This is a genomic window from Flavobacterium kayseriense (genome assembly GCF_014305095.1).
Lineage (GTDB): Bacteria > Bacteroidota > Bacteroidia > Flavobacteriales > Flavobacteriaceae > Flavobacterium > Flavobacterium kayseriense.
In genome coordinates, this window is record NZ_JACRUI010000003.1 from 1 (window position 1) to 115,343 (window position 115,343).

Sequence of the window (115,343 nt, forward strand, 5' to 3'; positions counted from 1 at the left end):
AATATTACGTCTACAATCAACTATTTTTGAAATTAGTAAACAACCAAAAATAGTCAACCTATATCAGGACAAGACAAAATTGACGGAGAATTCAATAACTTAATGCAACACTTTTAATTTTTTAAATTAGACCAAAATGAACATTAACTTATTTCTTTGGCTATTATTAGCAACTTTACCAGAAATGGTATTTTCTCAGTCGACTGACTTTACCATTCAAGATGTAAAATTTGAAAGTCAAGGAATTACTCTAGCAGGCTCAATTATAAAGCCAAAAAATCCATTTGCAGCAGTCGTAATTGTTCACGGTTCTGACCCAGTAAAAAGAGAAATGGAGTTTGCAAAACGTCTTGCAAAAGAAGGCATTGCTGTATTGACATATGACAAACGTGGAGTTGGAGAATCTGGTGGTTTATATGTTGGACCATCTGTTGGTACAAATAATATTGACATTACTAATCTTAATTTATTATCGTGCGACGCAAATGAGGCAGTAAAAATATTCCAAACCTATTTGAAAGATAAAAAAACACCAATTGGATTAGTTGGGTTCAGTCAAGCAGGATGGATAATTCCAATTACTGCAAGCAAAAATCCACAAATAGAATTTATGGTTTTGTTTAGTTGCCCTACAATTACGACTCTGGAACAACTCCGATTTCAGTTTTACACTAACGGAAATAATAATTTCTGGGATAATCATACAGATGCAGATGCTCGTAAACATACCAAAAATGACTCTGACAAGTATCAATTCGTAGCTACTGACCCAAAAACTTCTTTGAATACTCTTTCAATTCCTGGACTTTGGCTTTTTGGTGAAAAGGACATACAAATTCCTGTAAAGTTGTGTATAGAGCAATTAAACACATTTAAAGTTCAAGGCAAACCTTTTGAATATACCTTGTTTCCAACATTAGGACACAATACCTCATTTGAAAGTGATACCGCACCTTTTGACATTTCAATTCAGTGGATAAAACAGAAAACGTTAAACAATAAGAAGTCTAAAGTATCAAAATAAAGCATTGCCTACAACAGCAGTTTGGCAAAGTGGCGGGTTCAGTGCTAAATTGAACATTCGGAATTCTAATAAACATTAGTGCTTAATTGAAAGTAAGTACTTCAAAGTCAGTCACTTCGTCAAGCTGCAAAAAGTTGGCATTAAGGTCTTGAACCCACCCAATCATGAAATAAATCATATTATTTGCATTATTGATATTTAGCACTAGTTTTTACTCTCAAGGTTTCGATAATGGAGTTTTGGAAGAGAATAATAGTATAAAACTATTGGAAGAGTGGTCACAACTTTCAGGAATCAAAATTGACAAAATGAGTGTTGTAATTGTGAATTTTTATATCAAACCAAAAACAGAACCAAATGGTTCGTGCATTGACTATTATACCAATGATTACGCATATAAGAGATTCATAAAAAAGAACAAGAATATTGTTCAGTTTTTCATAACTGAGCAATCATATTTTTATAATAGAAAAAATGTATTGGAAGACAAAAATGACGAAATAAAAAAATTATTATTTGAAAAAGCAAAGTCATGCGGTAACTACATTATTATTAAACCAACTGGAGAATTCATTAGAAAATTGGGCGAATATAGACAAGACGAAATTCCGAAGTTAATTAGACAATAAAAAAAACTAACGCATAACAGCCGTTTCTCGCAATTGCGAATTTTGTGGTATATTCACGACTACGTTTCGCTAGAAATTTTATCTTTAAGAGAAAATAAACGACCTTGTTGCATTAAGGTCTTGAATTCGCCCGACAAACCATAAGTAACAGTATTAGAAAATAAACTATATGACATTAGAATTTACAAACAAATTATGAAACACTTACCTAAAATAAATCTCTTTTATTGGGCATTAATAATTAGTGCTAACACAATGGGAGAAACAGTAGGTGATTTAATTTCTCAAACGTTTGGTTTGGGTTATGGTGGTGGAACTATTGCATTACTTGTACTTTTTCTAATTGCTTTAACAATTTCAATTTACTCAAAAAGTCAGAAACCACTTTTGTATTGGACAGTAATAACTTTGGCAAGTACATTAGGAACAACGATTTCCGATTTTATTAGTCGTTCCTTTTTTCACTTACAACTTGGCTTTACAGAAAATCAAGGTTATCTATTTGGGACAATAATTTTGATAGTTGCTTTAATTGCAACTTTTGGCATTTGGAAATATCAATCAAGGACAAATACAATTGAAAACGGACTTGATAAGCAAACAGAGTTTTTATATTGGATAGCAATTTTAACTTCAAGTACATTGGGAACTGCATTTGGAGATTTACTTGCACATAATACACCATTAGGCTTTGACGGAGGAACTTTGCTATTAGTGATTTTACTTGCTGCTGTTGTTGGACTTTACTTTTTGACAAAACTATCAAGGGAACTTTTGTATTGGTTCGCTATTATTTTGACACACCCAATTGGTGCAACAATGGGTGACTATTTGACAAAACCACAAGGATTTAATTTAGGAAACATTAAAGCAAGTTTAGTTTTAGTAGTCGTTTTTATAATAGTAATTGCAACCGGACAGTTGACAAAAAACAGACAAACGAATTGACGACAAAAAACTGCCACTAACAGCCGTTTCTCGCAATTGCGAATTTTGTGGTAAATTCACGTTTACGTTTCGTAAGGAATTTTATCTTTAACGGAAAATAAATGAGCTTGTTGCGTTAAGGTGTTGAGTCCGCAAACAGTATACCCTACTAAAAGAAAACAATTAAATTGAATGAATCCTAAAGGTTTTATTTTTTAAAACGAAAATTGATATGCTCACTACCATAAACCCAAAATTGCCAATGCGGAATAAAGCCGCAACAAAAGATTTTTACGTAAACAAGTTAGGATTTAAAAACGTTGGAAGTTCTGACTATGATGGCTATTTGATGGTAGAAAAAGACAATATAGAAATCCATTTTTTTGAATTTAAAGAAATTGAGCATAAGGAAAACTATTCAGGAGTCTATATCCGAACCGACGACATTGACAATCTGTATCAATCATTGTTGAACAATAAAGTAGACATACACCCGAATGGAGCATTAGAGACAAAGCCTTGGGGACAAAGGGAATTTGCTTTGCTTGACCCAGATAACAATCTGCTGACTTTCGGACAGATTATTTAATCACTATTTACTGATTACCTAGAAACGGCAAGCCAACAGCGGTTTGCAGAAATTGAGAGAATTTTGCAAGTTTGGTAAATTTTTTTTGCATGAGTATTTATCGGTATAGGAAAATAATCAGTTATGAAGTTCGAAACTGACGAGAAGCAGCTAAACCTCAGGCTGTTAAAAAACTCCTTTTCTCGGAATTTTCTCAAAATCCATCATTGCATACTTCAATATACCCAAGCAAAATGAGCCGTTTTAGCAATAGAAATACCTTTGGCTTTAAGCATCTGAAGAGTAAATCGTATAGCTTCTATGGCTAACGCTTCTACAAAAGCAGCTGCAAAATGAACGGGGCTGTCTAGGAAAATCAGGTCTTCTAATCTCAAAATTCATTAAATTGCCTCGTATTCCTGTGTTGTGTAGTATCTGTAAATGCACCTCTTTCCTGCCTTTTATTTTAAAAAGATGCAGTATATTTGAAAGAACCAAACGGAAATTTTTTCACAGACTACCGTTCTGCGTCATATTAAAAAACAGACTTGAATGAACAAATTATGTAGAATGCCATATCTGATTTTTTTATTATCTCTGAACTTTTCTTGTGTTGAAAAGAAAGCAACCAAGAAAGAAATTAATAAATCTGAAATTGTAAGGGCTTCAAAAAGCGACACATTAAAATTCACTTCGGGAATACGCGCTATCTTTCAAGACAGTAAAGGCAATTATTGGTTTGGAAGTCATAATGAAGGAGTAAGCTATTATGATGGAAAAATATTTCAATATTTCAACAATACTAATGGTTTACTTGACAATCAAATTCGTTCAATAGAGGAAGATAAAAACGGAACTATCTGGCTTGGAACTGCAAAAGGGGTGAATAGTTATGAAGGAAAAAAGTTTACTACATATACAACTCAAACAAATAACCCAACATTGGAATGGAACAATACCAGTGGAGATTTGTGGTTCAATGCAGGCGAAAAAGATGGACTAAATCGTTTTGATGGAAAAAAAATGAACTATTTAATTTTTCCAAAACCCAAAAATACAAATCTTGATAATTCATTTGGGGTTACCGATTTATCTAAAGATAAAAACGGTAACCTTTGGATATCCACATATGCTGCATTATTTAGTTATGATGGTAAAATGACAACTATTTTTGATCATGAAAAATTAAAACTTAAAACCAATGAGAATTTGCACATAAGAAGTGTATTAGCAGATTCCAAAGGAAGAATTTGGATAGGCAATAATGGTATTGGAGTTTTACTAATGGAGCATGATAAAACAATACATTTTTCAGAGGTAAACGGACTCATTCAAAAGAATAGTAGTAAAAATGGAAATCGATCACCAACTGGGACAATGGAACACGTTTTTGCAATTGAAGAAGATTCTGGAGGTAATATTTGGTTTGGAGATAGAGATACAGGAGCTTGGAAATATGATGGCAAAAATGTAATAAACTACAGTATCAATACCAAACTTTCGACCCCAATGATTTGGTCAATATATAAAGACAACAGCAACAATTTACTTTTTGGAATGGCAGAAGGTGGAGTTTATAAATTTAACGGAAAATCTTTTGATAAAGCGTTTTGATAAGAAATGCGAACGCACAGCAGCCATTTAGCAAGATTGTAAATTGTGTGGTAAGTTCACGTTTTGCATCATATTTTCTGCAAAGCCGAAAGCTTACGAATTGCCCACCATCTAAATGCGGCAAAACATGCTGTATCATACTTGATCAATAATCCGCAAAAAGAATACAAACAACCTGAATTTGTATTATCTGACAATTGACTTAAAGAAACAACTTTGCACCTTATTAATGTAAAATTTAAAAACATGAACAAGACCATTTTAATTACAGGTGCAAGTAGCGGTATTGGAAAAGAAACTGCAAAGTTATTTCAATCAAAAGGTTGGAATGTAATCGCTACAATGCGAAATCCAGAAAACGAAACAGAATTAAATCAATTAGAAAATGTTTTGGTTGCCAAACTGGATGTTTTAGATTTAGATTCTATTCAAACCGCTTTTGATGCGGGTATTCAAAAGTTTGGTAGTGTTGATGTGCTACTTAATAATGCAGGTTACGGAGCATACGGACCGTTGGAAGCATTTAGTAGAGAAAAAATGGTACGACAATTCAATACCAACGTTATTGGACTTTTAGATGTTACTAAAACCGTTTTACCTCATTTTAGACAAAATAAAAAAGGTATTATTATTAATATTTCGTCAATAGGAGGTAAGATGACTTTTCCATTGGGTTCCTTGTACCACGGAACAAAATTTGCCGTTGAAGGTATTTCGGAGTCACTTAGCTATGAAGTAGAGCAATTTGGTGGACAAGTAAAAATTGTAGAGCCAGGTATGATAGCCACAGATTTTGGTGGGAGGTCTTTTGATTTTAGCAATGACGAAAAAATGGCTGAATATCAAAATATTGTTAGTGCGCTGATGACTGCATTGCCAGTAATGGCAGAAAATGCATCTCCAGCAAGTGTAGTAGCCAAAGTAATATTTGAAGCGGCAACAGATGGGAAAAATCAATTGAGATACATAGCAGGAGAAGATGCTAAAATACTGATTAGTAATCGTAAACAATATGATGATGCTACGTTTACGGGGGATATTAAATCACAATTTGGACTTTAAATTAGTAGCGATATGAATTCAGTTGTGAAATATTTTACTGGAGAAAAAGCCGAAAGTTACCTCTTTATTTTAGTGGGAGTACTTGCTTTCGCATTAGCATTCTATTTCTTTTTTGTAGTAAAGACTTCTTTTTGGAAAGGTGTAGCCATACCTTTTATTATTGTTGCTTTATTAGAGTTTATAGTAGGTTACAGCATAGTTAATCGAAGTTCAAAAGACATTATTCGGGTTCAAACCTATATAACGAATGAACCACAAAAAATTAAAAGTCTTGAAATTCCACGAATGGAAAAAGTATTGAGCAATTTTGTTATTTATAGATATGTCGAAATTGCGTTAATCATTTTAGGCATCGCATTGATGTACAGTTCTATGAATGATACCTTTTGGAGAGGCATTGGCTTGGGGTTATTTATCCAAGCAAGTATTGTTTTAAGTTTAGATTTTTTTGCTGAAAGACGAGGGCATCAATATATCGTATATTTACAAGAATTAGTTGAGAAATTATGAGTGAGATACTACATCTTCAAAGTATTGCCGATTTGCATAAATTGTTTAATTTAGGGAATAGTCAACACCCTTTAGTGGCTGTTTTGGATTTTAGCCAAGTAAGTGAACAAGTAGATCAAAACGCGAAAATCAGTACCGATTTTTATTCAATTATGTTTAAAAACTATTGTAAAAACAATATCAAATATGGCAGAAAAGCAATAGATTTCCAAGACGGAAATTTAATATGTATTGCTCCCAACCAAACTATTGAAATTGATAATGAAATTGAACAGAGAGAGAATATGTTGGGGTGGGGTTTGTTTTTTCACCCTGATTTAATTAGAGCCACTTCATTGAATGACAAAGTAAAAAGTTATAGCTTTTTCAATTACGAAGTGTCAGAAGCACTTCATCTTTCAGACAAAGAAAAAAATATTTTATGGGAATGTGTTCAAAAAATTCAATCTGAACTTAAAGAAAATATTGATGTACACAGCCAACACATCATTGTATCAACTATAGAATTATTACTGAATTACTGCTCAAGATTTTATGGCAGGCAAATGATTACTAGAAGCCAAACAAACAAATCTATAATTACTCAAGTAGAAACTATTTTATCGAAATACTTTGCCGAAACGAAACTAAAAGAACAAGGATTGCCTACCGTTAAGTTTTTAGCTGACAACGTACATTTATCTCCAAGTTATTTGAGCGACCTTTTGAAAAAGGAAACAGGTAAAAATGCTCAAGAACATATTCATTTTTACCTTATCGAAGAAGCAAAGAATTATTTGATAAATACAGAAAAAAACATCAATGAAATAGCTTATAGTTTGGGCTTCGGGTATCCACAATATTTTAATAAACTTTTTAAGCAAAAAACGGGTAGTACTCCAATGGAATATAGAAATCTAAATTAAAAAAAGTCTACTAGGAACAAGCGTATCACAAAAATGTTGATTCAATTCTTAGATGAAGTCGTGTTTTTCCTATCATGTTTGGTGCCGGCAGACAGTTTTGTGGAATTAACGTTTGCCTTAATAATTTGCAAAGCCGAAAATTGAAAAATTACCAATTTCCACCCATCTTAAAGTGGCATAAAGTTGTAATTAATACCCAAAAAACAGAGATGATAAAAGAAAACTTTTTAAATTTAATTAGAAAATACTCGAAAAACGAAGAGTATAATCTGGAGTGCTGGAACGAAATCGAGAAAAATTATTCATCAAAATCACGGCATTATCATAATCTTGAGCATTTAGAAAATATGCTTTCAGAATTGAGTAAAATTCAATCAGAAGTAAAAGATGTAGACTGTTTACTGTTTGCCATATATTACCACGACATAGTTTACAAAACTACTAAAAGTAATAACGAACATCAAAGTGCTTTACAATTTAAAAATAGAATTGTTAACACTTCATTTGACAAATTGTATGAATGTATATCACAAATTGAGGCTACAAAAGAACATAGAATTTCGGACGATTACGACACAAATATACTTTTAGACTTAGACCTTTCAATTTTAGGAAAATCCCCAGAAGAATATAAAAAATATAGTGAGAGCATTAGAAAGGAATATCAAATTTATCCAGACTTTATATACCGAAAAGGACGAAAAAAAGTACTGAAAAGGCTATTAGAATTGGATTTTATATATAAAACGGATTATTTTAAACGCCTGTACGAGAACCAAGCAATAGAGAATGTAAGGCTTGAATTAAAACAATTAAGTTAACGGGATTTTGAAACAAAATATTTGGTTCAAAAAAGGAGAATACAAACAGAAAAGAATGTTAAGATTACTACTAGACCAAAATTACGGCTGTATGTAAAAGGTATTCATCTTAAAAGGGAAACGGAACAAATTGACGGTAATGAAATTAAATAAATAAAATTAATCAATACCGCCGAAGTTCCATTTCTTAGAGATATTTGGTTAACTTTAGTACGAAATGGTAAGGTTGTTCTAACTCCCGAGGTTCAGATGGTGGGAGTGAACTTCGTGACGTAGTTTTCAAATAGGAAAGTTTTAATTTTGAAAATAGGATAAAGTCAGCGAATTTTGCTGGTAATTTGAGCTAGCCGAATTTTAATAAAATTATTGTTTCGCATCACGTTTTAGTTGAGCCGAAAATGGAGTAGAGACGAAATTCCAGTTAGGTGAAGCCAAGAACGTTAACTGTGATTGAAAAAAAAATAACACATAAAAACAAAAATTTAGACAAACTCTATTTTATTTTGACGCGAAAAATATAGAATGTGAGAAACAAATATTTTACGTTTATAGACTGTGTAATATAAATTAAATTATGTCAGAAAATAAAAAATCTGAAAAAGGAATTATCATAGGAGCAATTTTTGGAGTAGCCCTTGGCGCAGCTTACGGAGCCTATACAAACAATATTTCTTTTAGTGTTGGAATAGGAATAGTTATTGGGGCTGCAATTGGAGCAATTTTAGATTTTGTGAAAAACAGAAAATAAATTTCAAAAAAAGTATAAAATGGCATTTACGGCTAGAAAACAGCATTTTGGAAATTACTAGTTTTATGGTAAATTCATGTTATTCTTTTGCAATAAAATATACCTTAGATAGAAATATCAGATCGCGATCCCCTGTGTTATCAAAAATCACTTTAGTACAAATTGTTTTAAATAAAATTTTATATGCGACTATTCCTTATTTTGATTTGCCTCTCTTGTTTCAGTTGTAAAATTGAAAAAAACACAACAAGCACGGCGCGACTAGGCACACTTGAAAAAAAAGTTAGGCAGGTACATGATACGATTGGTTTTGCTCAATACAATTGGCAATTAGACTCTATTTATAACCGTTTAGGTATAACCGATTCTAAAAATAATAGGCAATGGAAAGCAGCTATAAGTCCGCATGACGATTACAAATATGCGGGACGTTTGTATTACGAATCGCTAAAAGGAGTTAATGCGAACACGATTATTTTAGTTGGTGTTGCGCACCGTGCTCGAAACTTTACGCTTCAAGACAAAATCATTTTTGGAGATTTTACCCATTGGAAATCGCCTTATGGTGAATTAAAAGTATCGGATTTAAATGCTGAAATTATGAAGCGACTTCCTCAATCTTCTTATCTAGTTCATAACGAGATGCAAGAGTTAGAACATTCATTAGAGGCTATTATTCCTTTTTTACATCGCAAGAATAAGAAACTAGAAATTATCCCAATACTAGTACCTTACATTAAGTACGAAACGATTGATGGTATTAGCACTACTCTCGCTGATGTGGTATCAAAAATTTTAAAAGAAAGGAATCTTAAATACGGGAAAGATGTTGCAGTAGTTATTTCTAACGATGCGGTGCATTATGGCAACGAGAATTGGAGTGGAGATTTAGCCCCTTTTGGAGTTGATGATGCAGGTACTAAGAAAGCGAGAGCTATGGATATGGAGATTATTACTACAAGTTTAGTAAACAAAATTAGTACTGAAAAAATAAAGACGTTCACAGAATATACTGTGCAAAAGAGCGATTACAAAGAATATAAATGGGTTTGGTGCGGTCGCTATGCTGTACCCTTTGGACTGAGTTTTGCAAATAAATTAAGTCAATCACTCTACAATAAACCTTTGACGGGGACTTTATTAGATTACCAATCAAGTATCGATCATGAACTTATAAAAGTAGAAGATTTAGGGATGGGAACAACCGCTATTGCAACTCAAAAACACTGGGTTGCCTATGCAAGTTTAAAATACGAGTAGGTCTTTAATTGTTTATGGTGACTAGATAAAGTAATGATGATACTAAGGACCTATAAGGACCTATTTTTAAGTCATTTTTAGGTACAAATTTTTTTGTAAATTGCATTTAACAGAACGGTAACTACAATCATGAATGATGTTGTTATGCATGATGTGAGCTATAAAAAAGATTTCAATAAATGGCTAAGCGCAAGATGCCTCGTAATACGACAGGAGATTGTAACGATCAGTTTAAAGGCACAAAAAATGAAGTTGTTGGAGCTGATTTTTGTGACTATATACATTAGAAGGGGAAATCACTTGAAGAATGCTTAAATCAATTATAAAAAAAAAATAATAAGATTACAACGAAGCTACATGAGCAAATGATAACTACCTATTTTGTGTTTTAAATTTTCTTCAACATTCGCCTTTTCGGCATATTCAAACCAATTGGCAACCGTAATACTAATTTGCTCGATGATAGTATTGGCTTTTTTAATATTCATGCTTTTAGCAAGAGATAAAAGATCTTCTTTAGTAATGTCTTTCCTTTTTCCATTGATGCTAAGATTGTGTTGACTTACCCAATCACTGTCCGGTCGGTAGGCAAAGCAAATATCGTAGGCGGGAGCTAATTCCCAACTTCCTTCTTTTTTGAGTCGAAAAGCAAAGTTTTTAGTATGATCATCGCAATTTCTGGCAATCACATTAAAAACCATTCTTCTAAATAATTGTTCTGCCTGAGGGTAGGGAAGACGCAGCAAACGCATGGTTTGAAATAGCTGTTCATAGCTAAAACTAGTGATCTGACTAAAATCATAATGCTGCATGGCACACAAAGTTTGTATGTGGTGTTTTTCAGCTCCGCCTTCACGATCAAAACGTTTGGTCATAAAATGGGCTCTACCATTTTCTTCCATTAATCGAGATTCCATCATTTCGATTCCACAGGCTGTTGCCATGAGGTAATATGCCATTTCAATACGTCCGTAGCCTGTACTCTCGCCAAATTGCACATCACTTACGGTATCTAATTTTATTAGCCAATGCTCAAATCCTTTTGGAGCTAAGGTTTGGCCTGATTTTACCTGTCCTGTTTGTTCGTTGTAGGCAATAATCGCTTTTGGACGAGCGCCACCAGCCGAGGTTCCTATTTTAAGAATATCTAACATAGCATTTTGATCTTTTTCGCTTAAATTAGTTTCAAAGCCTTCTCTTTTAGAAAGCATTTTTTGCGAAAGGCTAATTAAGTTGTCTATTTCTATATCAAAAGCTTTTTTGTTTACGGTCAATTGTGAGGGTTCAAATTCTAAAGCTCCCATACCACGAGTTCCTATGAAGCACAGAAGTTCAACGGGATTCATGCTATTCTCCGGTCGACCATTTTGTGCTAGCCAACTATTGATTAATTGGTTTCCGTAATCGTCAGGTAGGACATCAGCTAGTAAACCCGGTAAACCTTTAAAAGTTTTTACATCTCGCAATTCAGGAAATGAAAATATGCGATTATTGCTATTACTAATTGGTATTTTTAGCGGTGCTAAATCTATTTTAGTGTTTATGAATTTTGGTTCGTACTCAAAGCTGGCCACACCAGTTTGTGCATTCCATGCTACAGCGCCAATAGTTTCTCCCCATATTTTTACAAAAGCGGTTGTTATCATTACCAGTCGGATTGATTTGAGTTATCAATAGTATTTTTACTTGCACGTTGCCTTTTATTTTGGTCTTGTTTTGCGAGTTCTAAAGGGCTAATCTCTTGTTTAACAGTAAAGCCTTCGAATAAGTATAATATATCCAAAGCCCTCATAATTTGAATTAATGAAATCATGGTAATAGCCTCGCCGTTTTCAATTTGTCCTAAAGTCCAACGGTTAATTCCCGCCTCAGTAGCTAATTGAGCTTGCGTTTTATTGATGTTTAATCGTTGCTGTTTAATAAACGCGCCAATTGTTTTCACAATCGCTGTATCGCTCATTTCTGTCCAATTATTGTTGGTTTTTCCCATTATTAACCATTTTTATCATATTCAGTGTTGGTACATACCAACAAATATAATGATAATTTTTATTTAAATCATGTTTTATTTTTTTAGTTGGTAAAAACCATCTTTATGTATTAAAATAGTATTTAGTGTTGGTTTATACCATCATTTTATTTGTGATTATAAGGTACTACTTTTTTTATAGTGCACCACGCTCTCAAAACAGTAAGATCTCTTATCTAAAATATAATTAAAATAGACGTAATTCAGTTAGTTTTTGGCGCAATCAGATAATCTACTTACCTAAGGAATAATGCCTGTTACAACTTTTTCATCAAGACTAAATACTGTGATTAGTAGTCCGTTTAGCTACTAATTATTTTGTGTTTTATTAACTCTAATATGTACTACATTTGCTAGCAATTAGTAGTGCTGCAGATATCCTTGTAATTAGAAATGTATAGGAATCAAAAATGCCCACTTAAATAGAACATTTAGTATAGTCTTCGAATTTTTAAATATATAATGAACAAAAAAGTAATTTCTGAAAATAGTAAGATCGCTCTTGAGATCGAGGACAATCAAAATATTGCTGCAAAATTAATTATTGCCAGTGAAAAATTAGCGCTACAAATTATAGAAACCGAAAAGCGTGAGGCTCAATTAATTATAGCTAATAAAGAACTTGAGCGCTCTAACAAGGAACTTGCTTTTCAAAATTCAGAAAAGGAAAAACGTGCAGCCGAATTAGTCATTGCTAATAAAGAATTAACCTATCAAAATCAGGAAAAGGAAAAACGAGCGGAAGAGTTGGTCATTGCCAATAATGAATTAGCCTATCAAAATCAGGAAAAGGAAAAACGAGCGGAAGAGTTGGTCATTGCCAATAATGAATTAGCCTATCAAAATCAAGAAAAGGAAAAACGAGCGGAAGAGCTGGTCATTGCCAATAATGAATTAGCCTATCAGAATCAAGAAAAAGTAAAACGAGCTGAAGAGTTAGTCATCGCCAATATAGAACTGACTTATCAAAATCAAGAAAAAGTAAATCGCGCTGAAGAATTGGTTGTTGCCAATAAAGAATTGACTTATCAGAATCAAGAGAAAGTAAACCGAGCTGAAGAGCTGGTAGTTGCTATCAAAGAATTGACATACCAAAATCAAGAAAAAGAAAAACGAGCTGAAGAGTTAGTCGTTGCAAATAATGAATTAGCCTATCAAAATCAAGAAAAAGAAAAGCGAGCCGAAGAGTTAGCCATTGCTAATACAGAACTGGCATTTCAAAACATTGAAAAGGAAAAACGCGCAAGAGAACTCTTAATTGCTAATAAGGAGATCGAGTCCTTTTCATATATTTCTAGTCATGATTTGCAAGAACCTTTGAGGAAAATCCAGACGTTTTCAGGTAGAATTTTCGTAGAAGAATACGATAACTTATCAGCAATGGGCAAGTATTACGTGGAACGTACCCAGCTATCTGCGTTACATATGCAAACACTTATTGATGATTTATTGGCCTACTCCCGAACTAAAACGACTCAAAGGAAATTTGTAAGTAGTAATCTTAATAAGATTGTAAAAGAAGCATTAAAGATGCTTAAAGAAGAAATACAGGAAAAGAAAGCGAAAATCGAAATACAAGACCTAGGTGAAGCCAATGTTATTCCATTTCAATTCAAACAATTGCTTCAAAATCTGATTAGTAATTCCCTTAAGTACTCTGTACCAGAGGTGCAACCTCATATTGTGATTAAAAGTAATTTTGTAAAATACAATCAATCTACTAGTACTGATTTCGCATTGAAATGTGATCATTGTCACATCAGTGTAAGTGATAACGGAATAGGATTTGATGCAAAATTTAGTGAAAAAATCTTTGAAATTTTCCAACGCTTACATCATAAGAATGTATACAAGGGAACAGGAATTGGATTAACAATCGCTCGAAAAATAGTTGAAAATCACAATGGTATTATTAGAGCGACTAGTGCAGTAAATAAAGGTGCTCAATTTGATATTTATATACCAACGGTTCAAATACATTAAGATATCCTATGACTATACAAATAACATTTTAAACTAGACTTTATCTGAAAGGCAAATATCGGGTAGCGGCCTATTATGATTTTGAGGACTATATTTTTTCGCACTCTCTACAGCATTTTCAACCACAATTACTTTACTAATATGGAGTGTTTTTTGGTAAATTGTATCAACCGTTTCTCCATTAATTATTCCGTTATCCTGCTATCACTAAACCGTAACGGAAGATGCGACAAGAGCTTTAATGTTAGTTGATTTTTAGCTAATTCCTTCTTTTTTAAATTAGTTGCTTTTCAGTATTGCAAATGCTACTTAGCCTTGCGGAACAATGTCCAATACTAACTTGTTTTTTAATAGATGGTTTCGTGGCAATTCTTGGAGAAAGTGCCTCCTAGAAAATCAATATCGATTAGATATCAACCAATACATCTGCATCTAAAATTATTGAACGTGTTTTTGGAAAAATCAGACTTGTGTTTATGCAAGTACTGTAATTATACTATGATACGATAGTATGGCTTTATTGTCTTAACTTTAGAACAAAAACATAAATAAGCTTGAAAGAAAAACGCAAACAAATAGAACTTTACCTAAAAAGCATTCGTTTTGATCGAGGAATCCGGATTGGTCTTGCGATTGCGCTACCACTTGCCTTACTTCATTTTATCGGGTATTTTACATATGCTCCTGCTGTAGTTGTGGGTGCTTTTTTAACCGCGCCAGGCGATATTCCGGGCAGCTTTAAACGAAAAGTCAATGCCATTTTAGTAAGTATAGGTTTGATGATGCTTATTACAACAGTAATTCTGTTTTCAAAACCGTTTCTACCTCTTTTGGTAGTAGTATTAATAGTCATTACTTTTATGGTGTCTTTAATTTCAGTTTATGGCTTTAGAGCATCTCTCGTGTCATTTTCGGGTTTGTTAACGATGGTTATATCATTTGCTATCGAAAAAGAAACAGTGCAGGAGATTTTGATTCAAGTAGCCTTGATGGGGCTTGGAGGTGTTTGGTATTTAGCGATATCCTTTATCTTTCAAAAGCTTACCCCATTAAAAGATCAGAATCAGCTGCTGTCAGATACGCTGGAGCTTACAGGTGAATACTTAAAATTACGAGCTAAACTAGTAACAAAGAAATCGAAGCGCGATCACTATTTGAAACAATCTTTTGTTCTCCAAAATCAAATTAACGAAAAGCATGAAACACTGAGAGAAATAATGCTCACCGACCGCTCTAATTCTGAGGATAAACAGCTAGTAATCTCACTCTCCTCGATCAATATACTAGAATTGATAGAAGCAAAACATCTCGATTATGAAGTAATTGATAGAATTTTTGGTGAGAATAAAGAATTTCTAAACGCTTCGGTAAAACTGAGTAAAGTCATGGGGAATTATCTTAAACGTTTGTCTGAATTATTGATTCAAAAGGACAATATCCCAAATAATGACCATCTATTACAAGCATTAGCAGAGGCAAGCGAAAGCATCACAAAATATATCGATACCGTCAAATTACCTGAAGCTCGAGAAGGAGCTCTGCTACTCAAAAATTTGTACGATTACCAAGAGAAACTACTACATGAAATTACTGTTATTAGGAGTGTAATGACTAATGACAAAGAAGCGTCTAAAATCTCTTTAAAAAAGCAAGACGCAAGTCAGTTTTTAACACTGCAGGAATATAGGTGGAATATTCTTTTTCAAAATTTCAGTTTAGACTCTACTATATTTAGACATTCAGCGCGACTCACCGTTGCAATTCTGTTTGCCTATGGGGTAGGTGTATTTTTTGATATACAAAACACCTATTGGATTTTACTGACTATTATTGTGATTATGCGCCCTAGTTTTGGCTTGACCAAAGAGCGTTCAAAAGATCGTGTTATTGGTACATTCTTTGGTGCCGCCGTTGCTGTTGGTATAGTACTACTTACACATAATCCAATAGTTTATGCAGTACTAGCATTTGTTTCTTTTATATTGGCATTTTCATTGATTCAACAAAATTATAAGTTTGCTGCTGCTTTGATCACCATTAGTATCATATTTGTTTATTCCCTGATCAATCCAAATGCTTTTGAAGTAATTCAATACCGAGTTATCGATACTGTTATAGGTGCCACTATTGCGGTCGTTGTTAATTATATAGTTTTGCCAAGTTGGGAAGCTAATAATTTGAAGCAGGTACTTTTGAACGCTTTAAAAAAGAACAAGAAATACCTTTTAGCAACCCAGGAATTGTACCAAAATCCTTCTAAACACCAACTCTCTTATAATGTGGCGAGAAAAGAAGCGTTTCTTGCCATTAGTAATTTAAATGCTGCCTTCCAGCGCTTAACAAAAGACCCAAAATCGAAACAAAAGGAGTACCAGTTGATTTATGAAATTGTCACGCTTAGCCAAACAATGACATCCGCAATCGCATCAATCGGTAGCTTTATTAGCAATCATAAAACGACACCTGCTTCTATAGAATTTAATACATTGAACAAAAAAATTTCTACTATCCTACAGATATCAATCGATTCTTTAGGCGATAAGCAAACAAAAAAGAAAGTCGATCAAGAAACAGTTGACATAGCGCAGGAAAAGCTACAAGGAAAATACCAGCAACTATCTAATTTGAGAGACGAGAACATCAAACATGGTAATACCGAATTAGATACAGAAACGCTTCATGGTCTGCAAGAGGCCTATTTGATTGCCAATCATATGACTTGGCTAAAATCTCTTTCTGAAAAACTCAATAAAACCACCGAGCGCTATCAATCCTCTATTTTAGAAGAGCTGTAGTAATTAGTAAAACTGGTGAAAAATAAATATAATCAGATCAGAGTTCTGTTGTTTCTATAAACTCTTCTTCGGATTCATAGTAAGCCGTTAACTTAATGAAGTGGTAATTTGATTATCTATCCATACTTTATAAAAGATTTTTTTTAGATTCTTTTCTTGCCTCATCTTTTTCAGACTATAACTCATACTATTACCTTTAAAATTTGTATTTTCGATTGCTATACCATTTCATATTGTACTACTAGAATTTTTTCTGTTTTGCATAATGTACAGATTGGTAGTGCTTCAAATCGTTATATTTTAGTACTAAATAATTATTTATGAAAAACATACTTGTAGTTTCTATTTTTAGTTTTTGTTTTACAATTACAAACGCCCAAACCAACTATTATCCGGATAAATCCTGGCAGGGAAAAGCGGCTTCAGAATTTAAAATGAATTCTACTCTTTTAGAGGAGGCAGTACAATTTGCTTTAGCAAATGAAAACAAAGTAGAGAGAGATTTGCGAATTGCTGTACTGAAATCCTATGCTCGGGAACCCGACTATAAAATTGTAGGTCCAATGAAAGAACGTGGTGGTCCTGCAGGTTTAATAATCAAAAACGGTTATATCGTTGCCAAATGGGGAGATGTTGATAGGGTAGATATGACCTTCAGTGTTACAAAAAGCTTTTTATCCACTACTGCTGGTTTAGCAATAGATAATGGACTTATTAAAAGCGTCACGGACTCTGTAAAAAATTACGTTTGGGACGGTACTTTTGAAGGGAAGCACAATTCAAAAATTACATGGGACAATTTGTTAGATCAGTCCTCTGACTGGAGCGGAACATTGTTTGGGTTACACGATTGGGCAGACAGACCTTCTAAAGAGGGAAGTATCGCTGATTGGAAAAACAGAAAATTAAATGAACCAGGAACCTTTTTTAAGTACAATGATGTTCGCGTGAATGTTCTTGCTTATTCCTTAATACAGGTATGGAGAAAATCGCTTCCAGTAGTTTTTAAAGAAAAAATAATGGACCCAATAGGTGCCTCTACTACTTGGAGGTGGTATGGATACGAGGATTCCTTTGTAAATATAGATGGTGTAATGACGCAGTCCGTTAGCGGTGGAGGTCATTCAGGTGGCGGAGTTTTCATCAGTGCAATTGATCAAGCTCGTTTTGGATTACTGTTTTTACGTAAAGGGAAGTGGAAAAACCAACAACTACTTTCTGAAAAATGGGTAAATGAGGCACACCGTCCTTCCGTTGCAAATAAGGACTATGGTTATATGTGGTGGATGAATACTACAGAAAAATGGGCTGGGACTTCACCAGAGGTGTATTATGCCGCGGGTTATGGCGGTAATTATATTGTCATAGATAATGCTAATGATCTTGTTATTGTAACAAGATGGATGGATGACAGCAAAATGGGGGAGTTTATGAAGCTAGTGAACCAATCTGTTGGTAGCCAGGTAAGAAAAAAATAACTATATAGTTCTACACTTAGAGCAAATCAGTTTAGCGCAAAAGAGATACTTCCATCTATCTTGCGCTAAACTGATTTATATCTCTTATTATGCTAGTTCTTTTTTCAAGAATTTGGCAGTATAGCTCTTTTTGTTTTTTGCCACATCTTCTGGAGTTCCCTTAGCAACAACTTGTCCACCACCTTTTCCTCCCTCAGGACCTATATCAATAATGTAATCAGCAAGCTTAATAACGTCCATGTTATGTTCAATAACTAAGATGGTATTTCCCTTATCTACTAGTTTGTTAATTACGTTCATAAGCACTCTAATATCCTCAAAATGCAAACCAGTAGTTGGCTCATCTAGAATATAAAAAGTGTTTCCCGTGTCTTTTTTAGATAACTCGCCCGCTAATTTAATTCGTTGTGCTTCTCCACCAGAGAGTGTGGTGCTTTGTTGACCAAGTGTTATATAACCCAGACCTACATCTTGAATTGTTTTTACTTTTCGGTATATTTTCGGAATCATTTCAAAGAAAGGAACTGCCTCATCTACGGTCATATTCAGCACATCTGATATGGACTTTCCTTTAAAACGTATTTCTAATGTTTCTCTATTAAAACGCTTACCTTGACAAGTTTCACATTCTACATACACATCAGGAAGAAAATTCATTTCAATGGTGCGCACCCCAGAACCTTCGCAAGTTTCACAACGACCACCTTTAACATTGAAGCTGAAACGTCCCGCTTTATAACCTCTGATCATACTTTCGGATGTCATAGTGAACAGTTTTCGAATCTCAGTAAAAACCTCGGTATAAGTAGCTGGATTGGATCGTGGTGTACGTCCTATCGGACTTTGATCAATGTCTATTACTTTGTCAATATGCTCTAATCCTTCAATCTTTTTGTAAGGTTGAGGTTTTTTGACACCATTAAAATAAAACGCATTCAAAATAGGGTAGAGGGTTTCATTGATTAATGTAGATTTTCCACTCCCTGATACTCCCGTAACACATATTAGTTGTCCTAATGGCAAGTCGATTGAAACATTTTTTAAATTGTTTCCCGTCGCGCCTGTAAGCTTCATGAATTTTCCATTTCCTTCACGGCGTTTGGAAGGAATTTCTAATTTCATTTTTCCGTTCAAATACTGTGCGGTAATTGTATTGGATGCTAGAGTTTCAGCAGGTGTACCAATGCTAATTATTTCGCCACCATATTTTCCTGCTTTTGGACCAATGTCAATAACATAATCAGCTCGCTCAATCATATCTTTATCATGCTCTACCACGATAACCGAGTTCCCTAAATCACGTAATTGCTCTAAGGAATGAATCAGTTTTTCATTGTCTCTTTGATGTAAACCAATACTTGGTTCATCTAAAATATAAAGCACACCAACGAGTTGCGATCCTATTTGTGTAGCTAAGCGTATGCGTTGTGCTTCACCTCCTGATAGTGATTTTGAACTTCGGTTTAAAGCTAAATAATCCAAGCCTACATTCATTAAAAAGGCCAATCTATCCTTAATCTCTTTGATTACCTCAGAGGCTATTCGTTGTTGTTTGTCAGATAATTGTGAATTTAAATTATCAAACCAATAGGTGACGTCGGAGATATCCATATCACACAATTCGGCAATGTTTTTTTCATTGATTTTAAAAAACAATGCTTCTTTTTTTAATCGGGAACCTTCACATACCGGACATTTTATTTCGTCCATAAATTCCTTTGCCCAACGTTTAATTGTAGTCGAGCCACTTTCATCATGTTGGTTTTTAATAAAATGAGAGATTCCTTCAAAATCAATTTTATAGTCTCGGGCAACACCTAGATCTTTAGAATTAACAGTGAATTTTTCTTTCCCACCATTCAAAATCATCTCCATCGCTTCGGCTGGAATAGTTTCTATTGCATCCGTGATTTTAAAACCATATTTTTCACCAATTATTTCCAATTGCTTGAAAATCCAAGATGATTTGTATTCCCCTAAAGGCGCAAATCCACCTGCTTTAATAGATAATTTAGTATTAGGAATTATTTTTTTTACATTGATCTCATTTACCGTCCCAAGGCCATTACAATTCGAGCAGGCTCCTTTTGGAGAGTTAAACGAGAACAAGTTAGGCTCTGGATTTTGATACGAGATCCCTGTAGTAGGACACATCAAGTTTCGGCTAAAATAACGCACTTCAGTAGAATCTTGATCCAGAATCATTAAGACATTTTCACCATGATGCATAGCGGTATCAATGCTTTCACTTAATCTTTTTTCATTGTCAGCAGTGCCTTCGACAACCATTCTGTCTACTACAATCTCAATGTCATGCGTTTTATAACGATCCAGCTTCATACCCGAAGTGATGTCTACCACATGTCCATTAACACGGACTTTTAAGAAACCTTGCTTCGCAATTTGTTGAAATAATTCGCCATAATGTCCTTTACGAGCCCTGATTACAGGAGCGAGTATGTTGATGCGCTTTTTGCTAAAATCTTGGATAATTAAGTCTTTTATTTGCTCATCAGAATAAGAAACCATCTTTTCTCCCGTGTTATAACTGTAAGCATCTGCAGCACGAGCATATAATAAACGCAAGAAATCGTAAATCTCTGTTATGGTTCCCACAGTAGAGCGTGGACTTTTTGAGGTTGTTTTTTGTTCTATGGCAATTACAGGTGATAGACCATCAATTTTATCAACATCAGGTCGCTCTAAACCACCAAGAAACTGTCTTGCATACGCAGAGAAGGTTTCTACATAGCGGCGTTGTCCCTCGGCATAAATAGTGTCAAATGCCAATGATGATTTTCCAGAACCCGAAAGACCAGTGATTACCACTAATTTTTCTCGAGGAATTGAAACGTCAATGTTTTTAAGGTTGTGAACTCTAGCTCCTAGAACTTCTATAGTATTGTCTGTATCTAACATAATTTAGCAAAAAAGCAAAGTTACTGTTTTGATTTATTCTTTTGATACAACAGTTTAGAACTTTGTGTTAAAATAGGTTATGAAATGCTGAGCAAATAGTAGTTAGGAAGGAGCACAAGCAGGTAGTTTTATATTGACGTCTTGTCCTGCTTTTCGCTTCAATCTTGTGCGGCAAAACACTTGCCCCACAAGGATTTTCACTTCAATCAGGGCTAGGAAAGACGTGTCGTTTTCAGTAGCTGAAGCAGTAAATAGCAAAAAGAAGGTACTATTTTACTGTTGTAGTTGCTGTAAGTAATTATTGTTTGTTGCCTTGAGTTATTCAATTGTCATTGCTTTCAACTTAGATCGGTATGCCTCAAGAGCTATTGATTTAGATATAAAACCAAAGTACTTCTCGTCTTTAATGACTGGTAAAAAAGCCGATTTTGAACGCTCAAATTTATTCATCACCGTTTCCATACTATTAAACGGGTAAATGACCTCAGCAGGAGTAGCCATAACCTCTTTTACTAAGGTATATTTAACTCGATACGTATTAAAAATGATTTCTCGGATGTTATTAAAATGAACAATTCCTAACAGATGTTGCTCCTTGTCGACAACAGCAAAAATAACTTGATTAGAGTGCGAAATCAAGTCCACTAATTTCTCTAAATTTTCGTCAGGAGAAACGGTTAAATAATCGGTTTGAATGATTGAAGTTGTATCAAGTGTTGAGAGTACATTAGTATCCTTATTGCTAGTAAAAGCATGCCCTTTTTGAACTAAATCTTTGACATCCATAGAGTGCTTTTCAAATCGTTTAGAAATAGCAAAACTAATAGAGGCAACGATCATAAGAGGTAACATTAAGCTATAGCCACCTGTTATTTCTGCAATTAAGAAAATTGCGGTTAGGGGAGCATGAAACAAGCCACTTAATATTCCGGCCATTCCTACCATGGTGAAGTTACTAACAGGTAGTTGTGTAAGTCCTGTGAAATTTATTGCTTTCGAGAAAAGAAATCCTACATAAGAACCTAAAAATAAAGAGGGAGCAAAGTTTCCTCCATTTCCTCCAGAGCCTAGTGTAATTGCTGTTGCAAAAACTTTGAGCATCATCGTAAGACCTACAAAAGCAAGCAATACCCATGTGTTGTCTTTAAAGCTGCTAAACAAAGTGTTTTCTAAAATTTCGCCAGGATTCTTATCGGCTAATACTTTTATGCTTTCATAACCTTCACCAAACAAAGTAGGAAACACAAAAATTAATACAGCTAAAATACTAGCGCCCAAAAGTGCTTTTTTATAGGCATTCATTTTTAGTTTATGAAAAAAATGCTCCGTCCTTCTAAAATTTCTAGTGTAGTAGATGGAGATAAAACCAGTTATCACACCCAATAAAACATAAAAGGGAATTTTATGGTAATCAAATTCTTGTTGTTGCTTAAAATTCAATAAAATTGTTTCATCTAAAGCAACAACTGATACTAAAGCCCCTGTTGCCGCCGCAATCATAATAGGGGTGAAAGCAGAGATACTAACATCTACAAGCAAAAATTCAATTGCAAACAGTACACCTGCGATAGGTGCATTAAAGGCAGCTGCGATTCCCGCAGCTACTCCGCAACCTATTAGCAGCGTTCTATCCTTGTAGCTAAGTTTGTATTTTTGAGCATAATTAGATCCAAATGCGGCTCCTGTTACTACAATTGGGCTTTCTAAACCAGCTGATCCACCTAAACCAACAGTTAAGGAGCTGGTGAATATTTGGGCATACATTTGTTTTTTAGGGATAATACTGGCTTTTTTTGCTACTGCGTATAAAATTTGAGGTGTTCCTTTTTCGATTGAGCCTCCTAAAACCCGTTTAACAACAAAAACAGTTAAAAGCAAACCTGCTATTGGTAAAATACTATTGATGAAACTCAACTTTAAGATGCCATTAATATAGGTAGCAAATGAATAAACACCATGTGCAAATGTCTTCAATACGATAACTGCAAATGCAGCAGTAATACCTACTAATACACTGGAAAGGAATATAAATTGCTTTTCTGTTAGAATGGATTGAGACCAAGCAATGATAGCTTCTAGTTTAGAAAGGTATTTTTTAAACATTTTTTTTATTTGAATAGGCTAAATTACTATTATTTTCAGCGGTAGTGAAATTTTTAAAGGCTTCTTTTTCTATCGATTATTTTGCAGTTATGTAGATTAAATTTTTAATTTTTTGCGAAATAGGTGAAAAATCTAATTTAGAATCCTGCAGCTTTGTCATCACCTCTATAGTCGGCACCACCTTCTAATTTTTTGTTGGGAAGTACTAATATAGCATCCACTTTCCCAATAACTGGTGTGTTTTTTTCATTGATTAAATAGCCTTTACTTTTTAAGTTAAAAAGGGTTGTCGCACTAAAAGCGTTAGGTTCAAAGGTAATTAAGTCGGGTAACCATTGATGATGAAAACGAGGTGCATTTACCGCCTCTTGCATACTAAATTTGTATTCATGCACATTAAGAATAGTTTGCAGTACTGATGTTATTATTGTTGACCCACCAGGAGAACCAACCACCATAAACAATTTTCCGTTTTTTTCAACTATTGTAGGCGTCATAGAACTCAACATTCGTTTACTAGGAGCAATGCTATTGGCTTCATTTCCGACTAGCCCAAACATATTGGGTACGCCTGGCTTTGCACTAAAATCATCCATTTCATTATTTAACATGAATCCTAATTCGTCACAATAGTATTTAGAACCATACCCTGCGTTTAATGTTGTGGTTGCTGAAACAGCATTACCAAATTGATCAACTATAGAGTAGTGCGTTGTTTCCATACTTTCCTTATAATTTACCTTTCCGGCTTTAATATCAGATGAAAGTGTAGCTTTGTTTATATTAAAAGTGTTCATCCTGATTTTTAGGTAGCTGTCGTCCATCAATTCTGTAATAGGCATTTTAACAAAATCGGGATCACCAAGAAAAAAATTACGATCTGCGTAAGCTCTGCGTTCTGCTTCAACAATAATCTGAATTGCTTCAGGCGAATTATGCCCCATTTTAGTTAGATCGTAGGGAGCAATCATTTTAAAAATTTGTGCCAAAGTAATACCACCACTACTTGGCGGAGGCATCGAAATAATGTTTAAATCGTTGTACTTAAATGATAAGGCAGTTCTCCATTTTGCCTCATACTGCGCTAGGTCCTCCATAGTGATTATTCCACCTTTACTTTTAAGGTAAGCCACTAATTTCTTGGCGGTTTCTCCTTTGTAAAACTCATTGCGACCATTTTTAGCGATTCGTTTTAATGTAGCAGCTAATGCAGGGTATTTTATAAATTCATTTTCCTTATATTCATTGGAAAGCAAAGAATTAGGACCGTTGTATTGAACCAAAACATCATGGTACTCATGCAGTCGTTCTTCTTGTTTTTTGGTCACAATTACGCCTCGTTCGGCTAGTGCTATTACTGGTTTTAAAATTTCAGAAATAGGCAAGGATCCCATTTTTTCATGAACAGCAAAAATACCTGCGATGGTACCAGGAACGCCAATAGCTTGAGCAGTCTCCGTGCTTTTACCCGGAATTACATTACCTTGGTCATCTAAAAACATATCTTTTGTAGCAGCTAAAGGTGCTTTTTCACGGTAGTCCAATGTTCCAACTTCTCCGTTCACTTTTCGATATACCATAAATCCGCCACCACCAATGTTTCCTGCGTAGGGGTAGGCTACGGCCAAAGCTAGTTCAGTTGCTATCATAGCATCGAATGCATTACCTCCTTTTTTCATAATCGCTACTCCAATTTGCGAAGCTTCTTCACGTGCAGACACAACCATCGCCTTATTAGATTGCAGACCAGTTGGCTTTTGACCGTAAACTAACGATGAACAACTGATACCAGTGACGAATAAAAATAGAAGGATATTTTTCATTTAGCTAGGTGTTTTAAGTTAATAAAATTAAAATTCTTTTTGCTTTTCTGCAACGTACGCACGCAATTCCTCAAAGAAAAGAGTAAATTCTTTTTCAAAATCAGCGTAAAACTCTATTAGCTCTTCAGTTGCGAATTGCATTTTAGATTGATTCTTAGTGCGGCGATCCATCTGCGTTAGGATATGTTTAATTCCATTTATAGTTTTATAACTCAATAACCAATTTTCTCGGAACATAACATCCATAAATCCCGATGTTCTCGGACTCAAAATAGCTGGATTATCCCTTAATGATTGGTAAAAGCGTTCGATATATTCTGCGAGATTTTCTTCAGAATAAGAGCTCCAATTTTTAGCCAAAAAATGATCGTAAAAAACATCAACAATAACACCAGCATAATGGTGATATCTAGGGTGAAGTTTCTTGGTACTTTCTCTAAAGATGGGGTGAGCATCAGTAAAAGTATCAATTGCTCTATGTAACAATATCCCTTTCTGTACTTTTTCCGGATAATTGGCAAATTGATTTCCTCGTATACCATCAGCCATAAAGTTTCCTATTTTTAATAAGTCGCTTGAGCCAGAAAGATAGATGTGTGCTAAAAAGTTCATGTCAAATAAATTGTAAAAAATCAAATATACAAAGATTAAAAGGGAAGGCGTTAGCTACAAGCATAATAAAAAAACTTTCTTTGTTACCATTTTGTAGCCTATGAACTTTTATATTTGTATCGAAAATCAAAATACTTATATAAAAAAATAGCTCATGACTTTAATAAAATCAATTTCAGGAATACGAGGTACCATTGGCGGTAAAGTAGGGGATAACCTGACTCCGGTAGATGCTGTGAAATTTGCTTCGGCGTATGGTACCTGGTTAAAAAACTATTCCTCAAAAACAAAGCTCACTGTTGTTGTAGGTCGTGATGCCCGTATTTCGGGTCCTATGATTCATAATTTAGTTGTTAATACGCTAATAGGTTTAGGAATTGATGTAATAGATTTAGGTTTGTCAACAACACCAACTGTTGAAGTTGCTGTACCATTAGAACAAGCAGATGGTGGAATTATATTGACTGCTTCTCACAATCCAAAACAATGGAATGCCTTGAAGTTATTAAATGAAAAGGGCGAATTTTTAAATGGTTTAGAGGGAGAAAAAATACTAGCGATTGCAGAGGCTGAAGCATTTGATTTTTCGGATGTGGATAGTTTAGGGCAAATCACAGAGAATGATGCGTACATGGATATTCATATCGATGAAGTGTTAAATTTGCCGCTTGTAGATGTAGCTGCTGTAAAAGCAGCTCAATTTAAGGTTGTTGTAGATGGTGTTAACTCATCTGGAGGAATCATTATTCCTAAATTGTTAGAGTTAATGGGGGTTGAAGTGGTGAAGCTATACTGTGAGCCAAACGGGCATTTTCCTCATAACCCAGAACCGTTAAAAGAACACTTAACTGATATTTCAGAATTAGTAGTAAAAGAAAAAGCTCATTTAGGTATAGTAGTAGATCCTGATGTAGACCGTTTGGCTTTTATTTGCGAAGATGGCGAAATGTTTGGGGAAGAATATACATTAGTAGCTTGTGCAGATTACGTTTTGAGTAAAACACCAGGAAACACGGTCTCAAATATGTCTTCTTCACGTGCTTTACGTGATATCACTAATGCTCACAAGGGTAGTTATGAAGCGAGTGCAGTAGGCGAAGTCAATGTGGTTGAGTTGATGAAGAAAAACAAGGCTATTATTGGTGGGGAAGGAAATGGCGGAATTATATATCCAGAATCACATTACGGTCGTGACAGCTTGGTAGGTGTAGCTTTATTTTTAACTCATTTGGCTAATAAGAAAATGACAGTTTCTGCTTTGAGAGCTTCTTATCCGGAGTATTATATGAGTAAGAATAAAATAGAATTAACACCTCAAATAGATGTTGACGCTATTCTTGTTGCTATGACAGAAAAATATAAGAATGAAGATATCACTACCATCGATGGTGTTAAAATCGATTTTGCTAACGAGTGGGTTCATCTAAGAAAATCGAATACAGAGCCGATTATTCGTATTTATACTGAGGCACCATCACAAGAACAGGCTGATAAGCTAGCCTTTCGAATTATAGATGAAATAAAAGCTATTGCAGGAATCTAATAGATAGGAACATAATTTAAAAAGCCCTTTTAACAAATTGTTAAAAGGGCTTTTTATTGAACCTATTTATGTTAATCCCAAGCGTTCGAGGTTGAAACGGAATATTTGCCGCCTCCAGTAAAAAAGAGGGCTAATGCACCAAAAAGGTACAATCCTAATAATTCAATGGCCCAACCTCCATTTTTGTTTAATGTAAACACCTCTTGACTGTGTACTAGAAAAATGATAAATAAAATTCCAAATACATAAGCTCCTGCTGCTAAACGCGTTCTAAAACCAATGAGAATAAGTAAAGGTGCTACGATTTCGGTAATATAAACACCGTAAGCCAGCACAACAGGTAGTCCTTTGTCAGCTAACATCTCTTCAATAAATGAGGTATTTCCAATTTTTGCGATGCCATGTAGTAGCATTAAAGCACCTACAGAAAAACGAATTAGTACTAATCCTAAATTGGTATTAGTTTTCATATTTATTGCTTTTGATTTCGCCGTAAAGTACAGAAATTAAACCTATTCTCCTTAAGTTTTTTATGAGCAAGTTAAAAGTTAACTCTAAAGTTGATGTTTGGTGTCATCGCTAAGGATTTGTTTTCTATTTTGATGGTCTTAGATTGGTCGTTTTGGTCTACTTTATAGTAATGGCTAATAACATTATCTTGATTTGTTACATTAATAATTCCAGCTCTAATTGTGGCTTTAACAGCTGAATTAAACTTAAAATCATAGCTTAAAGAGGTGTCTATTCTCATAAAATCATCTAAGTTTTTACTGTTTGGACTGCTATAATTAACCATTGTAAAACTTCCGTTTTTCTTGGTTTCGTTTCCTGCTACAGGCTCAGTATAGGGCTGACCGCTACGCCATATACCTCCTACTGAAATCTTGAAATTTGGAGATAGATCATAATTTAAACCTAGAGAGGCAGAATGTCTAATATCTGCATTATTAGGAAAGGAGGAAGGGGTAAAGGATTCGAATTCGTAATTATTAGTGCTAAAAGTATAGCTGCACCACATACTGTAGTTTTTACCAGATTTGTTCACTAAAAATTCAACTCCTTTCGCAGTATAATTTCCTGTAGCTGTCGTGTACTGAAAGCTATTGTAAAAACCTTGATTTGAAGCAGTAATACCATCAACAAATTTATAAAAACCTGTTAAATCTATGTTGAATTGGTTTCTTTTAAATTCTATGCCAAGAGAGGCCTGCTTACTCGTTGCTATAGGAATAGCTTTATTATCAACAAGAACCCAACGCCTTTTTTCGACCCCCAAAAAATCATCTTCAAAATCAATAATCTGAGTAGAAGTTTGATTCTTAAATTCGCCCTCGATTTTTAGCGCAAGTAAATCAGAAATTTGCTGCCTTATGTTTAAGCGTGGCTCGATTATCATTTTGTCAAATTTTTGAAAATAATTAAGTCGAGCTCCAAGTCGTATGTACGTACTGTTTTTATGATATTCTGCTTCAGAGAAAAGGGCTTGCGTAAGCAAAACATTTTTAATTGTACTAGAGAATGTTGGGTTCCTAACTGTTGTTTGATTGAGCATTCCTGTTTCTGTCAATTGGTAGCCATGCAAAAAAGTTAGGTGTTTATTGATCTTATAATTGAGATTTAATTTTAATCCAGTCTCTAACACTTCATTAGCTTCCGTCAATCTTTGATCTGTCTCGACTCTATAATCTGAGGCGTCTATATTGTATTTAGAAAAATAGCCACTCATTTCAGTATTCACACGGTCACTCCAATTTGCGACCCAGTTACCGCCATATCCTGCATTATTTTGAGCCAATCTACTTGCTTTTTGTTCCGTGCTGCTATTGTTCGTTTTTAATTCGGAATAATCTAGGGAGTTATTGATGCCTATAACAGTGGCACGCAAATGGTGTTTATCATTAATGTCAAAAAGCAATTTGGCAGTATAATCATAGAAGTAAAAATCAGAACTAGTATTATTTTCCTGATTAGTAGTTTTAATTTCAGAGTCTTGAAAGCTACGATCAAAATAATTAGTATAAGTAGGGCTTTTAAAAAAATCAGTTAAGGAACGACGAGCCGAAAGATCTATTTGCAGGTTTTTTGCTACTGGAATTTCAATAAAAGCATCTGTACTTATTAGATTGACGTCTAGACCGCCTTTTACTACAGTACCCACTTTATCATTGGTAAACATATTTATAGTACTAGATACGCCATCACTGTAGGCAGCACTAGTACCATTTTTACTAACGATTACTTTACGGGTAACATTAGGATTATAAGCAGATATTAAGCCGAAAAAATGACCCGAATGATACATTTTTATATTATCCCAAAGCATTAGGTTTTGGTCGTTTGTTCCGCCACGAACGTTGATGTTGGCAATACTTTCGTTAGTACTTTCAACTCCCGGTAAGACTTGGATTGATTGCAATATATCAGGCGCTACCAAACCGGGTAATATTCCAAATTTTTTTGATTCCAAGACGGTGCTTCCGTCAAGATATTTTTGTAAACCAGTCGTAAAATATTTAGTTATTAAGACTTGATTAAGTTCCTCGTTACTGGTTTGTAATATTATTTTTTTACAATTTTGTTCGTTCATCAATAGGTCTTTAACAGTAAACTGCTGGTCGGCATAGCCTATGTAAGATATATTTAATACTGCATTCAAGTTAATATTATCAATTTTAAAATATCCTTTATCCGACGTTATAGCACTCTTTGTACTTTGAGCTATTCGTACACTTGCTCCAGGCAACGAAGTTGTTAGATCCTTGCTGTAAACCGTACCGCATACTGTGACAGTTTTATTTAGTAATGAAACAGTAATGTAGCGATCATCTATCGCTCTAAAATTTAAAAGAACTTTTTTATTTAAATAAACAAGTGTTTCTGATAAGCTTAAGCTAGATTGGGGCGACTCGATTGCAATATCCTTAACATCTTCGACAGCATAAGAGAATTTTACATTATAGCGCTGTTCTAGTGTTTTTATTATTGTTGTGAGTGGCTTGAAAGCATTGCTTTGCTGCCCATAACTACAATTAAATAGTAGGATTAGTAACACCAATGTCCATTTATTGTGCGGCATAATTGTATATTATAATGGTTTTGCCTTGTATTTTATAACTTAATTGTAACGGGACAGTAATTGCTTCCAAGGCCAATTTTTGATTAGTATTGGTAAAGGTTCCCGTATATAATTTTGAGGTATCGACACCCTCTGTTTTTATGGTAATATCATATTGCCTCTCTAACTCTGCAATAACTAAATTGAAAGGAATACGTTCAAAATTAGATTCTTTAGCTAGCCATGAGGGTGATGAAGTAGTAGAATCATCCACAGATTCAATTTTTTTATTTACTAGTCTAAAAGTTTTGCCAGGAGGTAGCTTTACAATTTTGTTATTGTGAGTAACACTTACTAAGCCTTCATAGCATAATACTTCATAATAATTGTCACGTTGTTTGACATTAAAATGTGTTCCAAGAACTTTTACAATTCCGTCGTTGGTTTTTACGCTAAAAGTTTGTCCCTTTTGTACTTCAAAATAGGCTTCACCTTCTAATGTTAGTGCTCTATTTTCTTCCCAATTTTCCTCGTTATAGGTGATTTTTGAGCTAGCATTTAGTGTGACTTTCGAATGATCAGGAAGTTCAAACGACTGTGTTTGCGCAACCGAAGTTTTAAAAGTAGTATCGTTGTTAAAAAATAAAAAGTAGGATGATGAAAATAGCAGCGCAATGGCTGCAGCTATCTTGAAGAACATTTTATAATTTAATGGAATAACTTTAGGTTCTTTTTTCTCGAGTTTAAGTTGGTTAAAGCGCTCTAAAGCGGCCTGAGCATCAACTGCTGGCGCTTGTAGGTGAGAGGAATAATGAGCAATTTTTTCTAAGACAAGAGCATCTTCTGATTTTTTCAAATCGTCGATTTCTTGATCGGATAATTCGCCATTAATCCATTCTAGTATTTTTTTTTCGTCTTTCATCTTTAGGAGATTACATTAGTAAGACAACTCATTCTAAAATTACCCTACTTGCTATCAATTATTTATATGTTCTCTATTTGTGCTTTTAATAGCTTTAAGGCACCTGACATTCTTTTCTCAACTGCTTTTTGAGAAATATCAAGTAGTTCGGCTATTTCTCGGTATTTTTTTCCGTCTATTCTATTCATTAAAAAGACTTCTCTTTGTGCTTCACTTAAGGATGCAATTGCGTTTTGAAGTTTAACTTTGAATTCTTCTTCTTCTAAAATATATTCTGGACTTTGGTTGGTACGATCTAGGTTAGGCGTATCTTTGGCATAAGCCAAAACAACTTTTTGATGCTTGATAGTATTTAAAAATAAGTTATTCACAGTAGTAAACAAATACGTTTTTACCTTGTGATAATCAATTTGTGAACAATGTTCCCAAATTTTTGCAAAAGCATCTTGAACAATATCTAAAGCAGCATCACGATCGCCACATTTATAATAGGCAAAATTGGTTGCTGCTTGTACATTTTTTAAATAGATTTCATTAAAGTTTACCTGTTCGCAAAGTGATTGCTTGTCATGACTCATAGAAATTGTACTCTTTTAATTGGTGGGTAAATGTAAATTATTTTTTTTGATTAAAATAAAGAGCGACCATACAGCTTCGTTATTCCATCAAAAAGTAAGTGTTTATTTATAGTGCTCTATTTTTTATTTTTCTTGAAAATATAATATCAAAATGCCTTTATTATTTATTTTTTATTGTTCAAAAAAGAATACCAACTAATCGCCAGTAATAATACTTTCTCAATGCTTTCCTGTACTTTTGTAATGAAGCCATACATTCACAAAAAAAAAATAAAAAATTTAAAAATTGTGGTAGGGTAAAATAAATGATGGTTGTCTTACTTATAGAAATGCGCTTGAAGCATTAAATAAAAGTAAATAACTATAAATTTTAAAAACATGAAAACTTTAAAAACTATTACAGGAATCGCAGCTATTGCATTATTTGGATTTACTTCTTGTCAAAGTGAAGTAAACGAAGTTGATGGACAGAACCCGAATACTAACGGAGCAAATTCTACCGCTACAACTAATTTTAAGCGAACTGCAATGTTTGATGGATCTGAAGATGATATGTTAGACGGTACTTCTTGTTCGTCTATCGTACTTCCAGCTGTAGCTACAGTGAATGGAACGAGAGTTACTTTACTTACACAATTAGATTACCAACAAGTAATTTCTATTTTGGGACAATTCAATAATGACCAAGACTCAGTTGTTCTTCAATTTCCTTTGAAAGTAAAAACAAGTACCTATACTGAAGTAGTGGTTAATAGTCAATCAGAATACAATGCAATTGTAAATGGATGTACTTCTGCTCAATCATCAGGTCAAAGTGCTATTTCTTCAGTGAAAATTAGTTTCCCACTAACAATTTTAACTTACAATACTAGTTTCCAACAAACAGGTAGTTTAGTGATTACATCCAATCAACAATTATATACGTACATGAGTACAGTAAGCAGCACGGAATTATACTCTGTTGCATACCCTCTATCATTAACGTTTATTGATGGAACTAAATCAACGGTTTCTAGTGATGCAGAATTTAAAGCTGCAATTGAAGCTTCTATAAAAACGAAGGCTACAATCGAAGCTGCTGTTCAAAGTAAAAAACAAATGGAAACTATTTTAGTGAATGGTACATTTAAGGTACAATCATTTGTAAGTGCAGGAGTTGATACGGCAAACACATACAAAGATTTTACAATTGATTTCGCAAATGACATGTCAATCAAAGTTTTCAATGGTTTGACAACTGCGGCAAATGGAACCTATGCAGCAAGTTCACAAACTGATGTGTTTTTAAAATTAACATTTTCAGGAAACGCATCCTTTAATCTTTTAAACAATACGTGGAAAGTAACAAGTTTTAACGCAACATCTATTAATTTACAAAGTTCAACAAATGCTGCTGTAACGTTAGTGTTGAGACAAATATAAAATCATAATAAATTGTCGAAGTAGCCCTTTTGAAGTAAGCTACTTTGACAATTAAATTAAAAGTAAAAAATGAAAAAATTAATAGTAGTACTCTTTTTAGTCTTATCAATTTCTTGCTCAAAAGACGATAATGTTGGTGAAATGGCATCTAATGGATTTACAGTTTCTAATAATAAAAAAGCAACTGGAAGTTCTGCCTATGATTTGTTATCGGATAACATTTTTAAAAGTATGGTCATAGAGGTTGTTTATGTACAAGGTTTTGAGCCAACAACTGCTGCCATTAATGATTTTGTTGCTTTTTTAAATAATAGAACTTTTAAACCGCAAGGTATAACTGTAGTAAAAAGAGCTATTCCTTCGCCTGGAAAAGCAACTTACACAACTACCGATATTATCGCCATTGAAGATGCTAACAGAACGAAGTACAATACAGCTGATCAAATTGCAGTTTGGTTATTTTTTACTGATGGAGCTTCTGATGGTGACTCGGGGAATAACTTTGTAATAGGTACGGCATACAGAAATACATCAATAGTTATTTTTGAAGAAACAGTTCAATCGCTTACTAATAGTCCTTTAAAGCCCAATAGAAGTTTGGTAGAATCGACGGTTGTAAACCATGAGTTTGGTCATATTTTAGGTTTGACTAATTTAGGTACAACTATGCAAACTGATCATGAAGATAAGGACCATCCTAAACATTGTATTACACAAACTTGTTTGATGTTTTGGCAAGCAGAATCTAGTAGTGGAATGATGAATATGCTTTCTGGAGGTTCTGCACCGACATTAGATGCCCAATGCTTAGCAGATCTAAAAGCAAATGGTGGGAAATAGAGAAAAGAGTAGAGTAGTAGTAACTTTAAAATAGAGATCATGAAAAAAACATTTATAACCTTAGCATTACTTTGCGGAATACTATTTTCTGTTAATGCACAAGAAAACAGTTCCTCTAAATCTACAGGAGGTATAAAAGGAGGGTATAACTTAGCATCAGTTAGTTTTGATGGAAATGGAGAAACCGATCAACGTAATGGTTTTCATTTAGGAGTATATGGAGAATCGTTTATCAGTAATAGTTTTTCTATCCAACCCGAATTAATGTACTCGCAGCAAGGATATGAGATTACAAATTCGAATGGAACTTTTACGCAAAAATTAGATTATATAAATTTGCCAATTATGCTAAAAGCATATCCATCAAAAAACTTTTTCCTTGAAGCGGGACCGCAAATAGGTCTAGCAATTTCTCATAAGGAAGCTTATGATGGTTTTATCACCGCTTCACGAGAATATGATCCTCAAAAATTTGATTGGGGAATGAATTTCGGTGCTGGTTTTAAAATAGATGCTGGAATTAGTTTAGGTGTAAGATACCATCTTGGTTTAGGTGATTTATACGACACGAACGATAAGGCATTTAATAGAGTGTTACAGTTTTCTTTAGGATTTGATTTGTAACAGTCAATCACTATTTTAAAAAAGCTCTTTTGGTAATTAATTATCAAAAGAGCTTTTTTTATGCAGTAGTTGATAATTTTAAGCGGTTAATTTTCATTTAAATAGAATAGGATTTTGCTAAATTCCAGTGTTTCTATAACTGTAGATTGCGCAAAATTAAATATCTTTGAAGCAAATTGTTAGATAATGACTACCACAGAAAATCAAACTCAACTCGAATTATATTTCCAGAAATTCCGAAAAAACATTATCGGAATTGATCAAAAGTTTACTTCTCCTTTTGGAGAAAAAAAAATCATTTATACTGATTGGACTGCAAGCGGACGTTTGTACCGACCAATAGAAGAAAAACTTATGAATGAGTTTGGTCCTTTTGTTGCCAACACTCATACGGAGACCACTGTTTCAGGTACAGCAATGACAAAGGCTTACCATAAAGCGAGGCAGATTATAAAAAGTCATGTCAATGCAAATGCAAATGATATTTTAATTACCGATGGAACGGGAATGACAGGTGTTGTAAATAAGTTTCAACGCATTTTAGGTCTTAAAGTTCCTGAGAATTTAAAAGATTTTATCAACATTCCTGCAGAAAAAAGACCAATTGTTTTTATTTCGCACATGGAGCACCATTCTAACCAAACTTCATGGATCGAGACTATCGCTGATGTAGTGGTTATTCCGTCAACCGAAGATGGTTTGTTTAGTATCGAAAACTTAGAAGAAATACTTGAGCAATACGACCACAGGCCTTTTAAAATAGCATCAATAACGTCCTGCTCTAATGTTACGGGTATACGAACGCCTTATCATGAAGTTGCCAAAATTATGCACCAGCATAATGGTCTTTGTTTTGTAGATTTTGCCTGTTCTGGTCCCTATGTTCCTATTGATATGCATCCAGAAAATGAAGAGGAAGGCTATCTAGATGCTATCTTTTTTTCTCCACATAAATTTCTAGGTGGTCCTGGTACATCAGGTGTCTTACTTTTTAATAAAAAATTGTACCAAAATTTAGTTCCTGATAATCCGGGTGGAGGAACCGTATCTTGGACAAACCCGTGGGGTGAACATAAATTTATCGATAATATTGAAGACAGAGAAGATGGAGGTACTCCGGGGTTCATGCAGGTTATCAAAATTGCACTTGCAATCCAGGTTAAGGAGGAAATGGGTATCGAGAATATATTAAATAGAGAGCATGAATTAGTTGATTATATTTTTGCAGAATTAGGAGCTGTTCCTAATATTAAAATTTTGGCAGGACAACATCAAGATCGTTTGGGAGTAATCTCATTTTATATTGATGACTTACATTTTAATCTAGGTGTTAAAATGCTTAATGATAAATTTGGAATTCAAACTCGTGGTGGTTGCAGTTGTGCAGGCACTTATGGACACTTTTTATTGCATGTAGATCAAGAAACGTCAAATAAATTGATTGATGAAATAAGCCTGGGAGATTTAATTAGAAAACCAGGATGGATTAGAATGTCTGTTCACCCTACAACAACTACAGCTGAAATAGAAATGGTTTGTGATAGTATTAAAGCATTAGCAGCAAATCATGAGACTTGGGCTAGCGAATATACCTATAATAAAGATTCAAATGAATTTGTACATCAGGCTGCTAAACCGTTAGAAGATGAGTTAGTGAAAGGCTGGTTTTCAATTTAAAAATATATGATTAATTAAAAAGAGCCATTTGCATATGCAAATGGCTCTTTTTAATTTTAGAATTATTAAGAACTGCATGATAGCATAGAACTACCTACTTTTTCTCTAGCCCAATCAGGTCTTTTAGTAAACCATTTTGAATATTTTTCTTGTTCTTGGTACGGGTTTTTTAATAAAAGATGTAGTTCATCGATTAAAGCATAGTCCTCTTTTTCAGCTGCTTCAATGGCTAATTGCGCCATATAATTACGTAAAACGTACTTTGGATTGGTCCCATCCATAGCAATTTTTCGGTTTTCATCTGTCATAGATTCCTTTTGAAGTCTGTTGCGATACAAACTAAACCAATACAACCACGATTCTTTTATCGGTGCAATAACTTCTGCAGGTTTATAAAAAGCATCAGAAACGATCTGCAATGCTTTTTCTTCTGACTCTTCTTTTTTGAACTGACTTAAGTTTCTAAAAAAAATAGTCATATCCGTTTCTGTAAGTTGAAGGTTTTCCTTTAGAATTGCAATAAGTTGTTCGTCGTTTTCCTCTTTGTTGTTTAACCCTAATTTACTTAACATCATAGCATGGTAATCCATTTGATAGCTATTTTGAAAATCTTCTAATATTTTTTCTAGAGGAGCTGCTTCATTTACCAAGGGATATAGAGCATTAGCTAACTGGTATAAATTCCAAAGCGCTATTTCTGGTTGGTTACCAAAGCGATATCGGCGATTTTCACGATCAGTAGTGTTAGGTGTCCAATTAGGGTTGTAATCTTCTAACCATCCATAAGGGCCATAATCGATAGTAAGACCTAAAATAGACATATTATCTGTATTCATTACACCATGAACAAAACCTACACGCTGCCAATGAACAATCATTTCTCTAGTTAGATTTGCGACTGATTCAAGTAAAGCGACATAACTCCCTTTATTACTTCCTTTAATATCGGGAAAATAATATTTGATAGTAAAATCAGCTAGTAGCTTTAACGTTTTTAGGTCATTTTGAGAAGAAAAAAGTTCAAAATTCCCAAAACGTATGAAGGATGGTGCCACTCTGCAAACTACAGCGCCTTTTTCATAGGCTGGATTGCCGTCATACATTACATCGCGTAGAACTTGATCTCCAGTCAGAATTAATGATAGTGATCGCGTAGTGGGTATGCCTAAATGAAACATAGCCTCACTGCACAAATGCTCTCTAATAGAAGAGCGTAATACTGCTAAACCATCTGCTCTACGGGAATAAGGAGTCATTCCAGCTCCTTTTAATTGCAAGGTGTAATTGGTGTTGTTAACATCGATTTCAGTCAAAACAATAGCTCTACCATCACCCAATTGCCCCGCCCAATTACCAAATTGATGCCCCGCATAACTCATAGCATATGGCCTAGTATTGGGTAAAATTGTTTTACCAGAAAATACATTTATAAATTCTTCCGATTCTACATCTTTCTCAGTTATTCCTATCAATGAGGCTACTTCCTGAGAAACATGTACCAGTGAAGGGTTAGATACTTTTTTAGGTAAAACAAATGAAAAACAAGCGTTTTTTACTTGTCGAGTTTCGTTCGTTTCATCTGGATCAGCAGGTAACTCTGTACTAAATCTATTGTTGATTTTTAAATTCATTTTGCGTCTATTTAGATCCAAATTATTTAAGTTAAACTAATTATTTAAGGCGGTGTTTCCAACGTCTGTGCGTCCAGAAATAATATTCAGGAGCTGCATTTATTTGCTTTTCGACTTCTCTCAAATATGTGTTTGTTATTTCAAAATTAGGAACTGATTTTACATCATCACTCAACGGAATCAATGTACATTCATAGTAACCTCTTTTCACTTTTGAAACTTTGGCGTAAAGCACATTCAAATCGTATTTTTTTGCTAAAGTTTCCCCACCAATATGCACAGGTACATCAATTCCCATAAAACGTTCTTTATGTACAATTCGATTCAGAGTAGGAGACTGATCGCTTGGAATGCCATACATAGAAAAAACTTTATTTCTCTGATTGTTAGCTATAAGCGGTATAGTTTCGTTGTTAACGACTAATGTGGTATTGAATCTAGACCGTATTTTTTTGACTAATTGATCAAAGTATTTATTGTTTACCCTTTTGTAAACGGCAAAACCTCTAAAACTTATTTTTTTATTCACCGCCACTAACCACTCCCAGCTAGCGTAGTGAGAAACAAATAGCATGATGCTTTTTTCCTTTAGTTCATACTCTTTCAACAAATCTAAGTTAGTAATAACAAAACGTTTATTTATTTCCTCGGAGGAGATAGTCATTGTTTTCGCCATTTCTAGAAATAGATCACAAAAATGGAGGTACGATTTTTTTTCAATATCAAGACGCTCTTTTGTGCTCAGATGAGGTAAAGTTAACTGTAAATTGTCTAGAACTACTTTTTTACGATAACCAATAACATAATATACTAAAAAATACAAACCATCAGATATCCAATATAGTATGCGAAAGGGTAAGATTGAAATGATCCAAAGAAAAGGGTATGCTAAAATGTAAACAATAAATTGCATTCTAAATTTTTATACAAAGATAAGTCAAAAATGATTAGGTCATTAATAATGCAAGGTAGCTAGGTAGGGATCACATCGAGAATTACTATCTTTACATTTCACATTAAATTAAATTTATGAATACTGTTTTGATTTCGATTATACTGGCAAATGTTTTATTTAGCTACAAAGGATTTAATGATATTACATTTTTTAGAAAATATGAATTTCACATGGGCAGCGTGCGCTCGGGGGATCAAATTAGAATGTTATCATCTGGTTTTTTGCATGCTGATTTTGGTCATTTAATTTTTAATATGATTACACTTTACTTTTTTGCACCAGTGGTAATTGCTTATCTAGGAAGTTTATCTTTTATAATAATCTATTTTGGAAGTTTGCTTGTAGGGAGTTTATTAACTTTAGTTTTTCATAAAAACGATTACAACTATCGAGCAATAGGAGCATCGGGAGCAGTTACAGGAGTTTTGTACTCAGCAATCCTATTACAGCCTGATATGATGCTCGGTATCTTTTTTGTAATTCCGATGCCTGCTTATATTTTTGGTATTCTTTATTTACTATATTCGATTTATGGAATGAGAGCTAAAAATGATAATATAGGACATACTGCCCATTTTGGAGGGGCAATAGGTGGCTATCTAATTACATTAGCTACAAACCCTCATTTAATTGTAGAGAACACCTTGATGGTCGTATTACTAACCATACCTATTGTTGTTTTATTCGTTATGGCGAAGCTTGGTAAAATTTAATGGCACGCCTTTTGAAATAATCATCTAAGAATCACAAATATTTAGAAAATGAAAAAAGCACTATTAATTCTATCGATGTTTTTAATGACTCTTTCTTATGGTCAAGAGATAAAACAAATTCCCCAAATCAATGTAAGTGGTGAAGGGAAAATTAAAGTTGTTCCAGATGAAGCAACTATAACTGCTACAGTAGATACAAGAGGAAATAATGCTAAAGAAGTTAAAAGACAAAATGATCAGCAAATAGAAGTGGTGCTCAAGTTGATTAGAAAAATGAATTTAGCTCCTACTGATTATAAGACGAAGCGCGTTTCTTTAAACCCTGTTTATGATTATGAGAAAAAGAAAACTACTTACAATGCCACTCAAACAATCGAAATTCTATTAAGAGATTTGTCAAAGTATGATGAATTAATGGAGGGCCTTGTTGATGGAGGAATAAATAAAGTTAATAATGTCGTATTTCAATCATCAAAATTGGAACAATACCAGTCTGAAGCTAGAAAAATGGCTATGAAAGATGCGAAGCAAAAAGCAATCGATTATGTATCAGTTTTAGGTCAGAAGGTAGGTAAGGCCTTAACCATATCTGACAATTCTCAAAATTATTACCCACAACCTATGTATGAAGCAATGCGCATGACCAAAAGTGATAGCGCTGAGCCACGGGAAACACTAGCCGTTGGTGAAATAAATATTGTGGCTAACGTTAGTGTTAGCTTTGTGTTAGAATAATTATTGTATTGAAATAAAAAGAGAAACTCACTGTCAATTGATAGTGAGTTTTTTTATGCTATTTAGTTAGCTCTACGGATATTTTAGATTTATTGATCAAAGAAAAACCCTCAAATAGACTTGTTATTTGAGGGCCAATTCTTCAATTATATTTTTACTTTAGCAACACCCACCACCATTATAATGATAGGTGCTTTCGCTTATAAAAATGTCGCTTCTGTTTAAAGCTGTAATTGCTGCAGCAGTTTTGTCGCAAATTGCGATTGGCTGATTTTTTAATAAAGTATGTCCGTTCTTATCATCAAAATAAGCATCTTTACCATAATAAATAGCTGCCTTTCCTGTAAATACACATGGACCATCTGCTGGCATAGGATCTTTTATAGCACAAACTTCGATACTTTCGATAAAAATTAATTCGTCTGTTGGATAGTTTTCAGTATCTAAAATTCTATAAGGTCTACGACCTCTAATTTCTATGGTACCAAAACCTACATCGGTCAATGCTTTTATGTAGTCTGCTATGGGAATACTACCACTTAAACATAACGCTCGCAGGTGGTCGTCATTACGTAAATCGTCATTCATTTCCTGTTCGCAAGTAGGATCACTCATGACTAATCGGCCGTGAGGTTTTAAAACACGATACATTTCTTGTAACGCTTTTTTTAAATCTTCCGTTTTAAAAATATTAAACAAGCAATTTTGAGCTGCTATATCAATACTTTCATCTTCGATTGGTAAGTTAAGCGCATCTCCTTTTTTAAGTTCGACGAAATCGCTTTTAAACCAATCATTTTGTTCTTCGGCTATTAAGAAATTTTTTCGTGAAGCTTCCAGCATTTCGTCTACAACATCTACACCCACAACACCTCCTTTTTGGCGAGAGAAATAAGCAAACTGAAGTAATTCCATTCCGCCTCCAACACCCACATACAAAACTTTAGGATTATTGATTAAATCTTGTGCAGAAATGGTACTACCACAACCATAATTCATCTCCTGCATAATTGTAGGGATTTCCAACCCAGGAAATTTCCAAATTGGAGTAGTGGTGCAGCATAAACCAACATCTGGCGTTAAAGCTGCATTTTTATATAAATCGTTTGTTGCATCTAAATAGCTCATATTTTTGATTTTTTCACTTTAAATATATTACAGTTGACTCACTAATGTTTTAAAAAGGGTGATCATTTTTGGTTCTGCTTCACCCGCTACTGCTATTATCTCAGGGATATTTACAGGTTTTAAATTATCTGGATCACATTCATCTGTCAATACAGAAACAGCAATAACTGGTAGTTGTAAATGATTTGCTACGATAACTTCGGGTACTGTACTCATTCCTACAGCGTCTGCTCCTATGATTTTCAAATAACGGTATTCTGATCTCGTTTCTAATTGAGGCCCTACAACTGAAGCATAAATTCCTTTATGTAATACAATGTTGTTTTCTTTGGCTATAGCCAACATTTTTTCATTTAATGTGGCATCATATGGCGCGCACATATCTGTAAAACGCTCCCCAAAAACAGAAACATTTTTAAAAGCTAATGGAGATCCACCTTGTAAATTGATATGATCGTCAAGCAGCATTAAATCTCCTTTTTTATAAGACAAATTAATGGCACCCGCCGCATTAGAGACTAATAAGCTTGTAATTCCAAGCGCCTTTAATACTCTAACCGGAAAAGTGATTTCTTGCAACGTATAGCCCTCATACAAATGAAATCGACCTTGCATCACAATTGTTTTTTTACCTTCTAAAGTTCCGTATAGTAATTTTCCAGAGTGGAATTCTACAGTAGAAACAGGAAAATTTGGAATATCGGTATAGTTAATTTCAACCTCTATTTCTAGGTGATTGACTAGCTGTCCCAAACCTGTTCCTAAAACTATTCCAACTTGAGGCTTTTGAAATCCTTTCTCATGTAAAAATGCTACCGTTGTATTTATTGTTTCTTGTGTCATTAGATTGTGTATTTATTAAAAAAGGGAATATTTTTTATATCTTCAAAAGTATCAATGTCATTTTTTTCTTCCAGTAAAAGGTATTTTAAACTTGCGAGATCTACTAAAGTATCTTTTAGAACAGTATCTGTTCCCCATTCTTTATTACTAAAAATGTTTTCAGGAACCTTTTTCATACCTAAAAGGTAATAGCCACCATCTTCGGCAGGACCTATTACGATATCATTGTCGTCTAGGTTGCTTATCGCACTTGAAATATCAGAACTTTCTAAAGCTATCAAATCAGAGCCAATAATTACGATTTTCTCATAACCATCAATAAATCCGCCTTGAAAAGCATTGTACATTCTCTCACCTAAGTCAACTCCTACTTGCAATTTTTTTTGAAAGTAATTAGCTTCCCACATGTCGTTAGTATTGATCTCCTCCGAATACAGTACCTGCTTATCGTAAGGTGTTTCTAGGGCAACTTTTTTAGTATGTTCTAGTAATTGAATATAAATTTCAAGCGCATTTTCGTTGCCTATTGTAGCTGCTAATCGTGTTTTTACTTTACCAAGTTCTGGATTTCGTGTAAATATGAGAATTAAGTTTTTATTCATCTTTAAATTGAATTTGTTTTCCTTGTAGTTTACTTTCTGTTTCAGGAAGAATTTCCATATTATCCCAAATGCCATTGATAATGGTTGTAGCGTATTCCTGAGGAAGCTGATGTTTGTGCATCAAATTAGCAGTTGTTGTATAGTCATAATCGAGTTGGTGGTGCTTACAGGTTAGTTCGGCATCTTTTTCATCAAGTATCATGTACCATACTGAATTTTTGCCGTCATTTGCAGGCATTCCTATTACTCCAGGATTCAGCCATAGCAACCCATCTTTCCTATCATTAAAGGGCAACCCACAATGGCCGGCGATAATTACATCGCTTTCTGTTACTGTAAAATTGGGTGCTTTTTTGTCCCACGGAGTCGATTTAAATACAAATTCAGAAGTATTAAAATACGAGCCGTGAACTACTGCTATTTTTTTATCAGCATAGTCAAATGTTATAAACTCTGGTAATTCACTTATGTACGATAAAGAAGAAGTAGATAATTTGCTTTTCGCAAAAGGGTACCACAATTGTGAAAAATCATCACAGCGAGATCCTTTAGTGAAATCGCAGCCACAATCCTCCGCATTTTCACTTAATTGAATTTCTACATTACCAGCTATACTGCGCGCATTCCAATTTTTAAAAAATGAAATTGTTTCTTCAGGTTGCGCACAATACCCAATAATATCACCAGTACAAATACAATTTTGAGAACTAATGCCTTCTTTTTTGGCAATTTCAGCTATTGCTTCTAAAGCTTGGAGATTGCTGTACACACCTCCAAACAATAAAACTTTGCCCGTTAATTTGCCTATATTTTCTATTTTCTTATCCATTTTGGTGCACAATATAATACGATACAACTTAAAATCCCATATATATTTACCCACAGTAAGCCAGCATACTTACCATCAGTAAAAATTAAGTTGGTTGGGAGCCAATTAAAAACTAAAATAAAACCGAAAACGATTCCACAAATCACACTTAAATAAAAACTTATTTTAGGTACTCTCATGTTCCAAAACAAAAAAACAGGAGTTAATCCTATCACCATGGTTCCAGAGATAGTAGTAGCTGATAGTATTTCTGCATCTAAAAAAACAGGAATTGTCCCAAGCAACGCCACGGTTACCATTGCAAGTCTACCAAAAGTAACTGATTTACCCAAATTTAAATCTAAGGAAACTAATTTTGAGAAAGAGGAAAAAGTAGAATCAAGAGTAGACGCGGCTGAAGTAATCATTATAAAATTTATAACCAATAAAATCACTACACCAAATGCTTTTCCTACTTCAAAAGCGGCATCTCCAGTCATTCCTTGCGTTTTAGCATAAACTCCAATAATACTAAAAAGAACAATACAAAGACCTCCCAATAAACTCGCCCACAAAAAGCTTTTTCTAGTTACTTTTGGCGAGGCTATGAAAGCTCTATCCGTTAAAACAGGATCATGAAATGGATAACTAAAAGATTGCAAAATTGCAGCAAAAAATAAATTTAACCCTAACTCAAAACTCCAAGTACTTGAAGTAGCCACTGTGGTGACCGAAAAATTTTCCATGGAAAATACCTTCCACAAAATAATCATCAGCAATACTGAAAATAACACCATCTGGATAGCATCTGTAAAAATGGAACTACTCATACCACCTTTGAGGGAGTAGGCAAGTGTTAATAGTGTAAAAACTAGTATAGCAGCATAAAAAGGGGATGATCCTTGCGCTCCAAAATAAGTCCCTATAACCATCGTATTGCTCCAAACCTCATTAAAAAGCCGAATAACAATTAAAACAGAAAAGAGAAGCATCGCATTTTTTCCAAATTTTGTGGTCAAAAATTCATGAATACTAGTGTAATTTCCCTTTGTTCGTAGATTGTAAATTAAAATTCCGGCTACAGCAAAAGACAAGTAATATCCTGCGTACGCGATACCGCCTATAATACCAAATTCAAGACCAAGATTAGCAGCATTAGTAATGCTTTTAGCAAAAATCCAAGATATAATTAAGCTACCAGTAAGCACCAAACCATTTGGTGCTTTACTATTATTGATAGCTTTAAAAAATTGATCAGTTGTTTTTGCCAAAGGTGACAAAAAGAAAAACAACAAACCAGATGCAATGATTAAGATCCATTGCCAATATAATACATCCATTATTTATTATTTATTCCACCACACTGGAAAATTAATACTATTGTTATCCGTTGCAGCTGCAGCGAGGTTGTAATTTTCTCTATTCAAAGCTTCTTCTTCAGCAGGATAGGGCATTCTTACAGGAATTATGTTGTTATTTAAACTAGCAGAGATTGTTCGTAGTGCAGGAAAACCAGTCCTTCTGTATTCTATCCAGCCTTCATATCCGTTTATGATGTTAGCAATCCACTTTTGCGTAATAATTTGTTGCAAAGGAGTTGTTCCTGGAGCATTATAAGCTGCAGATCCTGTTAAATAGGTGGTAGGCAAAGTAGTGTTCCAGTATTGAAAAGCTAATGTCACACCATTATCATATAAGGTTTGTCCATTAGCGACTATCATTCCTTTTTGAGCGGCTTCTGCCAAAGCAAATTGAATTTCCCAAGCCGTTATGAAATTTGCTTTAAGCGTCGAAGTATCTTCTCTAAAAATGGTTCCTGCTAAAGAATAGTTAGCTAATACAACTGAGGTAGTAGCCGAATTTATTCCGTTAAGTAAACCATTGTATTGTCCTGTAGTTGAGTTAGAAAAAGGTCTGAATAAAGTTTTTATTCTGGTATCATTTAGATTAACTAGAATATCTTCCATGGTTTCAGATAGGACAAAATTATTAAAATCACCTACTCGCAGTTGTGCTAACCTAAAGCTATTTGGTGCCGAATTTGTAAAACTAAATACGGCATTTTGAGCGTTTGAAACGATGTAATTGCCTTCGCTATACAATGCTTGAAGCTTGGTACTTACATTTACTTTTCCTGAAATCCGAATTAGATATTTAATTTTTAGGGACTTGGCAAAGCGAACCCATGATTGTAAGTTACCGTTGTATAATATATCACCTTGTAGTGGTATAGCATCATTATAAGCTTGAATTGCCGCTATACCTTTATCTAAATTATCTAGAATTCCGTTTTCGTCTAAATAAATACTTTGCTGACTGTCATAGGCAGGTGTTACCTCACCTTCGGTACCATTAAAAGCATTAAAATAAGGTACATCACCAAATAAGTCGGTCAAACCAGCGGCCATATATGCTTTGAGTATCAATGCTGGGCCTTCGTACACTTTTAGCGTTGTGGTTTGTCTCGCTTGTTTCAGAATAATTTCGTTATCTCTGAGGTTTTTGTAAAAAATTGACCAAGGATTCCCACCTAATTGGGGGGATTTTAAAGCATGACGATCGAATAAATTAAAGTCTAAAGCAGTTCTGTGCTGTGCTAATAAATCACCTGCCACAAAGCCCTCATAACTCATGTTTTCTCCATAATTATAAATAACTTGTCTCAAGAGAAGTCTGGGTTGAACTGATTTTGGAGCATTAGTATTGGTATTTATCTCTTCAAAATCCTTGGTACATCCTGAACTTATAAAAAGAACAGCAAACAGTACTATGTATATAAATTGTTTCATTTTTTTAAATTAAAAGGTTACACCAAGTTTTAAACCAATACTTCTAGAAGTTGCATAACTCATATCTTCGACACCGCTAACAAATCCTGTTCCTTGTACTGCAAGCTGCTCTGGATCAAAATGCGGATTCTGAGTGATAGCAAAAAGATTATTTCCGATAATAGAAGCATTAAAAGAAGGACTTTTTGTTAATCCGAAAAAGCCTTCTTTAACTTTAAAAGCGTATCCAATAGAAAACTGGCGCATTTTTAAGAAGGAAGCATCATATACATTGTTCTCTTCATGGTTACGGTCATAATATTGTCGGTAATAACTCTCTGCAGAAATAGCAGTTGTATTAGGAGTATAAACTGGATTTGTAGTACTACCAGTATTAATTACACCCTGAGCTACAATTCCTCCCGCTGGTCGGTATGCAGTTTCTGCTAATTGTCCACCTACATTTCCTAAGGCTCTAGTTCGTGAAACAATTTCTCCTCCTTGTCGCCAATCAAGTAAAAAGCTAAGATTCCAATTTTTGTAAGTGAAATTATTAGACCATCCTAAAGTGAAATCCGGATTGTAATTTCCTATTTTTCTTAAATTATTGTCGGCTATATAGTTTCCTGCATTGGTCAATACAAAATCTCCTTTGTCATTTTTTAAATAACCGGTTCCGTACATATCACCAATTCGTCCACCTTCTTCAACTTGAAACCAGACTGTCTGGTTAGCACTGTCATAGATTCGGCTATAAGCCAAAGTTAAACGCCCACCTTCTTGAGGCAAGTTTTTCACGACAGATCTACTTCTTGCAAAATTGAAAGTAGTATTCCATTTGAAATTTTCAGTTTTTATGGGAATAACTCCCAAAATAACTTCGATACCTTGCGTATTTACTTTTCCACCATTAACAACCTGCTGATTATAACCGGAGGATATTGCAATGGGAAGTGAAATGATCTGGTCTGTGGTATTGGAGTTATAATAAGTGAAATCAAAATTTAATCGGTCTTTAAACAGACGAATATCCGTACCTAATTCGTAAGAAGTAGTTTGTTCTGGTCGTAAATTAGCGTTTGGTATAAAGTTTTGATTGCTAAAAGTAGGTTGGCCATTAAACGGTATCTGTGCTACGAAAGCGCCAGAAGTTTGGTATGGACTTGTATCATTTCCCACTTGAGCAACACTTGCTCTAAGTTTTGCAAATGTGATACTTGAGGGTAGATTTACTATATTAGATAGAATAAATCCAGTTGATACAGATGGATAAAAGAACGAGGTTCCGCTCACTGAAAAGGGAGTAGCTAACGCACTTGACCAATCATTTCGAGCTGTAATGTCTAAAAATAAATAATCTTTAAAACCTATTTTGGCAACACCATACAACGAGTTAATTCGTTTCTTACTTTCAAACTGAAATACTTCAATAGGTGAGGCTGCGTTATTCAAATTGAAAATTCCAGGTTGCGCTAAATTAACCGTTTGCGCTTGTTTTGTAGATGCTAGTCTGTCCATTCTATTTCCACCAAAAGAGGCATCAAAAGTAAAATCACTTATCGCAGCAGTATAATTTAACAGGAAGTCTGTATTTACCTCTCTATATTTAACATCATGCTCTGCATAACCACCGTTTTTAAAACGATTGCTACTAAAGTTACGTCTCATTTGTCTTGTTTCTGTACTGTAATCCATACCTGATCGAACCGTAAACGTTAGATTTTTCGCTATTTCTTGTTTCAATTGGATATTTCCAAAAATACGATCTCTTTCAAAGGAGTTTCGGTTTTCTAACAGAGTGAAGTAAGGGTTATCAAAAAAGGTATAATTAAAAGAGAAATGTTGAATCCCCTCTAATCCTGGTTGCCAATAATTTTTTAGACTATTAATATCTAATGATCTTGGACCCCAGCCTACTAAGGAGTAATTCACGTTTTCGCTTCCATATCCGTTTGAAGGTCTATTGTCACTACTAGAGTGAACATAATTAATAGAAGTTGAAATTGTTGTTTTGTCCGATGGCTCAAAATTTAGTTTGGCAGCAACCGTTTGCCTATCTAGATTTACTCCGGGAATAATCGATTCGCTTCGTAAATCAGTAAATGAAAGACGGTAATCTCCTTTTTCAAAACCGTTTGAAATTGATAAATTGTTGATGGTCGTTTTACCTGTTTGATAAAAATCCTTTAAATTATTAGGATGTGATATAAAAGGAGTAGGGGTGATTGGCAGTCCATTGTATAAAGAGGTATCTCCACCACGTACAAATGTACCATTAGGCAAGGCTACTGGACTATCAAACTGAGGAATGAGAGTTCCTTGGTTCAAACGCGGTCCCCAAGAATAAGAAATATTGTCATTCGTTCCCCCTCCTAAACCATTAACGAATGCAAAAGCCCCTGAGTTCCCTTGACCGTATTCATTCTGAAATTCAGGTAATTTGAATGCTGTATCAACGGTTAGCGAGGTATTAAAGCTTACGGTAAAACCTTTATTTTTATTACCATCCTTGGTCTTGATAACGATTACACCGTTTGACGCCCTTGTTCCGTACAATGCAGCAGCGCTAGGTCCTTTTAACACCGTAACCGATTCAATATCATCTGGGTTTACTTCCATAGCACCATTCCCATAGTCAATTTCTTGAAAACCAGCTGCAGCCTCATTGGTGAAATTAAAGACCGTTTCATTGTTAATTGGAATTCCGTCTACAACAAATAAAGGATTATTATTAGAGAAAGATGATTCTCCACGAATGGTTACTTTTGATGATGATCCAACACCGGTTGCGCCTTGCGTAATGGTTACACCGGCAACTTTACCCGCTAAATTATCTAAAAAATTTACTGTTTTAACCTCTGTCAAATCTTTAGCTTTTAAAGTTTGAACAGCATAGCCTAATTCTTTGGCTTCTCGTTTTAAACCTAAAGCGGTTACAACCACCTCGTTTAGATTTTCGGAATCTGATTCTAATTGTACATTAATAATACGTTGACTTCCCACTATAATTGTCTGGGTTTTATAACCAACGTACGAAAATTTTAATTTTGTAGAAGTCGCATTGACTTCTACAGTATATACACCATCTGCATCAGTCTTGGTGCCATTTTTACCATCTGTATTTATAGTAACATAGGGTATGGGAGTACCATTGTCCTTAGCTGTAACAGTTCCCGTAATAGTAGTTTGTGCATAGCCCAAACACGACAACGTGAGTAGGAATGCAAGATATAATTGCCTCATATTTTTATTTTATAAATGACTATTATTCTGACGTATCAGAATTAAAAAAATAATTATAAAATGAAATATGGAGATCCTTTGTTTAGGTAATTGGATTCAAATAAATAGAGAGAAGGAACATCTATCGTAAAGAGTATTGTTTTTAGTTTTCCAACAATAAGTAGAAAGAACTGCAGTAATTTACTATAAACGGTTCTAAACGCAGTAAAAAGCTTTTTTACATCTTCTTTAGAATCAAGATCTCTTAATTTTTCTAAAAAAGATACTTTTATGGCATTTACTTTAAAGTATTTGTATAAAGCGCTAGTTAAACTTTGCTTTTGCCAAGGTAATTTTAAAAATAAAGAAGGGTTAAAATGTTCCTGCTTGATTCCTAATAAATAAAAGCCACCATCCACTGATGAACCTAAAACAAGATCATTAGAGGCTAGTTTTTTGTGAGCAGTACGAATGTGATTTGCCGTAAGGTGTGGCGTATCATTTCCTATTGCTATTACAGAATCGTAATTAAGATCATAAACAGATTGAATGGCATTAGTAAAGCGTTCTCCAAAACCATTTCCTATTTGCTCTTTTTCTGTAACTATAAAATAGGGTAAGTTCGTTTTTTGAACTAATTGTAGCGTTCGTTTATTTAAAGATTCAAAAACATCCTTCGAATGTAGGAACGGTTTAACCGTTGCCTCATATTCCGCAGAATGGGCAAATATTAAAATCGCTGTTTTTAAATCTTTCATATAAGTATTAAGCTACAACTCCTTGACAACTACTACCTGCTCCAGCTGTGCAACCATAGCAATGCTGTGAAATAATAATATTTCGATCTGATAGTTCGGCTTCGTTAAAGCTAGAAATGTGTTTAGATTTAGATGCAACAGGTAGACCTAACATTTGATTAAAATCACAGTCAAACAAGTAACCATCCCAACTCACAGAAACCGTATTGGTACACATTACGTTTTCTACTGCAGCTGGATTGTATGATTCTACTAAAGAATACATATAATCTTCATAATTATCTGATGCAATTAAGTAATCTAAGAAGCGAGAGATTGGAAGATTTGTGATTGCAAAAAGATTGTGAAATTGAATATCAAAATCTTCTTTTAGTGCTTTTTTAAAGTCTTTTTCTAACGAAAGTTGATCTCCTGGTAAAAAAGCGCCTGAAGGATTGTATACTAAGTCTAACTTAAGACCACTTGCAGGCATTCCGTAACCAACAGCATTTAATTCTTGTAAAGCTTTGATCGATTTATCAAAAACGCCATCTCCTCTTTGAATATCAGTTTTTCCTTTTGTCCAATGAGGCATAGAGCTTACGACATGGATATTATGTTTTTTGAAAAATTCAGGTAAATCATAATATTTCTTGTTTGCTCTAATAATAGTTAAGTTAGAACGAACAATAAAATCTTTAACTCCAATTTTTGAAGCTTCCTCAACAAACCATCTAAAATTAGGATTCATTTCGGGTGCTCCACCAGTTAAGTCTAATGTATTTACTTGGGTTGTTTTTAAAACATCCAAAATTTGCTGCATTGTTTCAACAGTCATGATTTCTTTACGATCTGGACCTGCATCTACGTGGCAGTGCGCACACACTTGATTACACATGTAACCTACATTAATTTGTAAAATTTCGATTTTCTTCGAACGTAGGGGGAATTGATTTGTTTTTTTTATTTGTTCGGCAAAAGTAGGTAGAGAACCATCCTGAAACATGCCGTTTGATAGTATATCCAATTGTCTTTGAGTATCTGACAAAGGGCTATCTGTTGCTTGAAGCGATTTTAACATAGTAATTTTATTTTTTCAATTTACGTCTTGATTTAGTTTAGACGTGATTTTATTATTTAAAAAGGCAACTATTTTAATCATATACGTAAAAACTACATGGATAGTTTGTTGTACTTGTTCATCATTTGTACTCCATGTACTAATGATGCTCCTGCTTTTATCGCAGCCGTAACATGAACGGCTTCCATCATTTCTTCTTTGGTGATACCTCTTTTAAGTCCGTCGCCTGTGTAGGCATCAATACAATACGGACATTGCACGGCATGAGAAACAGCTAGTGCAATTAATGATTTTTCACGTGCAGAAAGGCTTCCTTCTTGAAAAACTTTACCGTAATACTCAAAGAAACTATTTCCTAAATCTTCACTCCATTCTACTATTTTTCCAAACTTTTTTAAATCAGCCGGATCATAATACGTTTTTTCCATTTTTTAAAATTTTATTAATGTGAATATATAACATCGTTGCTAGCAAAATAAAAAGTTTAGAATAGTACAATTATCATAAAATTGAGTCCAAATTTAAAAACAGACTTAATTTTCTTTTAACGCTCTAAAACAAAACTAACCATGCTACAACTTTAATTGTTCGAAGATACTATTTTTTCGATATTTATAATTTTATAGCAAAAAATAAAAATTTTTAAAATCAAGCGCATCATTGTTTTGTTACATACGAGATTTAGCTGCATTTGGATTAACTAATTAAACAGATAATGATCATAAATAGTGCAAAGTTGCATGTAGATGTAAAAATATATATTTGGAGACATCTTAAACCAATTAAAAAAACTAAAAAATGCGAGTCGGAAGCTTTAATACTTAAGAAATTGAATCCTTCACTGTTATATAGCTTATTCCAATAGTTTTCACTGAGATTGTAGTAGTTGTAAATAGTCCAATTAACTTGCTGTCTATGTTCATAAGTGTGTTACCATAATAAAATACTATAATTAGTCATTACAAGTGTAGTTTTGTAGATTTTATTATTCTAGTAGTTGCTTTATTTGAAGATGAAATTTTTCTCCTCCATAATCAGCGAATCCTTCATGGTGCATCCTTATTATACCCTTTTTATCCACAATAACTGTAGTAGGTAATGCACCAGAATAGATTTCATTTGGTATCTTAGATATGGCTTGAAAAATAGGTAAAGAATATTTTTTCTTGTCTAAAAACTGCTTTCCGACTTCAATCTCGTCGTCCATATTGATCATTAAAAATACAATATTATCGTTTGATTTGTATTCTGAGTAAAATTTTTCAATAGATGGAAATTCAGCAATACAAGGTGGACACCAAGAAGCCCAAAAGTTTATGAATATAACTTTTCCTTTTAAGTCAGCTGTACTTCTATTGTTACCGTTGTAATCTTTAAAATCAAAATGATTACGGATAGTATTATCTTCCGAGTTAACAGATGAAATCTTAGCATCAAAAAGACCTGTGAACATTAATTGCTTGATAAGAAATGATTTTGCATCAGGACTGAATATTAGCGCCGATATTACAATTACAAATAGAATTGTCGAAAAGTGTTTTTTAATCATCTTTAGATTAATTAGTCCACTAAGTTTATTTTGTTGGTTGTTATTTTCAATCACTGTCGGTATATTTTTCTTGTTATTTTTTTTATCCTAAAATCCTTAACTAAAATTAATGCTTTAAGCTAAATAAGTTATTTTTTAAAGATCTTATTATTCTGTTTGAAGGTAAGAATACAACAGATTCATTCCTAGGTTTTCTACATCAGAATGCAAAAAAAAAACGCTGTAAAAATTTACAGCGTTTAAAGTGGGGAGAGTAGGATTCGAACCAATAAGCTGGAACCCGTGCCTATACTGCATTTTCAACTACTTATAAAGTAATGTGCCACGATTTTGCCACAAAACTCAACATGACAATTTTAAGCCATTTTTTAAGTAAATTATTGAATTAACTTGTTTAAATTGAATGATGTAATTCATGTTTTGAAAATCAAAATTAAGTAATTTTATGATAGTCCAAAAAGTTTATTTAATATTTTTGCAGTTTAACGCTAATTTAATATTTTTTACTAATAGTGTCCTAAACGTTTTCTTGAACCAATTGTAATAATTTAAATACAGAAAAATGCATTGCTTTTTGATGAAAATGAGTATCGAACCCCAAGAATAAATGTGATTGAAAATAATATTTATTTTGATTAACAACGATTTAATGAATAAAAGAACCGAACAAATGAGTCATTTTCTCATTTGTCCTGATATCCTAATTTCAAAATTTTATAATGTCAATTTTAACGCATCATTCAATCGTAATGCTACATTATCCCAATTAATAATATTAAACAAAGCATCCACGAAATCGGTTCGTTTATTTTTGTATTTTAAATAATAGGCGTGTTCCCAAACATCAATAACCAATAAAGGAATGGCACCCCATTGTGTTAGTTTTTCATGGTTTTCGCATTGTAAAATCACCAAACTATTGCTGTATGGCTGATATGCCAAAATTCCCCAACCATTGCCATCTACATTTTTTGCGGTAGCAGCAATTAAGATTTTAAGTTTATCGAAACTCCCAAAATTTTTCTCTATTCGCTTTAGCAACTCGCCTTGTGGTGCTGTTTTTTTATTAGTTAGGTTTGTCCAAAATATGGAATGCAAGATATGTGATGAAAAATGATAGGATAATTTCTTCGTCCAGAGATCTACAGTTTCCAAATTATTATCGTCCAACGCTTTTTTTATCATTTGCAAATCCTTGTTCGCTCCTTTTACTGCTCCACCGTGATGAAAAGTATAATGTAGATGTAAGGTTTCAGCATCCATATAGGGTTCTAAAAAACTTTCGCTATAGGGTAAGGTCTGTTGAATATAATTACCATTGACATCTACTAATTTATCAATTGAATTGTCAGCTAAATTTTTGGGAAACGCATTTGTAGTGGGAAGCACTAATGCAGCTGCGCCAAACAATGTACTTGATTTTAAAAACTCTTTTCTGTCCATACTGTAAATTTACGTTTTTATTCTTCTACATTTTTCATTTTCATCAAAAGTGAATAAGCACCTTTAATCACAATAGTCGCCTCATTCAAATCGTCTGAAAGAATTTCTGTAAACCCATTTTCAGCTGTTCCAATTCTAATTTCTTTCATTTCAAATTGTTTGTTTTGTTTGGCAACAAAAATATAATTCTTGTTTTCATAATTCACTATAGCATCAGATGGCAATACATTTGATTGCTGACTTTTTAATTCTATTTCGGCATTCATATACATTCCTGGTAAAAGTGCTTTGTCGTAATTTGTAAAATGGCAATGCATTTCAGTGCTTCTGTTTTCGGAAAAATCCTTACCGATTAAAATAATTTTGCCAAGATATTTTTTTTCAGGATTGGTATTTGTATAGGATATAACTGATTGGCCAATAGTCAATTTATTGATGTCTTTTTCAAAAACGGTCAATGCCAAATGAATATCCAAAGGATTAACAATCTCGAATAAAATATCGCTTGGGTTTACATACTTGCCAATATTTACATTGACTTTAGAAATATAACCGCTTATTGGCGAATAAATATTGATGCTTTTTGAAATGTTCTTTGTAGAAACATTACTTGGATTTATCCCTGCGAATTTTAATTTCTCGCCATACGATTGTACCATTACCGATAGTGAGTTGTATTCTGATTGTGCTTGTTGATATACTTTATCGCTGCTAGCTTTGCTTCGGTTGAGTTCTTTTTGTCTTTCGAATTCGGCTTTTGCATACCCTATTTTTGCTTTCGCCAAAAGGTAATCTTCTTGTAGTTGAATGTATTGCTGGTCTTCTACAACGCACAATACTTGTCCTTTGGTTACATACATTCCCTCTAAAAGTTTGGTGTATTTTAAATAACCACCCATCGGCACACTTATGGAAACTAAATTTTGAGGCGGTACATCTATTTTTCCATTTAATTTTAAGGTAGATGAAATTTCTTTTTGCTCTATTTTCCCCGTTTCAATACCTGCATTTTTTATTTGTGCATCGGTAAGTGTTGTCGTGTTTTCGATAGTTGGAGTGGCTTCTGTTTGGCTTTCAGTTTTCTTGTCTCCACATGAAGAAAGGAATACTATTGCCATTATTGTAACTATTGTGTTTTTACTCATGATTGTATTTTTATTTTGGTGTTTGTGAATCTGCGATTTCATTTTATTTTGAATAGTAAGATAGTGTTTGTTATTTAAAATTTCATTGCCCTTGCTAATCGGTTAGGCATCAATCTTAACGCGAAGGAGTTTTACGGAATTAATAAAAACTAAAGTGTCAGGAAGCAAATGAATAGCAGCTGCTTCAATTGGTCCAATTATTTTAAGCAAGACAAGGGTAATTCCAATCACATGAACAACGCCAACTCCCACAAAAATATTTTCACGAATGGTTCGATAGGCTCTTTTACTAATAGCACGAGCCTTTGCGATTTTTTCCAACTTATCCTGCATCAGAACGATGTCGGCTGCTTCCATTGCTGCTTCGGTTCCCATAGCACCCATTGCTATGCCTATATTTGCCTGAACTAAAGCAGGCGCATCATTAATCCCATCACCGACCATTGCTACTTTTGAACCTTCTTTTTGCAATTCTTTTATAATATTGATTTTGTCTTCGGGCAATAAATTTGCTCTGTAATCGGTAATTCCTATCTGATTGGCAACGTGCTTGGCAGTTTCAGGATTATCACCGGTAAGCATAATTATGTTTTCAATTCCACTTTTTCTTAAACCTTCAATCATTTCTTTTGCACCTTCGCGTATCGCATCGGATATATAAAAGATACACGCCAATTTATTGTCAACTGAAAGATAAATAGCAGTATCGGTACTATTTTCTGAGGATTTCGACACCGGTACTTTACTTTCTTCCATAAAGAGCTTGTTCCCTAATAAAACCGATTTGCCATCTATTTTTGCGGAAACACCCCGTCCTTTTACCACCTCGAAATTTTCAGGCTCGCCATAGGTAAGTTTTAATTGATCCGCATAGCTTAAGATTGCTTTTGCTAATGGATGGCTGGAACGACGGTCAACATTAGCAGCAAATTGAACCAATTGGTTTTCATTATAAGCAGGATCTATTATTTCAACGGTATTCACAATAGGACTTCCAACGGTTAATGTCCCTGTTTTATCAAAAACAATGGTAGTTACTTTAGCAAGCTCTTCTAAAAACAAACCTCCTTTTATCAAAATACCTTCTCTCGCTGCACGAGCAATTGCCGCAATGGTCACAAGCGGTGTTGCCAAACCTAATTCGGCAGGGGAAGTAAAAATCAGCAATGCAATCACCAGTTTGACATCACGGGTAAAAAAGTAAACAGTACCAACAAAAATAAATACCACCGGAATAAGCCATGAAGCCACTTTATCTGTGAATTTTTCAATAGGTGCTTGCTGGCTTTCTGCCTCTTCCACCAAGGCTATAATACGCGAAAAAACGGTGTCTAATCCTGCTTTAGTCATTTCTATATCTAGCGCACCTAATTCCAGTATGGTTCCGGCAAATGCTTCACTTCCCGCTGTTTTTTCTTGAGGTACGCTTTCGCCGGTTATTGGTGCCTGATTCACAGAACCTGATCCGCCAATCACTTTGCCATCAACAGGGATTTTTTCTCCAGCTTTTACCAGAACAATATCACCGATTTTTAAATCGGTTATTTGCACTACGGATTCCTGATTGTCTTTTTTTACTATTGCCGTTTTAGGCACGGAACCAATCAACTCTTTTATAGATGCTCTCGCTTTTTCAGTGCTCGCACTTGCAATATATTCTGCAATGAGGATGATCATAAGCACGACAGCACCAGCCAAATATTCTTTGCCAAGAACTGAAATTATGACCGCTATGGTTATAAACAATTCGGTACCTGTTTTTCTTTCTTTTATGATATCCAGTACCGCAGTTTTTACTAACGAATAAAGACCGAAAGCCATTGCGGCTATCAAAATGGGTAATAGAATAACATCGAAATAAAATAATAAACAGGCTATTCCCACTGTTATGATCCGTACAATTTCCCAAAGGAACTGTCGCGAAAAAAAGGTTTGTGTATAATTCATATGTTGATATTTATTGTTTTTTATCGGTCATATGTAATTCGCATATCATCATTGGCGCTTGCGACCCCAATTACGGTCATGCTCATTTCATAATTAAACTATTTTAATTAGTTAATGCATTGATTTCTATTATACTTATATTCAATTTTCTAACCGCTTCAATATAATCACTTTGAATTCCTGTGCTTTGATTAATAAGCATTACCCATTCCAGATAATTGATGTCACCATTGATAAATTTATCATTAGCAGCTTTGGTTACCAAATCAACATTTTTCAAGGCTTGACTTTCAAAATAGGCAATAGTTTCTTTCTGTTTTTTATATTCTTGGACTAATTCCTGATTCTTACTTTCCAGTTTTAGTTTTTCATTATTTAAATTATTTTCGGCAATTTGGGTGTTTATCTCTAATGCTTTTTTCTTATTATTTATTGCCGCATTGAATAACGGAATTGCCACTCCAAATTGTCCGTAAACACCATTATAACTGTTTTGAAACTCCGCATTTGTTTTGAAAGTCTGGTAATAAACACCACCAATTAATTCGGGCAATTTTTTAGATTTTTCAAGTGAAATTTCAGCTTTGCTACTATTTACTTCTTGCTCAAATAATTTTATACTGGGTTGATTGCCAATAGCATTTTTATCTAAATTTTCGGTAAAATCCATTTTTAATTTATCTGAAACTGGGACAAAGTCTTTATCAGTATTAAGTAAATACTTTAATTGCGATTGTATTATTTTATAATCACTTTGTAATTCCAGAAGTTGAATTTTTATTTGTCCAGATTGGTTTTCAGCGGTTGCTTTTTCTAATATATTACTTTCGCCTTTGTCAAAACGAAGCGCTGTTTTCCTTAAAAATTCGGAATAAATACTATCACTTTTTAACAACAACTTTTCCTTTTCTTTTAGATACATCATTTCGTAAAACACGATTGTTACCTGTCTAGTCAATTCCTTTCTTTGCAAAGCTTCGTTCCATTGTCCTTTTTTGGCTTCTTCTATTAAAAGTTGTTTCTGCCTTTTGTAAACGGTTGAGAATTTTATGCTTTGCGAAATACCAATTTTCACATCATTTGCATTGCTGTTAAACTGACCGAATTCCCCAATAATTCCCGTGTTGGAAATATCATAGCCTGTTTTGGTCATTTTTTGCAAGTACTCTGAATTTAGTTTTTCGTTTTTAATTTTTATATTGTTTGAAAGAGCCGTTTCAATCGCTTTATCAATTGAAATTATTTCCTGAGCATCAGTACTTTGAAAAGAAAAAAGCAGTCCCAATACCATGATTGTTGTAATTGATTTTATCTTTTTTGGTTTTAAATTAATTCCTTTTTCAAACATGATATATAAAATTGGTAAAACAAATAATGTTAAGAACGTTGCAATCAACAGACCTCCAATTACCACAGTTGCCAAAGGTTTTTGTACTTCTGCACCAGAACCATTGCTTAATGCCATGGGTAAAAAGCCTAATGATGCTACAAATGCAGTCATTAAAACTGGTCGTAAACGTATTTTGGTACCTTGTAAAACAATCGCTTTTAAATCGGTTTCACCCGATTTTCGTATGCTATTGAATTCTGCAATCAATACTAAACCATTCAGAACCGCTACACCAAATAAAGCAATAAAACCAACTCCGGCACTAATGCTAAACGGCATTCCCCGCATCGCTAAAAAGAAAATACCTCCAATTGCAGAAAGCGGGATTGCGGAATAAATCAATAATCCTTGTTTTACGGAATTGAATGCGAAATAGAGCAAAATAAATATTAATAGTAATGAAACTGGAACAGCAATCATCAAACGATTTTTGGCTTCGTTTAAGTTTTCAAAAGCACCGCCATACGTAGGATAGTAGCCCGCAGGAAATTTTATTTGAGCTTCGACTTTACCTTGTAATTCTTTTACGATGCTTTGCACATCACGACCTCGAACATTAAAACCAACTACAATTCTACGTTTGGCATCTTCTCTTTGTATTTGATTTGGGCCTTCAGTAATTTCAACTTTGGCCAATTGAGATAGAGGAATTTGCGAACCAGTGGACGTTGGTATTAGTAAATTTTGAACATCCACCAAATCCTGACGTTTTTCGCCTGTTAAACGAACAACTAAATCAAATCGTTTTTCACCTTCGTAAACAACCCCAGTGCTTTGTCCTGCAAATGCGGTGTTTACAATTCGATTGATATCCTGAATGTTCAAACCGTATTGTGCAATGGAAGCTCTGTTGTAGTCAATTACTACTTGAGGCATTCCAGTAACGGTTTCTACATATAGGTCTGAAGTTCCTTCTACTGTATTTACAATTTTACCTAATTTATTGGCGTACAAAGCCAGTGTGTCTAAATTTTCTCCAAATATTTTACAGACTACATCTTGTCTTGCTCCTGTCATCAATTCATTAAAACGCATTTGTACCGGATATTGAAAACCATAAGAAACACCTGGAACGGCTTCCAATTCCTTTGCCATTTTTTCTGATAATTCATCAAAAGTTTTGGCAGAAGTCCATTCGCTTTTGTCCTTTAAAATAATCATCATATCACTGGCATCAATGGGCATTGGATCAGTTGGCACTTCGCTACTTCCTGTTTTGCCTACTATTTTCTCCACTTCCGGAAATTTTTCTATTAGTATTTTTGCGCCTTGTGAAATTGCAGTCATTGAAGTTTGCAAATTACTTCCCGGCAAAACCCTTGTTTCTACAGCAAAATCTCCTTCTTCTAACGAGGGCATAAATTCGCCACCCATGAACGAAAGTGTAATCAGCGCTAAAACAAATAATCCCAAAGTTGCACCGATAATTGTTCTTGGAATTCCTAATGCTTTGTTCAGAAGAGGTTGGTAGAAATTTTCTAATTTTTCCATCATTCTATCTGAAAAAGTTTTTTTGTGAGATATATTTTTATTCAAAAATAAAGCGGTCATCATCGGAACATAAGTCAGCGACAATATAAAAGCACCAAATAATGCAAATGCAATGGTTTGTGCCATTGGTAAAAACATTTTCCCTTCAATACCCCGCAAAGTAAAAATGGGAATGTACACGATTAATATAATCAACTCTCCAAATACGGAAACATTACGCATTTTTATTGACGTATTTAATACGGTGCTGTCCATTTCTTGCTGTGATATTTTAGACGTTTTCCTGCTGTGTAAACTAAACAAACACGCTTCAACAATAATAACTGCCCCATCCACAATTAATCCAAAATCTAGTGCCCCTAGACTCATTAAATTACCGCTCACCCCAAAAATATTCATCAGTATGACCGCTATCAGCATCGCCAATGGAATAACTGATGCTACGATTAAGCCTGCTCTTATATTTCCTAAAAATAAAATAAGAACAAAAAGTACAATTAATGCTCCTTCCAATAAGTTTTTTTCCACTGTTGAAATGGAATTATTGACCATTTTGGTTCGGTCTAGAAATGGCTCCAGAATAACGCCTTCGGGTAATGTTTTTTCGATTTGTGCAATACGATCCTTAATGTTTTTAATAACCACATTACTATTGGCTCCTTTTAACATCATTACTACTGCACCCGAAACTTCACCAGATTGAACTCCTTTTTTATTAAAAGTCATTGCTCCGTAACGGATAGCACTTCCAATTCGTACATCAGCTACATCACGAATAAATAAAGGACTTCCGCTACTGGTATTTTTAATAGAAATATCTTTAATATTTTCGATAGTATTAATTAACCCTTCACTTCTGATGTACAAAACTTTAGGTCCTTTTTCGATATAAGCACCACCTGTATTTTGATTGTTTTTTTCTAAAGCAGTAAAAACATCAGTAATAGTAATATTAAAGGATTGCAATTTATTTGGGTCAACGGCAATTTCAAATTGTTTCAATTTTCCACCGAAACTACTTACTTCTGCAACACCTTCAACTCCTAATAATTGACGGCGAACAATCCAATCCTGAATGGTTCTCAACTCGGTTACATCGTATTTTTTTTCGTAACCGGGTTTGGTTCGAACAGCATATTGATAAATTTCGCCTAGTCCTGTTGTTACCGGTGCAAGAACTGGATCTCCAATACCTTTGGGAATTTGGTCTTTAACAGCGCTTAATCGTTCTGTTACTTGTTGTCTTGCCCAGTAAACATCCGTTGCATCATTAAAAACAATGGTAACCACTGATAAGCCAAAACGAGAGAAACTACGAATTTCTTTCAATCCAGGAATATTACTATTCGCTTGTTCAATTGGAAAAGTAATCAGTCGTTCAATATCGGTTGCACCCAATGATGGTGCTGAAGTGATTACCTGAACTTGATTATCTGTAATATCAGGAACCGCATCGATTGGTAATTTGGTAAATTGATAACTCCCATATCCGATGAGCGCAAAAATAAATAGTCCAATAATGAGTTTGTTTTTGATTGAAAACTCAATAATTTTATTTAGCATAATTAGTAAGATTAATGGTTAGTCAATAGTTACATTGAATATTGACCTTTTAATTTTAGAGTAACTGTAATATCTTTATTTTCATTATTCCTAAAAAACCATCCATGCTTTCCTTCAAAAGGAGCATAAAAAGTTCCTACCATATTATTGGAATAAGCAAGTGTGTAACTTTCAAAATAGACATCATTAACTGCCTTTGCCTGTTTTACTTCACCGTGAAAATCTAAATAAACGGTTCCATCATTAGTTTTCCATTCGTATTTCATTTTTCCGCCTTTTAGCATATAGGTTTTATATTCAATCCCTTTTCCTGCAGGAACAATTACTTCAACCGTATCCTCTCTTTCTGCGTATTGCTTTTCTGGAATAGGATTATCCGCCTCGACTGGTCTTTTTACTTCTGGTCCAGAACCTGCTTTTTCCATTTTTATTAGAGGAAATGTTTTCCCGGTTGTTGTTGCTAAGCCATCAGGAGCATCCTCTGGCACATAAAGCTTACTGAAACCGAACAATTTCCCTGTTCCTATTGGGTCGATTCCATATTCAGCGGGTAAAACGGCACTAACTAAAATGACTATCCCTAATACCAATGCAAATAAGACTGCTTTGATAATTTCTTTTTTTTCTACTATTTGATGATTTATTTCTGACATTGTTTAATTTTTTTAAGATGTAAAATAACCTGTTAATTGATACCCTAATAAGACAAATCCAGCAGCAATAAGCATGGTATTTGTGAATGTTGAAAATTTCATGAAACTCGGGTATCTGCGCCATATTGTAATAAGGATTAACACAAAAGTTAATGCTATAAACTGACCAATTTCGACCCCAATGTTGAATCCAAGCAGATTGGTAAACAATCCTTCTTTTTCAAATTTGAAATCTTGTAATTTGCTGGCTAACCCAAACCCGTGAAACAATCCGAAAATTAAAACGGCTGCTTTTGTATTGGGCTGTTTCCCGAAAAATCTTTTGAAACCACCTAAATTATCAAAACCTTTATACACTATTGATAGTGCAATGATGGCATCAATTAAATACGAATTAATTGATATATTACTCATAACGCCAAACAACAATGTTGCACTATGACCAATTGTAAAGAAACTTACATAAAGTAGCACTTCTTTTGGGCGATAAAGGAAAAAGATAACGCCAACTAAAAAAAGCAAATGATCGTAACCCGTAAGCATATGTTTTGCACCAATATAAAGAAATGGGCCAAAAGCAACGCCATCATTTCCTGACAAAAAAGTTTGTGTATTTTCATCGACACCATGAGCAAAAACACCTGTGATGCTCACAAAAAAAAGTAAAACAAGAAATATTATTTTTTTTGAATTCATAATTTTATTTTTCTTTTAAAACTACTTCTCTCCTGCAATTTTTTGAAGAGAAGCAGCCTGTTAAATTATATTAATGCGTGTGTCCATGAGCCGTATCAACTTTGTCTTGCTCCACTTTATTAATACTATCCGTACTTAATTGACCAGTAGTATCTGTGATCACTTGAACTTGCTCTGTTGTTTCAATAGTTTGAACTTCAGTGTTTTCAGTTTCGTTGTTTGCTTTTTTGTTACAAGAAACTAACATTCCGATTGCGATAGTAGCTACGATTAAAATTTTTTTCATAATTGTAATTTAAATTGGGTTTATAAAGAATAATAAAATTGAATTAATGTTGGTGTCCATGATTAATATCTTGTTCAGAAACTTGGCTATTTCTAAATTTAGAAGAGATTGTTTTTCCATTGACAAGTAATGTGATGGTACAATAAGCATATATGCTTGCTTTAGGAACTTGTACTAATAAAGAATTGTTGGTATCCAAAGAAACTGGATTCGTTGCTTTTGTTTTATTGAAAAATTCAAAAACAGCCGATCCAGTAATTTTTTTATTTGAAACCGTTTTTCCTTTTGCATCCAGCACGTAAAAACTAATATTGTTTTCTCTTTCGACCATTTCTATTTTGTAATCACCTGAATTTTGTATTATTCCACCGTGTGGTGTTTTGCCAGTATTAGTACTTACTTGTGCATTTGAAATTGTTGTGCCTGCAATGGTTAGCAGTATCGCAACTGCAATGGATTTAATTGTTTTCATTTTTGATGTTGTAGTGTTAAAAGTAATTGAGTATGTCTTCGACATTACTAAAAAGTCAATTTATAGCGTATGCGGCTAAAAAATGATTCTAGTTATTTAGCTACATTAACTCACTAAAAAACTTGTTTTTTAATACTGAATATTAGTGAAATTGATGCAAAGAAACATTCGCTATAAGTATATAGCAAAGTACTTTTTAATACTTAATTAGAAATATTCAGAATATCATTAATTAAGCATTGAAAAATTAATTTAACTCAATTTGGGTGGAAGCCAGATGCATGCAAAAACATCGGAAGTGTAAAATTCTGGAGAAAACGGAACATTACTATTTACGGAAATAGTATTTGGTTTGCGAAATGAAAACTCGGTTATGTTTTCAAAAGCAAGTACAGTATTAACAGATTGGTTAATAGTTTTAAAAGGTAAACTTTGATGATTGTCTTTTTCTTGATTAGAATGATGTTGACTATCATTGTAATGAATCGCTATAAAATCTAAAAAAGAAATCCCGTGCTTATCCTCATCTTGATCGTGATGTTCTGTAAAGTGCTCTACTAAGTTGGGTAGTTTCAATAATTGCCCTATTTCTGTGTTGGCACACAAAAAGATGAAAAGGAATAATATGGCAATTGTTTTTTTCAAGATTGTAAAAGTACGGTATTTATTTAATAAAAATTAGTATGTGGTTTTATTCACATACTATTTTCTGTAATGTCTTTTTACTTTTATAAACATAGATAAAATATTAGGTAAGCAAGACGATATGCACGGAATGAAAAGATGATAAAACTCGTAATGGTTTTATGAAATGAATCATTCCTTCGGCATGATATATATTATTTATTTGTGGAAATAAAAATTTAAAAAATTCCAAGTTACATGCTTAAATAAACCGTAAATTTATATTAAATTACTGAATAATAGTGATTTATAATCAATTAAACATTTTTTAGTGATCGAAATTATTGAGTATTTGTATTTGGTTTAACTTAAAAACTAAAACAACAACTATGAAAAAACCAAAACAATATGGTGTGTTTTTCAGTCAAACTCTGCGTAAACTCTTCCGAACTATCAAAATCGAATTAGTAATCATTACCGCATTAATGTATACACAGTTGATACTTACTTCTTGCAGGAATTCTGAAAAAAAACAGAAACAAGTTAAACAGAACCACCCTCAACAAAAAGAAGAAGAAAATCACAACCATGAACATAGCGAACATTCACAATTAATGAATGAAACTCGCGAATGGTTAAAACAGGAATTGGGCGAAAAATATAATCAGCCCGTATCTCTCGGTACAGAGGAACAACTTGCACAAGGCAAAGATATATTCACAAAATATTGTGCTACTTGTCACGGTATTAGCGGTAAAGGCGATGGTCCAGGAGCAACGACATTACAACCAAAACCAGCCGATTTTACTGATCCTGAACATTCGTCATTTTATTCAAATCAAGGACGAATATACCTCATAAAAAAAGGAATGAAGGGAACTGCAATGGCAGCATGGGAAAACGTTTTGAGCGAAGAAGAAATCCTTTCGGTCTATGCATATGTAAATTCTCTGAAAAATTCAGGCGAAATGATGGAACACCAGGGGCAAAATTATTAGGAAAATGAATGAAAAAAAACATAAATAATTCAAATGATAATAACCGAAGTACTTTTAAAAGAAATGGAGAATATTTCAAATTCAGAAAAGTAATTGCAAACATATATTTATATCGTCATTATGTATAAAGCAATGGTAAAAATTCTTAAAACAGTATGGATATACACTATGGCATTATTACTATGGAGCTTTTCAGCTAAGAGTCAACAAAGATACCAAACAAGGAACGGAAGTATTGTTAAGTTTTTTATTTACGTACAATCTCCACAGAACATTTTGCATGTAATGCCACCGCTTGCGAAACCGAGCCAAGCAGAAAGCCTTCTATAACCCCATGACCATGAGAACCAACGATAATCAAATCAGCACCAAATGTTTCAGCTTCTTTGAGTATTGCACTTTTTGGAGAACCTTCAATAACCACTGTAGTTACAATTAAAGCCGGATTTTTATCACGCAAAATTTTCGCTGCATTTTCAGTAATTTTCTTTGCAGATTTAAAGGCGTTTTGGTCAACTTCAGCATAATACTCATGTGAAACTCCCATTGGTTCAAGAGTATTTATTAGCGACATTCTTTCATAAACAGAAACAATACATACTTTAGTGTTTACTGGAAATAGTCTGTTTGCAACTTCGTCTACAGCTGCTTTACTATAACTTGAACCATCGGTTGCTAGTAGAATTTTCATTCTTTTTTCTCCACTAAATTCATTCCACATTTGGGACATTTTCCGGGTTTATCCGAAGTAACTTCTGGGTGCATTGGGCAGGTGTACGTTTTTTGAGTTTCCATTTTTTTATATTTTAATGTTGTTTGTATTTGTATTATTTGGACATATCCATATTTTTATCCATTCCAGTCATTTTGTGTGATTGCATTTTTTTATCTTTCATCATATCCATCATTTTAGGATTATCCATCATCGATTTACACATTTCAGACATCATCGTAGTATCTGTTTTAGATGCTTCCATCATTTCAGTCATCATTCCTTTCATCATATCTGGATTATCCTTCATCATTTTCATCATATTTTCGTGATTTGTCATCATCATTTTTCCTTTACTACTGTTCATCATTGCTTGCATCATATCTTTAGACATATCGCTATTGTTTGCAATAGTATCCATAATTGCCTTTTTTGTATCTGAATTTGAAAGAATTTGGTTTACATCAGTTTTGGATTGACACGATGTAAACAAACCAATCGATACAATAATTAATGTGATTTTTTGTACTGTTTTCATAGTTTATAATTTTTATTGTTTTAAAATCTCTTAAATAATTCCTCTAAACGAAACTATATTTAAGAGATTTAAATACTCACATTTTACTCATATTACTGCACTCAACAGCACATTTGCGACAGGCTTCCGCACAATTTTTGCAATGCTCCATGTGTGCATGTTTTTCACATTCTTCGGCGCAAGCTGTACAAATTTCGGCGCATAGTTTGCAGATTTTTTCAGCAAACTCACTTCCGCTTGCCATAGACTGTATTGCAAATAAACAAATAGCTGCACAATCATGATCTAGTTTTATGCAACGCGCTAACATTTTTACGTCTTACTCATTCAAGCATTCACTTTCGCAATGCGAACATTCTACTGCACATTCTGAACATGCATCGATACAATCTTTAAATTTTTGATGACTCATCTTTTTTAAATTTAAATTGCGAATTAATTTTCGCAGTTTAAAGGTAGCTTTTTAACTTGAAAAAGTATTGTGAAATTCTAATAAAAATCATATAATTAACACATTGTCATGCGTATAGATTTGTTTTTTTGAAAATTGTAATTGCAAAAAAAGGACACTTGTCTTTTAGAACAAGTATCCTTTATATAAATTTAAAATTTGAGTTTTTTAATAATTCAAAGTAGCGCCAAAACCAATTCCCATATCACTATCATAGTGGGTTGTAAATCCAAAGTTTCTTTTGACAATGTATTTTAAACCTGCCATATATTCTTTGTCGGTATTCCACATTAAACTCATTCGTAGTCTTTTTGAAACTGGAATGTCTTTTCGTTCAAACTGTAAACGTACATTTCCGTCGGTAAAAACTTCGGCTTGAGCGACTATAAGCATTGGTAATGTGTAATTAACCCCTGCACTAAAAACAGCTCTGTTGTCTTTGGTATTGGTTTGCCCAAAAAGATTTCTTTCTTGATTGTCTATTCCCATTTTTCTGTATCTCCAATCAAAACCAATGAAAGGCATTAGCCATTGCATTTTACCAATATATCGACCTATGTGGGTTTCGGTTTCGTAACCGTGCATATCATTGTATCCTAATCTCCATTCTGTTCCAATACTCCAACGTGTACTTTGATACATAGCTTCTCCATCGTTTCCGTTTGTTGCAAAATCATTTTCTGCCATAAAGTGAAAAGCTCTATCGTCAGCAAACAATTTTCGTCGTGCTAATTTAGGATCTGGTATTTCGGGATTTGGTGCTTGGTTTTCATAACTAAAAACCCTGCCCATTCCGCTCATCATGTGATACAAAATATGACAATGGAAAAACCAATCGCCTTCTACATTGGCATTAAATTCGAATACATCGGTTTCCATTGGCATTATATCCACAACGTTTTTTAGAGGAGCATAATCCTCTTGACCATTTAATAGTCTAAAATCGTGACCGTGCAAGTGCATTGGGTGTCGCATCATAGAATTGTTGTGAATTGTGATGCGAACATTTTCGCCTTTTTTAATTAATATTTTATCCGCTTCGGAAACCACTTTGTTGTCTAAACTCCAAACATAACGGTTCATATTTCCTGTCAATTCAAATTTTAATTCTCTTACTGGTGCATCTTTAGGAAGTATCGTTTTAGTTGGCGATTTTAACATTGCATAATTTAAGGTAGTAATATCCGAAAGCGCATTACTATTATAATCGGCTTCGGTCATTTTCATATCCTTCATTTTTTTATCGCTTTTCTTTTTTTGTTCTCCGGTAATTTCTGGGTACATTACTACATTCATATCCATTTGATTGTAGGACATATTCATTCCCATATCGTCTAAATCGCCGTTCATTTTCATCATCCCATTCATCATTTTCATTCCCTCAAAATATTTAAGCTTGGGAAGAGGTGTAATAAGTTGTTTGATACCATCCCCAATAAAATAAGAAGCTGAATACAATCTATCTTCGGTGGTGGCTAAAAATTCAAAAGCAGTTTTATCGGCAGGAATAGTAACTAGAACATCGTAAGTTTCAGAAACACCAACAATTAATCGATCTACTTCTACAGGTTCTACATCGTTACCGTCATTTGCAACTACCGTTATTTTTCCACCGGCATAAGTAAGCCAAAAATAGGAAGAAGCCCCACCATTAGATACGCGTAAACGTACTTTATCACCTGCTTTTAAAGGTTTTCCATCAATACTTTTCACATCCGTACTTTGCTTACCATTCATAAGGATTTTATCGTAAAATACATCGCTTACATCCATTGCATTCATCCTTTTCCATTCATTTTTTAATTTAACACCTAAATAACCTTGCTTTATGGCTTCTGTATAACTTTGGGTTGTTCCTTTTTTGATTGCTGGATAATCGTTTGCGTTGTGCAACATTCTATGTACATTTTTTGGATTTAGATCTGTCCATTCGCTCAATACTATAGGAACGGTTGGCAAATCATCAATACCCTTTCTAAAAGTTAGATCATCCGTTTTTTTATTCATAATAAATGAACCATACATTCCGATTTGTTCTTGCAATCCTGAATGGCTGTGGTACCAATGTGTTCCTTGTTGGATAATCGGAAATGTATATTTGTGTGTCGTGTTGGGCTTTATTGGCATTTGTGTTAAGTTTGGCACACCATCTTCTTTGTTAGGTAAAAACAAACCGTGCCAATGCAACGATGTTTCTTCATCCAGTTCATTATGTACATAAATTTCAGCGGTATCGCCTTCGGTAAATGTAAGTGTAGGCATCGGTATTTGTCCGTTTACAGCAATGGCTCTTTTAGGTTTACCTGTAAAATTTACGATGGTGTCTCGCACATATAAATCGTAACGCACTGTTCTTGGTGGTGTGTTGTTTTCAATTTTAGTTACGGTTTCTAGAGTTGCTTTTGTCATATCCATAATGCTCATATTATGATTTTGATGTGAAGCATTAGCATCCGTTTTCATATTGTCCATGCTACCCTTCTTTTCAGAAGTCTTTTTCATGGGAATTTGCATTTCATCATGCTTCTTCACCACCGTTTTTTTACCCGTTTTAGCTTTCTCCTTTATCAACGTCATTCCGCATTTAGGACATTTTCCCGGTTTGTCAGCGTGAATTTCGGGGTGCATTGAGCAGGTATACGTTGTGGGCTGCACCTTTTGCGCCTTTTCCTTTTTTGACATATCCATACCTTTCATATCCTGTGCATGGGCAAAGGAATAAATAGACATGATGAATATTAATACTATAATTTTTTTCATTTTTTTAAGTTTAAAATTGATTTACAAATTATTTTGGAGTTATTTATCTAATTCTTTAAGCTTTGCTTTCATTTGTTCAATTTCTGCCTGTTGGCTGGTAATAATATTTTTAATTAATTCCTTTATTTCAGGGTCGGTAACCGATGACTCTTTTCCCATTAATATTGCTGCGGCATGGTGTGGTATCATTGATTTTAAAAATTCTTTATCCCCAACTGCCGTCTGTTGCCTAATACCTGCAAAAAATAGAATCAAAGCAATAAAACCAGTGACAAGCAGTGAAATATTTAATTTCTTATTTCCATACATGCTACCCATCACTAGAAGTTCAATTATGAGCATCGGCATGGTCATCAGTCCAGCCATGTAAAATTGGTTTATATTGGGTATTACATTGGCAAAAACATCTACCATTGAATACATTAGTATGTACATCGCTATAAATGATAACACTATCATAATCGCTAATTTCTTGTACATAGTCAAACTTAATTCTTTTGAATGCTCTTCTGTTGTGTGTTTCATTGCCATAATTTTTTGATTTAAAATTAATTTATTTTTTTAATAGTAACTCCAACTCTAAAATTTGTTTTTTAAGTGATTCAACACTTTTCATTTTTTTTAATTCTGCTATTGATAAAGCTTTTTTACCTGCTTCAATTGCACTTGGATAGTCTTTTAGTTCCGTTGCTATTTTTTGTCTCAAATTAGGATAGTAAAAATTTTGTGGATCTAATTTTTCGGCTTCAATAAGCCAAGCTATTGCTTGTTTGGAATCTCTGTTTGTACTGTAATAATAGTTTGCTGCTTGAAATAATAAATTAGCATCTTGAGTTTTTTCTTTAATGATGTTTTTATCTATTACTGCTAAAATATTTTCATCTGCTTTGCTTTTCAATGGAATTTTCACCATCGAATTTTCCCATATTATTTTTAGAAATCCCTCCCCTTTACTGTTAACATCATTTATTTCGATTGTAAATGTTTCATATAAATTGGGTATGCTTTCTACTGGAACTGTAAAACGAAAAACATCTTTTTTGGCATCGTATCCGGTTTCTCCATGTAATGTAGTATCTGTATTTACAATTATTGTCCACTCCTTTTTAGAAGGTATTGTGAATATTGAGTAACTACCCATTTTTAAAGTAGTATTTCCAAATACAATATCTTCGTTGGTAGTTATTGAAGTACAATCACTAGCGCCAGTTCGCCAGAGTTTTTCAAAAGGTACTAATTCACCAAATATTTTTCTGCCTCTTGCTAGTGGTCTGCTGTAAGAAACTTTGATTATTGTGCTACCCAATTCTTGTTCAAATGATGCAGATGGACTTGCAGAAGTTAGTTTTATTTGAACTTTTTCTTGTGCCGAAATTATTAAAGCTTGTAAAATAAAGAAGTGTATTAGAATTATTTTTTTCATGGTTTTTGATTTTAAATTGATTTTAAATTGATTTTAAATTGATTTTACTGTTTTTTATTATTTTAAATTATTTTTTTATTTTCCTCCAAATTTTTCTAATAGTAGGCGATGAGATATACCAAAGTAAAAAACCACTTAAAACGGTTATTAACCCTAATAATGAAAATAGTCGCAAAACAATATTATTCATATTGTCTCTACCCTCATAATCCATGGTATGGGTCATCCATAAAAAATCAAACCATCTCCAATCGCGGTGTCTAATCGTTTGAAAAGCTCCATCATTTGCTGAAATATAAGCCTTTAAATTATTTGGTTCTTGGTATGAAATAACATAGGCAGGTAGTAAATGCTCTCTATATTCATGGTGTTTCCCTACTTCTTTAATAAGTTGTATTTCTTTTACTTTTAAACCTGATACAATATTTTTATCCGCAGTTGCTAATGCTTCTTCTTTAGTGATTCCTTTTTTTAAGTCTCCTGTTTTGGCATTGTAAAGCATCTTGTCATTAACCCAATAAAAAGGTTGATTATTTATTACCCTTAATTCTATAGATTGAATTGCTATCGAAGGATGAAGTAGGGAAGGACTTATTAAACCTGAAAACGACTCGGCAACAATTCCTTTTTTATGAAATTGAATTCCATGAATATCATCAATATTAGACCAACTAAAATACAGACCGCTAATGGTCCACATTAAGAATTGAAGACCTAAAAATATTCCTAAATATCGGTGAGATTTTCTAATCCATTTTACTTTTTTTCCTTTAATCATTTACCTTTTAATTTTTTTTAAATTGTTAAATAAACTGAACCAACTTTGAAAATCGCATTAAAATTGCAATTATATAAAACAGAATATATTAGAATATTCATTGCCTAATTTTCTATTCCATTCCGCCAGTTTCGGACGAATAACTTATTCCATTCGGTTTTTTGCCTACTGCAATTGTATTAATTACTTTTTGAGTTGTCACATCTATTACTGAAACAGTATTGTCACCACTATTGGTAACATAAACTGTTTTTCCGTCTTTACTAACCACTACACCGTGTGCCTTATTACCTACGGTTATAGTTTTAATAACTTTGTTACTGGTTATGTCAATTACAAAAACTTTATTTGAAACAGGTCTACCCATTGTTTCCCCTTGATCGGCTACATATAACAATTTACTGTCGGGCGTGGCATATAATTGAATTGGACCTTGCGCATCATTTGGTAATTTTATTCTTGTTATTTGAGCATTTTTAATATCATAGTTTACTACTTCTTTAGTATCATACAAACTCGCAAAAATAAATTTTTCATCTTGTGTAGTTGCAACTTGCACAGCCACTCCTCCCAGTGGAATGTCTGTTATTGTGCCATCAGAAATAGTAATAATCGACATACTTTTTGCATCCATATTTGCAACATAAAGTTTTCCGTTTTGATGTCTAAAACCATGTGGTAAATATCCTTTTCCTAACTCAAATTTTTGAGTTATTTTATATGTTTTAGCATCGACTTGAAATATCTGATTTGTTTCATTTGCAGTTGCATAAGCATATTCAGATTTATTATCTAAAACTACATGAGCCAGATGCAAATCCTTACCAAGTTCAATACGTTTTTTTATTGAATTAGTGTTTGGATCGATTACTATCAATTGATTTGTTGCTGTACTATCCATAGGTATCGCCGTCACCCAAACGGATTTCCCATCAGGTGCAACTTGTACGTTATGAGCCATAAACATCATTCCTGAAGAGTCACTAATTGATATTTCTGTATTTTTTGTGCTGTCCTGAAGGTTTATAACAGAAATGCTACCTCCATCCTCATTGGCTACATATACTTTTGCTAATTGCATTGTTTTTTTAGGATTATTGCAGCTGCCAATTATTAAGCCAGCCACTACTAATACTACCATAATCTGAAATTTTTTGAGTACTACAAGATTTTTCATTTTTTTATTATTTAAGTTGATTTTGCTATTTTTTCCATAATGGAATAATCTGAACCAAACTTGCAAATCGCATCACATTGACTTCGCAATTCTGAAAATAGTATGTATTTGATATTCATTTTTGAATTTTTAACAACAGGTCTATTCAATTGTTGTATCACATCTTTTTCGCGACTGTTTGGAATGATGATATAAAATACCTCTTCGCCATTGGAAATACTAAAATACAAGTCGGATAAACGTAAAATACCTGAATAAATACTGGTGCTTTTTTCTACTTCAAATGCTCCAATGATTTTGTTTGTTCCTTTTTTAAACCAAAGTACATCAATGAGTTTAATCGTATTTTGGGTGTCCTTATCTGTTGGTAATTCAGGAAATTTACTAATTGATATAAACGAAAAACTTTGACCATTGAATGCTTTGCTTTTATCATTACTGGCCGGAGTAACATCGTAACCTAATGAACTGCCAATTTTTAACAAATGGTATTGCATTTCGTTATGAAGGTTTTCTGCTAATTTTTCTTCCTGAATTTCTTTTTGGCGTTTTAGTATATTCTTTTCGAACTTTGTGCGTTCGTCTTCGCTTAAATATTCATCGTTACCAATTAGCATTTTTTGTGTTCCAATCTCAAAACACAATCCGGCAATCGCTCCTAAATCGTTAGATAATTCTGCTTTGTGTTTGCTGTTAGTTTCAATTAATGTTTCTCGGATTTTTAAATATTCTGTCCAACTTCCTAACTTCTTTTTGTCTTTGAATAAAAAATTAAATCCGTTGAGAATCGCTGTATTGAATGGGGGAAACCAAGTGGGATGCAAAAAATATATAATACTCGCTACCGCGGGACCTAACCCTTTTATTTTTAATTCATCTAGTTTTACTATTTCTTTGACAACTTGCTCTTCGGTTTTGGCGTTGATACAATTTTCTAGAAATTGCCCAAAAGCGATTTTATTGTTTTGGTTTTCGTAAATATCAGGAATTCGCAATTTTGGTTTCCAATAAAAAGGATGTGCTACACCAACAAATATTTGTTTTTGTTCAGCGATGCAACTCAATACAAATTCTAAACTACTGCCTTTAAAATCGTTTGGAAAAGTTTTGTTTTTAATATCATCAATTACTTGTAAAATACCTCGACGAATAGTTCGGAATGCTTTTAATCGCTGATCATTATCGACAAACCAAGTATTGTAAACGCTTTCCGTATCGGTTTTGTATTGTTGGATAATTTGAGTGAAGTTGCTCATTGATGATGTTATTGTTTAATATTTTAGTATTTAATAATTATTTAGTTTGTTTATCAAAGTTTATATTTTGCCTACCATTTAGAAGAGAAATGCCATTAACTTATTAATTGAGTTATCTTTATTCGATTATACAGGCTGTTTATAATTAAATCAATTTTTTTTTAAAATTTATTGTGCCTAACAAGGGAAGGGCTAGGACTAGTCATTAATATTTTACCCTTCCCTAACTAGGACTTTTCTAATACCATAAATGGGGGATTTTTTACAAATTGCGAATCAATAATGAAAACCTTATGATCCCTTTTATGAATTAGATAACTTGTTCCTCCACTATAAAAGAGCTGGCTTAATTGTTGATTTCCTTTTGAACTTTTCCACATTTAAGCATTTTGCTACCATAATATGGATTTTTTACTTCGTTACTTGTACTTAACCATGCACTACCCTTATCGTACATTGGGCAAAACTGCTGGTACAACTTATTTTTAGTTCCAGTAATGGCAACCATATCAGTAATATCAGTGCTTAAGGTCTTAAAGTGCTCACGTTGATGTGCAATAGGACTTTTTGAAATGTGTTCGGCATTTTCTACAGCATCTTCTATAATATCGACTAGCTCCTTTTGCTGTTCTTTATTGTAGCTGGTCACATCAAAAGCCTTTAAAGAGACCATTAGTTTACTTCCAGCTTGTGCCGCTTTTTTTGAATCATCGCCTACCAATGCATCTTTCAGTATAAAATAATCAGCTAGAACTGCTTCTGCTTTAGTGTTATTCATCTTATCCATTTTCATAGTGCTATGATCCATTTTCATGTTTCCATGGTCGTGGTTCATTTTTTCTTTTTCTTGTGCATTTGCAAAAGAAACCATTAACAATACCATTGTTGCAATACTCATTTTTAAATTTTTCATTTTTTTTAATATTAAATTATTGTTTATAAATTATCTTTTAATTCTGTCAACAACGTAATGACTTCCTTTTTTTCTTCTTCTGAAAAACTTGCGTTTTTATGGATTAATGTGTAAGAACTTAAAGGCATATTATCATCTTTGATCTGACTTATAATTGATTTTAATTTGCTCTTTTTTCTTCTATCTGAATAGTCAGCCCATTCGCTAAAATTCAATTCTTCTTTTCCGTTTTTAATATGTTTTGCCATAAACCACGCTCCAGGTTGAATTTTACTATACCAAGGATAATGGGTATTGTTACTATGGCAGTCATAACAGCTTACTTGTAATTTTTCACTGATTTTTTTTGGCACTGTATTGACCAACATAAAATCTGTTTTGGGAACATATTCACTTCGATTGCTTACTGTGGGAATAAACTGAATTCCCACGAACGCAACCAGTAAAACTATTACTATTACTTTTACGATTTTCATTTAATTAATTTGTTTTTTCACAGAACCACAAGTCAACATTTTGCTTCCATAAAAAGGGTTTTTAATCTCTTTAGTTTCGCTCAACCAACTTAATTTTTTCATAGGACAGTAATCTTGATAAAGAGTTTTATCTGTTCCTAATAAAGTTATTAAATCAGAAATATCTGCACTCAAACCTTCAAAATGTTCTCTTTGATGGTCGATAGGGCTTTTTGCAATATGCTCAGCTTGTTCTTTAGCACTTTCAACGATTTCCATGTATTCTTTATGCTGTGCTTCATCAAGTTTTGTCATATCAAAATTTGAAAATGCTGCAAGTAGCGCTGTTCCGCCTTTCGCGGCATTGTCTTTATTGTCTGCAACTAATCCATTTTTAATTTGCAAATAGCCATCTATAATAGCAGAAGTTGCCGCATTTTTTTTAGAGGACGCTGTTATTTCTCTAGTCTTCATCGAAGCGTCCTTGTCGTGAGCATGTTCATCGTTGCCTTCTGCATGATGATGTTCTTCACTTTCATTATTCATTTCCATTTGGTTTCCTTCTGAAGACATTTCTGAATGATGTCCGTCCTCATTATCATGCTCTTTTTTTGAATCTTTACATGATACAACAGTTAGGGTTGCAAATACTATTGCTAAAAGTCCCATTGACAATTTTAATTTTCTCATTTTTTTTGTTTTTAGTGATTATTATTATTATTATTTAAAGTTTTTTAATTACATTTTTAAGTTTAGCGGTTATTTCATCCGCATTTTCCATCATTTGATAGTTGTCAACTGCCAGCATAGAAACCATCGTGCTAATAGCTGCCAATTCTATAATTATGAGATTAATCTATTTAAAAATAACAAGTTTACATCCTGATTTTAGTTATTAAAACCTTACGGAAAGTCCACCTCCAGCACCAAACCGGTTATCATAGCTACCCATAAGTGAAATATTTCTGGATAGAAAATACTCAGCTCCTGCACTCCATACCGTTTCCGAACTAAAATCTTTGCCCAAAGGCAGATTGTTTACAATCCCTAAATCTAATTGATATTCATAGTAGCCAAAAACTGATAGTTTAGGAAATATCATTATACTTCTACCCAAAGAGACTCTTGATCTTAAATCACTATCGACACGAACATCAAGATTGAATAAATAAGGTGTTAAATAACGTATCCCAACCACTGCAGTAGTTTTAAACTGATCTAAACTTTTACGGGTTTCATTTTCAATATTAACACCTCCAAAAACACGGAAGTAATCGTGTAGGTAACGCTCATACGTTATTTCACTTTCCAGATTTTTATTCCAACCATATTCAAAAGATGCATTAAATTGATTTCTCAAATTGGATGCCATAAAATTAATTGCTGTATTGTGCGAAGCAGCATCTATTAATCCCCAAGAATACCACCTATCTGTTTCTGCTACTGCAATAGATGCAGGGTAGCCTTTCATACGAATATCTCTAGGTGTGTCATAACTTATAACGCGTGCCATTCCTCCCATTAAATGATACAATATGTGACAATGGAAAAACCAGTCTCCAGCCTCATCACCATCATTACCATAAAATTCTATAGTAACTTTTTGCATTGGCGGCACATTCACCGTATGTTTTAATGGAGAGTAATCTCCATTTTCATTGATAACTCTAAAAAAATGACCATGTAAATGCATCGGGTGGTGCATCATGGTAAGATTATTAAACGTAATTCTAGTAACTTCTTTATTACTAATTTTAATTTTATCCGCTTCTGAAAGTGGCACACCATTCATACTCCAAATATAGCGACTCATATTACCTGTAAGATTCAACAATATTTCTTTTACAGGAACATTTTTATCATAGTTTGTTTTCTTTGGTGACTTCAAATAATCGTAATTGTATTCAGCGAACAAATCCATTCCTCCCATTTTCATTGGCTCCTTTTTTGGATTCATTTGTATACCTTTCATTTTAGAATGATCCATTGGCATAGAATCTTTCGGCATCTCCATTTTCATTCCAGCCATAGTCTTATCTTTCTTCATATCCATGCCTCCCATTTTAGAATCATCCATCTTCATTTCTTTCCTTTTACCCATTCCCATAGAATCCTTTGGTTTACTCATATCCATTTTAGGCATTTCAGATTGGTTCATCTTCATTTCTCCATCCATTTTCATACCTTCCATTTTACCCATCTTCATGCCATATTCCTCTTTCATTTTATAGCGCTCATCCTTTTTTGGACGATATTTTATTGCATGTGCCCCCATTTTCATATCCATCTTTGCTATTTTTTTCATCATCTCAATTTTATCTGGCTTCGGAATATCTTCTGCTTTTAAAACCTTTCCAGTACCCAAAAATGCTGATGCTGTACCAGAACCATCTTGTGCTGTAATTTTGAATTCAATTTTACCGTCTTTAGGGATGGTTATAATATAATCGTAAGCTTCTGCAATGGCTATAAATGTTTTATTCTTTTTAACAGGTACTACATCAAGCCCATCCGCTGAAACTAAAAGTGGGTCTCCACCACCAAAAGTCATCCAAAAAGATGTTGATGCACCACCATCAATAATTCGCAATCTTACTTTTTCGCCAGCTTTAAATTCTGGATACTCAATACTTTCTTCTCCATTAATTAAAAATGAAGGATAGTATACATCGGCGATATCTGCGCCTTGCATACGTTGTTTCCAAAATTTAAGCTGTGCACCAAAAGCACCTCTGGCAATTACCTTATTAAGTGGCGTAGAAGTTCCTTTTCGTATGCCATACCATTCATTTCCTCGTTTTAAATTTCGAAGAACATTAATTGGTTTTTCATTAGTCCAATCAGATAGCATTAATACCAATTCTTTGTCATATTCCAACGTTTTTTCTTTGGGTTGTATCACAATTGAGCCATAAACACCACTTTGTTCTTGTAGCATGGTATGAGAATGGTACCAATACGTCCCTGATTGTTTAATAGGGAACTCGTATTTCTGTGTATGTCCTGGTTCAATAGGGGGTGTATTTAAATAAGGCACACCATCGTAAAAGTTAGGCAATAACAAACCATGCCAATGTACAGATGTTTCCTCGCTCATTTCGTTTTTAACGTAAATTACAGCATATTCCCCCTCTGTAAATTCTAAAGTGGGTCCAGGAATTGTACCATTAACAGTCATCCCTTTAATTTGTTTACCTGCTTTGTTTACCATTTCTTCCTTGATGGTTAAAGTGTATTCGTGTACAGGCAAATTATTAACATTTCCCTCCATGGACTGTCCAAATATAGAACACAGTGGTATTATAAATAAGATTATTAAAGATTTTAAGTTTTTCATTTTTCTGTTTTCATTTTTCTGTTTTTTATAGTTATTATTTAGGAAGTTTGCATTAATTTTGATCTATTTTACAACTGCACTTAGTGTAGTTTTATATATTTCAAATAATTTTCTTGGGATTCAAAATAAGCTACATCTCCTTCTGCTTTCATTACCACAATATAAGCTTCAGTTTTGTCTACTGGTTTTTTACTAAAAGGATCTATTCCTATTCTGGCAGTTTCATCGTTGGTTAATTTACCTACACACATTTCGCAGCAACCATAATACGTTTTACCGTTTACAGGTACTGGTATTTGAGTCTTTCCCATATAGGCATCGTTTACCATGCAGACTAGTTCATTAGGAACATGAGAACCAACTTGTTCATTTTGTGTATTTTCAGTTTTATCCTCTATTGTGTTTTCAATTAAGGATTCACTATTTTCCGCTTTCTTTATTTCGTTTTTACAACTAACTATGGTAAAGGTTGTAAGTGCTATAATAATTGTTTTTCTTATCATAATTCCTCTTTTTATGGTGTTGGATTATTCTGTTTATTTGTTTTTATCGTTATTCATAATGTTGTTATAGTCCTTTATTATTTAATTAACTTGTTTTTTATTCCTCTTCGATGGTTTTGATGTACATAAATAAAACTTGATATGTTCATCATTAAGGGTGTCTGCAGTCATTAGTAATGGATCTAATTTCATCTTGTGGATTAAATTTACTATTATTGTTTGATTACTGCTTTTATAATTTCAAACTTCTTAATCTTAGTGCATTTACTATTACAGAAACTGAACTAAAACTCATTGCTAAAGCTGCTATCATTGGCGATAGTAAAACCCCAAAAAATGGATACAAAACTCCTGCCGCAATTGGAACTCCTAAAACATTGTAGAAAAAGGCAAAAAACAAATTTTGTTTAATGTTACTCATTACTGCGTGGCTCAATTTTTTGGCTTTCACAATACCTTGTAAATCGCCTTTTACTAAAGTTATTTTAGCACTTTCTATCGCCACGTCAGTTCCGGTACCCATGGCAATTCCGATGTCTGACTGTGCTAATGCAGGGGCATCGTTGATGCCGTCTCCTGCCATCGCGACAATTTTTCCGAGGGATTGGAGGCGCTTAATTTCATTTAGTTTGTCTTCGGGGAGGGCTCCTGCGATGAATGAACTAAGATCGAGTTCGGCAGCGACGGCTTTTGCGGTGTTTTCATTGTCGCCCGTTATCATTATTACTTCAACACCCTGACGCATCAGTTCTTTTATTGCTTCTTTGCTTGTTTCTTTTATCTTGTCTGTAATGGTTACAAAACCCAAAGCAACCCCATCGATGGAAATATAAGAAACTGTTTTTCCTAGTTTTTGTTCGGCTACAATTTTATTTTCCAATTCATCAGAAACTGTGGCGTTCACTTGTTCCATTAGTTTTTTATTTCCGAGGGCCACTTTTTTATTGGTTACCGTCCCAATAACTCCTTTTCCAGCAATGGCTTCAAAATCGTTGACTTCGATTAATGAAATATTTTTTGCTTTTGCAAAATTGACTACGGCTTGCGCCAATGGGTGTTCGCTGTACTGATTTAAAGAAGCGATATTTTGCAATAGCCCATTTTCGTCATTTTGTAAGGAGAACACTTTTTCGACAGAAGGTTTTCCTTCGGTAATGGTACCTGTTTTATCAGTTATCAGAACATTTACCTTGTTCATATTCTCTAATGCTTCAGCATTTTTTATCAAAACACCTGATAGTGCTCCTTTACCTACGCCGACCATTACCGACATTGGTGTGGCTAATCCCAAAGCACAAGGACAGGCAATTATTAATACTGCAATGGCATTGATAAAACCATAGACTAGGGCAGGTTCCGGTCCAAATTTTGCCCAAACAAAAAAGGTTAAGACAGAAACTACAACTACAATCGGTACAAAATATTTTGCAATGCTATCCGCGAGTTTTTGAATGGGTGCTTTGGATCGGCTCGCATCATTTACCATCTTAACAATTTGCGAAAGCAAGGTTTCCGAACCAACTTTCTCGGCAATCATAACAAAGGATTTATTTCCGTTTATGGTTCCCGCTATAACTGAATCATCAATCTTTTTATCAACAGGAATAGGCTCTCCTGAAATCATAGATTCATCTATAGTACTTTCTCCATCAGTAATTTTTCCATCTACTGGAATTTTATCTCCCGGTTTTACTCGTAATAAATCTCCTTTTTTGATGTCGTGAATCGAGATTACTTTGTCCCCTCCTTCGATAACCAAAGTCGCTTCGGTGGGCGCTAATTTCAATAATTCTTTTATGGCACCGCTAGTTTGACTGTGTGCTCTTGCTTCTAATAATTGGCCTAACAAAACCAAGGTTAATATGACCGTTGTTGCTTCAAAATAAAGTAACACTGTGCCGCTTTCGGTTTTAAATTCATTTGGAAAAATATCAGGAAAAAACATGCCAACCAAACTAAACAAGAAAGCTACTCCAGTACCAATTCCTATCAGCGTAAACATGTTGAGATTCCAGGTAACAATTGACTTCCAAGCGCGAACAAAGAACATCCAACACGCATAAAAAACCACGGGAAGCGTCAAAATCAATTGTACCCAATTCCAGTATGAAATGCCCATTATCTTTTCTAACGGATTATTTGACATCATTTCTATAGTAGCTATTGCGAAAACAGGAATTGTAAAGGCTGTTGCTACTTTCATTTTCTTAAGCAAATCATTGTAAACCTTTTTGTCTTCACTATCTGTAGGTTCCATTGGTACTAAATCCATTCCGCAAATAGGGCAGGAGCCAGGTTCTTCTTTGATTACCTCCGGGTGCATCGGACAGGTGTATAATTTTTTAACCGCACTTAATTCATGAACTTTTTCTAAATTCATTCCGCATACTGGACAACTCCCGGGCTTATCGTAAACCTTGTCTCCTTCACAATGCATCGGACAATAGTATTTGCCTTGAGCATTACTTAGTGAAGGTATTGTATCCATGTTATCACTAGTTTTAGTACTGCAACACGATTTTGTTATTGGCTCATTGACAGTTTTGTGAGTTGTATCGTTAGCGCTACTCATTTCTATAGTGTACTTTCCAACGGTTGTTAATGCCTCTTGAAATTGATCCAGTGGAATGTGTTTTTCCATTGTTATAGTTGCAATTGGAGGATTCAAAGTAACCGTTGCTTGAATTCCATCGATGGCATTCAATGTTTTTTCCACTTTAGAACGACAGCTATCGCAAGTCATTCCGGTAATTTTATAGGTATGTATCATATGTTTTTTAAAATAAAATTTACTCTTTCATTTGGTGTTAATAATGGAACAAAAATGACTGGAAAACTTAATGAATTGTAAACCTCGAAAATTAATCTATGAATGGTTTTTTGTGCTTCTTCGTCTTCTGTTCTTGCATAGTCTTTTGTAAAAGGTAATCGGTCTAAAATAAAAATCTTTTTATAAGACACCCTCTTAATGGCATTAAGTAATTTTTCGTCATAATCAAGATTTAAAAACTGATAATAGGCCATCGCATCAGGAATAGCCCTGTCAAGAAAAACAGTTTCAATAGGTGATAATTCCGCTTCTTGTTCAATTTGCATATCTAGCACAGCTAATTGAAATTGTCTTTTATTTTCTCTTATTTCTTCTAGACTTTTACCTTCTTCCCTCATGCTATCAATGTAATGTCTGGCGTGTTCAATAGTTGTTTTGTAGCCCCTTTTCGATAACATATCAATTACTGTTGTTTTACCTGTACTAGGTCCACCTGTAATAACATACCAATTGGTATCTACTTTTTGATTGTCCATTTTCATCACTTTTAAAATTGCAAGTAGAACATAATTCATTCATACTAGTTTCAATTCGTTTTCTATTTATTATGGTTTTCAACCTTTGGCTATGATTTTTGCAAAGCACGCAGATCGAATATAATATTATTTTTGAACACGTGCCGTCTCAATAATACTATAGGTATGTGTCATTTCTTTCTAAACACTACATTTTCATTCCCTCCATAGGATCATTTCCTTTTCGGAATTTATATTCGCTATTTATGGCATACGCTCCAGTGATGACTACTTTTTTAGATGGATCCATTTCTGATTTAATTTCAATCATCCCATTGGTTTCTACTCCTGTTTCCACCATTATGCTTTCAAATACTCCTGGTCTTTTTTCAATCCAGATGTAAGAAGCATTTTCTTCCCTGATTACAGCATCAGTAGGTATGAATACTCCTTTTATATTGGATTGTGTCAATCTTGCAATTGCCTGCATTCCGGGTTTCAACAGCAAGTTTTGATTGGGCACTTCCATTCGAATTAAAAGCAGACGAGTATCTGGATTTATTTCAGGATTGATAAAAGAAACTTGCGCATTTATGGTTTTATCAGGAAAATCGGAAAATGTAATTTGGGCTTTTTGTCCTATTTTTAGATTCTTGGCATAGTTTACGTTTACCTGTGTTTCTAACCAAAGACTGTTTAAATCCGCCAATTTAATGATGGGGGAACCTTCCATTGCATAACTGCCTTCTGTGGTACTTATTTCCGATATTGTTCCACTGGCAGTGCTATAAAAAATGGTATAAGGAGAAACTTCCTTACTGGTTTTTATACTTTCAATCTGGGCATTGGTTAAACCAAAGAACAACAGCTTTTGTTTAGCTGCATTGAGCATATTTCGGGCATTCTTTCCAAAATCGCCAGGCATTGCGAGTTGTTTGTATGCCGTAAAATAATCCTGTTTAGCAATAGCAATATCTTCGCTATACAATTGATATACGGCTTGGTTTTTAGCCACATAATCACCAACGGTCTTGAAATACAACTTTTCAATTCTTCCCATTGCTCTTGAAGAAATGGTTTTGATTTTCTCTTGATTAATTGTCAGGACTCCCGTATAATTTTGCTCTAAACTGCTTTGGGTTTCTGAAATAGTTTGGGTAGTGATATTTCCCAGCTGTATTTGCTGTTTACTCAAACTTATTTCGTTTGCCTCTGTATCATCTTGTTTTATTGGGGTTAACTCCATATGGCAAATAGGGCATTTTCCGGGTTTGTCTTCCTTGACTTGTGGATCCATTGAGCAAGTGTAAAATGTTGTTGCTGCACTCTTATTGTGTTTGCTATGGTCTTCTTTTTCTTTAGTATTACAAGCCACCATTACCATAAATAGTATTGATAGTAAACTTATTTTTTTTATTGTCTTCATCATTATTCGGTTTTAATAAAGCTTTCGCTGTCAATTAAATATTGTGCGTTTTTGGCAATGGTGTCTTTTACTGAAATACCTTCCATAATTTGGATAAAATCATCTATTTCAATTCCTGTTTTTATGGACGATGCCTTAAAGCCATTCTCCATTTTTAAGAAAACTATTTTCTTGTTTCCAATACTTACCATTGCCTGTTTTTGAATCCAAATTCCTTTTACGGCATTTGTTTTCACTGCGCCTTGCAATCGCAAACCAACTGGTAATTTCAATTTATTGTTATTTAAATAAACTCGAATTCTATTGGTTTTATCAGCTGCGTTTAATTGTGTTTCGACAAAATTTATTTTTGCATCCATAAATTCATCTTTGTCAAGTTCGGAAGTAATTCTGATGGATTGATTGGCTTTGATTAGACTATTGTATCCTTGGATAACATTGAATATTCCCCATACTTTATCCGTATTTAATAGTTTAAAAATGACTTCTCCCTTTTTTATATAACTCCCTTCTTTAACATTCAAAACTTCAGTGTTGTTATTCGCACTTTGCATCACAGGAATAGTTGTATTATCCATCGTTGCTGTTCCATCAATAATCCCGGAAGCAGGACTATAAATTGTTATTAGCGGGTTTACTTTTTTGGAATTAGACAGCGCATTTATTTGATTTTGAGTCATTCCATAAAGCAACAATTTTTGTCTGGACGCATCAATAATCGAAGGATTTTCAACATCATTAATGACCATATAAATGAAGTTTTGTTGTTCCGTCAGTAATTCAGGGCTGTATAAATCAAATAGTTTTTGTCCTTTATTTACTTTTTGATATTTATAATTGACATACATTCGCTCAATTCTTCCGCTCATTCGAGCTGCAATATTTACCGATGAATTGGGATCATACCCCACAATTCCTGGTAGATTTATTTCACTGCTCAAAGTAGTGTCTATTGCCGTTGTCGTTTGATAATTTCCTACTATAAAATTGTCGGTAGGTTTTATAAGATTGTCGATTGAATTATCTTCAACTGAATTATTCTCCGTTATTTTTTTTACTAAAGTCATTCCGCAAATGGGACAATTTCCGGGTTTATCTCTAATGATTTCCGGGTGCATCGAACAAGTGTAAACCTCGTTTTGATGCTCCATTTCCGAATGATTATCTGATTTTTTGGCAAAGAAATAGATTGCAATTCCGATAATGGAAATTCCAATAAGAGCTAAACCATACTTTATATACTTGTTCATAATTATTTGGTTTCTAATTGTTTTTCAATTTCTACTTGTGCTGCCAAAATATTTTGCAATTTATCTAAAGCATCAATTTGAGCCATATTTAATGCTTCCCAAGCATCGAGAGTGGCAAATAAATCACCGGTGTTATTTTGCCAAGCCAAAATTGCTGTTTCATAATTTTTCTTCAAAGCAGGGATAATACTTTTTTGGGCAACTTCGTATTGTTTTTTTAAAGCGTTCAATTCATTGCTCATACCCGAAATCATTCCTGTGGCTTCATTCAATATCATTTCTTTTTGCCAATTGAGACTTTCATTTTTAATATGATAACTATTGATGTTGGCTTTATTCATTTTGGTTGACCAAGGCATAGGAATGGTAATCATTCCCATTAAGGAGAACTGTTGAGGTTGTGTTCCAAAAGCAAACATATGGTCGTATTTTATACCAAACTCGGGCAATAATTTTGTTTTTTCGGCTGCAATTTTGAGCTGATTTATTTCCATCGTTTTTTCTATGGCTTTCACATCGCTTCGGTTTTTAGAAAGAGAAGTTGTATCTGATATTGCCAAATTAAAATCTTTTATTTCGTAAGTTTCATCAATTTCAAATGCAGTGTTTTTATCTCTTGCCATCAAGGTGTTTAGCATAATTCGCTTTTGGGAAATGTCATTTTGCAACATCAGAATCATACTTTCTAATGCACTATATTGCGATTTTGCTTTGTAATAAGTAGGCAATTTATCCATATTATACTGGTAGCGTATTTCCATACTTTTAATCATATAATCTAAAAGCAACAAATTATCATTGGCTATTTTTATTTTCTTATTTAAAACCAACCATTGATAATAATTTGTTTTTGCCAATGCTTTCAATTGATTAATTGTATAGTTTTTGTTTTCTTTTTCAACAGATGACATTGCATTCATAAGATTAAAATCAGCTTTTAATTTGGAAGCATTTGGTATCATTTGTGTAACGCCCAACATATAACTGCCCATTCCTGGGTTCATTTCATTTGCTTTCCACATTTTGGTGTTGTAGGGTGTCATAAAAAAACCTGTTTCCACTTGTGGAGACATCCAGCTTTTGGCTCCTTTTGCCGCTGCATCCATACTTTGAATATCGGCATCGTACATTTTTAATTGAGGATTATTTGTTTTGATGGTACTCAAGACATTATCCAAGGAAAGTGTTTGTGCTGCCAAATTAGTGGCGGTCAAAATCAAACAACTTATTGCTATATAAAATTTATTCTTTAACATCTATAAGATCTATTTTTCCTTTTGTTCTTAATTCTCGAAGTTTAACCATCTCAAAAACAATCGGTGTTACTAATAATACATAAATCGTGGAAGTAATGGTACCTCCAATTAGTGGAACAGTAATGGGAAGCATTATATCAGACCCTGTTCCAGTTGCCCAAAGAATAGGGATTAATCCAAATAATGAAACTGAAACCGTCATCAATTTTGGTCTTAACCTTTTGGCTGAACCATCAATAATATATTGTTTCAATATTTCTTCGGTTATGGTTTCCTTCGTGTTTCCGTACTTTTCTACCATTTTATTCATTGCTTCATTCAAATAGATGGTCATTAACATTGCCGTTTCGATTGCCATTCCAAACAGGGCAATAAAGCCAACGGCAACAGCAACGGATAAATTAATTCCATAAAAATAAACCATAAAAATGCCGCCAATTAAAGCAAAAGGTACTGTAATCATCGTGATTAACGCCTCTTTCATTGAGTGGTAAGTAAAATATAAAACAAGAAATATAATGATGATGACAATTGGCAATATTAAACTTAATGTTTTGTTGGCCCGGATTTGATTTTCCCATTGTCCGCTCCATTCCACATAATATCCTTTTGGCATTTTAGTCATCATTGCATTAAGTTTGTTCTGCGCCTCTTTTACAGTGCTTCCTAAATCACGTTCCCGAACGTTGAACAACACAGTGCCACGAAGCATTGCATTTTCACTATTTATCATTGGAGGGCCATCACTTATTTTTACATTAGCTACAGTTTCTAGTGGTATTGGACCAAAATCCATTGTTTGCACCTGTAGTTTTTTTAAGGCTTCAATGCTGTTACGGTATTCTTGTGCATAACGGGCATTTACAGAAAAACGCTGTCTTCCTTCGATAGTCGTGGTTAGTTTCATACCTCCAATTGAAGCTTCAACTACGTTATTTATATCGTCTATGGTCAATCCATATCTGCCAATAACATCTCTTTTCGCTTCAATATCAATATATTTTCCGCCTGTTATGGGTTCAGCATACAAATCTTTAACTCCAGAAGTTCCTTCCAATGCCTTTTTAATTTTTTGAGCCAAAACATTGATGGTGTCTAAACTTGCTCCGTAGATTTTGATTCCTACATCGGTTCTGATTCCTGTTGAAAGCATATTGATACGGTTGATAATAGGTTGCGTAAAACCATTGGTCACACCAGGGATTTGCAGTTTGTTGTTTATTTCCGTGATAATATCATTCTTGGTTTTGTCTTCTCGCCATTCTGCTTGAGGTTTTAGCAAAATAATGGTTTCAACCATACTTATTGGACTGTTATCAGTTGCCGTATTTGCCCTGCCTGCTTTTCCCAACACGTGAGCCACTTCGGGAATCGACTTAATCAATTTGTCTTGAACTTGAAGAATTCTCTTTACTTCGGAGTTGGATACATCGGGTAAGGTTACTGGCATAAACAGTACAGATCCTTCATCTAAAGGGGGCATAAATTCTGAACCTAAACGAGTAAACATTAATACACCAATCAGCAAGGCAATGATGTTGATGCCCAATACCGTTTTCCTCCATTTTAAACAAAAAATTAAAATGGGTGTATAAATGCTTTCCAATTTTTTGTTAATTGGATTTTTATTTTCTGGACGAAGTTTTCCTTTTAGTAAAAAACTAATTAGCACTGGTACAAGTGTAATGGCTAAAAAGGCATCAACTATCAGAATAAAAGATTTCGTCCAAGCTAATGGGCCGAATAACTTGCCTTCCATTCCAGTGAGAAGAAATACAGGTAAAAAGGATGTAACAACAATTATTGTTGAGTAGAAAACACCTGGACCTACTAATTTGGAAGAGCTTTCTATAAGCTTTAACTTCTCTTCGGAGGATAGTGGATCGTTTTCTTTTTTGAATATATTTTTAATTTTATTTTTCATCTTATTTCCAATTACTGATTATTATCCATTTCTTCCTGTTTCTCCGAAATTGTCCTGTATGCATTCTCGACCATTACAATTCCATCATCTACGACAACACCAATAGCCAGAGCAATACCAGTTAATGACATAATATTAGAAGAAATGCCAAATGCTTCGAGTAAAATAAAGCCGATGGCCACCGATATTGGTAATTGAATGAGTATAATCAAAGCACTTCGCCAATGAAAAAGAAAAAGTAGTACAACAATTGAAACGACAATCATTTCTTCGATTAGCGTTCCTTTGACTGAATCGATTGCTTTTTCAATCAATTCACTTCTGTCATAAGATGTTTTAAAAGTAACTCCTTCGGGCAATCCTTTTTCGACTTCTTTCATTTTCTCTTTTACTGCCGTGATTACTTTATCAGCATTTTCGCCATAGCGCATTACCACAATTCCGCCAACAACTTCACCAGTGCCATTTTCATCAAAAATACCTAGTCTCAAATCGCCACCCATTTGTATTGAACCAATGTCTTTTACACGTACCGGAATAGAATTATAATTCTTGATGGTAATGTCTTCAACATCTTTTACGTTTTTTATGTAGCCTAAACCTCGGATAATGTAGGCCATATTGCTCATTTCAAATTTTCGACCACCAACATCGTTATTGCTGGTCTTGACGGCATTCATCACTTCCATCATATTCACGTTATAGTATTGCATTTTCAAAGGGTCTAACACTAACTGATATTGTTTTTCAAAACCACCAAAGGATGCCACTTCGGCAACTCCCGGAACGGTTTGCAAAGCAAATTTCACATACCAATCTTGCAAGGCTCTTTGCTCTCCCAAGTCCATACCATTTGCATTTAAATGGTACCAAAAAACGTGACCAACACCTGTACCATCTGGTCCTAATGTCGGTACTACATTTTGAGGTAGTAATCGTTGGGCATAATTTAATCTTTCTAGAACCCGGGTTCTTGCCCAATATATATCGACATCATCTTCAAAAATGATATAGACAAAGCTCATCCCGAACATTGAGGCAGCACGAATATTTTTAATTTTAGGAATACCTTGCAGGTTTGAAACCAAAGGATAAGTTACTTGATCTTCCATTACTTGTGGGCTTCTTCCCATCCACTCCGTAAACACGATAACTTGATTTTCGGATAAATCAGGTATGGCATCAGTAGGGTTTTGTTGTACACTGTAAATTCCCCAAGCAAATAAGCTAGCAGAAACCAACAATACAACGGCTCGATTTCGTAGTGAGAATGTTATTAATTTTTCTACCATTATTTTTAATTTAGTTTAGTTAATTTGCTTTTTAACGCTCCCACATTTTAGCATTTTGCTTCCATAATAAGGGTTTTTCACTTCTTTGCTTGTGCTTAACCACGCACTTCCTTTATCATACATTGGGCAAAACTGCTCATATAATGGGTTTGCAGTTCCAGTAATGGCAAGCAAATCGGCCACATCTTTGCTCAATGTTTTGAAATGTTCTCTTTGATGATCGATAGGGCTTTTTACAATGTGTTCGGCGTGCTCGGTTGCATCTTCAATAATTTCGATAAGTTCCATTTGTTGCATACCTTTATAGGTTTTTCTATCAAATGCCTTTAGGGATACTATCAACTTTGACCCTGCTTGGGCAGCTTCTTTAGCATCATCATTTACCAAAGCATCTTTTAAATTCAAGTAATCACTTAAAATAGCCTCTGCTTTAGCATCGCTTTTTATAGTCATTTTGCTATGATCCATTTTCTTATTGTCCATTTTCATTGTGCTGTGGTTGTGGTTGTGTCCATCTTGTGCGTTCACATAGGTTACTGCTAACAATAGTATTGTTGCTATACTCATTTTTAATTTCTTCATCTTTTTTTATTTTTAAATATTAATTATAAACTGTCTTTTAGTTGTGAAATCCAATCCAATACTTCTTTTTTTTGAGTGGCTGAAAGGGTTGCGTTTTTATGGATCATAGTGTAGGACGACAAAGGCATTTCATCAGATTTTATTTGTTTGATGATAGCTTCTAATTTGTTTTCTTGTTTTCGCTTGGAGTACTTTCCAAATTCATTAAAGTTCAAATCCTTCTTACCATCTTTAATGTGTTCTTCCATAAAAAACCGTGCTGGCTGAATGTAAGAATATAATGGATAATTAGTATTGTTACTGTGACAATCGTAGCAAGATGTCCGTAAAATAGTTTCAACATTTTTAGGAACATCGTACATTTTTGTAAAATTTGCAGTTAATTCCTGCTCATAACTTTCATTACGAGCAGGTTGATATAACTGCATCAACAAAAAAATAACAAACCCGATTATGAGTATTTTCTTGATGATTTTTTTCATTTTATAATTGTTTTTTCATAGAACCACAAGTAAGCATTTTCGAACCGTAGTATGGATTTTTTATTTCTTTGCTTTCACTTATCCAAATAGCCCCTTTTCCTTCATTATACATAGGACAAAAATCTTGATATAGTTTTTGTTTTGCTCCAAATATTTTTATCAAATCATTCACATCTTTACTCAACATCGCAAAATGTTCTCTTTGGTGGTCAATTTTCCCACCATTATCACCAATGTGTTCTGCCTGTTCTTTAGCATCATCAGAAATATCAATATATTCTGTTTTCAATTTTGGATCTATTGCATTGGTATTAACTTTATTGAAAGTTGCATATAATGCTTTACCCGCATTGGCTGCTCCTTTTGTATCGTCTTTTGTGAGTGCGTTTTTGAGTTTTAAATAGCCAGAGATTATTTCGCTTGTTGAAAATGTTGTTTGGGTAACCGATGTAGCTTCAGTATTAACTTCAACTGTTGTTGTATCATTATGACTATGACTACCATCAGTATGATCATGAGCTGCTTCATTTTGTACAACTGGTTCGGTTAATTCCATTCCACATTTTGAACATTTTTCACCTTTTTTTCCTGTAACCTCTGGGTGCATAGGACACGCGTATAATTGCGAGGTACTCTCTGTTGTTTCCGAATTAGTTGTTGCAGCTTCTTTATTTTTTTGATTACAAGAAACTAGTACAAATGCCATCGCTATGGCTGAAAGGATTAGATTTTTCATTTTATTATTTTTTTTAATTGATATTGTTGGTATTTGCAACATTTTTTGATGAATATTTTTTTGAAAACCCATTTTTATATAGAAATTAATTTTTTCGTTTTATAGGGTCATTAAAATCATTGCATCCTTATTATTGGTATCATGTGCATTGAATTAAACTAAAAGGAAATTTAAAATTTATGCGACTGGATTATTTTTTCTTACCCTCCGTTTTAGTCATTTCCATTCCACATTTAGGACATTCCCCCGGTTTGTCAGAAGTTGAGCCATCCATTGGACAAACATATTTTGTTACAATTTTAGTTTTAGGTTGACTGCCTTTTGTAGCGTGAGTATCTATCTTTTCGGTAATTTTTACCATTCCAGTTCCACATTTAGAACATTTCCCTTCGGTATCAGAAGTTGAGCCGTCCATTGGACAAACATATTTTGTTACAATTTTAGTTTTAGGTTGACTGCCTTTTGTAGCGTGAGTATCTATCTTTTCGGTAATTTTTACCATCCTAGTTCCACATTTAGAACATTTCCCTTCGGTATCAGAAGTTGAGCCGTCCATTGGACAAACATATTTTGTTACAATTTTAGTTTTAGGTTGACTGCCTTTTGTAGCGTGAGTATCTATTTTTTCAGTGGTTTTTACCATTGTCATTCCACATTTGCTACATTTTCCTTCTATTAAACTCACTTCTTCTGGATGCATTGGGCAAGTATAAGTTGTTTTTTGAGCTTACTTTTGCGAAGATTTTGTAGCTTCTTGAGCTGATGCTACTGTGCTAACTGCTAAGAATACGCTTAGTACGATAATTAGATTTTTCATTTTTTACAGTTTTAATTAATTGTTTATAATATTAACACTGATCAATTGCAAGCCATTTTAATCGTTTATCAAATTTACATTTGATATTTTAGAAATTAATAGTTTACATTTTTATTACAACCCCATTTGGTTTTTTACCAACATTGATTGTTTTAGTAACGGTATGATTGGTAACATTTACAACAGAAACTGTATTTGCTGTTTGGTTGGTTACATAGGCAGTGTTTCCGTCCATAGTGAAAGAAATTGCGTGAGCACCAGCACCCGTATTAAAAGCGCCACCGTGCATCCACATCATCATACCAGCATCCCAAGTCCAATAATGTACTTTTCCATTCATTGGATCTGAAACCCATAATTCGCTTTTTGTTCCGTTGTGTGAGGCAATTCCGGGCATAAATCCTAAAATAATAGTTTGGTCAACGGCATTTGTAGCTACATTTATAACAGAAATAGATTGTCCGTCTTCGTTATCAACATACATTTTACCATCTGTACCAGTCCAAGCTCCAACAGGATTGTTACCAACTGTAACCGTTGCAACTACTGATTTTGATGCTACATTGATTACTGAAACGTTATCATCATCGCCATTAGCAACATAGGCTTTTGTCCCGTCCGAAGAGAAAGTTAATTCTGCAGGCATCATACCTACAGTAATTGTACTTTTCAACGCATAAGTTGTAGCGTCATACACCAATACTTTTCCGTTCATATCCATTTGAGGCACCCAAATTTCTGTACCATTTGGAGAATAAATAGTATTGTGGTTCATTACAGGTAAACCCATTTTTTAAACAATTGAACCAGTTGTTGCATCAATAACAACAAGTTTACCCGACATAGTTCCTGTCACTGCGTGTCCTGCGCTTAAATCCATTCCCGGAACTCCAATTGCAAGATGATTTGAATGTGAAGAAATATGGTGTGGCCACATTATCATATCTGTATCGGTTCCCATCAATGGAATAGTTCCTGTAACTTCATTAGTTGATAATTTGATTACTGAAATTGTTGCATCTTCACCATTGACAACATACGCTGCTGGATAATTAACGTTTAATGCTGCATTTGTCATATCCATATTATCATCTTTATTACAAGATGATAAAAGTATTGCTCCAATTATTGATGCGGTAAAAGATATATTCTTCATTTTTTAAAGTTTTAATTTTATTATTTTATTGTTTCTACTGTTTTACCACAACTCAACATTTGTGATCCGTAGTAAGGATTTTTAATTGTATTTTCTTTACTTAACCAATTGGCATCTTGCATCGGGCAATATTGATAATAAACCGGTTCAGTAAATTTTGAAACTTTTATCAACTCATACGTATTTTTAGATAATGATTTGAAAAGTTCTCTTTGCTTTTTGATATCCTGTGTTTCAGAAATATTTTTTGCATCAGCAGTTAAATCTTTATAAACTTTCATCCAAGTCATATGTACATCCATTTTCAATGTTTCCATTTTTACGACAGTGATTGCGGTTAATAAATCTTTTGACTTTGCAGAAGCCATTTTACTATCTGTTTTTACCAAGGCATCTTTCAATGAAAAATAATTATCGAAAACTGGTTTTAGTTGGTCTGTTCCTTGGTTTTCAGTCATTGTAGAATGGTCGTTCATTTCCATTTTAGTTTCTTCGGATTTTGTTTCCGTTTTTACTGCAACTTTTGCTTCACGATCGTATTGACAACATCCCGGAAGTTTTGAATATGCAGCATCTGGAGCAAGGAATTTTTCGCTATCATAACCCGCAAGTGCAATACGTTTTAAGATTTCATCTTGATTGGTTTTTTTAGCATCATAAGTAAGCGTAGCCATTTTGGTGTCTTTATTCCAATCAACATTCGCAATTTTCTTGAGACTTCCTGCTTTTTCTATGGTGGTTTCGCACATTCCACAATTCCCGAATATTTTTACGGTTTCAGTTTTAGCGTTTTTGATTTGCGCATTAGACACTGTGAATGATAGCAATAGAGTTATTGCCATCACTATTTTTTTTAGTGATTTCATTGTAAAATAATTTTAAATTGAATTAGTTAAACAAGAACAAAATGACAGCACAACAAAGCCAGCCTTTTGAAAATGAAATTAACTGAGAAAGTAAATGATTTAAAGCAATAATTGCTTTTGATTTGACACAATTATGGCTATCAAATTTAAAATTTAGCCTATTTTTGGTATAAGCCATAAAGAATTGAAACCAGAAGAAATGGAGGTTTCGTAATTGTAAAAATTTTGTTTTTCTGAAAAGAAATTAAAAATATTTTTATTAAAGTTCAATTCATTAATAGAAACAGATGTGTTGCAAGAAGAAGCACAACCACATTTAGAATGGCTGCATTTTCCTCCACAACCTTTATGATTTTTATTCTTCGAATGATTATCACCTTCGCAACAATCTTTTTTATCTGTTTTAGAAGAGATTTCTTTTTTGCAAGATTGTTTTTCTGAATTGTTTCCACACGCAAAAGTTACCATTGGCATCAAGAAGAAGCCAAGTACAACGATTAATAAAATGTGAAACTTTTTCATTTGTATAGAAAATCTAATATTGGACGAAGTTAGAGAAATAATCTTAATTTTCAATAAAGACTTGTTAAAAAAATTTCATCACTACTATTTTGTTTTGATTTATATTCTCATTAAAAGTATTATTAGGGAAGCAAATAGATGAAGACTAAACTACTTAAATCTTTGTTATGAGTGTTAATCTCATCTATGTAAAAATTTAAATCATATAAATGGATTAATTCCTCATTATTATCTGGTATTTGAGCCAGTTGATATAAATTTTAGTTTTTCAGGAAAACTATTATATCGAAATTTTGAGTTTTCTCATCATAATCTAAAGTTAGAAATTTGAATTCACTAGCTTTTAATGTAATTTCATGGAAGATATATGACTATTCAAATCCATCGATAATTTTATCAATTCTTTCCGTTTGTGGAATAAAAGCGATGAATTTCCAGTTCTTCAGTTGGGATACGTTATCAATTAACTGGTTTCATAATCAACAATTATATTTCTTTTAATTTGTAAAAATTACTAATCTACATGTTACAAGTGTTCAGTAAATTAAAAACGATCTTTTAGTCCTAAAAACAAAAATACTGATTATCAATTAATTAAACTGTTTTTATTTCAGCGGGGTGTCACTAAACATAATTGAAGAATCAATTATAATAGAACATTTACAAAAAAATTAACATTCGAGTCAGCTAATAAAATTGTAGATTTGTGCCCAGTATGACAAAAAAGTTCTACATATTGCTACTCGTTATGCTTGGTTTTCTTTTGGGACCAACGCTTACTTATGCGCATGGGACAAAAAAAGAAATGCCATGTTGTAAAAAAGAATTTACAGTAAAAGACTGTTGCAAGAAAAAAGATTCTAATAAGAAAGAACACAATTGCGATAATAGCTGTGTAGGTAATTCTTGTGGTTGCCCAACTGCTTACTGCGGTTATTCCTCGATACTTTCTTTCCAAACAGAAAATAATTCTCTTTTTAGTTTTTCAGAAAGGAAACAAAATTACTATTATTCAGAAATCTTTATTTCTTCAGATTTCCGTTCTATCTGGCTTCCACCTAAAATAAGCTAGATTCATTTCCTGACAGTTACAAATCTGTCTAATCCAAAGCCTGTTTTATGGCTTAAAAAATCATTAAATATTAATCCAATCAACGCTATTCATAGCTCTAAATACTATGGTTTCTGTCATGCTCTAGGATTAATTCATTCAAAATTATAAAAACAATGAACTCAATAAAAAAATTATTGATGGCAATGACTCTATTGCTATCAGTCACTTTCGCCAGCGCGCAAATAAAAAACAAAACAACTGAAACCGTAAAAATCAATGGTAATTGTGGCATGTGCAAAAAAACTATTGAAACGGCTGCAAACATTGATAAAGTTGCCAAAGTAAATTGGGACACGAACACCAAAACCGCTACAGTTACCTACGATACTAAGAAAACCAATCTTGATGCCATACTAAAACGTGTTGCAGATGCTGGATATGACAATGAAAAATTTAGTGCCCCAAATGCTGTTTACGATGAATTGCATGGATGTTGCCAATATGATAGAGAAGCAAGTCCTAAAAAAGCGGAGTAATCATAATCAATCATTTAAATTAATTTCATGTTCAAAATAAAAAATATAATCACATTACTCTCCCTGATAGCAACTGTTTCTATAGCAAGTGCACAAATAAAAATAGGAGATTCTTTTCCAGATGTTCAGCTTCAAAACAATAAGAACGCTACAGTTAAACTAAATACTTTTAAAGGAAAAACAGTTTTGGTAGATTTTTGGGCATCATGGTGCGCACCTTGCCGAATGGCTAACAAAAAATTGGTAAAAATGTATGACCAATACAAAGGTCAGAATTTTGAAATTGTTGGAATTTCAATTGATATCGATAAATCAAAATGGTTAAAAGCCATTGAAAAAGACAAAATGAAACACCAGCAATTAATCGACCCGAAAGGTTTTGATGCCAAAACGGCTGTGGCTTTTGGAGTTGAAGCACTGCCTGAAACCTATCTTTTTGATGCATCAGGAAAACTGATTGCCATAAACCCAACCGAAGCACAAATAATTGCTCAAATCAAAAAAAACAAAAAATAAAATGAAAACATTACATATAAAATTCGTAGCCGCTACACTTTTAGTATTATTAACTGGTGTAAAATCATATTCTCAAATCACTAAAGCCGAAATAATGGCAACAGGATTAACTTGCTCTATGTGTTCTAATGCTATAAACAAACAGTTAAAATCCTTAACTCAAGTTGATAGTATTGGTACCGATTTAAACACCAATACCTTTACTGTTTACTTTAAGAAAAACAATACATTACAACCTAAAGTGTTGAAAAATGCGGTTGAGAAAGCTGGTTTTTTTGTAGGTTCTATGGTCTTGACCGCAAAGTTTGATACTCCAAAAATTGAAGATAATGCAACAGTAAAAATCGATGATGTTACGTATACTTTTATAGATACTAAAAACGCAGTAGCTGATACAGAAGCAAAATTCAGAGTTTTGGATAAAGGTTTTGTAACCCAAAAAGAGTATAAAAAACTAATTAAATCATATTCAAAATATCCTGGTTATGCCACGGAAAATGAAAATGATTATTATTTAAAAGCCTTATAAAAATGAAATATCTATCAATTGTTTTCTTATTACTTGTTTCATTCAAAATAGATGCACAGGAATTATTTGTAGTAACCGAACCCGCTAGTAATGTTCCGGCGGGTTCTATTGGGGTTCGGGTTGGTCAATCTCTTATGAAAAATCAACTGGAAAGTGGGTCTATGTATAATTTAACGCCCGAAGTTACTTGGGGAATAAATAAAAATATCATGGTTCGTACCTCAGCTTTTCTTAGTAACCAAGAAAATGGATTGGGACTTAAAGGTGGTGGTTTTTATGCTAAATATCGTTTCTTTTCTGTAGATGATTTACAAAGTCATTTTAGGATGGCTGCCTTTGGACGATACAGTTATAATAACTCTTTTATTAATCAGGAAGCTATAGACTTAATGGGAGGAAACTCTGGTTACGAAGCTGGTCTGGTAGCTACTCAGTTAATCCATAAAGTTGCCATAAGTTCTTCTGTAAGTTACGCGCGGGCACTTAATAACAGTGATTATAGCTTTCCGGATTTTTTGGGTAACAGCGCAGTAAATTATACGTTCTCAGTAGGGAAATTAATGTATCCAAAAAAATATACAAGTTTTAAACAAACCAACATTAATGCAATGTTGGAATTTACCGGACAAACGATAACCGAAAACGGAAAATCATATCTGGATGTAGTTCCTTCGATTCAGTTTATCATTAACAGTCAGGCGAGAATTGACCTTGCATACAAAAAAGAATTGTATAGCTCGATGCAACGTGCCACATCTGATGGTGTTTTCTTAAAATTGGAATATACTTTTTTTAATGTGACCAAATAAATTACTCCGCCAATATTTTAATTTAAATCTAAAGTTCATAAAAAATAAGTGTTTCGATGGCAAAATCCATCGAAACACTTACTATGGCTTATCGCGAAATGGCACGTATAAAATCAAATTATCACCAGAACAAATCGTTCTGATTAAACTTATAAAATGAAGAAAATCTTTTATTTATTGCTCTTGGGCTTTGTTTTTGTCAAAGCCCAGGCACAGATTATAAATCCTGTGAAATGGGAACCTATAATCGAGAAGAAATCCACCTCAGAATATGTGCTTACTTTTAAAGGAAACATCGAAACAGGTTGGCATGTATATTCTCAATTTACACCCGAAGATGGTCCGCTTCCTGCCGAATTCCTTTTTCATGATAGTAAAAACAATTATGAACTTATTGGAAAAGCAACCGAAAGTGAAACCAAACGTGAGTTTAATGAAATCTTTGGTGTCGATGAAATCTTCTTCTCAGACAAGGTTGTTTTTACTCAACTAATTAAACAAACTAATCCCGAAAAAGAAACAATACAAGTAGAGCTTTCTTACCAAGTATGCAAGGAGAACTGTATTAGCGAAACAAAATACTTTGAGTTTAATCTTAAAACGCTTGAAGCAAAAGAAATCCAAGCTGCGGATATTGTAAATGAGAAAACTACTAAAACTGATGCGAATTCCACAATAGAAAAACAACCAGAATCGAAAGAATCTGATTCGAGTTTATATATGATTTTCTTTATCGCTTTCTTATCTGGTTTTGCAGCCTTGCTTACTCCTTGCGTATTTCCTATGATTCCCATGACGGTAAGTTTCTTTACAAAACAAAGTAAAACCAAAGCCAAAGGGATCAAAAATGCGATTATTTATGGTATTTCGATTATCTTGATTTATGTATTTTTGGGAACAGTAATTACCTTAATTTTTGGTGCCGATGCACTAAATGCATTATCTACCAATGTATGGTTTAATGTTATTTTCTTTGTATTATTAGTTGTATTTTCGTTATCATTTTTAGGTGCTTTCGAAATCATGTTACCTAATTCTTGGGCAAATAAGGTAGACCGTCAAGCGGATAAAGGTGGAATATTAGGAATCGTATTCATGGCATTGGCTCTTGCAATCGTTTCCTTTTCTTGTACCGGACCAATTATAGGAACTTTACTGGTTGAAGCAGCTTCCAAAGGAGGTATCGCACCAATTGTAGGAATGTTAGGTTTTTCTTTTGCTTTAGCATTACCCTTTATGTTATTTGCCATGTTCCCAGGTTGGTTAAATACATTACCAAAATCTGGCGGATGGTTAAATACAGTAAAAGTATTTTTAGGTTTTATAGAATTAGCTTTAGCATTTAAATTCTTGTCTAATGCCGATTTAGTATTGCAATTGCACTGGTTTGAAAGAGAAATATTTTTAGCCATTTGGATAGCGATATTCGGTACTTTGGCATTCTACTTATTCGGAAAGATAACTTTGCCACATGATTCTCCTTCATCTTCTATTTCGGTAGGACGATTATCTATCGGGTTGGTGGTATTGGTATTTACAATTTATCTTATTCCTGGTTTATGGGGCGCACCTTTAAAACTTATTAGTGGTTTCCCTCCACCTATGACCTATAGCGAATCTCCATATGGTGTAGGAGGTTCCAACAGAGAATCTACATCAGCAATAGCATTACCAGACGGCGCACATAAAGGTCCACACGACATTGTTGCCTTTACAGACTATGAAAAAGGATTAGCTTATGCTAAAACAGTAAATAAGCCAATCCTTTTGGATTTTACAGGATTTGCTTGTGTGAATTGTAGAAAAATGGAAGATTATGTATGGTCAGATCCTCGCATTTTACAAATCTTGAATAATGAAGTTGTTCTGATCTCACTATATGTTGATGATAAAAGAGAATTACCAATCAATGAACAGTATATTTCAAAAGAAACTGGTAAAAAGATAAAATCAATAGGTAATAAATGGAGTGATTTCCAAATCACTCGTTATAAAGCAAACGCTCAGCCGTATTATATCATATTGGATACAAAAGAGAAAAGTTTAAACCAACCAGTTGGATATATGCCAGACATTACTGAATATGAACAATGGCTGAAATATGGCATTAAACAGTTTCAAAAATAGAAAAAAGCTGTCTAAAAATGATTTGGACAGCTTTTTTTATAACGCAATATTTTTAGGGTTAAAAATAATAACTTTTAAAATACTTTGATTTTATTGGGTAATGGTTCTAGTCTCTAATGAGAAAAAATCTTGTAGTGTAGATGGTTCTTGTTGTGCAGGAGGAAAAACACCTCCAAAAAAATCATAAATATTTTAAAGAGCGTCCCTATTAATGGACGCTTCTTATTAATATCAGATTTAAAACTTCATTCGCTGTATTCTAACTGCATTCAAAATAGCTAATAAAGCCACACCAACATCGGCAAAAACAGCTTCCCACATGGTGGCTAAACCTCCGGCACCAAGAACCAAAACAACTGCTTTTACAGCGAATGCTAATCCAATGTTCTGATACACTATTTGTTTTGTTTTTTTACCAATATTTATAGCTGTAAAAATTTTTGTAGGCTGGTCATTTTGAATAACAATATCTGCAGTTTCAATAGTGGCATCGCTTCCTAAACCACCCATTGCAATTCCGGCATCGGCAAGGGCAACCACTGGCGCATCGTTTACGCCATCTCCAACAAAGGCAATTTTTAAGTTTTGAGATTTTAATTCCTCGACTTTTTCTACTTTGTTTTCAGGCAATAAATCGCCATAAGCCTGATCTATATTTAATTCTTTGGCAACAGCATCAACGACGGCTTGTTTATCTCCCGAAAGCATTACGGTTTTGATGTTTATTTTATGCAAACTTTCGATAGCTGTTTTTGCATCTTCTTTTATTTCGTCAGCAATTAGAAAGTATCCTGCATATTTTTGATTGATGGCAATAACTATTATTGTAAATGGTGTGTTGTCGATTTCAGCATCGTAACTGATATTGAATTTCTTCATTAATTTTACATTTCCTGCCAATATTTCTTTTCCTTCTACATTACCTTTCAATCCGTGTCCTGCAATTTCTTCGACATCGGTAACTGTTACCTCTTTTTCTGAACCTTTGGCATATTCAATAATAGCAGTTCCTACCGGATGTGTGGATTTGGTTTCTAATGCTGCTGTGAATTTTATTAAATCAGCTTCCGGAATATCAACGGCTACCACTTTTTGCACTTTGAAAACACCTTTGGTCAGCGTTCCTGTTTTATCCATAACGACTACTTGAATAGATGCCATTATATCTAGAAAATTCGAGCCTTTTACTAAAATTCCATTTTTACTTGCTGCACCAATACCTCCAAAATATCCCAAAGGAATAGAAATTACTAACGCACACGGACAGGAAATTACCAAGAAAACTAAAGCTCGGTACAACCAATCGCTGAAAACGTAGTTTTCGACAAATAGCATTGGAATTAAACAAATTGCAATTGCTAAAAACACAACTATTGGAGTGTAAATTTTAGCAAACTTTCTAATAAATAGTTCTGTAGGTGCTTTTTTAGCTGTTGCATCCTGAACCATTTCCAAGATTTTTGAGAGCTTACTATCAGAATAAGCAGTTGTAACTTCGACTTGAACAACAGTATTTAGGTTAATCATTCCGGCAAGAACGGTTTCTCCTTTTTGTTTTGTATCGGGTTTGCTTTCACCTGTTAAAGCAGATGTATTTAAAGAAGCATTGTCTGAAAGTAATTTTCCGTCGAGTGCTAGTTTTTCTCCTGGGCGTAATTGAATAATTTCTCCGATAGTAATTTCAGAGGCTTTTTTTGAAATGGTATTTCCTCCTTGAATTACTGTAGCGGTATCAGGTCTTTGATCCAATAATAATTTGATGTTGCTTTTTGCTCTTTGAACTGCCAATGTCTGAAATACTTCGCCAACAGCATAAAACAGCATTACAGCAACTCCTTCAGGATATTCGGAAATAGCGAATGCTCCGATTGTAGCAATACTCATTAATAGGAATTCTGAAAAGATTTCGCCTTTACGTATGCTTTCAAAAGCTTCTTTTATTACCGGAAAACCCACAGGAGCATAAGCTACTACATACCAAGCAATACGCACCCAGCCAGTGAACCAAGTTTGTGGAAAATAATTATCAAAACCAATAGCAATGAGTAATAGCACAAAACTTATAACTGCTGGCAAGAACATTTGAAACGTCGTTTGATTACCGCCTGAATGGTCGTGTCCGTCATCATCCGAATGCTCATCGTGATTGTGCTGGTTCTTTACTATTTTTTTAACCTTTGTATCATCGTGTTCGATGCTACAACAGCTTTCTTTTTTAGATTTCTTTTTTACCTGCTTATCTGCTATTTTATTTATTTTTTCTTCTTGTGAACAGCAAGTCATTTTGCCTTGAGCATCATAAGTGTGCTTGTGTTTTGGATCTGTATTTTTCATTTTTAAATCATTTTAAATTAATTAAGAATATTTTATTTAATCATTTTCGTTTTCCTTACCGTGTTTTTTTATCATATTTTGCTTCCATTTTATATACCATTTTTGATGGTGTAATGAAAGTAGAAAATACAACGCACAGGCACCTATTACAGCTATAATAAACATATCTAGTCCTACCGCAACACCAACTGCTGATGTACACCATACGGTTGCGGCTGTTGTTAATCCGTGTGATGTTCCTGCAGTAGAATTGCGATAAATAATTCCAGCACCTAGAAAACCAACGCCTGTTACAATATTTGCAATTACTCTTGAAGTATCCGCTGGGTTATTTACCAAATGGGCTGTAATAGCTGTAAACAAGGTTGCGCCAATGCATACGGCTGCATACGTTCTTATTCCTGCATCTTGACCGTGTTTTTCTCTATCTAAACCAATAAATCCTCCTAATAAAAAGGAGACAATCAGTTTGGAAACAATAATTAATTCTGCATTTATATCCATAAGCCTATGTATATTTTTTTATTTGGTTATAGTTTCGTTTCTTGGACATTATTTATAATCCATTCTTTAGCTTTTTCTTTTTCAGATAATTCAAAATATCTCAAATTTGCCTTTGTAAAAGGTTTCATTATTGAAAGCATACACTTTTCCCATTTTTTATCGCCCACAATTGCAATAGTCTCTATATCATCGGAGTGAGTAAATTTCATATTACCATAATTAATTTCAATTATACCGTCTTCCCAAAAACCAGTTGAATTTGAGATTGAACCATCATCCATTTCAAAATACCAGCGCACTTTTTTACCTGTATTTATAATATTATGAATAAACGGATGAATTTTTTCATAATCTTTTATACCCAATAAGTCGTTGGCTTTTGTAGCTATAATATTCTCTCCGGTAAAATCTAAAAGCTGTAACATAATTCAACTATTTTTAAAGTTTAGAACTCTTTAATTCCTTAAAATAACTCTTAGCTTACATGATGTAAAACGATTTTGGCTTTTCTACAATTGGCAAATCTGTATCGCCTATCAATTCTTTAATATTTATTTCTATTGTTATTGCAAGACTTGTCATTGGAATGTCGGTTGTTACATTTTCGAACGGATCTTGTAATATAATTGCCGTTCGTTCTATGGCTATAAATATTATAGGTATCAAAGCTGTTAAAAATATTTCTACTAAAACATATATATCATCTAACCCAAATGGTAAAAGCGTGGCAAAAACATAAATAAAAAAATGTACCAATAAGCTGTATGATTTTGGAAAAACGGTGTTTTTAATACGTTCGCATTTTCCCATAGAGTCGCACAAGCGACTTAAAGTACTGTCAATCTGTATTTGCTTGAAATCGCTAATTTCTAGTTTAGATAGTGCTTCACTATGTTGATTAATTATTGCATTTGGGATGTTGTTTTTTGATAATTTATGTTCTTTAACATAGTCGTATACTTTTTTTGAATACGATAATTTTCGCAACGATTCTCCTAAAACATAACACCAAATTATTTGACGGTACGCAAAATCCTGCACAATTTTAGTGTCTTTTTCTGGTAAAAATTGCTTTACTTGACGTATTAAAGTTCTTGAATCGTTTACTATTGCACCCCAAATTATTCTTGCTTCCCACCATCTTTCATAAGCTTGGGCTGTTCTAAAAGCCAGTAATAATGATAATGCAGTTCCGATTATGGCACTCATAGCAATTGGTATTTCTATTTTTGACAGAAAACCGTACTGGTCAGCAATTCCTACTACTATAGCATAGATTAGAATGGCAGTTATGTCAAATTTTATTTGTTTCAAAAATGTGAATATTGATATTCTTTTATTTAATAGCATAAATTAATTTTTTAATTATTTAGACAAAATCCATCTAGAACAAAAACATAATCATTTATAATTAATTACTTTGTTTCATCTTACCATTTTTGAATCGTTCACTCGCAGTTTGGTAATAAGAAACAGTTAATTTTTCTAAATCAATTAAATTTTTATTTTCTATTTTTTTCATTATTTTCTTTTCTGCATCCCATATATAATTATTTACTTTTTTTCGGTCATTTATTTCTGTAAAATATTTATTCTTTAATAATCCTAATGTTCTATAATTTCCAATTAAAGCTCTTTCTTCATTAGGTTTCATTATATTAATATCTTTGCCATAAAGTTCTGTTTGATAATTCCAATTCAAATATCCAAATACTGTTGGCATTAGGTCAATTTGCGATACAAGTTTATTGATTTTTTGTTTTTGATTATTCAAATTGTAAATCATTGCTGGAATATGATGATTTTCAATATTTATTTCCCATTTACCAGCACTATTGGCACAATGGTCAGCAACAATTACAAAAATTGTATTTGAAAACCAAGGTTTTGTTTTCGCTTTTTTGATATATTGTCCTAAAGCAAAATCAGTATATTTTACTGCACTTTCTCTACTTCCTTGTACCATATTTATTCTTCCATTAGGAAATGAATAGGGTTTATGGTTAGATGTTGTCATTATAAATTGAAAAAAAGGTTTGTTTTTTTTTGAATTTATATTGGCATATTTTATAGATTGAGTATAACTATCTTCATCACAAATTCCCCAAGCATTTTCAAATGTTACTTCGTTGTCTTCTATTGCAAATCGTTTTGTTTTAATATTATCAGATAGCGGATTTCCTCTGTTTCTATCTATTATATTAAACCCTTGACCGCCAAAAAAAGTGTTCATATTATCAAAATAGCCATCGCCTCCATATATAAAACTTAAATCATAATTTTTCTTTTTTAATATCGTAGCTATTGAAAATATACTTTCATTATTTGGTCTTCTTACAATACTGTTTCCTGGTGTTGGTGGAACGCAGAGTGTGAGTGCTTCCATACCTCGAACAGTTCTTGTACCTGTAGCATACATATTAGTAAAGAATATGCTGTTTTTTGCTAATGCTTCATAATTAGGTGTTAGATTTTGTTGGTTTCCAAATTGTTTTAAAAAATCGGCACTAAAACTTTCAATAGCAATTAAAACTATGTTAGGGGCTTGTTCTTTTGAGCCACTTACGTTTCTTGTAATCGCATCTTTTTCTTGATTTGTAAATTCTTGATTGTTTTGAAGCAATTCCTTTTTTACTATTTTATATGCTTCTTTGTTAGGCAATGTTTTATAAAATGTTGTATAATCTAACTCGTTTGAATGCAATGCTGAAAAAAAAGAGAAAACACCATTTTTGCTTAATTCATTTTCATAATTATTGATACTCCATTCTGCAAGTTTATTTTTTGCAAAAAAAGCGAAAAGTAATGTTACTAGTAATAAAGGTAAAACATTAAAAAGCCTTTCTTTAAATTTTGGTTTTTCTGTGAATGTTTCCCTAAAAACATTTTTCTTCTTATAAATGACATATATAATGAAGATTAAAGTAAATAGAACCAAAATTATTAATGGGATTGGATAGGATTGATTTATATTTTCAAAAACTTCATAAGTATATATTAAATAATCAACAGCAATAAAGTTAAACCTTGTATTGAATTCCTCCCAAAATGGAAATTCCGCAACAAAAGAAAAAATACTAATGAATAGTAAAATACCCATTAAAAAATAAGTAATTACCTTATCAAGTATGCTACCGACAAGTTTTGAAGGTAAAGCAAGTAGATATGAATAATAAATTGTAGAAAAAAACAAAGCTACTGATAGGTCAAAGAAAAATCCTAAACTGAAAATTTTGATAATTGAAATAAGAGAAAAATCAATATCATCAAATGATAAAGCATAAAGGGAAATTCTTATCCCGAAAGAAATCAGAACATAAGTTGATATAAATGAATATAGTAATGAAAATCGTTTGTTAAATATATTTTTCATTTTTTTAAATTGTATTTTTAGTTATGAGAATCCAGAGACCATTTCTCCTTCATCTTTTATTAAAAGAAATATACTTCCTAAAAGCATTGCCTAATCGATTCTACTGCCTTGAAATAGTTTTTAAAATCATCAATGATACTGGCAGTTTGGGATAGGTTTAAGTTTTTTAAAGACTTCATTGCAGATGTTGGGTATTTCTTTCGTTTTAGAATGTTTGTAATCTTTTTATTTTTACTATATATAAAACATAAGTATTTGATTTTAAATAAAAAGAACTATTTATTCCCAAAGTTGTGGGATTTTTTTCCTCTGTTTTTTATTAACCCATTTATTCAATTTGTAGGAAAGATAAGCTGATCCGCTTCCTATGATTGCGCCAGCTAAAACGTCACTTGGATAGTGAACACCCAATACCATACGAGAATAGCTTACTGCACTTGCCCACGCAAACGAAGGAGCAATAATGTACCATTTTGGATACGCCATACTCAAGGAAGTGGCAGTTGCAAAAGCTAAAGAAGCGTGCCCTGATGGGAAAGAAGGTCCGGTTGCTGTTGTAACTTGCTCAATATCTGGATAAGTTACAAATGGTCGTTCTCTATTTACTGTTTTTTTTAAAGCAAATGTTATAAATCCTGAAGCCAAAAAGGCTTCTCCAATAAAAATAGCTTTCTTTTTGACTGTACTATCTTTCATTATCAATCCGACAGAGTACATAATAATTGGAGTTCCAATACTTACAGGAGCTAGACTATTTGTAATTCCTTTTAATGCTGGATCCAGTGATTTGTTCCTATTATGATTTATGTTTCTTAAAACATCAATGTCTAAATTCTGGGCATTTGCAAAATTTATGCAAAAAAACAACACCACTAAATTGGTTATTTGTAACAAATTTATTTTGTTTTTCATTCTTCTGTCTTTTTAATCAAAGTTTTTATAATGCAAATGAGTACAGAAAATAATACTCATTTATGTTCTGTTTTTTAATGCTTGTGCTCTAGATCGTGCGAATAGCCGTGTTCTTAATCTTCGGCAGACATTTCTTTCGCTTTAGCGTTTATGAACATCATCAAAATGATTTTCTGAATCATTGTGAGTAGAACAACCTGATTGTTTGTTTGGTGATTTATTTTTTCTTCCTGTCTGCACCAAAGCTGTTTACTGTTTGCATCGTATTTGTGTTGGTGTTTCTTTTTTAGTTATTTATGATTATGTTCTAAATGGTTTTTATTTTCTTCGTGTTCAATTTTTATTAATGACATTTTGCAAACAGGACATTTTCCAGAAATGTCATAAAATTTCCCTTTTTCACATTTCATAGGGCATTCGTAGACTATCATATGGGCTTCTGCCTTTTTGTGAATATGAACCTTTTGTACTTTTTTCTCTTCTTTACAGGAAAAAATAATCGTCATTATTGCAATATTTATAATTCCTAGTATGATTAATTTTTTCATCAAATTAGATTTAAAATGTTTCTTAAATTATATAAAAGAGAGTGCAAATAGGAATTATTTAAAACCCTAATTTGATCCTTGGTTAATGTTATTATGAAAAAATGGTAGCCATTCCAAGCAAACCTGAAAGCATTAATACACACTTCCAACAATTGAGTCTGTTGTTCATTTTCTAAATTTTTTATATTAAATAGTTATTTAAAACTGGCAATACTATTAATAGTCAGTGCCACAATAATTGTATTGAACGCAAATGAAATTAGACTGTGCAACAAAACAAATCTTCTGATAACCTTTGAGCTTACTTGGACATCTGAAACTTGAAATGTCATACCAATTACGAATGAGAAATAGGCGAAATCAATATAATCAGGCTCCTCCTTACACGGAAATTTGATACCTCCAACATTACTACCCGTTTTTAATTGATTATGGTCGTGATATAAGTGTGCATACCGAATTGTAAAAATTGTATGAAGCAATGTCCACGACACTAAAATGGGCGATAATGAAACGATTGCATCAAATATTCTGTTAAAGGACGATTCTTCTGTACCTTTTAAAAGGAGTAAAGTACCAAACAAACTAACACAAACAGCAATGAGCACTATCGTAAAAATCACTTTAAGTCCATCATCCTGACGCTCTACCACCTCACATAGATCTTTATTTGTGGTAGTAAAAAACAATGCCCAGCTAAATATAATTAGAGAAAAACAAAAGAGATCCCAGGATAAAATTATCCTGTTTTTAATATCAATTTTAAAAAACAGTAAAATGAAATACAACAATAATGATAAGGTAAGACAAATTATTATCTTTTTTATTCCGCTAGTATTTCGCAGAAAACTATATTTTGTTGTTTTCATATTCAGCAATTAATGATTTTTCTAATATTATTTTGGGGGCATAGTCTTCATCAATTAATTTACTATCACAACCGCCAATACAAATAATACTAGCGGTTTTAGATAGTCTTAAGTTTTCTAATGCTTCTTAAACTACTTATTAATGTGTATGCTCACCGCCACCTTTCATAGCAGACAGTAAATAGAAAGCTCCTTTAATTACAATTTTTGCATCGGCAGGAATTGCTTCAACAAATTTCACTTCGGTATACCCTAAATCTGTTGTTCCTGGTACAACTTCTATTGCTTTGAAATGTACTTCGTTGTGTCCTTCTTCCTCGCCAACAGCTTCTTCAGAATGTGCTTCGCCTTCTTTGTGTTCGTGAGCTTCTGCTTTTTTACCTGTGGCTTTTTCTTCGTGTTCTTCCTGGATATAGACAAAGTATTTATCTCCATTTTTTACAACAGCATCTTTGGGTAGGGCAGGGACGGTTGCATTTTTAATATTGATATTGGCAGAAACATACATTCCAGAAATTAAATCTTTGGAATCAGCTGGATTAATTTTGGCGTGAACAGCAACGGTTTTGCTTTCATTTGAAAAGGATTTATTGATACCAAATATTTTTCCTTTAATGGATTTGTTTCCTTGATTAGTCAAAATAAAGTCTATCGTTTGCCCCACAGAAATTGATTCCAAATCTTTTTCATAAACGTTTAAGTCCAAGTGCATCTGGCTATTATCTACGACTTCAAAAAGGGTTATTCCTGTTTCGGCAAATGCTCCTTTGGCAATGCTGATTTTTCCAACATAACCGGATATTGGTGAAACTATCGGTACCAAACTTGATCCGCTTGTACTCATATTCAGGGCTTGCAATTTGTTTTTTGCAGCTTTTGCTCTGGCTCTTTCAACAGCTAGTTTTGATTTTACTTCCTGAAGTACTTTTCTAGGGTTTACATTTTCATCAGTTAATGTCTTCTGGCGATTGTATTCTAATTGCAGGTATTCAATATTGGCAACAGCCGAATTATAATCTTCCTGCATTCCAACTACTTCTAAATTTTGAATAGTTGCCAGTACTTTTCCTTTGTTTACATACGTGCCTTCTAAAACAAAAATATCCTTAACCGTTCCTCCAATTAAGGTTGAAATGTTACCCATATTTTGTGGTGGAACTGTCGTATATCCATTGGCTTTAATCACTAAATTAAGATTCCTGTTTTCTACAGAACCTGTTTGAATACCAACTGTTTTGAATTGTAAGGCTGTTAATGCTACTTCGTTTTCTGATTTTTCTTCTTCGTGACCTGCTTCTTCTGTTTTCTTTTCTCCACAAGAGGTGAGAAGTAGTAAGAATAAAGTATTAAGTATTAAGAAAATTTTGAATTTTGAATTTATATTTTTCATTTTGAGAAATTTTATTTGTTAGAAATAGATGGAAATTGCAATTGAATAGCACTTTGATTATAAGCATTGGTAGCTTCGGCATTTTGCTTTTTGATGTCGATAGCCTGATTCAAAAAACTGATGTAATACCAATAACTCATATCACCATTGGCATAACTTTTTTGAGCCGTTGCAATTATTTGTTCTGCATATAGCAAACCTTCCTTTTGATAATAATCTAATGCTTTTTGTTGCTTTTCGAAATCATTTTTCAATTCCTGCATTTGTAATTTCAAAGTCAATTTATTTTTGTCTAATTCTAATTGGGATTGCGAAATACTGATAGCAGATGCTTTAGCTTTAGCTGAATTTACCCCACCAAATAAAGGAATTTGTAAACCCGCAGTAAACCCTTGAAAATAAGATTTGGTATCAATGGTTTGTCCAAAATAACCTAATCCTAATTTTGGTGTTCGCAATGCTTTAAAAGTATTGGCTTCTTTTTGATACACCGAAATTTGCTGTGTATAATAATCGGTTACCAACGTTTCTACTTTGGATTGGTTTTCATTTGGTTGAAATGAATATTGCATTGGCGTTGTACTATCCGGTACAATATTCTCTTCCGTTTGAATAAAAAATTGTAATTGTTTTTGGTAAATTGCCAAATCAAATTCGAGTTGCGCTTGCTGTGTTTCTATTTCTTTTGACTTTGCTTTGGCACTGATTACTTCAATTTTTCCGCTTTCGCCTGTTTCAAAACGTAGTTCTGCATTCTTTAAGAATTTGGAATAAATTTCCAATAAATCTGCATTTAGTTTTTGTACAGAAACACCATATAAATATTGATAGTAGGCGATTGTTACTGCTTTTTCGATTTCATATTCGGATAATGCTTTTCGTTTTTCAGCTAGTTTCACCAATTCTTCCTGTAATTGACGATTGGCTTTTGTAATTCTTCCAATTGGAAAATACTGCTGTATCGAAACATTGCTATCATAATATTTACTATTGAATTGCCCACCCTGATATTGCACTTGCAAAGGATCTGCTTGAAATGCTGTCTTTTTCAGAACCGTTTGTTTCTCAATTTCCTTATCAGCAATCTTTAAATCAATGTTATTGGTTTTTGCAATTTCGATAGCTTTTTGTAATGAAATAGGCTGGCTATTTTGAGCAAAAGAAAAACTACTTATCAATAAAACTATTAGGGTAACGATTGGTGTTTTTATTTTTCTTCTTGCTTTAATTCCTTTTTCAAACAATAAATAAAGTATTGGTAAAACAATCAACGTCAGTAATGTAGCCGATAATAATCCTCCAATAACAACTGTTGCCAATGGTTTTTGAACTTCAGCTCCACCGCTTGTTGATAATGCCATTGGCATAAATCCTAAAGAGGCTACAGCGGCTGTCATTAAAACAGGTCGTAAACGTGTTTTTGTCCCTATTAATACTCTTTGTAATGGATCGGTTATACCTTCAGTTTTAAGTTGATTGAAATAGGAAATCAATACAATTCCGTTCAATACAGCAATACCAAACAAGGCAATAAACCCAATACCTGCTGATATACTAAAAGGCATTCCTCTTAGCCAAAGAGCAAAAACTCCTCCAATTGCAGATAGTGGAATAGCAGTGAATATTAGTCCTGCTTGCTTCATACTTTTGAAAGTAAAAAACAGCAAAACCATTATCAAGAGTAACGCAGCAGGTACAGCAATTGAAAGTCTCTTACTAGCTTCAATTAAGTTTTCGAATTGTCCTCCATAAGTAACATAATACCCTGCTGGTAGTTTGAAATCCTTGTCTAATTTTAGTTGAATTTCCTCAACCACACTTTTTATATCTCTACCACGTACATTTAACCCAATAGTAATTCGACGCTTACCGTTTTCACGAGAAACCTGAACAGGACCCTGTTCATAAGAGACTGTTGCGACTTGTGAAAGTGGTACTTGTTGTCCGTTTGGTAAAGGAATAAATAGATTACTCACATCTGTAATATCTGTTCGGCTAGCTGCATCCATTCTCACCACTACATCAAATCGTTTGCTTTCTTCATAGATTTTACCTGCGCTTTCTCCTGCAAATGAAGAGCGGATGATTTGGTTGATATCGGTAATATTCAAACCATATAATGCAATTTTATTGTAATCGTATTTTACAGTAATTTGCGGTAAGCCTGTTACTTTATCTTGTTTTAAGTCTCCAATACCTTCAATATTATTGACTTTAGCAATCAATTCTTTGGCTTTAGTATCTAAAATTTCTAAATCGTCACCAAAAATTTTAATGGCTATATCACTTCGGCTTCCGGTCATTAACTCGTTGAATCGCATTTGAATTGGTTGTGAAACTTCAATATTAGCACCTGGAATGGTTTCCATTTCTTCTTTCATTGCATTGGCTAAATCTTCCCAATTGTCGTAATCACCTGTCCATTCACTTTTGTCTTTAAGCACAATAATCAAATCGCCACTTTCTATCGGCATTGGATCGGTTGGGATTTCACCACTTCCAATTTTGGATACTATGGTTTTGATTTCGGGAAATTTTGCTTTTAGAATTTTTTCATATTCAGTAGTTGTTTTTACCATTTGCGAAAGCGAACTTCCTGTCATTATCGTTGCATTAATAGCTAAATCTCCTTCTTCAATTGTGGGAATAAATTCGCCACCCATATTTTGAAAAACTACTATTGCTAGTACAAATAATCCTAATGAAATAGCCAATACTGCTTTTTTGAAACGTAAGGCTTTTTCTAAAAAAGGAGTGTAAATTCCTTCCAACCAAGCCATCATTCGATCACTGAAATTCGGCTTATGTTCCGTGTTTTTTGATAAAAATAGTGCACTCATCATTGGTACATAGGTCAATGACAAAATGAAAGCTCCTGTTATGGCAAAACCTACAGTCATTGCCATTGGACGGAACATTTTTCCTTCAGTTCCTACCAATGCAAGGATTGGTAAATACACAATTAAGATAATGATTTCTCCAAAGGCAGCACTGTTTCTGATTTTTGAGGCCGATTTGAAAACCTCGCTATCCATTTCGGATTGGGTTAAATCTTTTTGCCTTTTAAGTTTTTGCAGGTGGTGCATCGTGGCTTCGACAATAATTACTGCACCATCGACAATAATTCCAAAATCGATAGCACCTAAACTCATTAAATTTCCGCTTACACCAAAATAATTCATTAGAATTACAGCAAAAAGCATAGACAATGGTATTACAGAAGCAACAATTAATCCCGCTCTAAGATTTCCTAAAAATAAAATCAATACAAAAATTACAATTAAGGCTCCTTCCAATAAATTTTTTGTAACCGTTCCTATTGCATTATCTACTAGTTTACCTCTATCGATAAAAGCTTCGGCAACGACACCTTCAGGAAGTGTTTTGTTGATTTGAGCCATTTTTTCTTTTACTCTATCGTTCACGGCTTTGGAATTTTCACCTTTAAGCATAAGTGCCATTCCGCAAACTATTTCGCCTTTACCATCTTTAGTAGCAGCTCCATAGCGTAGTGCAACGCCTTCTCTAACTTCGGCTACATTTCGCACTAAAATAGGAGCTCCATTTTTATTGGCAACAACGATGTTTTCTATATCTTTGATACCCGTTGCCATACCAACACCACGGATAAAATAGGCAAATTGATCTTTTTCGATATAAGCACCACCTGTATTTTGATTGTTTTTTTGCAGTGCCTCAAAAATATCGGTAATGGTTATTCCTAAACTATTCAGTTTATTAGGATTAATGGCAACTTCATATTGTTTTAGTTTTCCTCCCCAGGTACTTACTTCGGCAACACCTTCAACACCTTGTAATTGTGGAATTATAATCCAATCTTGAATGGTTCGTAATTTTACTGCATCATATTTATCTTCGTAGCCTTTTTTGGCATATAAATCGTATTGATAAATTTCTCCAAGACCAGTAGATATTGGACCTAATTCTGGGGAACCTGCGTAGGAAGGAATGTTTTCTTCGGCTTGCTTTAAGC

General features: G+C 33.6%; 99 protein-coding genes and 1 pseudogene (1 of these 100 running past the window's edge). 27 read left to right on the forward strand and 73 right to left on the reverse strand.

Annotation, left to right across the window (positions count from 1 at the left end; genetic code table 11):
• Window positions 1-136: 136 nt before the first annotated feature.
• The 4 genes from H8R22_RS09305 to H8R22_RS09320 all read left to right on the forward strand — a co-directional run bounded on the left by H8R22_RS09305 (window position 137) and on the right by H8R22_RS09320 (window position 3,169).
• Window positions 137-1,024 (forward strand): alpha/beta hydrolase family protein, encoded by an 888-nt coding sequence (locus tag H8R22_RS09305; RefSeq protein WP_187010183.1) that lies wholly within the window; start codon window positions 137-139, stop codon window positions 1,022-1,024.
• Between the two features lie 191 nt (window positions 1,025-1,215).
• On the forward strand, window positions 1,216-1,653 hold the full coding sequence (locus H8R22_RS09310) for a hypothetical protein (protein ID WP_187010184.1): 438 nt from the start codon (window positions 1,216-1,218) through the stop codon (window positions 1,651-1,653).
• A gap of 195 nt (window positions 1,654-1,848) precedes the next feature.
• Window positions 1,849-2,601, forward strand: a complete 753-nt coding sequence (locus H8R22_RS09315; protein WP_187010185.1) for a COG4705 family protein — start codon at window positions 1,849-1,851, stop codon at window positions 2,599-2,601.
• A 211-nt stretch (window positions 2,602-2,812) separates the two neighbouring features.
• A complete protein-coding gene (locus H8R22_RS09320) occupies window positions 2,813-3,169 on the forward strand; it encodes a bleomycin resistance protein (protein ID WP_187010186.1) in 357 nt (118 codons plus the stop codon).
• A gap of 215 nt (window positions 3,170-3,384) precedes the next feature.
• Here the strand turns inward: H8R22_RS09320 and H8R22_RS09325 are convergent, their stop codons facing one another.
• Window positions 3,385-3,543: a hypothetical protein gene (locus H8R22_RS09325; RefSeq protein ID WP_187010187.1), complete on the reverse strand. Its 159-nt coding sequence runs from the start codon at window positions 3,541-3,543 to the stop codon at window positions 3,385-3,387.
• A 157-nt stretch (window positions 3,544-3,700) separates the two neighbouring features.
• Here H8R22_RS09325 and H8R22_RS09330 point away from each other — a divergent pair, with 157 nt between their 5' ends.
• The 7 genes from H8R22_RS09330 to amrB all read left to right on the forward strand — a co-directional run bounded on the left by H8R22_RS09330 (window position 3,701) and on the right by amrB (window position 10,068).
• Complete coding sequence (locus tag H8R22_RS09330; protein WP_187010188.1) at window positions 3,701-4,762, forward strand: ligand-binding sensor domain-containing protein; 1,062 nt, start codon at window positions 3,701-3,703, stop codon at window positions 4,760-4,762.
• Between the two features lie 246 nt (window positions 4,763-5,008).
• Entirely contained in the window at window positions 5,009-5,824 is an 816-nt protein-coding gene (locus H8R22_RS09335) for an SDR family oxidoreductase (RefSeq protein ID WP_187010189.1), read from the forward strand.
• A gap of 12 nt (window positions 5,825-5,836) precedes the next feature.
• On the forward strand, window positions 5,837-6,334 hold the full coding sequence (locus H8R22_RS09340; protein ID WP_187010190.1) for a hypothetical protein: 498 nt from the start codon (window positions 5,837-5,839) through the stop codon (window positions 6,332-6,334).
• Window positions 6,331-7,239 (forward strand): helix-turn-helix domain-containing protein, encoded by a 909-nt coding sequence (locus H8R22_RS09345; RefSeq protein ID WP_187010191.1) that lies wholly within the window; start codon window positions 6,331-6,333, stop codon window positions 7,237-7,239. The genes H8R22_RS09340 and H8R22_RS09345 overlap by 4 nt, the downstream gene beginning before the upstream one ends.
• 209 nt (window positions 7,240-7,448) lie before the next feature.
• The gene (locus tag H8R22_RS09350; RefSeq protein ID WP_187010192.1) at window positions 7,449-8,060 is read left to right on the forward strand and encodes an HD domain-containing protein; all 612 of its coding nucleotides are present in this window, start codon (window positions 7,449-7,451) and stop codon (window positions 8,058-8,060) included.
• 574 nt (window positions 8,061-8,634) lie between these two features.
• Window positions 8,635-8,808, forward strand: a complete 174-nt coding sequence (locus H8R22_RS09355; RefSeq protein ID WP_187010193.1) for a glycine zipper family protein — start codon at window positions 8,635-8,637, stop codon at window positions 8,806-8,808.
• Between the two features lie 183 nt (window positions 8,809-8,991).
• On the forward strand, window positions 8,992-10,068 hold the full coding sequence (amrB, locus tag H8R22_RS09360; RefSeq protein ID WP_187010194.1) for an AmmeMemoRadiSam system protein B: 1,077 nt from the start codon (window positions 8,992-8,994) through the stop codon (window positions 10,066-10,068).
• A gap of 353 nt (window positions 10,069-10,421) precedes the next feature.
• On the opposite strand, the gene H8R22_RS09365 is transcribed toward amrB, so the two are convergent.
• Both H8R22_RS09365 and H8R22_RS09370 read right to left on the reverse strand, forming a co-directional pair.
• Window positions 10,422-11,714: a type II toxin-antitoxin system HipA family toxin gene (locus H8R22_RS09365; protein WP_187010195.1), complete on the reverse strand. Its 1,293-nt coding sequence runs from the start codon at window positions 11,712-11,714 to the stop codon at window positions 10,422-10,424.
• Window positions 11,714-12,058: a helix-turn-helix domain-containing protein gene (locus tag H8R22_RS09370; RefSeq protein WP_187010196.1), complete on the reverse strand. Its 345-nt coding sequence runs from the start codon at window positions 12,056-12,058 to the stop codon at window positions 11,714-11,716. Before H8R22_RS09370 ends, H8R22_RS09365 begins: the two co-directional genes overlap by 1 nt.
• 501 nt (window positions 12,059-12,559) lie before the next feature.
• Here H8R22_RS09370 and H8R22_RS09375 point away from each other — a divergent pair.
• From H8R22_RS09375 to H8R22_RS09385, 3 genes are all read left to right on the forward strand, one after another.
• Complete coding sequence (locus H8R22_RS09375; protein ID WP_187010197.1) at window positions 12,560-14,080, forward strand: sensor histidine kinase; 1,521 nt, start codon at window positions 12,560-12,562, stop codon at window positions 14,078-14,080.
• 554 nt (window positions 14,081-14,634) lie between these two features.
• Entirely contained in the window at window positions 14,635-16,875 is a 2,241-nt protein-coding gene (locus tag H8R22_RS09380; RefSeq protein ID WP_187010198.1) for an FUSC family protein, read from the forward strand.
• Between the two features lie 320 nt (window positions 16,876-17,195).
• Window positions 17,196-18,353, forward strand: coding sequence for a serine hydrolase domain-containing protein (locus H8R22_RS09385; RefSeq protein WP_187010199.1), 1,158 nt, complete (start codon window positions 17,196-17,198; stop codon window positions 18,351-18,353).
• Window positions 18,354-18,440: 87 nt separating this feature from the next.
• Here H8R22_RS09385 and uvrA read toward each other — a convergent pair whose 3' ends face one another.
• From uvrA to H8R22_RS09405, 4 genes are all read right to left on the reverse strand, one after another.
• Window positions 18,441-21,272, reverse strand: a complete 2,832-nt coding sequence (gene uvrA / locus H8R22_RS09390) for an excinuclease ABC subunit UvrA (protein WP_187010200.1) — start codon at window positions 21,270-21,272, stop codon at window positions 18,441-18,443.
• Window positions 21,273-21,590: 318 nt separating this feature from the next.
• On the reverse strand, window positions 21,591-23,375 hold the full coding sequence (locus tag H8R22_RS09395) for a chloride channel protein (RefSeq protein WP_187010201.1): 1,785 nt from the start codon (window positions 23,373-23,375) through the stop codon (window positions 21,591-21,593).
• 137 nt (window positions 23,376-23,512) lie between these two features.
• Window positions 23,513-25,198 carry a gamma-glutamyltransferase gene (gene ggt, locus H8R22_RS09400; protein ID WP_187010202.1) on the reverse strand — a complete coding sequence of 562 codons (1,686 nt, stop codon included), beginning with the start codon at window positions 25,196-25,198 and terminating at the stop codon, window positions 23,513-23,515.
• A gap of 27 nt (window positions 25,199-25,225) precedes the next feature.
• Entirely contained in the window at window positions 25,226-25,810 is a 585-nt protein-coding gene (locus tag H8R22_RS09405; protein WP_187010203.1) for an acyl carrier protein phosphodiesterase, read from the reverse strand.
• Window positions 25,811-25,964: 154 nt separating this feature from the next.
• Between H8R22_RS09405 and glmM the strand changes: the two genes are divergently transcribed.
• Window positions 25,965-27,353: a phosphoglucosamine mutase gene (gene glmM, locus H8R22_RS09410; protein WP_187010204.1), complete on the forward strand. Its 1,389-nt coding sequence runs from the start codon at window positions 25,965-25,967 to the stop codon at window positions 27,351-27,353.
• 71 nt (window positions 27,354-27,424) lie between these two features.
• Here glmM and H8R22_RS09415 read toward each other — a convergent pair whose 3' ends face one another.
• The 4 genes from H8R22_RS09415 to H8R22_RS09430 all read right to left on the reverse strand — a co-directional run bounded on the left by H8R22_RS09415 (window position 27,425) and on the right by H8R22_RS09430 (window position 31,908).
• Complete coding sequence (locus H8R22_RS09415; RefSeq protein WP_187010205.1) at window positions 27,425-27,823, reverse strand: DoxX family protein; 399 nt, start codon at window positions 27,821-27,823, stop codon at window positions 27,425-27,427.
• A gap of 71 nt (window positions 27,824-27,894) precedes the next feature.
• A complete protein-coding gene (locus tag H8R22_RS09420; protein ID WP_187010206.1) occupies window positions 27,895-30,429 on the reverse strand; it encodes a TonB-dependent receptor domain-containing protein in 2,535 nt (844 codons plus the stop codon).
• Window positions 30,416-31,330, reverse strand: coding sequence for a FecR family protein (locus H8R22_RS09425; RefSeq protein WP_187010207.1), 915 nt, complete (start codon window positions 31,328-31,330; stop codon window positions 30,416-30,418). The genes H8R22_RS09420 and H8R22_RS09425 overlap by 14 nt, the downstream gene beginning before the upstream one ends.
• A gap of 62 nt (window positions 31,331-31,392) precedes the next feature.
• Window positions 31,393-31,908 (reverse strand): RNA polymerase sigma factor, encoded by a 516-nt coding sequence (locus H8R22_RS09430; protein WP_187010208.1) that lies wholly within the window; start codon window positions 31,906-31,908, stop codon window positions 31,393-31,395.
• Window positions 31,909-32,286: 378 nt separating this feature from the next.
• Between H8R22_RS09430 and H8R22_RS09435 the strand changes: the two genes are divergently transcribed.
• From H8R22_RS09435 to H8R22_RS09450, 4 genes are all read left to right on the forward strand, one after another.
• A complete protein-coding gene (locus H8R22_RS09435; protein WP_187010209.1) occupies window positions 32,287-33,330 on the forward strand; it encodes a hypothetical protein in 1,044 nt (347 codons plus the stop codon).
• A gap of 69 nt (window positions 33,331-33,399) precedes the next feature.
• Window positions 33,400-34,170, forward strand: coding sequence for a membrane metalloprotease (locus H8R22_RS09440; protein ID WP_187010210.1), 771 nt, complete (start codon window positions 33,400-33,402; stop codon window positions 34,168-34,170).
• Window positions 34,171-34,209: 39 nt separating this feature from the next.
• Window positions 34,210-34,794, forward strand: coding sequence for a porin family protein (locus H8R22_RS09445; RefSeq protein ID WP_187010211.1), 585 nt, complete (start codon window positions 34,210-34,212; stop codon window positions 34,792-34,794).
• Between the two features lie 186 nt (window positions 34,795-34,980).
• Window positions 34,981-36,471 carry an aminotransferase class V-fold PLP-dependent enzyme gene (locus H8R22_RS09450; protein WP_187010212.1) on the forward strand — a complete coding sequence of 497 codons (1,491 nt, stop codon included), beginning with the start codon at window positions 34,981-34,983 and terminating at the stop codon, window positions 36,469-36,471.
• A gap of 65 nt (window positions 36,472-36,536) precedes the next feature.
• Here the strand turns inward: H8R22_RS09450 and H8R22_RS09455 are convergent, their stop codons facing one another.
• A complete protein-coding gene (locus H8R22_RS09455; RefSeq protein WP_187010213.1) occupies window positions 36,537-38,102 on the reverse strand; it encodes a protein adenylyltransferase SelO in 1,566 nt (521 codons plus the stop codon).
• 40 nt (window positions 38,103-38,142) lie between these two features.
• Window positions 38,143-39,015, reverse strand: a complete 873-nt coding sequence (locus H8R22_RS09460; RefSeq protein WP_187010214.1) for a lysophospholipid acyltransferase family protein — start codon at window positions 39,013-39,015, stop codon at window positions 38,143-38,145.
• Between the two features lie 116 nt (window positions 39,016-39,131).
• Between H8R22_RS09460 and H8R22_RS09465 the strand changes: the two genes are divergently transcribed.
• Together H8R22_RS09465 and H8R22_RS09470 are read left to right on the forward strand one after the other, a co-directional pair.
• Window positions 39,132-39,770, forward strand: coding sequence for a rhomboid family intramembrane serine protease (locus tag H8R22_RS09465; RefSeq protein WP_187010215.1), 639 nt, complete (start codon window positions 39,132-39,134; stop codon window positions 39,768-39,770).
• Window positions 39,771-39,818: 48 nt separating this feature from the next.
• Window positions 39,819-40,505 (forward strand): SIMPL domain-containing protein, encoded by a 687-nt coding sequence (locus H8R22_RS09470; protein ID WP_187010216.1) that lies wholly within the window; start codon window positions 39,819-39,821, stop codon window positions 40,503-40,505.
• 159 nt (window positions 40,506-40,664) lie between these two features.
• Here H8R22_RS09470 and arsM read toward each other — a convergent pair whose 3' ends face one another.
• From arsM to H8R22_RS09570, 20 genes are all read right to left on the reverse strand, one after another.
• Window positions 40,665-41,633, reverse strand: a complete 969-nt coding sequence (arsM, locus tag H8R22_RS09475) for an arsenosugar biosynthesis arsenite methyltransferase ArsM (protein ID WP_187010217.1) — start codon at window positions 41,631-41,633, stop codon at window positions 40,665-40,667.
• 27 nt (window positions 41,634-41,660) lie between these two features.
• Window positions 41,661-42,476: a purine-nucleoside phosphorylase gene (locus tag H8R22_RS09480; protein ID WP_187010218.1), complete on the reverse strand. Its 816-nt coding sequence runs from the start codon at window positions 42,474-42,476 to the stop codon at window positions 41,661-41,663.
• Window positions 42,476-43,078, reverse strand: a complete 603-nt coding sequence (locus tag H8R22_RS09485; protein ID WP_187010219.1) for a TIGR04282 family arsenosugar biosynthesis glycosyltransferase — start codon at window positions 43,076-43,078, stop codon at window positions 42,476-42,478. Before H8R22_RS09485 ends, H8R22_RS09480 begins: the two co-directional genes overlap by 1 nt.
• A complete protein-coding gene (locus H8R22_RS09490; protein WP_187010220.1) occupies window positions 43,071-43,907 on the reverse strand; it encodes a metallophosphoesterase family protein in 837 nt (278 codons plus the stop codon). The genes H8R22_RS09485 and H8R22_RS09490 overlap by 8 nt, the downstream gene beginning before the upstream one ends.
• The gene (locus tag H8R22_RS09495; protein ID WP_187010221.1) at window positions 43,892-45,226 is read right to left on the reverse strand and encodes a sodium:solute symporter family transporter; all 1,335 of its coding nucleotides are present in this window, start codon (window positions 45,224-45,226) and stop codon (window positions 43,892-43,894) included. The genes H8R22_RS09490 and H8R22_RS09495 overlap by 16 nt, the downstream gene beginning before the upstream one ends.
• Window positions 45,227-45,232: 6 nt before the next feature.
• Window positions 45,233-46,675 (reverse strand): SusD/RagB family nutrient-binding outer membrane lipoprotein, encoded by a 1,443-nt coding sequence (locus tag H8R22_RS09500; protein ID WP_187010222.1) that lies wholly within the window; start codon window positions 46,673-46,675, stop codon window positions 45,233-45,235.
• Window positions 46,676-46,684: 9 nt separating this feature from the next.
• The gene (locus tag H8R22_RS09505) at window positions 46,685-49,897 is read right to left on the reverse strand and encodes a SusC/RagA family TonB-linked outer membrane protein (RefSeq protein ID WP_187010223.1); all 3,213 of its coding nucleotides are present in this window, start codon (window positions 49,895-49,897) and stop codon (window positions 46,685-46,687) included.
• A 53-nt stretch (window positions 49,898-49,950) separates the two neighbouring features.
• Window positions 49,951-50,634 carry a DUF2064 domain-containing protein gene (locus H8R22_RS09510; RefSeq protein ID WP_187010224.1) on the reverse strand — a complete coding sequence of 228 codons (684 nt, stop codon included), beginning with the start codon at window positions 50,632-50,634 and terminating at the stop codon, window positions 49,951-49,953.
• Window positions 50,635-50,641: 7 nt separating this feature from the next.
• The gene (arsS, locus tag H8R22_RS09515) at window positions 50,642-51,694 is read right to left on the reverse strand and encodes an arsenosugar biosynthesis radical SAM (seleno)protein ArsS (protein ID WP_187010225.1); all 1,053 of its coding nucleotides are present in this window, start codon (window positions 51,692-51,694) and stop codon (window positions 50,642-50,644) included.
• Between the two features lie 92 nt (window positions 51,695-51,786).
• A complete protein-coding gene (locus H8R22_RS09520) occupies window positions 51,787-52,122 on the reverse strand; it encodes an arsenosugar biosynthesis-associated peroxidase-like protein (protein WP_187010226.1) in 336 nt (111 codons plus the stop codon).
• A gap of 557 nt (window positions 52,123-52,679) precedes the next feature.
• Entirely contained in the window at window positions 52,680-53,243 is a 564-nt protein-coding gene (locus tag H8R22_RS09525) for a TlpA family protein disulfide reductase (protein WP_187010227.1), read from the reverse strand.
• 714 nt (window positions 53,244-53,957) lie between these two features.
• Window positions 53,958-54,686 (reverse strand): superoxide dismutase, encoded by a 729-nt coding sequence (locus H8R22_RS09530; RefSeq protein WP_113634469.1) that lies wholly within the window; start codon window positions 54,684-54,686, stop codon window positions 53,958-53,960.
• Between the two features lie 17 nt (window positions 54,687-54,703).
• On the reverse strand, window positions 54,704-55,831 hold the full coding sequence (locus H8R22_RS09535; protein ID WP_113634621.1) for an efflux RND transporter periplasmic adaptor subunit: 1,128 nt from the start codon (window positions 55,829-55,831) through the stop codon (window positions 54,704-54,706).
• A 102-nt stretch (window positions 55,832-55,933) separates the two neighbouring features.
• Window positions 55,934-57,778 (reverse strand): heavy metal translocating P-type ATPase, encoded by a 1,845-nt coding sequence (locus H8R22_RS09540; protein ID WP_113634468.1) that lies wholly within the window; start codon window positions 57,776-57,778, stop codon window positions 55,934-55,936.
• A 103-nt stretch (window positions 57,779-57,881) separates the two neighbouring features.
• Window positions 57,882-62,222 (reverse strand): CusA/CzcA family heavy metal efflux RND transporter, encoded by a 4,341-nt coding sequence (locus H8R22_RS09545; protein ID WP_187010228.1) that lies wholly within the window; start codon window positions 62,220-62,222, stop codon window positions 57,882-57,884.
• A 29-nt stretch (window positions 62,223-62,251) separates the two neighbouring features.
• Window positions 62,252-62,875 (reverse strand): hypothetical protein, encoded by a 624-nt coding sequence (locus tag H8R22_RS09550; RefSeq protein ID WP_113634466.1) that lies wholly within the window; start codon window positions 62,873-62,875, stop codon window positions 62,252-62,254.
• A gap of 12 nt (window positions 62,876-62,887) precedes the next feature.
• Window positions 62,888-63,571: a HupE/UreJ family protein gene (locus tag H8R22_RS09555; RefSeq protein ID WP_113634465.1), complete on the reverse strand. Its 684-nt coding sequence runs from the start codon at window positions 63,569-63,571 to the stop codon at window positions 62,888-62,890.
• A gap of 70 nt (window positions 63,572-63,641) precedes the next feature.
• Complete coding sequence (locus H8R22_RS09560) at window positions 63,642-63,857, reverse strand: hypothetical protein (protein WP_113634464.1); 216 nt, start codon at window positions 63,855-63,857, stop codon at window positions 63,642-63,644.
• A 43-nt stretch (window positions 63,858-63,900) separates the two neighbouring features.
• Window positions 63,901-64,329, reverse strand: a complete 429-nt coding sequence (locus H8R22_RS09565) for a hypothetical protein (protein ID WP_113634463.1) — start codon at window positions 64,327-64,329, stop codon at window positions 63,901-63,903.
• A 252-nt stretch (window positions 64,330-64,581) separates the two neighbouring features.
• Window positions 64,582-64,974 carry a hypothetical protein gene (locus H8R22_RS09570; protein ID WP_113634462.1) on the reverse strand — a complete coding sequence of 131 codons (393 nt, stop codon included), beginning with the start codon at window positions 64,972-64,974 and terminating at the stop codon, window positions 64,582-64,584.
• Window positions 64,975-65,342: 368 nt separating this feature from the next.
• On the opposite strand from H8R22_RS09570, the gene H8R22_RS09575 reads away from it, so the two are divergent.
• Window positions 65,343-65,951 (forward strand): c-type cytochrome, encoded by a 609-nt coding sequence (locus H8R22_RS09575; protein ID WP_113634461.1) that lies wholly within the window; start codon window positions 65,343-65,345, stop codon window positions 65,949-65,951.
• A 247-nt stretch (window positions 65,952-66,198) separates the two neighbouring features.
• Here the strand turns inward: H8R22_RS09575 and H8R22_RS09580 are convergent, their stop codons facing one another.
• The 30 genes and pseudogenes from H8R22_RS09580 to H8R22_RS09715 form a co-directional block, all read right to left on the reverse strand.
• Complete coding sequence (locus H8R22_RS09580) at window positions 66,199-66,642, reverse strand: universal stress protein (RefSeq protein WP_113634459.1); 444 nt, start codon at window positions 66,640-66,642, stop codon at window positions 66,199-66,201.
• A pseudogene (locus tag H8R22_RS15590) lies at window positions 66,642-66,740 on the reverse strand (heavy metal-binding domain-containing protein); the annotation flags it as partial. The pseudogene H8R22_RS15590 and the gene H8R22_RS09580, both read right to left, overlap by 1 nt.
• A gap of 38 nt (window positions 66,741-66,778) precedes the next feature.
• Window positions 66,779-67,201: a hypothetical protein gene (locus tag H8R22_RS09585; protein ID WP_086452973.1), complete on the reverse strand. Its 423-nt coding sequence runs from the start codon at window positions 67,199-67,201 to the stop codon at window positions 66,779-66,781.
• Window positions 67,202-67,277: 76 nt separating this feature from the next.
• The gene (locus H8R22_RS15730) at window positions 67,278-67,511 is read right to left on the reverse strand and encodes a four-helix bundle copper-binding protein (protein WP_244199267.1); all 234 of its coding nucleotides are present in this window, start codon (window positions 67,509-67,511) and stop codon (window positions 67,278-67,280) included.
• Window positions 67,512-67,820: 309 nt separating this feature from the next.
• Entirely contained in the window at window positions 67,821-70,412 is a 2,592-nt protein-coding gene (locus H8R22_RS09595; protein ID WP_086452974.1) for a multicopper oxidase domain-containing protein, read from the reverse strand.
• Between the two features lie 39 nt (window positions 70,413-70,451).
• Window positions 70,452-70,937: a DUF305 domain-containing protein gene (locus tag H8R22_RS09600; RefSeq protein WP_225872940.1), complete on the reverse strand. Its 486-nt coding sequence runs from the start codon at window positions 70,935-70,937 to the stop codon at window positions 70,452-70,454.
• A 28-nt stretch (window positions 70,938-70,965) separates the two neighbouring features.
• Window positions 70,966-71,835 (reverse strand): DUF2911 domain-containing protein, encoded by an 870-nt coding sequence (locus H8R22_RS09605; protein ID WP_099715369.1) that lies wholly within the window; start codon window positions 71,833-71,835, stop codon window positions 70,966-70,968.
• 67 nt (window positions 71,836-71,902) lie between these two features.
• A complete protein-coding gene (locus H8R22_RS09610; protein ID WP_099715370.1) occupies window positions 71,903-72,613 on the reverse strand; it encodes a PepSY domain-containing protein in 711 nt (236 codons plus the stop codon).
• Window positions 72,614-72,725: 112 nt separating this feature from the next.
• On the reverse strand, window positions 72,726-73,790 hold the full coding sequence (locus H8R22_RS09615) for a Vgb family protein (RefSeq protein ID WP_143394893.1): 1,065 nt from the start codon (window positions 73,788-73,790) through the stop codon (window positions 72,726-72,728).
• Window positions 73,791-73,801: 11 nt separating this feature from the next.
• Window positions 73,802-75,046 (reverse strand): hypothetical protein, encoded by a 1,245-nt coding sequence (locus H8R22_RS09620; RefSeq protein WP_187010229.1) that lies wholly within the window; start codon window positions 75,044-75,046, stop codon window positions 73,802-73,804.
• A gap of 346 nt (window positions 75,047-75,392) precedes the next feature.
• Window positions 75,393-75,959, reverse strand: coding sequence for a DUF3347 domain-containing protein (locus H8R22_RS09625; protein ID WP_132003519.1), 567 nt, complete (start codon window positions 75,957-75,959; stop codon window positions 75,393-75,395).
• A 23-nt stretch (window positions 75,960-75,982) separates the two neighbouring features.
• Complete coding sequence (locus H8R22_RS09630; protein WP_187010230.1) at window positions 75,983-76,435, reverse strand: heme-binding domain-containing protein; 453 nt, start codon at window positions 76,433-76,435, stop codon at window positions 75,983-75,985.
• On the reverse strand, window positions 76,436-77,104 hold the full coding sequence (locus H8R22_RS09635) for a DUF3347 domain-containing protein (RefSeq protein WP_187010231.1): 669 nt from the start codon (window positions 77,102-77,104) through the stop codon (window positions 76,436-76,438).
• Window positions 77,105-77,309: 205 nt separating this feature from the next.
• Window positions 77,310-79,751 carry a multicopper oxidase domain-containing protein gene (locus tag H8R22_RS09640; protein ID WP_187010232.1) on the reverse strand — a complete coding sequence of 814 codons (2,442 nt, stop codon included), beginning with the start codon at window positions 79,749-79,751 and terminating at the stop codon, window positions 77,310-77,312.
• An 80-nt stretch (window positions 79,752-79,831) separates the two neighbouring features.
• Window positions 79,832-80,254 (reverse strand): hypothetical protein, encoded by a 423-nt coding sequence (locus H8R22_RS09645; RefSeq protein WP_187010233.1) that lies wholly within the window; start codon window positions 80,252-80,254, stop codon window positions 79,832-79,834.
• 232 nt (window positions 80,255-80,486) lie between these two features.
• Window positions 80,487-83,024 (reverse strand): heavy metal translocating P-type ATPase, encoded by a 2,538-nt coding sequence (locus H8R22_RS09650; protein WP_187010234.1) that lies wholly within the window; start codon window positions 83,022-83,024, stop codon window positions 80,487-80,489.
• Window positions 83,021-83,599 (reverse strand): AAA family ATPase, encoded by a 579-nt coding sequence (locus tag H8R22_RS09655; protein WP_225876010.1) that lies wholly within the window; start codon window positions 83,597-83,599, stop codon window positions 83,021-83,023. Before H8R22_RS09655 ends, H8R22_RS09650 begins: the two co-directional genes overlap by 4 nt.
• A gap of 148 nt (window positions 83,600-83,747) precedes the next feature.
• Window positions 83,748-84,968 (reverse strand): efflux RND transporter periplasmic adaptor subunit, encoded by a 1,221-nt coding sequence (locus tag H8R22_RS09660; RefSeq protein ID WP_225876011.1) that lies wholly within the window; start codon window positions 84,966-84,968, stop codon window positions 83,748-83,750.
• Complete coding sequence (locus tag H8R22_RS09665; RefSeq protein ID WP_113634455.1) at window positions 84,968-86,215, reverse strand: efflux RND transporter periplasmic adaptor subunit; 1,248 nt, start codon at window positions 86,213-86,215, stop codon at window positions 84,968-84,970. The genes H8R22_RS09660 and H8R22_RS09665 overlap by 1 nt, the downstream gene beginning before the upstream one ends.
• A 2-nt stretch (window positions 86,216-86,217) precedes the next feature.
• On the reverse strand, window positions 86,218-87,471 hold the full coding sequence (locus tag H8R22_RS09670) for a TolC family protein (protein ID WP_187010235.1): 1,254 nt from the start codon (window positions 87,469-87,471) through the stop codon (window positions 86,218-86,220).
• Window positions 87,458-89,395, reverse strand: coding sequence for an efflux RND transporter permease subunit (locus H8R22_RS15680; protein WP_187010236.1), 1,938 nt, complete (start codon window positions 89,393-89,395; stop codon window positions 87,458-87,460). Before H8R22_RS15680 ends, H8R22_RS09670 begins: the two co-directional genes overlap by 14 nt.
• Window positions 89,396-89,406: 11 nt before the next feature.
• Entirely contained in the window at window positions 89,407-90,687 is a 1,281-nt protein-coding gene (locus H8R22_RS15685) for an efflux RND transporter permease subunit (protein ID WP_187010237.1), read from the reverse strand.
• 15 nt (window positions 90,688-90,702) lie between these two features.
• Entirely contained in the window at window positions 90,703-91,269 is a 567-nt protein-coding gene (locus H8R22_RS09685; RefSeq protein ID WP_187010238.1) for a DUF3347 domain-containing protein, read from the reverse strand.
• Between the two features lie 23 nt (window positions 91,270-91,292).
• A complete protein-coding gene (locus H8R22_RS09690) occupies window positions 91,293-91,751 on the reverse strand; it encodes a heme-binding domain-containing protein (RefSeq protein ID WP_187010239.1) in 459 nt (152 codons plus the stop codon).
• Window position 91,752: 1 nt separating this feature from the next.
• Window positions 91,753-92,487 carry a DUF3347 domain-containing protein gene (locus tag H8R22_RS09695; RefSeq protein ID WP_086453000.1) on the reverse strand — a complete coding sequence of 245 codons (735 nt, stop codon included), beginning with the start codon at window positions 92,485-92,487 and terminating at the stop codon, window positions 91,753-91,755.
• A 190-nt stretch (window positions 92,488-92,677) separates the two neighbouring features.
• Window positions 92,678-93,187, reverse strand: coding sequence for a heavy metal-binding domain-containing protein (locus H8R22_RS09700; RefSeq protein WP_187010240.1), 510 nt, complete (start codon window positions 93,185-93,187; stop codon window positions 92,678-92,680).
• Between the two features lie 220 nt (window positions 93,188-93,407).
• Window positions 93,408-94,094: a YVTN family beta-propeller repeat protein gene (locus tag H8R22_RS09705; protein WP_225876012.1), complete on the reverse strand. Its 687-nt coding sequence runs from the start codon at window positions 94,092-94,094 to the stop codon at window positions 93,408-93,410.
• A gap of 3 nt (window positions 94,095-94,097) precedes the next feature.
• The gene (locus H8R22_RS15615) at window positions 94,098-94,460 is read right to left on the reverse strand and encodes a YncE family protein (RefSeq protein WP_225876013.1); all 363 of its coding nucleotides are present in this window, start codon (window positions 94,458-94,460) and stop codon (window positions 94,098-94,100) included.
• Between the two features lie 20 nt (window positions 94,461-94,480).
• On the reverse strand, window positions 94,481-95,326 hold the full coding sequence (locus H8R22_RS09710) for a DUF3347 domain-containing protein (RefSeq protein ID WP_086452988.1): 846 nt from the start codon (window positions 95,324-95,326) through the stop codon (window positions 94,481-94,483).
• 153 nt (window positions 95,327-95,479) lie between these two features.
• Window positions 95,480-95,848, reverse strand: coding sequence for a hypothetical protein (locus tag H8R22_RS09715; protein ID WP_086452989.1), 369 nt, complete (start codon window positions 95,846-95,848; stop codon window positions 95,480-95,482).
• Between the two features lie 1,227 nt (window positions 95,849-97,075).
• On the opposite strand from H8R22_RS09715, the gene H8R22_RS09720 reads away from it, so the two are divergent.
• The 5 genes from H8R22_RS09720 (at window position 97,076) to H8R22_RS09740 (ending at window position 101,419) form a co-directional block, all read left to right on the forward strand.
• Window positions 97,076-97,438, forward strand: a complete 363-nt coding sequence (locus H8R22_RS09720) for a heavy-metal-associated domain-containing protein (protein ID WP_086452991.1) — start codon at window positions 97,076-97,078, stop codon at window positions 97,436-97,438.
• Window positions 97,439-97,465: 27 nt separating this feature from the next.
• Window positions 97,466-97,954, forward strand: a complete 489-nt coding sequence (locus H8R22_RS09725; protein ID WP_113634453.1) for a TlpA family protein disulfide reductase — start codon at window positions 97,466-97,468, stop codon at window positions 97,952-97,954.
• Window position 97,955: 1 nt separating this feature from the next.
• The gene (locus H8R22_RS09730) at window positions 97,956-98,483 is read left to right on the forward strand and encodes a heavy-metal-associated domain-containing protein (RefSeq protein ID WP_225876014.1); all 528 of its coding nucleotides are present in this window, start codon (window positions 97,956-97,958) and stop codon (window positions 98,481-98,483) included.
• Window positions 98,484-98,485: 2 nt separating this feature from the next.
• Entirely contained in the window at window positions 98,486-99,292 is an 807-nt protein-coding gene (locus H8R22_RS09735; RefSeq protein WP_187010241.1) for a hypothetical protein, read from the forward strand.
• 156 nt (window positions 99,293-99,448) lie between these two features.
• A complete protein-coding gene (locus tag H8R22_RS09740; protein ID WP_187010242.1) occupies window positions 99,449-101,419 on the forward strand; it encodes a protein-disulfide reductase DsbD family protein in 1,971 nt (656 codons plus the stop codon).
• A gap of 237 nt (window positions 101,420-101,656) precedes the next feature.
• Here the strand turns inward: H8R22_RS09740 and H8R22_RS09745 are convergent, their stop codons facing one another.
• The 10 genes from H8R22_RS09745 to H8R22_RS09790 form a co-directional block, all read right to left on the reverse strand.
• Window positions 101,657-103,753 (reverse strand): heavy metal translocating P-type ATPase, encoded by a 2,097-nt coding sequence (locus H8R22_RS09745; RefSeq protein WP_187010243.1) that lies wholly within the window; start codon window positions 103,751-103,753, stop codon window positions 101,657-101,659.
• A gap of 36 nt (window positions 103,754-103,789) precedes the next feature.
• The gene (locus H8R22_RS09750) at window positions 103,790-104,257 is read right to left on the reverse strand and encodes an MgtC/SapB family protein (RefSeq protein WP_187010244.1); all 468 of its coding nucleotides are present in this window, start codon (window positions 104,255-104,257) and stop codon (window positions 103,790-103,792) included.
• Window positions 104,258-104,283: 26 nt separating this feature from the next.
• Entirely contained in the window at window positions 104,284-104,682 is a 399-nt protein-coding gene (locus H8R22_RS09755; RefSeq protein WP_187010245.1) for a SpoIIAA family protein, read from the reverse strand.
• A gap of 55 nt (window positions 104,683-104,737) precedes the next feature.
• Window positions 104,738-105,607: a bestrophin family protein gene (locus H8R22_RS09760; RefSeq protein ID WP_187010246.1), complete on the reverse strand. Its 870-nt coding sequence runs from the start codon at window positions 105,605-105,607 to the stop codon at window positions 104,738-104,740.
• Window positions 105,608-105,668: 61 nt separating this feature from the next.
• The gene (locus H8R22_RS09765) at window positions 105,669-107,630 is read right to left on the reverse strand and encodes an LTA synthase family protein (protein WP_187010247.1); all 1,962 of its coding nucleotides are present in this window, start codon (window positions 107,628-107,630) and stop codon (window positions 105,669-105,671) included.
• 279 nt (window positions 107,631-107,909) lie between these two features.
• A complete protein-coding gene (locus tag H8R22_RS09770; RefSeq protein WP_051536680.1) occupies window positions 107,910-108,542 on the reverse strand; it encodes a phosphatase PAP2 family protein in 633 nt (210 codons plus the stop codon).
• Window positions 108,543-108,832: 290 nt separating this feature from the next.
• Window positions 108,833-109,090 carry a heavy metal-binding domain-containing protein gene (locus H8R22_RS09775; protein WP_187010248.1) on the reverse strand — a complete coding sequence of 86 codons (258 nt, stop codon included), beginning with the start codon at window positions 109,088-109,090 and terminating at the stop codon, window positions 108,833-108,835.
• Between the two features lie 194 nt (window positions 109,091-109,284).
• On the reverse strand, window positions 109,285-109,959 hold the full coding sequence (locus tag H8R22_RS09780) for a DUF1345 domain-containing protein (RefSeq protein ID WP_024981663.1): 675 nt from the start codon (window positions 109,957-109,959) through the stop codon (window positions 109,285-109,287).
• Between the two features lie 139 nt (window positions 109,960-110,098).
• A complete protein-coding gene (locus H8R22_RS09785; RefSeq protein ID WP_187010249.1) occupies window positions 110,099-111,349 on the reverse strand; it encodes an efflux RND transporter periplasmic adaptor subunit in 1,251 nt (416 codons plus the stop codon).
• Window positions 111,350-111,360: 11 nt separating this feature from the next.
• Window positions 111,361-115,343, reverse strand: partial view of a CusA/CzcA family heavy metal efflux RND transporter gene (locus H8R22_RS09790; protein ID WP_187010250.1) — the 3' portion only. Its footprint extends 337 nt past the window's final position; only the last 3,983 of its 4,320 coding nucleotides appear in the window; its start codon lies off the right edge, out of view; it ends in the stop codon at window positions 111,361-111,363.

Bases quoted from the DNA above. Each gene is read 5' to 3' on its own strand.
- H8R22_RS09305 (WP_187010183.1), top strand. From the start codon at position 137: ATGAACATTAACTTATTTCTTTGGCTATTATTAGCAACTTTACCAGAA.
- H8R22_RS09315 (WP_187010185.1), top strand. From the start codon at position 1,849: ATGAAACACTTACCTAAAATAAATCTCTTTTATTGGGCATTAATAATT.
- H8R22_RS09320 (WP_187010186.1), top strand. From the start codon at position 2,813: ATGCTCACTACCATAAACCCAAAATTGCCAATGCGGAATAAAGCCGCA.
- H8R22_RS09330 (WP_187010188.1), top strand. From the start codon at position 3,701: ATGAACAAATTATGTAGAATGCCATATCTGATTTTTTTATTATCTCTG.
- H8R22_RS09335 (WP_187010189.1), top strand. From the start codon at position 5,009: ATGAACAAGACCATTTTAATTACAGGTGCAAGTAGCGGTATTGGAAAA.
- H8R22_RS09340 (WP_187010190.1), top strand. From the start codon at position 5,837: ATGAATTCAGTTGTGAAATATTTTACTGGAGAAAAAGCCGAAAGTTAC.
- H8R22_RS09345 (WP_187010191.1), top strand. From the start codon at position 6,331: ATGAGTGAGATACTACATCTTCAAAGTATTGCCGATTTGCATAAATTG.
- H8R22_RS09350 (WP_187010192.1), top strand. From the start codon at position 7,449: ATGATAAAAGAAAACTTTTTAAATTTAATTAGAAAATACTCGAAAAAC.
- H8R22_RS09355 (WP_187010193.1), top strand. From the start codon at position 8,635: ATGTCAGAAAATAAAAAATCTGAAAAAGGAATTATCATAGGAGCAATT.
- amrB (WP_187010194.1), top strand. From the start codon at position 8,992: ATGCGACTATTCCTTATTTTGATTTGCCTCTCTTGTTTCAGTTGTAAA.
- H8R22_RS09365 (WP_187010195.1), bottom strand. From the start codon at position 11,714: ATGATAACAACCGCTTTTGTAAAAATATGGGGAGAAACTATTGGCGCT.
- H8R22_RS09370 (WP_187010196.1), bottom strand. From the start codon at position 12,058: ATGGGAAAAACCAACAATAATTGGACAGAAATGAGCGATACAGCGATT.
- H8R22_RS09375 (WP_187010197.1), top strand. From the start codon at position 12,560: ATGAACAAAAAAGTAATTTCTGAAAATAGTAAGATCGCTCTTGAGATC.
- H8R22_RS09385 (WP_187010199.1), top strand. From the start codon at position 17,196: ATGAAAAACATACTTGTAGTTTCTATTTTTAGTTTTTGTTTTACAATT.
- uvrA (WP_187010200.1), bottom strand. From the start codon at position 21,272: ATGTTAGATACAGACAATACTATAGAAGTTCTAGGAGCTAGAGTTCAC.
- H8R22_RS09395 (WP_187010201.1), bottom strand. From the start codon at position 23,375: ATGTTTAAAAAATACCTTTCTAAACTAGAAGCTATCATTGCTTGGTCT.
- ggt (WP_187010202.1), bottom strand. From the start codon at position 25,198: ATGAAAAATATCCTTCTATTTTTATTCGTCACTGGTATCAGTTGTTCA.
- H8R22_RS09405 (WP_187010203.1), bottom strand. From the start codon at position 25,810: ATGAACTTTTTAGCACACATCTATCTTTCTGGCTCAAGCGACTTATTA.
- glmM (WP_187010204.1), top strand. From the start codon at position 25,965: ATGACTTTAATAAAATCAATTTCAGGAATACGAGGTACCATTGGCGGT.
- H8R22_RS09415 (WP_187010205.1), bottom strand. From the start codon at position 27,823: ATGAAAACTAATACCAATTTAGGATTAGTACTAATTCGTTTTTCTGTA.
- H8R22_RS09420 (WP_187010206.1), bottom strand. From the start codon at position 30,429: ATGCCGCACAATAAATGGACATTGGTGTTACTAATCCTACTATTTAAT.
- H8R22_RS09425 (WP_187010207.1), bottom strand. From the start codon at position 31,330: ATGAAAGACGAAAAAAAAATACTAGAATGGATTAATGGCGAATTATCC.
- H8R22_RS09430 (WP_187010208.1), bottom strand. From the start codon at position 31,908: ATGAGTCATGACAAGCAATCACTTTGCGAACAGGTAAACTTTAATGAA.
- H8R22_RS09435 (WP_187010209.1), top strand. From the start codon at position 32,287: ATGAAAACTTTAAAAACTATTACAGGAATCGCAGCTATTGCATTATTT.
- H8R22_RS09440 (WP_187010210.1), top strand. From the start codon at position 33,400: ATGAAAAAATTAATAGTAGTACTCTTTTTAGTCTTATCAATTTCTTGC.
- H8R22_RS09445 (WP_187010211.1), top strand. From the start codon at position 34,210: ATGAAAAAAACATTTATAACCTTAGCATTACTTTGCGGAATACTATTT.
- H8R22_RS09450 (WP_187010212.1), top strand. From the start codon at position 34,981: ATGACTACCACAGAAAATCAAACTCAACTCGAATTATATTTCCAGAAA.
- H8R22_RS09455 (WP_187010213.1), bottom strand. From the start codon at position 38,102: ATGAATTTAAAAATCAACAATAGATTTAGTACAGAGTTACCTGCTGAT.
- H8R22_RS09460 (WP_187010214.1), bottom strand. From the start codon at position 39,015: ATGCAATTTATTGTTTACATTTTAGCATACCCTTTTCTTTGGATCATT.
- H8R22_RS09465 (WP_187010215.1), top strand. From the start codon at position 39,132: ATGAATACTGTTTTGATTTCGATTATACTGGCAAATGTTTTATTTAGC.
- H8R22_RS09470 (WP_187010216.1), top strand. From the start codon at position 39,819: ATGAAAAAAGCACTATTAATTCTATCGATGTTTTTAATGACTCTTTCT.
- arsM (WP_187010217.1), bottom strand. From the start codon at position 41,633: ATGAGCTATTTAGATGCAACAAACGATTTATATAAAAATGCAGCTTTA.
- H8R22_RS09480 (WP_187010218.1), bottom strand. From the start codon at position 42,476: ATGACACAAGAAACAATAAATACAACGGTAGCATTTTTACATGAGAAA.
- H8R22_RS09485 (WP_187010219.1), bottom strand. From the start codon at position 43,078: ATGAATAAAAACTTAATTCTCATATTTACACGAAATCCAGAACTTGGT.
- H8R22_RS09490 (WP_187010220.1), bottom strand. From the start codon at position 43,907: ATGGATAAGAAAATAGAAAATATAGGCAAATTAACGGGCAAAGTTTTA.
- H8R22_RS09495 (WP_187010221.1), bottom strand. From the start codon at position 45,226: ATGGATGTATTATATTGGCAATGGATCTTAATCATTGCATCTGGTTTG.
- H8R22_RS09500 (WP_187010222.1), bottom strand. From the start codon at position 46,675: ATGAAACAATTTATATACATAGTACTGTTTGCTGTTCTTTTTATAAGT.
- H8R22_RS09505 (WP_187010223.1), bottom strand. From the start codon at position 49,897: ATGAGGCAATTATATCTTGCATTCCTACTCACGTTGTCGTGTTTGGGC.
- H8R22_RS09510 (WP_187010224.1), bottom strand. From the start codon at position 50,634: ATGAAAGATTTAAAAACAGCGATTTTAATATTTGCCCATTCTGCGGAA.
- arsS (WP_187010225.1), bottom strand. From the start codon at position 51,694: ATGTTAAAATCGCTTCAAGCAACAGATAGCCCTTTGTCAGATACTCAA.
- H8R22_RS09520 (WP_187010226.1), bottom strand. From the start codon at position 52,122: ATGGAAAAAACGTATTATGATCCGGCTGATTTAAAAAAGTTTGGAAAA.
- H8R22_RS09525 (WP_187010227.1), bottom strand. From the start codon at position 53,243: ATGATTAAAAAACACTTTTCGACAATTCTATTTGTAATTGTAATATCG.
- H8R22_RS09530 (WP_113634469.1), bottom strand. From the start codon at position 54,686: ATGGACAGAAAAGAGTTTTTAAAATCAAGTACATTGTTTGGCGCAGCT.
- H8R22_RS09535 (WP_113634621.1), bottom strand. From the start codon at position 55,831: ATGAGTAAAAACACAATAGTTACAATAATGGCAATAGTATTCCTTTCT.
- H8R22_RS09540 (WP_113634468.1), bottom strand. From the start codon at position 57,778: ATGAATTATACACAAACCTTTTTTTCGCGACAGTTCCTTTGGGAAATT.
- H8R22_RS09545 (WP_187010228.1), bottom strand. From the start codon at position 62,222: ATGCTAAATAAAATTATTGAGTTTTCAATCAAAAACAAACTCATTATT.
- H8R22_RS09550 (WP_113634466.1), bottom strand. From the start codon at position 62,875: ATGTCAGAAATAAATCATCAAATAGTAGAAAAAAAAGAAATTATCAAA.
- H8R22_RS09555 (WP_113634465.1), bottom strand. From the start codon at position 63,571: ATGAATTCAAAAAAAATAATATTTCTTGTTTTACTTTTTTTTGTGAGC.
- H8R22_RS09560 (WP_113634464.1), bottom strand. From the start codon at position 63,857: ATGAAAAAAATTTTAATCGTAGCTACTATCGCAATCGGAATGTTAGTT.
- H8R22_RS09565 (WP_113634463.1), bottom strand. From the start codon at position 64,329: ATGAAAACAATTAAATCCATTGCAGTTGCGATACTGCTAACCATTGCA.
- H8R22_RS09575 (WP_113634461.1), top strand. From the start codon at position 65,343: ATGAAAAAACCAAAACAATATGGTGTGTTTTTCAGTCAAACTCTGCGT.
- H8R22_RS09580 (WP_113634459.1), bottom strand. From the start codon at position 66,642: ATGAAAATTCTACTAGCAACCGATGGTTCAAGTTATAGTAAAGCAGCT.
- H8R22_RS09585 (WP_086452973.1), bottom strand. From the start codon at position 67,201: ATGAAAACAGTACAAAAAATCACATTAATTATTGTATCGATTGGTTTG.
- H8R22_RS15730 (WP_244199267.1), bottom strand. From the start codon at position 67,511: ATGTTAGCGCGTTGCATAAAACTAGATCATGATTGTGCAGCTATTTGT.
- H8R22_RS09595 (WP_086452974.1), bottom strand. From the start codon at position 70,412: ATGAAAAAAATTATAGTATTAATATTCATCATGTCTATTTATTCCTTT.
- H8R22_RS09600 (WP_225872940.1), bottom strand. From the start codon at position 70,937: ATGAAACACACAACAGAAGAGCATTCAAAAGAATTAAGTTTGACTATG.
- H8R22_RS09605 (WP_099715369.1), bottom strand. From the start codon at position 71,835: ATGAAAAAAATAATTCTAATACACTTCTTTATTTTACAAGCTTTAATA.
- H8R22_RS09610 (WP_099715370.1), bottom strand. From the start codon at position 72,613: ATGATTAAAGGAAAAAAAGTAAAATGGATTAGAAAATCTCACCGATAT.
- H8R22_RS09615 (WP_143394893.1), bottom strand. From the start codon at position 73,790: ATGAAAAATCTTGTAGTACTCAAAAAATTTCAGATTATGGTAGTATTA.
- H8R22_RS09620 (WP_187010229.1), bottom strand. From the start codon at position 75,046: ATGAGCAACTTCACTCAAATTATCCAACAATACAAAACCGATACGGAA.
- H8R22_RS09625 (WP_132003519.1), bottom strand. From the start codon at position 75,959: ATGAAAAATTTAAAAATGAGTATTGCAACAATGGTATTGTTAATGGTT.
- H8R22_RS09630 (WP_187010230.1), bottom strand. From the start codon at position 76,435: ATGAAAATCGTAAAAGTAATAGTAATAGTTTTACTGGTTGCGTTCGTG.
- H8R22_RS09635 (WP_187010231.1), bottom strand. From the start codon at position 77,104: ATGAGAAAATTAAAATTGTCAATGGGACTTTTAGCAATAGTATTTGCA.
- H8R22_RS09640 (WP_187010232.1), bottom strand. From the start codon at position 79,751: ATGAAAAACTTAAAATCTTTAATAATCTTATTTATAATACCACTGTGT.
- H8R22_RS09645 (WP_187010233.1), bottom strand. From the start codon at position 80,254: ATGATAAGAAAAACAATTATTATAGCACTTACAACCTTTACCATAGTT.
- H8R22_RS09650 (WP_187010234.1), bottom strand. From the start codon at position 83,024: ATGATACATACCTATAAAATTACCGGAATGACTTGCGATAGCTGTCGT.
- H8R22_RS09655 (WP_225876010.1), bottom strand. From the start codon at position 83,599: ATGAATTATGTTCTACTTGCAATTTTAAAAGTGATGAAAATGGACAAT.
- H8R22_RS09660 (WP_225876011.1), bottom strand. From the start codon at position 84,968: ATGATGAAGACAATAAAAAAAATAAGTTTACTATCAATACTATTTATG.
- H8R22_RS09665 (WP_113634455.1), bottom strand. From the start codon at position 86,215: ATGAACAAGTATATAAAGTATGGTTTAGCTCTTATTGGAATTTCCATT.
- H8R22_RS09670 (WP_187010235.1), bottom strand. From the start codon at position 87,471: ATGTTAAAGAATAAATTTTATATAGCAATAAGTTGTTTGATTTTGACC.
- H8R22_RS15680 (WP_187010236.1), bottom strand. From the start codon at position 89,395: ATGAAAAATAAAATTAAAAATATATTCAAAAAAGAAAACGATCCACTA.
- H8R22_RS15685 (WP_187010237.1), bottom strand. From the start codon at position 90,687: ATGGTAGAAAAATTAATAACATTCTCACTACGAAATCGAGCCGTTGTA.
- H8R22_RS09685 (WP_187010238.1), bottom strand. From the start codon at position 91,269: ATGAAGAAATTAAAAATGAGTATAGCAACAATACTATTGTTAGCAGTA.
- H8R22_RS09690 (WP_187010239.1), bottom strand. From the start codon at position 91,751: ATGAAAAAAATCATCAAGAAAATACTCATAATCGGGTTTGTTATTTTT.
- H8R22_RS09695 (WP_086453000.1), bottom strand. From the start codon at position 92,487: ATGAAAAATCTAATCCTTTCAGCCATAGCGATGGCATTTGTACTAGTT.
- H8R22_RS09700 (WP_187010240.1), bottom strand. From the start codon at position 93,187: ATGCATCCAGAAGAAGTGAGTTTAATAGAAGGAAAATGTAGCAAATGT.
- H8R22_RS09705 (WP_225876012.1), bottom strand. From the start codon at position 94,094: ATGGGTTTACCTGTAATGAACCACAATACTATTTATTCTCCAAATGGT.
- H8R22_RS15615 (WP_225876013.1), bottom strand. From the start codon at position 94,460: ATGAAGAATATATCTTTTACCGCATCAATAATTGGAGCAATACTTTTA.
- H8R22_RS09710 (WP_086452988.1), bottom strand. From the start codon at position 95,326: ATGAAATCACTAAAAAAAATAGTGATGGCAATAACTCTATTGCTATCA.
- H8R22_RS09715 (WP_086452989.1), bottom strand. From the start codon at position 95,848: ATGAAAAAGTTTCACATTTTATTAATCGTTGTACTTGGCTTCTTCTTG.
- H8R22_RS09720 (WP_086452991.1), top strand. From the start codon at position 97,076: ATGAACTCAATAAAAAAATTATTGATGGCAATGACTCTATTGCTATCA.
- H8R22_RS09725 (WP_113634453.1), top strand. From the start codon at position 97,466: ATGTTCAAAATAAAAAATATAATCACATTACTCTCCCTGATAGCAACT.
- H8R22_RS09730 (WP_225876014.1), top strand. From the start codon at position 97,956: ATGAAAACATTACATATAAAATTCGTAGCCGCTACACTTTTAGTATTA.
- H8R22_RS09735 (WP_187010241.1), top strand. From the start codon at position 98,486: ATGAAATATCTATCAATTGTTTTCTTATTACTTGTTTCATTCAAAATA.
- H8R22_RS09740 (WP_187010242.1), top strand. From the start codon at position 99,449: ATGAAGAAAATCTTTTATTTATTGCTCTTGGGCTTTGTTTTTGTCAAA.
- H8R22_RS09745 (WP_187010243.1), bottom strand. From the start codon at position 103,753: ATGAAAAATACAGATCCAAAACACAAGCACACTTATGATGCTCAAGGC.
- H8R22_RS09750 (WP_187010244.1), bottom strand. From the start codon at position 104,257: ATGGATATAAATGCAGAATTAATTATTGTTTCCAAACTGATTGTCTCC.
- H8R22_RS09755 (WP_187010245.1), bottom strand. From the start codon at position 104,682: ATGTTACAGCTTTTAGATTTTACCGGAGAGAATATTATAGCTACAAAA.
- H8R22_RS09760 (WP_187010246.1), bottom strand. From the start codon at position 105,607: ATGCTATTAAATAAAAGAATATCAATATTCACATTTTTGAAACAAATA.
- H8R22_RS09765 (WP_187010247.1), bottom strand. From the start codon at position 107,630: ATGAAAAATATATTTAACAAACGATTTTCATTACTATATTCATTTATA.
- H8R22_RS09770 (WP_051536680.1), bottom strand. From the start codon at position 108,542: ATGAAAAACAAAATAAATTTGTTACAAATAACCAATTTAGTGGTGTTG.
- H8R22_RS09775 (WP_187010248.1), bottom strand. From the start codon at position 109,090: ATGAAAAAATTAATCATACTAGGAATTATAAATATTGCAATAATGACG.
- H8R22_RS09780 (WP_024981663.1), bottom strand. From the start codon at position 109,959: ATGAAAACAACAAAATATAGTTTTCTGCGAAATACTAGCGGAATAAAA.
- H8R22_RS09785 (WP_187010249.1), bottom strand. From the start codon at position 111,349: ATGAAAAATATAAATTCAAAATTCAAAATTTTCTTAATACTTAATACT.